Source organism: Streptomyces camelliae, assembly GCF_027625935.1.
GTDB lineage: Bacteria > Actinomycetota > Actinomycetes > Streptomycetales > Streptomycetaceae > Streptomyces > Streptomyces camelliae.
The window spans coordinates 8701795-8810659 of the sequence record NZ_CP115300.1 but is presented as its reverse complement, the minus strand read 5'-3'; the positions used below and the strand labels follow the sequence as shown (position 1 = coordinate 8810659).

General features: G+C 72.7%; 110 protein-coding genes and 12 pseudogenes (1 of these 122 cut by a window edge). 71 read left to right on the top strand and 51 right to left on the bottom strand.

The annotated features are described in order from the left end of the window. Nucleotides 1-344, bottom strand: partial view of a hypothetical protein gene (locus O1G22_RS40560; RefSeq protein ID WP_270085886.1) — the 5' portion only. Its footprint begins 832 nt before the window's first position; 344 of the gene's 1176 nt are visible here — the first part of the coding sequence; its start codon is at nucleotides 342-344; its stop codon lies beyond the left edge, outside the window. Between the two features lie 167 nt (nucleotides 345-511). On the opposite strand from O1G22_RS40560, the gene O1G22_RS40555 reads away from it, so the two are divergent. After that, complete coding sequence (locus O1G22_RS40555; RefSeq protein ID WP_270085885.1) at nucleotides 512-2152, top strand: rhamnogalacturonan lyase B N-terminal domain-containing protein; 1641 nt, start codon at nucleotides 512-514, stop codon at nucleotides 2150-2152. A 155-nt stretch (nucleotides 2153-2307) separates the two neighbouring features. Here the strand turns inward: O1G22_RS40555 and O1G22_RS40550 are convergent, their stop codons facing one another. Then, on the bottom strand, nucleotides 2308-3615 hold the full coding sequence (locus O1G22_RS40550; RefSeq protein ID WP_270085884.1) for a right-handed parallel beta-helix repeat-containing protein: 1308 nt from the start codon (nucleotides 3613-3615) through the stop codon (nucleotides 2308-2310). A gap of 121 nt (nucleotides 3616-3736) precedes the next feature. On the opposite strand from O1G22_RS40550, the gene O1G22_RS40545 reads away from it, so the two are divergent. The 17 genes and pseudogenes from O1G22_RS40545 to O1G22_RS40470 all read left to right on the top strand — a co-directional run bounded on the left by O1G22_RS40545 (nucleotide 3737) and on the right by O1G22_RS40470 (nucleotide 21011). Then, a complete protein-coding gene (locus tag O1G22_RS40545) occupies nucleotides 3737-4828 on the top strand; it encodes a Dyp-type peroxidase (protein ID WP_270085883.1) in 1092 nt (363 codons plus the stop codon). Nucleotides 4829-4999: 171 nt separating this feature from the next. Further along, nucleotides 5000-7000: an ATP-dependent zinc metalloprotease FtsH gene (ftsH, locus tag O1G22_RS40540; protein WP_270085882.1), complete on the top strand. Its 2001-nt coding sequence runs from the start codon at nucleotides 5000-5002 to the stop codon at nucleotides 6998-7000. Between the two features lie 146 nt (nucleotides 7001-7146). Further along, nucleotides 7147-8520: a molybdopterin dinucleotide binding domain-containing protein gene (locus tag O1G22_RS40535; protein ID WP_270085881.1), complete on the top strand. Its 1374-nt coding sequence runs from the start codon at nucleotides 7147-7149 to the stop codon at nucleotides 8518-8520. Between the two features lie 73 nt (nucleotides 8521-8593). Further along, nucleotides 8594-9340 carry a PP2C family protein-serine/threonine phosphatase gene (locus tag O1G22_RS40530; protein ID WP_270085880.1) on the top strand — a complete coding sequence of 249 codons (747 nt, stop codon included), beginning with the start codon at nucleotides 8594-8596 and terminating at the stop codon, nucleotides 9338-9340. Nucleotides 9341-9542: 202 nt separating this feature from the next. Next, on the top strand, nucleotides 9543-9827 hold the full coding sequence (locus tag O1G22_RS40525) for an SHOCT domain-containing protein (protein WP_270085879.1): 285 nt from the start codon (nucleotides 9543-9545) through the stop codon (nucleotides 9825-9827). Further along, nucleotides 9824-10459 carry a hypothetical protein gene (locus tag O1G22_RS40520; protein ID WP_270085878.1) on the top strand — a complete coding sequence of 212 codons (636 nt, stop codon included), beginning with the start codon at nucleotides 9824-9826 and terminating at the stop codon, nucleotides 10457-10459. The genes O1G22_RS40525 and O1G22_RS40520 overlap by 4 nt, the downstream gene beginning before the upstream one ends. A 136-nt stretch (nucleotides 10460-10595) precedes the next feature. Further along, nucleotides 10596-10685: pseudogene (locus O1G22_RS45030) on the top strand (transcriptional regulator); the annotation flags it as partial. A 23-nt stretch (nucleotides 10686-10708) separates the two neighbouring features. Then, nucleotides 10709-12445, top strand: a complete 1737-nt coding sequence (locus tag O1G22_RS40515; protein ID WP_270085877.1) for a SulP family inorganic anion transporter — start codon at nucleotides 10709-10711, stop codon at nucleotides 12443-12445. A gap of 28 nt (nucleotides 12446-12473) precedes the next feature. Further along, nucleotides 12474-12887, top strand: coding sequence for an ATP-binding protein (locus O1G22_RS40510; protein WP_270085876.1), 414 nt, complete (start codon nucleotides 12474-12476; stop codon nucleotides 12885-12887). 69 nt (nucleotides 12888-12956) lie between these two features. After that, a complete protein-coding gene (locus O1G22_RS40505; protein ID WP_225094534.1) occupies nucleotides 12957-13307 on the top strand; it encodes a zinc ribbon domain-containing protein YjdM in 351 nt (116 codons plus the stop codon). A 99-nt stretch (nucleotides 13308-13406) separates the two neighbouring features. After that, complete coding sequence (locus tag O1G22_RS40500) at nucleotides 13407-13757, top strand: ArsR/SmtB family transcription factor (protein ID WP_225094535.1); 351 nt, start codon at nucleotides 13407-13409, stop codon at nucleotides 13755-13757. Between the two features lie 137 nt (nucleotides 13758-13894). Continuing rightward, the gene (locus O1G22_RS40495) at nucleotides 13895-14377 is read left to right on the top strand and encodes an NADH-quinone oxidoreductase subunit B family protein (protein WP_270085875.1); all 483 of its coding nucleotides are present in this window, start codon (nucleotides 13895-13897) and stop codon (nucleotides 14375-14377) included. Continuing rightward, nucleotides 14374-16407, top strand: a complete 2034-nt coding sequence (locus tag O1G22_RS40490) for a proton-conducting transporter transmembrane domain-containing protein (protein ID WP_270085874.1) — start codon at nucleotides 14374-14376, stop codon at nucleotides 16405-16407. Before O1G22_RS40495 ends, O1G22_RS40490 begins: the two co-directional genes overlap by 4 nt. After that, nucleotides 16404-17363 carry a respiratory chain complex I subunit 1 family protein gene (locus O1G22_RS40485; protein WP_270085873.1) on the top strand — a complete coding sequence of 320 codons (960 nt, stop codon included), beginning with the start codon at nucleotides 16404-16406 and terminating at the stop codon, nucleotides 17361-17363. The genes O1G22_RS40490 and O1G22_RS40485 overlap by 4 nt, the downstream gene beginning before the upstream one ends. Beyond that, nucleotides 17360-18037: a hypothetical protein gene (locus O1G22_RS40480; RefSeq protein ID WP_270085872.1), complete on the top strand. Its 678-nt coding sequence runs from the start codon at nucleotides 17360-17362 to the stop codon at nucleotides 18035-18037. The genes O1G22_RS40485 and O1G22_RS40480 overlap by 4 nt, the downstream gene beginning before the upstream one ends. Next, nucleotides 18037-19524 (top strand): proton-conducting transporter transmembrane domain-containing protein, encoded by a 1488-nt coding sequence (locus O1G22_RS40475; protein ID WP_270085871.1) that lies wholly within the window; start codon nucleotides 18037-18039, stop codon nucleotides 19522-19524. The genes O1G22_RS40480 and O1G22_RS40475 overlap by 1 nt, the downstream gene beginning before the upstream one ends. Nucleotides 19525-19529: 5 nt before the next feature. Next, nucleotides 19530-21011 carry a hydrogenase large subunit gene (locus tag O1G22_RS40470; RefSeq protein ID WP_270085870.1) on the top strand — a complete coding sequence of 494 codons (1482 nt, stop codon included), beginning with the start codon at nucleotides 19530-19532 and terminating at the stop codon, nucleotides 21009-21011. Here the strand turns inward: O1G22_RS40470 and O1G22_RS40465 are convergent. From O1G22_RS40465 to O1G22_RS40455, 3 genes are all read right to left on the bottom strand, one after another. Further along, the gene (locus O1G22_RS40465) at nucleotides 20980-21450 is read right to left on the bottom strand and encodes a pyridoxamine 5'-phosphate oxidase family protein (RefSeq protein WP_270085869.1); all 471 of its coding nucleotides are present in this window, start codon (nucleotides 21448-21450) and stop codon (nucleotides 20980-20982) included. The two genes, O1G22_RS40470 and O1G22_RS40465, sit on opposite strands and share 32 nt — an antisense overlap. Next, nucleotides 21447-21944, bottom strand: coding sequence for a hypothetical protein (locus tag O1G22_RS40460; protein ID WP_270085868.1), 498 nt, complete (start codon nucleotides 21942-21944; stop codon nucleotides 21447-21449). Before O1G22_RS40460 ends, O1G22_RS40465 begins: the two co-directional genes overlap by 4 nt. 110 nt (nucleotides 21945-22054) lie before the next feature. Next, entirely contained in the window at nucleotides 22055-22552 is a 498-nt protein-coding gene (locus O1G22_RS40455; protein ID WP_225094544.1) for a CBS domain-containing protein, read from the bottom strand. A gap of 246 nt (nucleotides 22553-22798) precedes the next feature. On the opposite strand from O1G22_RS40455, the pseudogene O1G22_RS45025 reads away from it, so the two are divergent. From O1G22_RS45025 to O1G22_RS40440, 3 genes and pseudogenes are all read left to right on the top strand, one after another. Beyond that, nucleotides 22799-23219, top strand: a pseudogene (locus tag O1G22_RS45025) (bifunctional acetate--CoA ligase family protein/GNAT family N-acetyltransferase); the annotation flags it as partial. 517 nt (nucleotides 23220-23736) lie between these two features. After that, nucleotides 23737-24195, top strand: a complete 459-nt coding sequence (locus O1G22_RS40445) for a cyclic nucleotide-binding domain-containing protein (protein ID WP_270085867.1) — start codon at nucleotides 23737-23739, stop codon at nucleotides 24193-24195. 26 nt (nucleotides 24196-24221) lie between these two features. Next, entirely contained in the window at nucleotides 24222-24875 is a 654-nt protein-coding gene (locus O1G22_RS40440) for a CBS domain-containing protein (protein ID WP_270085866.1), read from the top strand. Between the two features lie 87 nt (nucleotides 24876-24962). Here O1G22_RS40440 and O1G22_RS40435 read toward each other — a convergent pair whose 3' ends face one another. The 3 genes from O1G22_RS40435 to O1G22_RS40425 form a co-directional block, all read right to left on the bottom strand. Next, entirely contained in the window at nucleotides 24963-25550 is a 588-nt protein-coding gene (locus O1G22_RS40435; protein ID WP_270085865.1) for an Rv1733c family protein, read from the bottom strand. A 36-nt stretch (nucleotides 25551-25586) separates the two neighbouring features. Further along, nucleotides 25587-26288: a CBS domain-containing protein gene (locus tag O1G22_RS40430; RefSeq protein WP_270085864.1), complete on the bottom strand. Its 702-nt coding sequence runs from the start codon at nucleotides 26286-26288 to the stop codon at nucleotides 25587-25589. 120 nt (nucleotides 26289-26408) lie between these two features. Next, nucleotides 26409-28127, bottom strand: coding sequence for a sensor histidine kinase (locus tag O1G22_RS40425; RefSeq protein WP_270085863.1), 1719 nt, complete (start codon nucleotides 28125-28127; stop codon nucleotides 26409-26411). Nucleotides 28128-28372: 245 nt separating this feature from the next. Between O1G22_RS40425 and ppdK the strand changes: the two genes are divergently transcribed. Together ppdK and O1G22_RS40415 are read left to right on the top strand one after the other, a co-directional pair. Further along, entirely contained in the window at nucleotides 28373-31060 is a 2688-nt protein-coding gene (ppdK, locus tag O1G22_RS40420; protein ID WP_270085862.1) for a pyruvate, phosphate dikinase, read from the top strand. A 12-nt stretch (nucleotides 31061-31072) separates the two neighbouring features. Beyond that, nucleotides 31073-31522: a pyridoxamine 5'-phosphate oxidase family protein gene (locus tag O1G22_RS40415; protein WP_270085861.1), complete on the top strand. Its 450-nt coding sequence runs from the start codon at nucleotides 31073-31075 to the stop codon at nucleotides 31520-31522. 81 nt (nucleotides 31523-31603) lie between these two features. Here the strand turns inward: O1G22_RS40415 and O1G22_RS40410 are convergent, their stop codons facing one another. Next, nucleotides 31604-32671 (bottom strand): zinc-dependent alcohol dehydrogenase family protein, encoded by a 1068-nt coding sequence (locus O1G22_RS40410; RefSeq protein ID WP_270085860.1) that lies wholly within the window; start codon nucleotides 32669-32671, stop codon nucleotides 31604-31606. 250 nt (nucleotides 32672-32921) lie between these two features. Between O1G22_RS40410 and O1G22_RS40405 the strand changes: the two genes are divergently transcribed. Together O1G22_RS40405 and O1G22_RS40400 are read left to right on the top strand one after the other, a co-directional pair. Continuing rightward, the gene (locus tag O1G22_RS40405; protein WP_270085859.1) at nucleotides 32922-33356 is read left to right on the top strand and encodes an STAS domain-containing protein; all 435 of its coding nucleotides are present in this window, start codon (nucleotides 32922-32924) and stop codon (nucleotides 33354-33356) included. A gap of 768 nt (nucleotides 33357-34124) precedes the next feature. After that, complete coding sequence (locus O1G22_RS40400; RefSeq protein WP_270085858.1) at nucleotides 34125-35288, top strand: site-2 protease family protein; 1164 nt, start codon at nucleotides 34125-34127, stop codon at nucleotides 35286-35288. 101 nt (nucleotides 35289-35389) lie between these two features. Here the strand turns inward: O1G22_RS40400 and O1G22_RS40395 are convergent, their stop codons facing one another. Continuing rightward, nucleotides 35390-36292, bottom strand: a complete 903-nt coding sequence (locus O1G22_RS40395) for a universal stress protein (RefSeq protein ID WP_270085857.1) — start codon at nucleotides 36290-36292, stop codon at nucleotides 35390-35392. A gap of 41 nt (nucleotides 36293-36333) precedes the next feature. Beyond that, nucleotides 36334-37239: a universal stress protein gene (locus tag O1G22_RS40390; protein ID WP_270085856.1), complete on the bottom strand. Its 906-nt coding sequence runs from the start codon at nucleotides 37237-37239 to the stop codon at nucleotides 36334-36336. Between the two features lie 609 nt (nucleotides 37240-37848). Here O1G22_RS40390 and O1G22_RS40385 point away from each other — a divergent pair. Together O1G22_RS40385 and O1G22_RS40380 are read left to right on the top strand one after the other, a co-directional pair. Continuing rightward, the gene (locus O1G22_RS40385; RefSeq protein WP_270085855.1) at nucleotides 37849-38523 is read left to right on the top strand and encodes a CBS domain-containing protein; all 675 of its coding nucleotides are present in this window, start codon (nucleotides 37849-37851) and stop codon (nucleotides 38521-38523) included. Between the two features lie 79 nt (nucleotides 38524-38602). After that, entirely contained in the window at nucleotides 38603-39280 is a 678-nt protein-coding gene (locus O1G22_RS40380; protein WP_270085854.1) for a response regulator, read from the top strand. A 22-nt stretch (nucleotides 39281-39302) separates the two neighbouring features. On the opposite strand, the gene O1G22_RS40375 is transcribed toward O1G22_RS40380, so the two are convergent. Both O1G22_RS40375 and O1G22_RS40370 read right to left on the bottom strand, forming a co-directional pair. Beyond that, nucleotides 39303-40088, bottom strand: a complete 786-nt coding sequence (locus O1G22_RS40375) for an alpha/beta fold hydrolase (RefSeq protein ID WP_270085853.1) — start codon at nucleotides 40086-40088, stop codon at nucleotides 39303-39305. Nucleotides 40089-40244: 156 nt separating this feature from the next. Further along, entirely contained in the window at nucleotides 40245-40649 is a 405-nt protein-coding gene (locus O1G22_RS40370; protein WP_225094561.1) for an Hsp20/alpha crystallin family protein, read from the bottom strand. 172 nt (nucleotides 40650-40821) lie between these two features. Here O1G22_RS40370 and O1G22_RS40365 point away from each other — a divergent pair, with 172 nt between their 5' ends. From O1G22_RS40365 to O1G22_RS40350, 4 genes are all read left to right on the top strand, one after another. After that, entirely contained in the window at nucleotides 40822-42195 is a 1374-nt protein-coding gene (locus tag O1G22_RS40365) for a nicotinate phosphoribosyltransferase (protein ID WP_270085852.1), read from the top strand. A 218-nt stretch (nucleotides 42196-42413) separates the two neighbouring features. Further along, entirely contained in the window at nucleotides 42414-43292 is an 879-nt protein-coding gene (locus O1G22_RS40360; protein WP_270085851.1) for a universal stress protein, read from the top strand. A 29-nt stretch (nucleotides 43293-43321) separates the two neighbouring features. After that, nucleotides 43322-44311: an Acg family FMN-binding oxidoreductase gene (locus O1G22_RS40355; RefSeq protein WP_270085850.1), complete on the top strand. Its 990-nt coding sequence runs from the start codon at nucleotides 43322-43324 to the stop codon at nucleotides 44309-44311. 60 nt (nucleotides 44312-44371) lie between these two features. Further along, nucleotides 44372-44830 carry a CBS domain-containing protein gene (locus tag O1G22_RS40350; RefSeq protein ID WP_270085849.1) on the top strand — a complete coding sequence of 153 codons (459 nt, stop codon included), beginning with the start codon at nucleotides 44372-44374 and terminating at the stop codon, nucleotides 44828-44830. Between the two features lie 4 nt (nucleotides 44831-44834). Here the strand turns inward: O1G22_RS40350 and O1G22_RS40345 are convergent, their stop codons facing one another. Beyond that, nucleotides 44835-45278, bottom strand: coding sequence for a universal stress protein (locus O1G22_RS40345; protein WP_270085848.1), 444 nt, complete (start codon nucleotides 45276-45278; stop codon nucleotides 44835-44837). A 441-nt stretch (nucleotides 45279-45719) separates the two neighbouring features. Here O1G22_RS40345 and O1G22_RS40340 point away from each other — a divergent pair, with 441 nt between their 5' ends. Further along, complete coding sequence (locus O1G22_RS40340) at nucleotides 45720-45929, top strand: hypothetical protein (RefSeq protein ID WP_270085847.1); 210 nt, start codon at nucleotides 45720-45722, stop codon at nucleotides 45927-45929. 43 nt (nucleotides 45930-45972) lie between these two features. On the opposite strand, the gene O1G22_RS40335 is transcribed toward O1G22_RS40340, so the two are convergent. Then, a complete protein-coding gene (locus tag O1G22_RS40335) occupies nucleotides 45973-46836 on the bottom strand; it encodes a universal stress protein (protein ID WP_270085846.1) in 864 nt (287 codons plus the stop codon). A 168-nt stretch (nucleotides 46837-47004) separates the two neighbouring features. Here O1G22_RS40335 and acsA point away from each other — a divergent pair, with 168 nt between their 5' ends. Together acsA and O1G22_RS40325 are read left to right on the top strand one after the other, a co-directional pair. Beyond that, nucleotides 47005-48834 (top strand): acetate--CoA ligase, encoded by a 1830-nt coding sequence (acsA, locus tag O1G22_RS40330; RefSeq protein ID WP_270085845.1) that lies wholly within the window; start codon nucleotides 47005-47007, stop codon nucleotides 48832-48834. Nucleotides 48835-49035: 201 nt separating this feature from the next. Next, nucleotides 49036-49311 carry an acyl carrier protein gene (locus O1G22_RS40325; RefSeq protein WP_270085844.1) on the top strand — a complete coding sequence of 92 codons (276 nt, stop codon included), beginning with the start codon at nucleotides 49036-49038 and terminating at the stop codon, nucleotides 49309-49311. 11 nt (nucleotides 49312-49322) lie between these two features. Here O1G22_RS40325 and O1G22_RS40320 read toward each other — a convergent pair whose 3' ends face one another. Next, nucleotides 49323-50207 (bottom strand): universal stress protein, encoded by an 885-nt coding sequence (locus O1G22_RS40320; protein ID WP_270085843.1) that lies wholly within the window; start codon nucleotides 50205-50207, stop codon nucleotides 49323-49325. Nucleotides 50208-50232: 25 nt separating this feature from the next. Continuing rightward, complete coding sequence (locus tag O1G22_RS40315; protein WP_270086668.1) at nucleotides 50233-51261, bottom strand: alcohol dehydrogenase catalytic domain-containing protein; 1029 nt, start codon at nucleotides 51259-51261, stop codon at nucleotides 50233-50235. A 234-nt stretch (nucleotides 51262-51495) separates the two neighbouring features. Here O1G22_RS40315 and O1G22_RS40310 point away from each other — a divergent pair, with 234 nt between their 5' ends. From O1G22_RS40310 to O1G22_RS40285, 7 genes and pseudogenes are all read left to right on the top strand, one after another. Further along, nucleotides 51496-52314, top strand: a complete 819-nt coding sequence (locus O1G22_RS40310) for a universal stress protein (RefSeq protein WP_270085842.1) — start codon at nucleotides 51496-51498, stop codon at nucleotides 52312-52314. 105 nt (nucleotides 52315-52419) lie between these two features. Next, nucleotides 52420-52647: pseudogene (locus O1G22_RS45020) on the top strand (hypothetical protein); the annotation flags it as partial. Nucleotides 52648-52663: 16 nt separating this feature from the next. After that, nucleotides 52664-53596, top strand: a complete 933-nt coding sequence (locus O1G22_RS40305; RefSeq protein WP_270085841.1) for a pyridoxamine 5'-phosphate oxidase family protein — start codon at nucleotides 52664-52666, stop codon at nucleotides 53594-53596. Nucleotides 53597-53826: 230 nt separating this feature from the next. Beyond that, on the top strand, nucleotides 53827-54702 hold the full coding sequence (locus O1G22_RS40300; protein WP_270085840.1) for a universal stress protein: 876 nt from the start codon (nucleotides 53827-53829) through the stop codon (nucleotides 54700-54702). Nucleotides 54703-54760: 58 nt separating this feature from the next. Then, complete coding sequence (locus tag O1G22_RS40295; protein WP_270085839.1) at nucleotides 54761-56443, top strand: glycosyl hydrolase family 65 domain-containing protein; 1683 nt, start codon at nucleotides 54761-54763, stop codon at nucleotides 56441-56443. 29 nt (nucleotides 56444-56472) lie between these two features. Next, nucleotides 56473-57477, top strand: coding sequence for a zinc-binding alcohol dehydrogenase family protein (locus tag O1G22_RS40290; protein ID WP_270085838.1), 1005 nt, complete (start codon nucleotides 56473-56475; stop codon nucleotides 57475-57477). Nucleotides 57478-57689: 212 nt separating this feature from the next. Beyond that, nucleotides 57690-60179 (top strand): transglycosylase domain-containing protein, encoded by a 2490-nt coding sequence (locus O1G22_RS40285; protein ID WP_270085837.1) that lies wholly within the window; start codon nucleotides 57690-57692, stop codon nucleotides 60177-60179. Nucleotides 60180-60260: 81 nt separating this feature from the next. Here the strand turns inward: O1G22_RS40285 and O1G22_RS40280 are convergent, their stop codons facing one another. Further along, nucleotides 60261-60608, bottom strand: coding sequence for an aromatic-ring hydroxylase C-terminal domain-containing protein (locus O1G22_RS40280; protein WP_270086714.1), 348 nt, complete (start codon nucleotides 60606-60608; stop codon nucleotides 60261-60263). Nucleotides 60609-60623: 15 nt separating this feature from the next. Between O1G22_RS40280 and O1G22_RS40275 the strand changes: the two genes are divergently transcribed. Beyond that, a complete protein-coding gene (locus tag O1G22_RS40275; RefSeq protein WP_270086713.1) occupies nucleotides 60624-60830 on the top strand; it encodes a hypothetical protein in 207 nt (68 codons plus the stop codon). A gap of 11 nt (nucleotides 60831-60841) precedes the next feature. Here the strand turns inward: O1G22_RS40275 and O1G22_RS40270 are convergent. The 5 genes and pseudogenes from O1G22_RS40270 to O1G22_RS40250 all read right to left on the bottom strand — a co-directional run. Continuing rightward, nucleotides 60842-61030, bottom strand: a pseudogene (locus tag O1G22_RS40270) (FAD-dependent monooxygenase); the annotation flags it as partial. 76 nt (nucleotides 61031-61106) lie between these two features. Beyond that, nucleotides 61107-61619 carry an FAD-dependent monooxygenase gene (locus tag O1G22_RS40265; protein ID WP_333492492.1) on the bottom strand — a complete coding sequence of 171 codons (513 nt, stop codon included), beginning with the start codon at nucleotides 61617-61619 and terminating at the stop codon, nucleotides 61107-61109. Then, on the bottom strand, nucleotides 61595-62305 hold the full coding sequence (locus O1G22_RS40260; protein ID WP_270085836.1) for a glycosyltransferase: 711 nt from the start codon (nucleotides 62303-62305) through the stop codon (nucleotides 61595-61597). The genes O1G22_RS40265 and O1G22_RS40260 overlap by 25 nt, the downstream gene beginning before the upstream one ends. A gap of 436 nt (nucleotides 62306-62741) precedes the next feature. Further along, nucleotides 62742-63542: pseudogene (locus tag O1G22_RS40255) on the bottom strand (FAD-dependent monooxygenase); the annotation flags it as partial. After that, nucleotides 63473-63712 carry an FAD-dependent monooxygenase gene (locus O1G22_RS40250; RefSeq protein ID WP_270085835.1) on the bottom strand — a complete coding sequence of 80 codons (240 nt, stop codon included), beginning with the start codon at nucleotides 63710-63712 and terminating at the stop codon, nucleotides 63473-63475. The pseudogene O1G22_RS40255 and the gene O1G22_RS40250, both read right to left, overlap by 70 nt. A 399-nt stretch (nucleotides 63713-64111) precedes the next feature. Here O1G22_RS40250 and O1G22_RS45015 point away from each other — a divergent pair, with 399 nt between their 5' ends. Both O1G22_RS45015 and O1G22_RS40245 read left to right on the top strand, forming a co-directional pair. Further along, nucleotides 64112-64174: a hypothetical protein gene (locus O1G22_RS45015; RefSeq protein WP_428986533.1), complete on the top strand. Its 63-nt coding sequence runs from the start codon at nucleotides 64112-64114 to the stop codon at nucleotides 64172-64174. A gap of 107 nt (nucleotides 64175-64281) precedes the next feature. Next, nucleotides 64282-64734, top strand: coding sequence for a DUF5954 family protein (locus O1G22_RS40245; protein ID WP_270086666.1), 453 nt, complete (start codon nucleotides 64282-64284; stop codon nucleotides 64732-64734). A 142-nt stretch (nucleotides 64735-64876) separates the two neighbouring features. Here the strand turns inward: O1G22_RS40245 and O1G22_RS40240 are convergent, their stop codons facing one another. Further along, on the bottom strand, nucleotides 64877-65614 hold the full coding sequence (locus tag O1G22_RS40240; RefSeq protein WP_270085834.1) for a hypothetical protein: 738 nt from the start codon (nucleotides 65612-65614) through the stop codon (nucleotides 64877-64879). Between the two features lie 345 nt (nucleotides 65615-65959). Then, a complete protein-coding gene (locus O1G22_RS40235; protein WP_270085833.1) occupies nucleotides 65960-66259 on the bottom strand; it encodes a hypothetical protein in 300 nt (99 codons plus the stop codon). 306 nt (nucleotides 66260-66565) lie between these two features. Here O1G22_RS40235 and O1G22_RS40230 point away from each other — a divergent pair, with 306 nt between their 5' ends. Together O1G22_RS40230 and O1G22_RS40225 are read left to right on the top strand one after the other, a co-directional pair. Further along, a complete protein-coding gene (locus O1G22_RS40230) occupies nucleotides 66566-67225 on the top strand; it encodes a CatB-related O-acetyltransferase (protein ID WP_270085832.1) in 660 nt (219 codons plus the stop codon). A 48-nt stretch (nucleotides 67226-67273) separates the two neighbouring features. Then, entirely contained in the window at nucleotides 67274-68248 is a 975-nt protein-coding gene (locus tag O1G22_RS40225) for an ArsR/SmtB family transcription factor (protein WP_270085831.1), read from the top strand. On the opposite strand, the gene O1G22_RS40220 is transcribed toward O1G22_RS40225, so the two are convergent. Next, nucleotides 68224-69030 carry an MBL fold metallo-hydrolase gene (locus O1G22_RS40220; protein WP_270085830.1) on the bottom strand — a complete coding sequence of 269 codons (807 nt, stop codon included), beginning with the start codon at nucleotides 69028-69030 and terminating at the stop codon, nucleotides 68224-68226. The two genes, O1G22_RS40225 and O1G22_RS40220, sit on opposite strands and share 25 nt — an antisense overlap. Further along, nucleotides 69027-69191, bottom strand: a complete 165-nt coding sequence (locus O1G22_RS40215; RefSeq protein WP_270085829.1) for a hypothetical protein — start codon at nucleotides 69189-69191, stop codon at nucleotides 69027-69029. The genes O1G22_RS40220 and O1G22_RS40215 overlap by 4 nt, the downstream gene beginning before the upstream one ends. A 127-nt stretch (nucleotides 69192-69318) precedes the next feature. On the opposite strand from O1G22_RS40215, the pseudogene O1G22_RS40210 reads away from it, so the two are divergent. After that, a pseudogene (locus O1G22_RS40210) lies at nucleotides 69319-69905 on the top strand (endo-1,4-beta-xylanase); the annotation flags it as partial. A 47-nt stretch (nucleotides 69906-69952) separates the two neighbouring features. Continuing rightward, a complete protein-coding gene (locus O1G22_RS40205; RefSeq protein WP_270085828.1) occupies nucleotides 69953-70102 on the top strand; it encodes a non-reducing end alpha-L-arabinofuranosidase family hydrolase in 150 nt (49 codons plus the stop codon). A gap of 21 nt (nucleotides 70103-70123) precedes the next feature. Here the strand turns inward: O1G22_RS40205 and O1G22_RS40200 are convergent, their stop codons facing one another. Then, the gene (locus O1G22_RS40200; RefSeq protein ID WP_270085827.1) at nucleotides 70124-70930 is read right to left on the bottom strand and encodes a DUF998 domain-containing protein; all 807 of its coding nucleotides are present in this window, start codon (nucleotides 70928-70930) and stop codon (nucleotides 70124-70126) included. Nucleotides 70931-71264: 334 nt separating this feature from the next. On the opposite strand from O1G22_RS40200, the pseudogene O1G22_RS40195 reads away from it, so the two are divergent. Next, nucleotides 71265-72080: pseudogene (locus O1G22_RS40195) on the top strand (alpha/beta fold hydrolase); the annotation flags it as partial. Beyond that, a pseudogene (locus O1G22_RS40190) lies at nucleotides 72062-72541 on the top strand (GNAT family N-acetyltransferase); the annotation flags it as partial. The pseudogenes O1G22_RS40195 and O1G22_RS40190, both read left to right, overlap by 19 nt. 37 nt (nucleotides 72542-72578) lie before the next feature. Here O1G22_RS40190 and O1G22_RS40185 read toward each other — a convergent pair. Together O1G22_RS40185 and O1G22_RS40180 are read right to left on the bottom strand one after the other, a co-directional pair. Further along, the gene (locus tag O1G22_RS40185) at nucleotides 72579-72989 is read right to left on the bottom strand and encodes a (2Fe-2S) ferredoxin domain-containing protein (RefSeq protein ID WP_270085826.1); all 411 of its coding nucleotides are present in this window, start codon (nucleotides 72987-72989) and stop codon (nucleotides 72579-72581) included. Beyond that, nucleotides 72986-74959, bottom strand: coding sequence for a heavy metal translocating P-type ATPase (locus O1G22_RS40180; protein WP_270085825.1), 1974 nt, complete (start codon nucleotides 74957-74959; stop codon nucleotides 72986-72988). The genes O1G22_RS40185 and O1G22_RS40180 overlap by 4 nt, the downstream gene beginning before the upstream one ends. A gap of 105 nt (nucleotides 74960-75064) precedes the next feature. On the opposite strand from O1G22_RS40180, the gene O1G22_RS40175 reads away from it, so the two are divergent. Beyond that, the gene (locus O1G22_RS40175; protein ID WP_270085824.1) at nucleotides 75065-75469 is read left to right on the top strand and encodes an ArsR/SmtB family transcription factor; all 405 of its coding nucleotides are present in this window, start codon (nucleotides 75065-75067) and stop codon (nucleotides 75467-75469) included. Nucleotides 75470-75491: 22 nt separating this feature from the next. On the opposite strand, the gene O1G22_RS40170 is transcribed toward O1G22_RS40175, so the two are convergent. The 5 genes from O1G22_RS40170 to O1G22_RS40150 form a co-directional block, all read right to left on the bottom strand. Then, complete coding sequence (locus O1G22_RS40170; RefSeq protein ID WP_428986454.1) at nucleotides 75492-76535, bottom strand: cation diffusion facilitator family transporter; 1044 nt, start codon at nucleotides 76533-76535, stop codon at nucleotides 75492-75494. 110 nt (nucleotides 76536-76645) lie between these two features. Beyond that, nucleotides 76646-76945, bottom strand: a complete 300-nt coding sequence (locus O1G22_RS40165; RefSeq protein WP_270085823.1) for a hypothetical protein — start codon at nucleotides 76943-76945, stop codon at nucleotides 76646-76648. Between the two features lie 21 nt (nucleotides 76946-76966). After that, nucleotides 76967-77161 (bottom strand): hypothetical protein, encoded by a 195-nt coding sequence (locus tag O1G22_RS40160; RefSeq protein ID WP_270085822.1) that lies wholly within the window; start codon nucleotides 77159-77161, stop codon nucleotides 76967-76969. A gap of 7 nt (nucleotides 77162-77168) precedes the next feature. Further along, nucleotides 77169-78077, bottom strand: a complete 909-nt coding sequence (locus O1G22_RS40155) for a Vgb family protein (protein WP_270085821.1) — start codon at nucleotides 78075-78077, stop codon at nucleotides 77169-77171. Nucleotides 78078-78150: 73 nt separating this feature from the next. Beyond that, complete coding sequence (locus O1G22_RS40150) at nucleotides 78151-79158, bottom strand: LacI family DNA-binding transcriptional regulator (protein WP_270085820.1); 1008 nt, start codon at nucleotides 79156-79158, stop codon at nucleotides 78151-78153. 110 nt (nucleotides 79159-79268) lie between these two features. On the opposite strand from O1G22_RS40150, the gene O1G22_RS40145 reads away from it, so the two are divergent. The 4 genes and pseudogenes from O1G22_RS40145 to O1G22_RS44600 form a co-directional block, all read left to right on the top strand. After that, entirely contained in the window at nucleotides 79269-80423 is a 1155-nt protein-coding gene (locus tag O1G22_RS40145) for a Gfo/Idh/MocA family protein (RefSeq protein WP_270085819.1), read from the top strand. Then, on the top strand, nucleotides 80420-80776 hold the full coding sequence (locus tag O1G22_RS40140) for a Gfo/Idh/MocA family protein (protein ID WP_270085818.1): 357 nt from the start codon (nucleotides 80420-80422) through the stop codon (nucleotides 80774-80776). The genes O1G22_RS40145 and O1G22_RS40140 overlap by 4 nt, the downstream gene beginning before the upstream one ends. Nucleotides 80777-80790: 14 nt before the next feature. Next, on the top strand, nucleotides 80791-81408 hold the full coding sequence (locus O1G22_RS40135; protein ID WP_270085817.1) for a Gfo/Idh/MocA family oxidoreductase: 618 nt from the start codon (nucleotides 80791-80793) through the stop codon (nucleotides 81406-81408). A 64-nt stretch (nucleotides 81409-81472) separates the two neighbouring features. After that, a pseudogene (locus tag O1G22_RS44600) lies at nucleotides 81473-82150 on the top strand (Gfo/Idh/MocA family protein); the annotation flags it as partial. A gap of 232 nt (nucleotides 82151-82382) precedes the next feature. Here the strand turns inward: O1G22_RS44600 and O1G22_RS40125 are convergent. Further along, nucleotides 82383-82982 (bottom strand): CGNR zinc finger domain-containing protein, encoded by a 600-nt coding sequence (locus O1G22_RS40125; protein WP_270085816.1) that lies wholly within the window; start codon nucleotides 82980-82982, stop codon nucleotides 82383-82385. Nucleotides 82983-83425: 443 nt separating this feature from the next. Here O1G22_RS40125 and O1G22_RS40120 point away from each other — a divergent pair, with 443 nt between their 5' ends. Continuing rightward, complete coding sequence (locus O1G22_RS40120; protein WP_270085815.1) at nucleotides 83426-83638, top strand: hypothetical protein; 213 nt, start codon at nucleotides 83426-83428, stop codon at nucleotides 83636-83638. Between the two features lie 81 nt (nucleotides 83639-83719). Next, nucleotides 83720-84222, top strand: a pseudogene (locus O1G22_RS40115) (VOC family protein); the annotation flags it as partial. Here O1G22_RS40115 and O1G22_RS40110 read toward each other — a convergent pair. Continuing rightward, a pseudogene (locus tag O1G22_RS40110) lies at nucleotides 84223-84448 on the bottom strand (helix-turn-helix domain-containing protein); the annotation flags it as partial. It lies immediately after the preceding pseudogene. Between the two features lie 275 nt (nucleotides 84449-84723). Between O1G22_RS40110 and O1G22_RS40105 the strand changes: the two are divergent. Beyond that, a complete protein-coding gene (locus O1G22_RS40105) occupies nucleotides 84724-85356 on the top strand; it encodes a class I SAM-dependent methyltransferase (RefSeq protein ID WP_333492491.1) in 633 nt (210 codons plus the stop codon). 342 nt (nucleotides 85357-85698) lie between these two features. Here O1G22_RS40105 and O1G22_RS40100 read toward each other — a convergent pair whose 3' ends face one another. After that, nucleotides 85699-86214, bottom strand: a complete 516-nt coding sequence (locus O1G22_RS40100; RefSeq protein WP_270085814.1) for a GNAT family N-acetyltransferase — start codon at nucleotides 86212-86214, stop codon at nucleotides 85699-85701. A 195-nt stretch (nucleotides 86215-86409) separates the two neighbouring features. On the opposite strand from O1G22_RS40100, the gene O1G22_RS40095 reads away from it, so the two are divergent. Further along, a complete protein-coding gene (locus O1G22_RS40095) occupies nucleotides 86410-86760 on the top strand; it encodes a DUF1330 domain-containing protein (protein WP_270085813.1) in 351 nt (116 codons plus the stop codon). Here the strand turns inward: O1G22_RS40095 and O1G22_RS40090 are convergent. Next, nucleotides 86757-87416, bottom strand: coding sequence for a hypothetical protein (locus O1G22_RS40090; RefSeq protein ID WP_270085812.1), 660 nt, complete (start codon nucleotides 87414-87416; stop codon nucleotides 86757-86759). The two genes, O1G22_RS40095 and O1G22_RS40090, sit on opposite strands and share 4 nt — an antisense overlap. 221 nt (nucleotides 87417-87637) lie before the next feature. Continuing rightward, a complete protein-coding gene (locus O1G22_RS40085) occupies nucleotides 87638-88387 on the bottom strand; it encodes a maleylpyruvate isomerase family mycothiol-dependent enzyme (RefSeq protein WP_270085811.1) in 750 nt (249 codons plus the stop codon). 166 nt (nucleotides 88388-88553) lie between these two features. On the opposite strand from O1G22_RS40085, the gene O1G22_RS40080 reads away from it, so the two are divergent. From O1G22_RS40080 to O1G22_RS40055, 6 genes are all read left to right on the top strand, one after another. Next, nucleotides 88554-88997, top strand: a complete 444-nt coding sequence (locus O1G22_RS40080; protein WP_225094604.1) for a GNAT family N-acetyltransferase — start codon at nucleotides 88554-88556, stop codon at nucleotides 88995-88997. Continuing rightward, on the top strand, nucleotides 88994-89698 hold the full coding sequence (locus tag O1G22_RS40075) for an SDR family oxidoreductase (RefSeq protein WP_270085810.1): 705 nt from the start codon (nucleotides 88994-88996) through the stop codon (nucleotides 89696-89698). Before O1G22_RS40080 ends, O1G22_RS40075 begins: the two co-directional genes overlap by 4 nt. 163 nt (nucleotides 89699-89861) lie before the next feature. Then, a complete protein-coding gene (locus tag O1G22_RS40070) occupies nucleotides 89862-90026 on the top strand; it encodes a hypothetical protein (protein WP_270085809.1) in 165 nt (54 codons plus the stop codon). A 26-nt stretch (nucleotides 90027-90052) separates the two neighbouring features. Continuing rightward, on the top strand, nucleotides 90053-91147 hold the full coding sequence (locus O1G22_RS40065) for a glutamate--cysteine ligase (protein ID WP_270085808.1): 1095 nt from the start codon (nucleotides 90053-90055) through the stop codon (nucleotides 91145-91147). A 66-nt stretch (nucleotides 91148-91213) separates the two neighbouring features. Beyond that, nucleotides 91214-92149 (top strand): non-homologous end joining protein Ku, encoded by a 936-nt coding sequence (gene ku, locus O1G22_RS40060; RefSeq protein ID WP_270085807.1) that lies wholly within the window; start codon nucleotides 91214-91216, stop codon nucleotides 92147-92149. A 109-nt stretch (nucleotides 92150-92258) separates the two neighbouring features. Further along, nucleotides 92259-92501, top strand: coding sequence for a hypothetical protein (locus O1G22_RS40055; RefSeq protein WP_225094619.1), 243 nt, complete (start codon nucleotides 92259-92261; stop codon nucleotides 92499-92501). Between the two features lie 13 nt (nucleotides 92502-92514). On the opposite strand, the gene O1G22_RS40050 is transcribed toward O1G22_RS40055, so the two are convergent. Both O1G22_RS40050 and O1G22_RS40045 read right to left on the bottom strand, forming a co-directional pair. Continuing rightward, on the bottom strand, nucleotides 92515-93297 hold the full coding sequence (locus tag O1G22_RS40050; protein ID WP_270085806.1) for an Fpg/Nei family DNA glycosylase: 783 nt from the start codon (nucleotides 93295-93297) through the stop codon (nucleotides 92515-92517). A gap of 38 nt (nucleotides 93298-93335) precedes the next feature. Beyond that, nucleotides 93336-94073: a UdgX family uracil-DNA binding protein gene (locus O1G22_RS40045; protein ID WP_270085805.1), complete on the bottom strand. Its 738-nt coding sequence runs from the start codon at nucleotides 94071-94073 to the stop codon at nucleotides 93336-93338. 264 nt (nucleotides 94074-94337) lie between these two features. Here O1G22_RS40045 and O1G22_RS40040 point away from each other — a divergent pair, with 264 nt between their 5' ends. Beyond that, complete coding sequence (locus O1G22_RS40040) at nucleotides 94338-95159, top strand: SigB/SigF/SigG family RNA polymerase sigma factor (RefSeq protein ID WP_270085804.1); 822 nt, start codon at nucleotides 94338-94340, stop codon at nucleotides 95157-95159. Here the strand turns inward: O1G22_RS40040 and O1G22_RS40035 are convergent. From O1G22_RS40035 to O1G22_RS40015, 5 genes are all read right to left on the bottom strand, one after another. Beyond that, a complete protein-coding gene (locus O1G22_RS40035; RefSeq protein WP_270085803.1) occupies nucleotides 95137-96531 on the bottom strand; it encodes a hypothetical protein in 1395 nt (464 codons plus the stop codon). The genes O1G22_RS40040 and O1G22_RS40035 overlap by 23 nt on opposite strands. Continuing rightward, complete coding sequence (locus O1G22_RS40030; RefSeq protein WP_270085802.1) at nucleotides 96528-97340, bottom strand: alpha/beta fold hydrolase; 813 nt, start codon at nucleotides 97338-97340, stop codon at nucleotides 96528-96530. Before O1G22_RS40030 ends, O1G22_RS40035 begins: the two co-directional genes overlap by 4 nt. A gap of 26 nt (nucleotides 97341-97366) precedes the next feature. After that, nucleotides 97367-97786, bottom strand: a complete 420-nt coding sequence (locus O1G22_RS40025) for a CBS domain-containing protein (protein ID WP_270085801.1) — start codon at nucleotides 97784-97786, stop codon at nucleotides 97367-97369. A 94-nt stretch (nucleotides 97787-97880) separates the two neighbouring features. Continuing rightward, nucleotides 97881-98429 carry a type 1 glutamine amidotransferase domain-containing protein gene (locus O1G22_RS40020; RefSeq protein WP_270085800.1) on the bottom strand — a complete coding sequence of 183 codons (549 nt, stop codon included), beginning with the start codon at nucleotides 98427-98429 and terminating at the stop codon, nucleotides 97881-97883. A 64-nt stretch (nucleotides 98430-98493) separates the two neighbouring features. Further along, on the bottom strand, nucleotides 98494-98901 hold the full coding sequence (locus O1G22_RS40015) for a CBS domain-containing protein (RefSeq protein WP_270085799.1): 408 nt from the start codon (nucleotides 98899-98901) through the stop codon (nucleotides 98494-98496). 385 nt (nucleotides 98902-99286) lie between these two features. Between O1G22_RS40015 and O1G22_RS40010 the strand changes: the two genes are divergently transcribed. Next, nucleotides 99287-100195 carry a cation diffusion facilitator family transporter gene (locus O1G22_RS40010; RefSeq protein WP_270086663.1) on the top strand — a complete coding sequence of 303 codons (909 nt, stop codon included), beginning with the start codon at nucleotides 99287-99289 and terminating at the stop codon, nucleotides 100193-100195. Nucleotides 100196-100337: 142 nt separating this feature from the next. Here the strand turns inward: O1G22_RS40010 and O1G22_RS40005 are convergent, their stop codons facing one another. Next, complete coding sequence (locus O1G22_RS40005; RefSeq protein ID WP_270085798.1) at nucleotides 100338-101411, bottom strand: alkene reductase; 1074 nt, start codon at nucleotides 101409-101411, stop codon at nucleotides 100338-100340. Nucleotides 101412-101731: 320 nt separating this feature from the next. On the opposite strand from O1G22_RS40005, the gene O1G22_RS40000 reads away from it, so the two are divergent. Beyond that, nucleotides 101732-102187, top strand: coding sequence for a MarR family winged helix-turn-helix transcriptional regulator (locus tag O1G22_RS40000; RefSeq protein ID WP_270085797.1), 456 nt, complete (start codon nucleotides 101732-101734; stop codon nucleotides 102185-102187). Between the two features lie 173 nt (nucleotides 102188-102360). On the opposite strand, the gene O1G22_RS39995 is transcribed toward O1G22_RS40000, so the two are convergent. Together O1G22_RS39995 and O1G22_RS39990 are read right to left on the bottom strand one after the other, a co-directional pair. Further along, complete coding sequence (locus O1G22_RS39995) at nucleotides 102361-103350, bottom strand: pirin family protein (RefSeq protein ID WP_270085796.1); 990 nt, start codon at nucleotides 103348-103350, stop codon at nucleotides 102361-102363. Nucleotides 103351-103429: 79 nt separating this feature from the next. After that, nucleotides 103430-103897, bottom strand: a complete 468-nt coding sequence (locus tag O1G22_RS39990) for a MarR family winged helix-turn-helix transcriptional regulator (protein ID WP_270085795.1) — start codon at nucleotides 103895-103897, stop codon at nucleotides 103430-103432. Nucleotides 103898-104091: 194 nt separating this feature from the next. On the opposite strand from O1G22_RS39990, the gene O1G22_RS39985 reads away from it, so the two are divergent. The 3 genes and pseudogenes from O1G22_RS39985 to O1G22_RS39975 form a co-directional block, all read left to right on the top strand. Next, nucleotides 104092-105147 carry a LacI family DNA-binding transcriptional regulator gene (locus tag O1G22_RS39985; protein WP_270085794.1) on the top strand — a complete coding sequence of 352 codons (1056 nt, stop codon included), beginning with the start codon at nucleotides 104092-104094 and terminating at the stop codon, nucleotides 105145-105147. Nucleotides 105148-105416: 269 nt separating this feature from the next. Next, complete coding sequence (locus O1G22_RS39980) at nucleotides 105417-107567, top strand: beta-galactosidase (RefSeq protein WP_270085793.1); 2151 nt, start codon at nucleotides 105417-105419, stop codon at nucleotides 107565-107567. 243 nt (nucleotides 107568-107810) lie between these two features. After that, a pseudogene (locus tag O1G22_RS39975) lies at nucleotides 107811-108368 on the top strand (sensor histidine kinase); the annotation flags it as partial. Here O1G22_RS39975 and O1G22_RS39970 read toward each other — a convergent pair. Continuing rightward, on the bottom strand, nucleotides 108334-108849 hold the full coding sequence (locus tag O1G22_RS39970; RefSeq protein WP_428986453.1) for an SgcJ/EcaC family oxidoreductase: 516 nt from the start codon (nucleotides 108847-108849) through the stop codon (nucleotides 108334-108336). The pseudogene O1G22_RS39975 and the gene O1G22_RS39970 sit on opposite strands and share 35 nt — an antisense overlap. Between the last annotated feature and the right edge of the window lie 16 nt (nucleotides 108850-108865).

Here is a 108865-nt window from a genome sequence, read left to right as displayed (position 1 = left end):
TCGATGGTGATGTCGTCGGCCACGGACACCGCGGAATTCAGTGTGATGTAGCCGCCCACGTCGAACACGACGGTACGGTGCGGCGCGCTCACCGCGTCCCGGAACGAACCGCTGCCGGAATCGCTGAGGTTGGTCACGTGGTACGTGGTCCCGCCCGCTCCCCCGGTGGCCGACGCGCCGTAGCCCACCGCGCCGTCGAACGCCACCGCCGCCCGGGCGGCCGGGGCGGGGCCGGCCGGATCCGCCCAGGAACCGGGCGCGAGCACGGCGACAGCGGCCGCGCCCAGGGCGGCGGCCGCGGCGATGACGGTACGGCGTGTGGTGCGGCGTCTGCGTGAAGTCATGTCTGCCTCCGACTCGTTGATGCCGTGCAGTTGCCGGCCGCCCCGCAATGGTTGCCGCCGATTGACGCGCGTGACGGGCGTTGCTACGTTGCCCCGCTGACGGTAAGCGCTTTCCACATCGTCCTCTGCGCTCCCCCGGATTCCAACCCCCATGAAAGGAACCGGAATTGGCCATCAGCAGACGATCCGTGCTCGCGGCCTCCGCCGCTCTCGTCCCCCTCGGCGGCGCGGGCGCGGCCGTCCTCACGGCCGCGGCGCCCGCCCAGGCCGCGGGCTTCGGCTACACCAGCGGCGGCGGCTATTACACCGTGAACACCGGCGCCGGTCTGAGCTTCAAGATCAGCCAGAGCAACGGCGACATGACCTCGCTGAACTACAACGGCACCGAACTCCAGCCCCCCGGCACCAAGGGCTCCCACGTCGAGTCGGGTCTCGGCAGCACGGCGACCGTCACCGCCACGCAGACCGGCAACCACATCATCGTCACCGAGTCGGTCACCAACTGGTACGGCAGCGGCACCCTGATCCACTACTTCGTCGTCGTCAGCGGCCAGAACACGATCTACATGGCCACCTATGTGGACTCCGCGGGCGGCGGCGAGCTGCGCTGGATCCAGTACCTGAACCGCTCCGTCCTCAGCGGCATCAACACCCCGTCCGACATCAGCGGCGGCACAGCCATCGAGTCCTCGGACATCTACCTGGTCGGCAGCCAGACCCGCTCGAAGTACTACTCCAACCGCCGGGCCCTGGAACTGACCCCGCGCGGCGTCACGGGCAACGGCATCGGCGTCCACATGGTGTACGGCAACCGGGAGAGCAGCGCCGGCGGCCCGTTCTTCCGTGACATCGAGCAGCAGGGCACGAACTCGTCGATCGAGCTCTACAACTACCTGTTCTCCGCCCACAATCAGACGGAGAGCCAGCGACTCGGCGTCCTGTACGGGCCGTACGCGCTGATGGTCGGCGGCACGAGCACGCCCAACGCACCCGACATGAGCTTCCTGTACGGGCTCGGCCTGCGCGGCGCGGTGACGGACTCCGGGCGCGGCTATGTGAGCGGCAAGGCGTCCGGGGTGGCGAGCGGCTCCACCGCCCTGGTCGGTTTCGCGAGCGCCACGGCGCAGTACTGGTGCACGCCCGACCCGTCGACGGGCAACTTCAGCAGCCCGATGATGAAGCCGGGGACGTACACCCAGACGCTGTACCAGGACGAACTCGCCGTCGCCACGCGCACCGTGACGGTGAGCGCGGGCACCGCCACCACCGGGCAGAACATCACCTCCGCCTGGACGACCCCGACCGCCCTCTTCCGGATCGGCGAGTGGAACGGCACACCGACGTCGTTCAAGAACGGCTCCCGGCTGACGTCCATGCACCCGTCCGACGCCCGGATGAGCAGCTGGGGCCCGACGACCTACACGGTGGGCAGCAGCACCGCCGCCGACTTCCCGGCGTACCAGTGGAAGGACGTCAACAACCCCACCAAGGTGGTCTTCACCCTCACCTCCGCCCAGATCGCCGCCCGCACGGTCCGCATCGGCATCACCGCCGCCTACGCCGGCGGCCGTCCCCAGATCACCGTGAACGACTGGACCTCCGCCGCGCCCGGCGCCTCCGGCCAGCCGAGCTCCCGCAGCCTGACCATCGGCACCTACCGCGGCAACAACACCGTGTTCACCTACTCCGTCCCGGCGAGCGCCTTCGTCGCCGGCACCAACACGCTGACCATCAACGTCATCAGCGGTTCGAGCGGCAGCTCCTATCTGAGCCCGGGCATGAGTTACGACTGCGTGGAGCTGTACTGATCCCGGCGCTCACCCTCGCCAGGCGCAACGGCGTTCGGGGCGGCCGGCGGCGCCGCAGCGCAGGAAGACGTCCGCGGTGCCGGTGGGAACACGACCAAGGGCGACGCGACCGGCAAAGCCGGCTGGCCGAGTTGGGCGGCGTACGACGGTGCCGGCTAGCCGGACCTCGGGATGCGGTACGACTGGGCCTCCACCGTGCCGGGCAGTCCGACGGCCGGCTGGGGCGGCTGGGTGGCCGCCTGGGGCATCGGCTGCTGCGCCGGGGGTGCGGGGACGTTCCGGAAGGACACGCCCGGCGGCTCCGGTACCGCCGTCAGCCGCCGGGCGACCACTGCCCTGCCGTTGCCCGAGAGCCGGTTGCCGGTCCTGTCGGCCGCGCTCAGGACGAGGTCCGTGCCGTTGAGGGTGGCCGAGTTGTCCCGTACGACATTGCCGGTGGCGGGGTAGCCCTGCACGTCGCTGATGACGATCCCGGCGGCCCGGTTGCCGGAGACCAGGTTCTGCTGGAACAGGTTGTCGCGTCCGCCGCCGGTGCCGATCCCGATGCCGAAGCCGACGTCTGCCTGGTCCGGGCTGTCGGCGTCGTTGTTGTCGGTGAAGGCGTCGCCGGCGACGACCGCGCCGTGCTGGGGGCCCAGGGTCCCCACGTCGCTGGAGTTGACGGTCAGTCCGATCCGGTTGCGGGATGCCCGGTTGCCCAGCAGCCACAGCTGTTCGGAGGCATTGGTGACCTCGATGCCGACCGCGTTGTGCTCGGTGACGTTGTCCCGCACCACCGTCCAGCAGGGCTGGCACTGACCGACGTAGATGCCGGAGTCGGCCTGTCCGGAGGCGTAGGAGTGGTCGATGACGCCGGCCTGGGCGTCGGAGACGTAGATGCCGTGCAACGCGTTGTTGTGCGCGGTCACGTAGGACGCGCGGAAGCCCTGCAAGGGTGGGAACTTCTCGGTGTCCAGGGAGTCGTTGGCGGAGCCGCCCGCGCGGCCGGCCTGGAGGCGGGCATCGGTGACGCCGGTGAACAGCACGCCGTCGGCGAGGTGGTTGCGCACGGTCAGGTTCTCCACGACCGAGCCGGCACCGGTGACGATGACGCCGTTCGGGCGGCGGAACTCGCCGTCCACGACGACGCCCGAGCGGTCCGTACCGCGCAGCACGACACGGGGCTTGGCGATGGTGACGCTCTCCCGGTACACGCCCGGCGAGACCAGGACGAGGCCGCCCGGACGCACCCGGTCCATCGCCTTCTGCAGGGAGCGGGTGTCCTGCGGCACCCGCACCACGGCCCCTTCCCCGGCCCCTGCCCGGGCCGCACCGCCGGTCGCGCCGCCGGCCGGGCCGGCTGCCGGCCCTGCTGCCGACTGCCGCCCACTGCACCCGGCCGCCCCGGCGAGGCCCAGCAGCAGCACCATGGCCGGCCACACCACGCGGCGCGCCATGCCTCGTTGGATGAGATTCGATCGCATGACACGCAGATGTATCGTCCCTTTCGTGCCAATGAGGAGGTTTACGAATTTCGACACGCCAGCTGATGCGGAGCCGCGCGGCGAGCCGGGTGGCGAACCGGGCGCGCTCTCCCGTCGGACGGTGGTCCGGTCGGCCGGAGCCGCCGCACTCGGCGCCGGTGTGTCCGGGTGCGGCGGGGCGCCGGAGGGCCGGGCTGCCTCCACGAGGGGCCTGCCGCGGTACGGCCCGGACGGGTCCGCGGTGGCCCGACGGGCGCAGGAAGCCGCCCGCGTCCGGCCCTTCGCGGGCGACCGCCAGGCCGGGGTGAGCACACCGCAGCAGCGCCACGTCCTCCTCCTCGCGTACGACCTCGACGAACCCCGGCCGGCCGCGCTGCGCACCACCCTCGGCCGTTTCACCAGCGCGCTGCCCGGCCTCGTGGAGGAGGCCCGGCGGGCGGCTCTCACCGTGACGGTCGCCGTCGGACCGGGTCTGCTCCGCACCGCCCCCGTCCCGCACCTCCCGATCTTTGCCGGGGACCGGTTGGACCCCGCCGGCTGCGGTGGCGACCTCCTCGTCCAGTTCTGCGCGGCCGACCCCGCCACCGTCGCGGGTGCGGCGGGCGAGCTCACCCGCCGCACCGCCGGAGGCGTCCGCTGGCGCCAGCCGGGCTTCCTGCCGCCCACCCCGCCCGGGCAGACCCCGCGCAACGTCCTCGGCTTCAAGGACGGCACCGCCAACCCGGCTCCCGAGGAGTGCGAACGCTGGGTGTGGGACTCCCGGGGCGGCACCTACCTCGTGGTGCGCCGCGTCCATGTCGACGTGGCAGACTTCGCCGCGCTCCCCCTGTCCCGCCAGGAAGAGGTCATCGGGCGGCACCGGGCCGACGGCGCGCCACTCGGCGGCAGCCGTGAGCACGACCAGCCGGACATGTTCGCCAAGACCCCGCAGGGCCGCTACGTCATCCCGCCCCACGCCCACATCAGGGCGGCCGCGCCGCACCTCGACGGCGGTGCCCGCATGCTGCGGCGCGGCTACTCCTACGACAACGGAGCCGACGACCGCGGCCTGCTTTTCCTCGCTTACATGCGCGACCCCGCTCTCTTCGTCCGGGTCCAGCAACGGCTCGCCGAGCGTGACGAGTTGAGCCGTTTCATCGAGCACCGGGGTTCGGCGGTGGGGTACGTACTGCCGGGGGCGGCCGGTCGTCCACTGGGGGCGGGGCTCGTGTGACCGGGGCGGGAGGACAGCGCACCGGCCGGGCCGAGCCGGCCCGTGCGGGTCCGTGCGGGTCCGTGCGGGTCCGGGGTGCGCCTCATCAGGGCCGTTCGACCCCTGCCGTCCGGGGACGGCAGGGTGGAGGCTGGTGGATGGGGATCGATGTCGTCGAAGGGCGTGGGATCGGTGATCACACGAGTGCGGATGCCGCACCGGCATCTGACGCCGCCCGCCCGGTCCGGGCCGCCGCGCGAACCGCCCACCCCTCCGTCCCGGCCGCCGCAGCCGCTCGGCGGGCGGTGGATGTTCTGGTGGGTCCTGATGACGCTGGTCATGGTCCTGCTGCTCTCGCGCGCGCGGTCCGGAACGCACGCCACCGCGCTCTCGTACAGCGACTTCGTCGGCAAGGTGGGCGCCAGCCAGGTGCAGATGGTCGACATCAGCGACAAGGGCGCGGTCAGCGGCACCCTGAAGAACGGCACGAAGTTCACCACCCAGATCCCCACCGCGCTGGGCACCGGCGCCCAGCTCCAGCAGCAGCTGACCTCGCACCATGTGCGGATCACCGCCCGGCAGAGCGGCAGCGGCGGCTCGCCATGGCTGTCCGTGCTCGTCGCGTTCCTGCCGTTCCTGCTGCTGGCCGGCTTCCTCGTGTGGATGGGACGCCGCGCCGCGGGGTCGGTGACCGGCGGGCTGAGCGCCATCGGGCGCTCACGCGCGAAGATCATCGAGGCGGAGCGGCCCACCACCGGCTTCGACGACATCGCCGGGTACGACGGGGTCAAGCAGGAGATCAGCGAGGTCGTCGACTTCCTGCGCAATCCCGCCCGGTACACCGCCGCCGGGGCCAAGGGCCCCCGTGGCGTGATCATGGTGGGGCCGCCCGGGACCGGCAAGACGCTCTTCGCGCGGGCGGTCGCCGGCGAGGCGGACGTGCCGTTCCTGTCGGTGACCGGCTCCGCGTTCGTGGAGATGTTCGTCGGGGTCGGCGCCTCCCGGGTGCGCGACCTGTTCGGCGAAGCGCGCAAACGCGCTCCGTCGATCGTGTTCATCGACGAGATCGACGCGCTCGGTTCGCGTCGCGGCGGCGGGACCCGGCTGGGCGGCAACGACGAGCGCGAGCAGACCCTGAACCAGCTGCTGTCCGAGATGGACGGCTTCGACCAGTCCAGCGGCATCGTCGTCCTCGCCGCCACCAACCGTCCCGAGAGCCTCGACCCGGCCCTGCTGCGTCCCGGGCGGTTCGACCGGCAGGTCACCGTGCCGCTGCCCAACCAGGCCGAGCGGGCATCGATCCTCGCCGTTCACACCCGGGACAAGACCCTGGCCCCGGAGGTCGATCTGGACGCGGTGGCGCGTGCCACCCCGGGGTTCTCCGGCGCGGATCTCGCCAACCTGGTCAACGAGGGCGCCATCAACGCCGTACGGAACGACCGCACCCGGATCGAACCGCACGACCTGGACGCCGCCCGCGATCGTGTGCTGCTGGGACGCCGGGAGTCCTCCAACGCGCTGCTGCCCGAGGAGCGCCGCTCGGTCGCGGTCCACGAGTCGGGTCACGCCCTGGTCGCGGCACTGTGCGAGCACGCCGACCCGGTGGCCAAGGTGACCATCCTGCCCGCCGGCGTCACCCTGGGAGTCACCGAGCAACTCCCGGAAGCAGAACGTCACTTGTACAGCGAGAGTTATCTGACCGACCTTCTGGCGGTGCGCCTGGGCGGGCGGGCGGCCGAACTCGTGGCCTTCGGCGAGGGATCGACGGGAGCCGCCAACGACCTGGCCGGAGCCACCCAGATCGCCACTCGCATGGTCCGCGAGTTCGGCCTCTCCTCGGCACTCGGCCCGATCGGCTACGCCTCGGCCCATCCGCACTTCCTCGGTGAGACGGCCGACGAGCCGGGCCGGCCGCCGTACTCGGAGCAGACCCAGCGCATCGTCGACGAGGAGGTCGCTCGTCTGCTCCGCCAGGCCGAGGAACGCGCGACCGCGCTGCTGCGCGACCACCGGACCGCCCTGGACGACCTGGCCGGACAACTGGTCGCCCACGAGACCGTCGACGGCTCCGTCGTCCTCGACGTCCTGTGCCGGGAACGTGACCGGGCTGACGGGGCAGGTGATGCCCTCGCCGTCGACGCCTCGCCGAGCCCTGATCGCCGCGAGCCGGGCACACACGACCCGCCGCGGTGATCGCCGGCATCATCGGTGAGCCACGGCGCCTCGGGCCAGGTGCCCGCCGTTCGCCGACAGCGCGGCAGGCTCGGGCAGCCACCGCAGGCATCCGCGAGCCGTGATGCGCGATTGCGACCTTGTGGCGCCGCCGCCACGATGAGGGCATGGTTCCCACGGGCCCTGTGGACCGTTTCGACGCGTTCCGGGCCCTGGCAGAACGGCGCGGCCGGCCGGGAGAGCGGCTGGTCGGGTCGCTGGCCGAGGCCAGGGCGCGAACGGCGGACGGCCCGGGGGTCCGGGCTCCTGCGGTCACCGCCGGTATGGGGCTGCTTGCGGCCGCCGCGCTCGGACCGGCCGGTCACTACGCGGACCTCACCGCCCCGCACGGTCGCCGCCAGGTCCGGGTGTGCGAGGCGACGGCGTGCTTCGCCGCGCAGCTCGGACGACACCTGTGTGGCGTAGAGCGGGAGCTCGGTGTCGCCGCGGGGGCTGCCACACCGGACGGGGAGACGTCGTTGCAGGCCGTCCGTTGCCTCGGGCACTGCTACGCGGGTCCCGCGGCGCTCGACGGTGACGCAACGCGTACGGGCCCGACGCCGGCCGCTCAGCTCGCGGGACGCGCCGTCGCCCGGGATGCGGCGATTCCGGCGGCCGACGACACCGGCGATCCCGTCCTGCTGGGCCGTCTGCCGGCCGGTGAGCCCGCCCGGCAGGTGTGGCCGCGGATCGTGACGTCCGGTACTCCCGGTCGGGTCGGGCCGGAGGTCGCCGCGTCGGGGCTGCGGGGACGCGGTGGCGCGGGGTGCCGGGTGGCCACGAAGTGGGCGGCCGTCGGGCGGGCGCCCGGCACCGTCGTCGCCGACGGGGACGAGGGTGATCCCGGTTCCTTCGCCGACCGGCTGCTGAGGGAAGCGGCCCCGGAACGGGTGCCGGAGGGTCTGGTGCTGGCCTGCTTCGCCTGCGGGGCGCGCCAGGCCGTGGCGCTGGTCCGCTCGGAGTATCCGCGAGCGCTGGCGCGCATGCGGGAGGCGGTGGCGCGGGCGTACGCCGACGGGCACTTCGGCCGGTCCGTGCACGGCACGGGCACCGCCGTGCAGGTGTTCGCCACACCGGACGGGCGGGCCCACCTCGCCGCTGCGCCGTACCTTCCGCCTGGCGAACCACCCGACGACGACTACCTGTTGCTCCTGGTTACCGGGCGGCGCTGGGCTCACCACAACTCCGGTAGCACGACCCGCCACAGCGGCACCAGCGCGCTCGACCCCGTCGATCTCCTCGACCTCCATCCCGACGACGCCGCCCGGTACGACCTGCGGGAGGGCGCGCGGGTGGGCGTCGACGGCCGCCACGGCCGGGCCCGGCTCACCGCCCGCGTCAGCGAACAGGCGCCCCCCGGCCAGGCCTTCTGCTCCTTCCGCTTCACCGCGAGCAGGGTGAACCGCGCCACCTCCGAGCACGCGAACACCGCCACGTCGTGCCCCGAGTACCAGGTCATGGCGGTACGTGTCCACGACGCGTCGACAGGCGGCGCACGATGAACCGCACGAACGCCGGCGCGCCACGGATCGTGGCCGGGGCCGAAGACTCCGAGCTGGGAAGGTACTGGCTTCCATGACGTACGTCGCCGTTACCGCGCTGAGTCATCCAGGGCTGATCCGCGACAGCAACGAGGACAGCCTGGTCGTCGGGCCGTGGACCGTGTGCTCCACCGTGACCGAGAATCCGCAGACGCTGGTGTTCCGGCTCGGCACACCGCTCGTGGTCGCGGTCGCCGACGGGCTCGGCGGCCAGCCCGGCGGCGAGGTGGCCAGCGCCCTGGTGGTCCGCCGGCTCGCCGCGAGCGGGCCTGGTCTGGCCGGTGAGGACGAGGTCCGCCAGGACCTCGACATCTGCAATCGCGAGGTGTACGCGGCCGCCCGTGCGAGCGGTGGTGCGCTGGCCACGATGGGCACGACCGTCGCGGGAGCCGTCGTACTGCCGGGGTCGCTGCTGGTGTTCAACGTCGGCGACAGCCGGGTCTTCGCCGTGCCCCGGGACGGGGTGCTCCAGGTCAGCACGGACGACAGCCCGACGCCGGAACCGGGGCGGCGCACCACCTCCCTCGTGACGCAGTCCCTCGGCGGCACCGCGGAGTACCGCCCTGTCGCCCCTCATGTGACAACCGTGTCCCTCGCCCCCGGCGACCGATACCTGATCTGCACCGACGGACTGACCGACCCCCTGCCGAACGACGTCCTCGACGACGTACTGCGCGAACACGACGACGGACGGGCCGCATTCGAACTCTGGAAGGCCGCCATGGCCGCCGGCGGACCGGACAACATCACGCTCGCCGTGATGAGTGTCGTGGAACGATGACGGCGGCCGCCGGGAGCTGAGCGGCCCCTGCGGTACGGCAGCTGCGGCTCGGCGGCGCGGAGCGGCCCGTCAGCAGGACCGGCCCACGAGAAGGAGACGTGCGAGAGGTGCCGACTGGCCCCGGACCGGGCCCGAAGAGCCCTTGGCCCGGGCCCCCGGCCGAGGCCCACCATGAGGGCAGAAGCTGTTCGAAACCTCGCTGGTGGAGGTGGATGCGGTGATGTACTGGGACGGCGGCTGGGCCTGGATGGCCTTCATGCCCCTGCTGTGGATCGCGCTGATCGGCCTCGCCGTGTGGGCCGTGATCCGCCTGACGCACAGCTCGTCCGCGGGCGCGTCCGGCCGCGGCCACGGCTGGGAAGGCCAGCAGCACCGGGAGACCCCGGAGGAGATCCTCGACCGGCGCTACGCCTCGGGAGAGATCGACACGGACACATACACCGAGGCGCGCGAACGCCTCGCCGCCCACCGGCCGAGGCCGCAGTGAACCGTCTCCGTGCGCGGGGGCTGCCACTGGCCGTGCTGATCGCCGCGGTGGCCGCGCTGATCGCCTCACTCCTCTGGGCCGCCGGCCACGACTCCCCGTCGTGGCGGCCACGGGCCGGGATGATGGCGGGCGAGGTGACGGCGCGGCGGGAACCGGTGCGGAACCTGGCCGACGCGGACCGCGCCGCCACGCGCTTCGCCGGCCACTGGGGTCTGCACGTCGGGGAGGTCATGCGGTTCAGCAACGGGTTCTACGCCCAGCTCCTCGACTCCTCCGGCAAGGGCGCCACCGAGGTGCTCGTCGACCCGGGCAGCGGCCGGGTCCGGCTGGAATTCGGGCCGGCGATGATCTGGAACACCGCCTACGGCATGATGCCCGCCGGCACCCGGCTCGGTGCCGCGAAGGTCGATTCCGGACAGGCGGTGCGGATCGCAGACCGGTGGCTGCGCGACCACCGCACCGGTCTGCACGCCGCCGGACCCGACCTGTTCCCCGGTTACTACACCCTGCACACCCTGCGCGACGACCACATCGTGGGGATGCTCTCGGTCAACGCGGCCACCGGAGCCGTTTGGTATCACTCCTGGCACGGCCGCTTCCTGGAGATGCAGGAGCACGGGTCTTCCACCTGACCGAACACCCACAGCCGGCAATCTCCGCAAACTTCTATAGATCGGATAGTAGAATTGCGAAAATCAGCAATTGCTTAGATGCTGTCTTCGTTGTGCTCGCAGATGGCCGCGGGCACAGCTCTGCGAGGAGAACTGGGTGCTGGAGTTGCTGCAGGATGGGCCGATGCCGGTGCGGGATCTGCCGGCCGCCATCGGGGTGGAGCGGAACGAACTGCCGGCCGAGCTGCGGGAAGCCGAGGTCGGCACCCGATGAGCACGACGGCCGTCCGGGCGGCTCTGGCCCGCCTCACCTCCTTGCTGCCCGCCCGCTCCGATCTGGCGCAGATACGGCGCGATCCACGCCGTGATCTGTTCGCCGGGCTCACGGTGGCGATCGTGGCGCTGCCGCTCGCCCTGGGATTCGGGGTGTCCTCCGGGCTCGGCGCCGAGGCGGGACTGGCGACCGCCGTGGTGGCGGGCGCGCTGGCCGCGGTGTTCGGCGGATCGAATCTGCAGGTGTCGGGGCCGACCGGCGCGATGACGGTGGTCCTCGTGCCGATCGTCGCCCAGTACGGTCCGACCGCCGTTCTCACGGTGGGGCTGATGGCCGGCGTCATGCTCGTCGCCCTCGCCCTGCTCAGGGCCGGACGCTACATGCGGTACGTACCGGCACCCGTGATCGAGGGCTTCACGCTCGGCATCGCCTGTGTGATCGGCCTTCAGCAGGTGCCGAACGCGCTCGGCGTGCCCAAGCCGAAGGGCGACAAGGTGCTCGTCGTCACCTGGCACGCGGTCCGGGAGTTCGTGACGGCGCCGAACTGGACCGCCGTCGGGCTCGCGGTCGCCGTGGTCGTGCTCATGCTGGCCGGTGCCCGGTGGCGGCCGACCGTTCCGTTCTCCATCGTCGCCGTGATCGCCGCGACGGTCGTCGCCCAGGTCGCCCACCTGGACGCGAAGCCGATCGGCGACCTGCCCGCGGGACTGCCCGCGCCGTCGCTCTCCTTCTTCGAGCCCGGCGCGCTCGGTTCGCTGCTCGCCCCGGCCGTGGCGGTGGCCGCCCTGGCGGCGCTGGAGTCGCTGATGTCCGCGGCCGCCGCCGACGCGATGACGGTGGGACAACGGCACGACCCGGACCGGGAATTGCTCGGCCAGGGTCTGGCCAACATCGCCGCCCCGCTGTTCGGCGGCGTCCCGGCCACCGGAGCCATCGCCCGGACCGCCGTCAACGTCCGTACGGGTGCGGGTTCCCGGCTGGCCGCCCTCACCCACGCCGCCGTCCTCGCGGTGATCGTCTTCGCCGCGGCTCCCCTGGTGTCGAGGATCCCGCTGGCAGCGCTGGCAGGCGTCCTGCTGGCCACGGCGGTCCGCATGGTCGAGGTCGGCTCGCTGAAGGCGATGGCGAAGGCCACGCGGTCCGACGCGGTGATACTCGTGCTGACGGCGGCGGCGACGCTGGCGCTGGACCTGGTGTACGCGGTGATCATCGGCCTGGTCGTCGCCGGCGCCCTGGCCCTGCGCGCGGTGGCCAAGCAGGCCCGTTTCGACCAGGTCCCGCTCGACCCGGGCGACCACACCGCCGAGGAGCACCGGCTGCTGGCCGAGCACATCGTCGCCTACCGCATCGACGGACCGCTGTTCTTCGCCGCCGCGCACCGCTTCCTTCTGGAGCTGACCGAGGTCGCGGACGTACGGGTCGTGATCCTGCGGATGTCGCGGGTGTCCACGATGGACGCCACCGGCGCCCTCGTCCTGAAGGACGCGGTGGAGAAGCTGAACCGGCGCGGCATCCTCGTCCTGGCCTCCGGCATACGTCCCGGCCAGCGCCAGGTCCTCGACTCCGTCGGCGCCCTCGGTCTGCTGCGGCACGCGGGCCGCGAGTACGCCGGGACGCCCGAGGCGATCCAGGCCGCCCGCGACCACCTGGAGTCGGCCGGCGTCCTGCCCGCCGTACCGGCGCGGAAGACGAGCCGGGAGAGCGCCGGCACCAGCGAGGAAGCAGTCCGATGAATGATCTCGTCCAGGGGGCGGTGCGGCGATGACCACGCAGTCGGAGGCACTGCCGCACCGGCACGTGCTCACCCTGCCGGCCGTGCCGTCGGCGGTCCGCGTGGCCCGCGAGACCGCTGAACAGACCCTGATGGAATGGGGCATCGGGCTGCGGCACCCGACCGTGGACCCGGCCCTGCTGATCCTGAGCGAACTGGTCACCAACAGCGTCCGGCACGCGGCCGCACTCTCCCCGCAGCTCACCGTGGTCTACGCCGCGGGCCGGGACTGCCTGGCCATGGGCGTCCACGACCGTCACCCCGGCCGGCCCCCGCTCTTCGCGTCCGGCGCCGGCGGCCTGGGCACCGTGATGGAGCTCGTCCTCGGCCTGGGCGGGACCGCGGTCGTCCGCGACGACGCCGACAGCGGAGGCAAGACCGTCTGGATCACCCTGCCCCTGTGACCCCGGCCCGTCCGCACTGCGACCTGACCCACATTCGTATCCGCTCACCGAAAGAAAGACACTGGTTCCATGAGCGACAGCCTTCCCGCCTGCCCCGAGTGCTCCGGTACGTACACGTACGAGATGGGTGCCCTCCTCGTCTGTCCCGAGTGCGGCCATGAATGGTCGCCGTCCGACGCGTCCGCCGGCGCGGGCGGGGACAAGGTCGTCAAGGACTCGGTCGGCAACGTGCTCGCCGACGGCGACACCGTCACCGTCGTGAAGACCCTCAAGGTCAAGGGCAGCCCGACCGGGATCAAGGCGGGCACCAAGGTGCGGGGCATCCGGCTCGTCGACGGCACGGACGGCCATGACATCGACTGCAGGATCGACGGATTCGGCGCCATGCAGTTGAAGTCCAGCGTGGTCAAGAAGGCCTGAACCGGCCCTGCCACCGGGCCGGCGGCCGGGTGCGGAGTTCGGCTCCGCCGTGTCGCACGCGAGGATGGGTCACATGTTCTTGACGAGTGGATGGATGCGATGAGCGCGCCGCTGTACCAGCTGAAGGCCGAGTTCTTCAAGACGCTCGGCCATCCGGCCCGCATCCGCGTCCTGGAGTTGCTGAGCGAGCGCGAGCACGCGGTCGCGGAGATGCTGCCCGAGGTGGGCATCGAGCCGGCGCACCTGTCCCAGCAGCTGGCCGTACTGCGTCGGGCGAACCTGGTGCGGACCCGCAAGGAGGGGTCGAACGTGTACTACTCCCTGGCCAGCCCCGAGGTCGCGGAACTGCTGCGGGTGGCACGCTCGATCCTCTCCGGCGTACTGGCGGGGCAGGCGGAGCTGCTCGCCGACCTGCGGGCGGCCCAGCCGGAGGGGAAACCGCCGGCGTAGCGTCGGCTATCGAACGCCTACGAGAGGGGCAAAGTATCCCCACCTAGGCAAAGCACTGGAAAACCCCCGTAACTCGGGCCCCTGGTCGCCTTGTTTGTCACTGGCGGAAGTCCTCACCACCAGTACGAAGAGGTTTCATGGGCCTGTTGCGCAAGATCCTGAGCACCGGCCGGGTCGCCGAACCGGCACCGCCGCCCCCGGCGGGCGACGTACCCGAGGCGGCACGGGAGTTGCGTGGTTCGGCGCAGGTGCGCTGTGTCGACGCGGGTTCCTGCAACGGCTGCGAGATCGAGATCGCCGCGGCCTTCAACCCGGTGTACGACGCCGAGCGGTACGGGGCGCGGCTGGTGGCCTCGCCCCGGCACGCGGACGTGGCGCTGGTGACCGGACCGGTGACCCGGAACATGGCCGGGCCGCTGCGCAGCACGGTCGCCGCGATGAGCACACCGCGGCTGGTGGTCGCGGTCGGTGACTGCGCGCTCGACTGCGGGGAGTTCGCCGGCGGGTACGGCGTCGAAGGCGCGGTCGCCGATGTCGTACCGGTGGATCTGACGGTGCCGGGGTGCCCGCCGGAGCCGGCGGCGATCGTGGCGGCGCTCAGGACAGTGACCGGACGGTGAGCGCGATTCCGGCCGCCCTCGCGACGGCCGTGGCACTGGGCGGCGCGGGGGCGGCGGCGGGTCTCGCGCTGCCGTACCGGCCGCGTGTCCCGGTCGTCGGAGTGCTGACGGCCGGTGTCGGGGTGGCGGGTGCCGTGGCGGGTGCGGCCGCACTGAGCGGCAACCGCTGGGCGGCCGTCTGCTCCGGGCTGGTGCCGCCGGCCGGAGCGCAGGTGGCGGTGGACGCGCTGGCGGGGCTGTTCATGGCGGTGGCGGGGGCCGTCGTGGCCGCGGTGGCGGTGTACGGCATCGGGTACGCGGCCGGCCGGGGCTCCGGGGGCCTCGGCTCCCGGACGGCGCAGGCGGTGCTGCCGCTGTTCGCGCTCAGCCTGGTTCTCGTACCGGTGGCGGCGTCGGTGTCCACGTTCCTGCTGCTGTGGGAGGTGTCGGCGCTCGGCTCGCTGCTGCTGGTGCTCGCCGAACACCAGCAGCATGCCTCGGTACGGCAGGCGGGCGTCTGGTACGCGGTGCTGACCCACCTGGGCCTGGTTCTGCTGCTGGCCGGATTCTCACTGTTCGCCGCGCGGGCCGGTGGAGAGACCTTCACCGCGCTGCGGGCGGGCGCATCCGGCGTCCCAGCGGGCGTACGGGGGCTCGTCTTCGCCCTCCTGGCGCTGGCCTTCACCTCGAAAGCGGGGGCGGTGCCGCTGCACGCCTGGCTGCCACGGGCGTATCCCGAGGCCCCCGGCCCCGTCGCGGCGCTGATGAGCGCGGCCATGGTCAACCTCGGCATCTACGGCCTGGTGCGCACCGCGCTCGATCTGCTCGGCGGCGGCCCGGCGTGGTGGTGGCTGGGGCTGCTGGCGGTGGGCGGGGCGAGTGCCGTGTACGGCGTCCTCCAGGCGGCGGTGGCGTCCGACCTGAAGCGGCTGGTGGCGTACTCCAGCAGCGAGAACATGGGCCTGGTCCTCATCGGTGTCGGCGCCTGCGGGCTGTTCGCCTCCCACGGTGACCGGCCACTGGCCGCGCTGGCGTTGGCGGCGGCGCTGCTGCACGTCGTCAACCACGCCGCGTTCAAGGCCCTGCTGTTCTGCGCGGCAGGGTCCGTGCAGCGCTCCACCGGCCTGCGCGATCTGGACCGGCTCGGCGGGCTGCGGTCCCGCTTGCCTGTCACCGCCGGCTGCTTCGCGCTGGCCGCGCTCGGCGCGGTGGCGCTGCCGCCCGGCAACGGCTTCGTCAGCGAATGGCTGCTCCTCCAGTCCCTCGTCCACGGCCGGCAGGTGCCCGGTGTGGCCGTCGCGGTCGCGCTGCCCCTGTCGGTGGCGTTGATCGCGTTGTCGGCCGGTATCGCCGCTGCCGTGTTCGTGAAGGCACTCGGCGTCGGCTTCTTCGCCCGGCCGCGCGATCGGCGCGCTGCCTCGGCGCGGGAGGCGCCGCCGCTGATGCTCGCCGGGATGGCCCTGCTCGCCGTGGCGATCGTGGCGCTGGCGGTGGTGCCCGGACTCCTGGGTGACGGCCTCGACCGGGCCGTGGGCGCGGTCGGGCTGCCAGGCACGGGGGCGGTGTCGGGGGGCGGAGCGCGGGTGCGGCTCGCCGGCATCTCCGCTTCGCTGTCCCCGCTGTGGGTGGTGGCCGCCCTCACGGCCGCGATCCTGCCGGCCACCGGCCTGCCCCGGCTCCGCGGTCGGCGCGGGCGCCGAGTGAACGCCCGGCTGTGGGACTGCGGGGGCGGGGCTCCGACGCCGCGCATGACGTACACGGCGACCTCGTTCGCCGAGCCGTTGCAACGCGTCTTCGACGATGTGCTGGCCCCGGAGCAGCATGTGGACGTCACCCCGGTGCGGGAGTCGGCGTACCTGGTGCGACGGGTCCGGTTCCGGCACCGGGTGCCCGACCGGATCGAGCACCGGCTGTACGACCCGGTGCTGCGCGCGCTGGCCGGTGCCGGGCAGGCGGCCCGCGGGCTGGCGGGCGGCAGCGTCCATCTGTATCTCGGCTACGGCTTCGCCGGGCTGGTCGTCCTGCTGCTGGCACTGGCGGTGGGCTGGTGACGCACGGACTCGGGTACGTGGCCGTCGCCGGTCAGGTCACGGTCGTGGCGGCCGGGGCGCCGCTGCTGACCGGGTGGATGCGGCAGGTCCGGGCCCGCCTGGAGGGGCGGGCCGGGGCCGGGGTGCTGCAGCCCTGGCGGGACGCGCGCAAACTGCTGCGCAAGGAACCCGTCACGCCGGTGGGGACCGGCCCCGCGTTCCGTGCCGCCCCCGCCCTGCTGGCCGCCACCGCCGCCGTGGCCGCCGCGCTGCTGCCGCTGCTGTCCACGGACACCCCGGTGAGCGGGCACGCGGACCTGATCGTCGTGGTGGCGCTGATCTCGCTCGGCACGATCGGCCTCGCCCTGGCCGGGCTGGACTCGGGCACCGCGTTCGGCGGGATGGGCGCCTCGCGTGAGATGACGGTCGCCTCCCTGGTGGAGCCGACCCTGCTGCTGTCGGTGTTCGCGCTGTCGATACCGGCCGGGACGACCAACGTCCCCGCGATCGTCGCCGGCGCCATCCACCAGCCGGCCCGGCTCGCCTCCCCGGCCGGGCTGCTGGCGGTGGCCGCACTCGCGGTGGCGGTGCTCGCGGAGACCGGCCGGATCCCGGTGGACAACCCCTCCACCCACCTCGAACTGACCATGATCCATGAGGCGATGGTGCTGGAGTACGCCGGACCCGACCTCGCGCTGGTCGAGTTCGGCGCCCAGATGCGGCTGACCCTGCTGCTCGGCCTGCTGTCCTCGCTGTTCGTGCCGTGGGGCATCGCCACCGGCCCTTCCTGGACGGCTCTGGTGGTGGCGCTGGTGCTGTTCGTGGTGAAGCTGACCGTCCTGGGGGCGCTCCTCGCGGCGGCCGAGGTGTTCTGGGCCAAGATCCGCCTGTTCCGGGTGCCGGAACTGCTCGCGGGGTCCTTCCTGCTGGCGCTGCTGGCGGTGACCGCGTCGTACTTCCTGAACGGAGCGCCATGAGCGACGGCCTCTACACCCAGCTCCTCGACCTGGCCTGCGGTGTCTTCCTGCTGGCTGCAGTGCTCGTGCTGTGGCGGCACGAACTCGCCGCGATCGTACGGGCCTTCGCCCTCCAGGGCGTCGCCCTGGCCGCGATCGCCCTGCTGCTCGGCGCGCACGAGGAACGCGGGGACCTGACCGCCGTGGGCGTCGCTCTGGGGTTGCTGAGGGCGGGCGTCCTGCCGTATCTGATGCGGCGCGCGACGGCCGTGCCGGCCGATGGCCACGGCGGCGAAGAGGTCCGCGAGACCCAGCCCCTGGTCACCGTCGCCGCCTCGCTGCTCACCGCGGCACTGCTGACCCTGCTCGCCTACGCGGTCGGCCGGCCCCTGACCCGGCTGGCCCCGACGCCGGCCACCCATGCCCTGCCGGTGGGGCTCGCCGTCGTCCTGATCGGCTTCTTCGTCCTGGTCACCCGCAGACGCGCGCCGGCTCAGGTGGTCGGCTTCCTGCTGCTGGACAACGGCATCACCGCCACCGCCTTCCTGGCCACCTCCGGTGTGCCGCTGATCGTCGAACTCGGGGTCTCCTTCGACGTGTTGCTCGCGGTACTGGTGCTGCAGATCCTCACCACGCGGATGCGGGAGGCGTTCGGCACGACCGACATCGACGACCTGCGGGAGCTGCACGACTGATGCTGCATCCATCAGAAGGGTCCGCGCTGGTGATCACCCCTGTCGCCGCGCCGCTGGTCGTCGCCGCGGCGTACGCGCTCATGCCCCGCCGGTGTGCGGCCGCCTGGCCGGCGCTCGTCCCGCCCGGCACGATCCTGCTGTGCGGCAGCCTGCTGGCGGCGGACGTCGTCGGCGCCGGACCCGTCTCCGCCTGCGCGGGGCTGCTGCGCGCCGACGCCCTCACCGCGTGGATGCTGCTCGTCATCGGCGCCGTCGCGCTCATCGCCTGCGGCTCGGCGCCCACGTATCTGGCGGGCGAACGCGCCGCCGGACGGGCGAGCGAGCGTACGCTGCGGCACTACCACGTCCTCGTACAAGCCTTCCTGGCCGCGATGTGCCTGGCCGTCGTCACCGCCAACCTCGGTGTGCTGTGGGTCGCCGTCGAGGCCACCACCATCGTCACCGCCTTCCTCGTCGGCCACCGCCGCACCCGCACCTCGGTGGAGGCCGCCTGGAAGTACGTCGTGATCTGCTCCGCGGGCATCGCGCTGGCCTTCCTCGGCACCGTGCTGATCTACTACGCGGCCCGGCAGGCCGGCATCGCCGAGGCCCAGGCCCTGAGCTGGCCCACCCTCGTCGCCCGCGCCGGCGGGCTCGACCCGGCGGTCACCCGGCTCGGCATCACCCTGGTCGTGCTCGGCTTCGGCGCCAAGGCCGGGCTGATCCCGCTGCACGCCTGGCTGCCCGACGCCCACAGCCAGGCGCCCGCGCCCGTCTCCGCGCTCATGTCGGGGGTGCTGCTGTCCGTCGCCTTCGCCGCGATCCTGCGCTACCGGGTCATCGCCGACGCCGCCCTCGGCGCCGGTTTCACCCGCGTACTGCTCGCCGGAATGGCCCTGCTCACCCTCGCGCTCGCTGCCGGGCTGCTGCTCGCCCAGCGCGACCACAAGCGGATGCTGGCCTACTCCAGCATGGAGCACATGAGCCTGATCGCCCTGGCGGCGGCGATCGGCAGCCCGCTCGCCCTGTCTGCCGCCCTGCTGCACATCGCCGGCCACGGGCTCGCCAAGTCGGCCGCGTTCTGCGGTGCCGGCCGCATCCTGCAACTGACCGGCACCGCCAGGATCGGCCGGGTGCGGGGGCTGCTCGCCCGGGCGCCGGCCCTGGGCGGAGCGTTCGGCTTCGCGGTGGTGGCACTGACGGCTTTCCCGCCGTTCAGCCTCTTCGCCTCCGAACTCGGCATCGCCCGCGCCGGTTTCGCCGCCGGGACCGGCCTGGCCTGGGCGACCTCCGGGGCCCTGCTGCTGGTGGTGGCCGCCTGCGCCGCCCTTGCCGCCCGGACCGCGCGGATGCTCCTCGGCCCCGCTCCGTCCCGGCCCTCGGGCCTGGCGGAGCCGGGGATCTGGCCGCTGGTCCTCGGTCTGGTCGCCTGCGCCGCCCTGGGCATCACCACCGGCCCCCTCACCGGCCTGCTGCACGCCGCCGCCAAGACGCTCGGAGGCCACTGACGTCGATGCGCACCACAGAAGAGCTCACCGCGACCGAACTTCCGTATCGTTTCGAGCAGTTGCTGACCGGTGGACACCGGCTCGCCCTGATCGCCGCCCACCACGACGACCACGGCATCCGCGTGGTGTACCTGTTCGCGGCGGGCCCGCCCGACACCCGCACCGAACTGCAGGTACGGCTCGACCCCGACCGGCCCGTGCTGCCGACGCTGGCCCATCTCTCCTTCCCCGCGGGCAGGTTCGAACGCGAGATGCGGGATCTGTTCGGCATCGTCCCGCTCGGCCACCCCCTGCCCCACCGCCTGGTGCGGCACTTCCACTGGCCCCGCGGCTGGTACCCGATGAACCCCGCCGCCGGCCCCCCGCCGCGCTTCGCCGAACAGGAAGGCCCCTACCCCTTCCTGGAGGTCGAAGGCGACGGCGTGTACGAGATCCCGGTCGGCCCGGTGCACGCGGGTCTCATCGAGCCCGGCCACTTCCGGTTCTCCGTCGTCGGCGAGACCATCCTCAAACTCAAGGCCCGCCTCTGGTTCGTCCACAAGGGCATCGAGAAGCTCTTCCAGGGCCGGACCGTCGCTGCCGGTCTGCCGCTGGCCGAACGCATCAGCGGCGACACGGCCGTCGGCCACGCCCTGGCCTACTGTCTGGCCGTCGAGGAGGCCACCGGCACCGACGTACCCGCCGAGGCCCGCCGGGCCCGCGCCCTGCTGCTGGAGCTGGAGCGGATCCACAACCACGTCGCCGACCTCGGCATGCTCTGCAACGACGCAGGCCACGGCGTCCTCAACGCCCACGCCCAGCGCGTCCGTGAACAGCTCCTGCGCCTCAACCTGGAGACCACCGGCCACCGGCTGCTGCGCGGCGGCGTCGTACCGGGCGGTGCCGTCCTGCGGTGCGTGCCCGACGTACGGCGGCTGAAGGCGATCGGCGCGGACATCCGTGAGATCGCCGGTCTCGCGCTCGGCCACTCCACGGTGCGCGACCGCTTCACCGGCACCGCCGTCCTGAGGACCGACGCCGCACGGGAGATCGGCTGCCTCGGCTACGTCGCCCGCGCCAGCGGTCTCACCGGCGATGCCCGCGTCGCGCATCCGTTCACCGGCCACGGCACCCGGCTCGGCATTCCCGTGCACACCGGCGGCGACGTCCTGGCCCGCTTCCTGGTCCGCGCCGAGGAGATCGACGCCTCCCTCGCCCTGATCGAGCACCTCGCCGACGGCCTCACCGCCCCGCGAACCGGCCAGGGGCCGACGGCCACGTCCGGGTCGGCGGGCAGGAGCGGTGTCGGTCTGGTGGAAGGCTGGCGCGGCACCATCGCCACCCGTGTGGAACTCGCCGCCGACGGCACCCTGGCCCGGGTCAAGCCGGTCGACCCGTCGTTCTTCAACTGGCCTGCTCTGCCGGTCGCGTTGGCGGACACGATCGTTCCGGACTTCCCCCTGACCAACAAGAGCTTCAACCTGTCGTACGCGGGCAACGATCTGTGATGCCTGGACGGGACCGCTCAAGACGGTATCCGGTGACCAGTTCGGCGTCGATGCGGACCACGTACTCCGTGTCCCTGCTGACCCAGGGCGTGAGTTCGGCGTGGTAGCGGGACAGCGTCGTCGGGTCGGTCACGCGGCTCGCGATACCCGTGACCATGACGCTCCAGCCGGTGTGCGTGTCCCCGTCGATGTGGTCCGCCTCGTACACCACCACCTCCGACGCCGTGGCGCTGGTCAGCAAGGCGGCTCCGGCGTGCGTGCGGATGACGACGTCGCCGGTGTCCGTGACGAGGTGGTTGACCGGCCGGATCACCGGCAGTGCCTGGTGGGTGAAGCCCACCCGTCCCATGGGCACGCCGGCCAGCAGCCCGAGGGCCTCCTCCCGGCTCAGCTCGACCAGGCGGGCGACAGGCGGGGAGGAAGGCGACGGGCCGGTCATGACGGTTCTCCGCCGACGGCCCTGTGTTCGGCTCCCCGGGGCCAGAGCACCTCGACGTCGGCACCGTGACCGCGGGCGCAGGCGACCAGGTGCGCCGTCGTGTCCCTGCCGGACGAGGGCGAGCCGTCCCCCACGGCCGGGACCCGGGCGCACGAGCGCGGCAGGCCCTCGTCGGCCGTGCCGCACGAGGTGCGATCGCCGGGGTGGTACTCCAGCAGCCGCACCTGCTGGGACAGCGACAGCAGTTCCCCGGCCGCCTTGCGGTCTCTCTCGCCGAGCCACGCGGGCAGGCCGTCGCGGGACGGCAGCACCGTCACCAGGGCCGGCCCCGCCCCGCGCGCGGCCCGCCCGAACGCCACGGACCGCCCGTGTCCCGCGCGGACGCGCCCGGCCCGGCCCGCGCGGGCGAAGCCGGCCGGGCGGGGGCGCGGCTCCTCCTCCGGCAGCGTGAGTGCCGGCGCGGAGAGATCCGTGCGCCCCACGACAGCGATCACTTCTGGTTCTCCTTATCCGTGCATCCCTTGATCATCGTCACGGGCGACCGGCACGCGCAGGGACCCGTCGGCCCCGGGACCGGGGCCGTTCGGCTCTCGCGAACTGTCCGCTACGGGATGACGATGCCGTGTTCCCGTACGGCGCGACGCGGTGGCAGTGCGGGCAAGGTCACCCGTGCGGGAGCCGCCTGGCCGACGGGCTCGGCGCCGCTGGGCAGGCCGGCCGCGGCGGCGACGTAGTCCCGGGCCGTCAGCAGTCCGATCAGTCGCCCGTGCGCATCCGTGACCGGCAGGGCGTCGAGATGCTCCTGCGCCATCACGGACGCCGCGCGCGGCACGGGGTCCTCGGGGTGGACCGTGACGGTCCGGCGGGCGTGCACGAGGTCGCGCACCCTGCGGCGGGACAGCGTCGTGGCGGCGGCAGCGCAGACCACGGCGAGTTCGGCTCGGTCCAGGAGTCCGGCGCAACAGCCGTCCCCGCGGACCACCGGGAGCTCGCGCTGCCCGGACCTCTCCATGATCTCCCAGGCCATCAGCACGCTCTCGTCCTCGCTGATCGCGTACGGGGCGGCGTCCATCAGACTCCGCACCACGGGTTGTTCGTTCACGGTTGCCCTCCTTGTGCCGGGCGCCCGGTGGGGTGGCCCACGCACAGGCGCCGCGTCACACGTCGCCGGCGGTCGGCCTCGTCGTCGCGCCTCGCGTGCTCTTCCACGCTCGTCCGCCCGACGTCGGCTGTCATGGGCCGCATGGCCTCGCCGCCCGCCATTGGCCCCATGTCCGGGACGCGTGACGGGGCCGCTCGGCCCCGTGCGCAGCCCGATGAGCCCCTGTCCGCGCCGGTCACCCGCCCGGACGCCGAGCAGGCCGGCGCACTGATGCGGGCCTGCCGGCGCCACGGCACGGGTCTGCTCGGCCCGGACTGCCCGGTCCCGGCCGACACCGAGCCCGGCGTCCGGCCGGACGCCACGCCGCCCGGCATCCCGGCCCGGGCACCGCCGGAGTCGCCGTACCGTCGGGCGCCGTCGGCACGAACCTGGCGCTGCTGCATCCGGAGTCGTTCGGCATCCGCGTGCCTTCGCGCGTACTGCCCGCCGGGCGGCCCGCACGACGCCGGTGCTCACCGTGGACGCCGGCCGCTCGGAGGCCGGCCGGCGGGCAGCCGCCGCGAACACGGCCGCCGCGGCCACCCCGGACATCACCCGGCAGGCCCTGTTCACGCAGGCCGACCTCATCGCCACCCGCACGCCTGGTGAACTTATCGACACCGCGGCCGATCTCGTCGACGACCTCCTCGCTCTGCTGCGCCACCCGCCCCCTGGCCCATGCCGCCACCCGGGCCCGTCGGCTCAACCGGCCCTCCGGCACCGCGGCGGAGCTGCCGGACATGGAGACCGGGCGGGCGCGGGACGCCGTCGCCACGTTCCTGGGCCGGAATCCCGACGGGCCTGCTCGATCCCCAGCAGAGCACCGAACTCCTGGGCTGCTACGGCATTCCGCGGCTTCCCTGGGCATGGGCCCGGGACGAGGCGGTGGCGGCGTTCGATCGGGTTGCCGGTCCCGACGGACGGATGGTCATGAAGGCGCACCGGCCCGGGACCGCCGCACAAGCTGGAGCAGCCCTCCCTGGTCCGGAGCAGCTGGTGCGGCGGTTGTCCCGGATGGCGGCCGACCTGCCCCAGCTGTCCGCATGCATGGGCCGAAGGGCCCCGGGCCGGGTCCTGGCGGCCCGTGGTGACGGGTGCCGGACGAGACCAGGCTGGGGGTACACACCATGAAGGGAGCCGGTGCGATGACTTCCGCCACCACCATGACCTCGGCCCTTGAACCGGCGCACCGCGAACGGCTGATGCGTCTCGCCCGCGAGGTCTCCTTCGAGGCCGGGATCCGCCTGTTCGAGGAGGGGCGGCGCGCCGACCGCTTCTGGATCGTGCGCACCGGAACCGTCGCCCTCGACCTGCACGTGCCGGGCCGCCGGCCCGCCGTGATCGAGACACTCGGTCACGGCGAACTCGTCGGCTGGTCCTGGCACTTCCCGCCGCACCTCTGGCACCTGGGTGCCCAGGCGACGAGCCCGGTACGGGCCTGGGAGTTCGATGCCGACGCGGTCCTGCGGCTGTGCGCCGAGGACGCCGAGTTCGGCCGGGCGGTCGCGGTCTGGGTCGGACAAGTGGTCGCCCAGCGGCTGCACGCCTCCCGGGTCCGGCTGCTCGATCTGTACGCCCCCTACGGCAGCGGCAGCCTGATGTGACCCCTCGGCCCTGTGAGGAGGAGAGCATGGAGAGCAGCCCGCACCACGTGTGTGACGTGATGACGCATGCCGTCGTCGCCGTCGGCCGCAAGGCTCAGTTCAAGGACATGGTCGAGCGCATGGAACAGTGGCAGGTCAGCGCCCTTCCCGTGCTGGAGGGCGACGGCCGGGTGATCGGGCTCGTGTCCGAGGCCGATCTGCTGCCCAAGGAGGAGTTCCGGGGCAGCGATCCGGACCGGTTCACCCAGCGGCGCCGGCTGGCCGACCTGGCCAAGGCGGGCGCGGTCACCGCAGAGGAGCTGATGAGCACGCCGGCCGTCACCGTGCACGCCGACGCCACGATCGCCGAGGCGTCGCGCATCATGGCGCTGCGGCACGTCAAACGGCTGCCCGTGGTGAACACCGAAGGCCTGCTGGAGGGCGTGGTCAGCAGGGCGGACCTGCTGAAGGTGTTCCTGCGCCCGGACAACGACCTCGCCGACGAGATCCGGCGTGACATCGTCGACGTGCTGTTCCCGGCGCCGGTCGAGCCCGTGCACATCACGGTCGCCGACGGCGTGGCCACCCTGACCGGGCGGGTCCAGGACGCCACCCGGATACCACTCGCCACCCGGCTGGTGCGTGGCGTCGAGGGTGTGGTGGGCGTGGACTGCCGGCTCACCGCGACCGAGAAGGACTGAGACCAGGCGAGAAGGAGCGAGAGCAGAGCCGAGAGCACGGACGAGCAGCACCCGACACGGCCCACAGGACCGTGTCGGGTGCTGCGTTCAGCCTCTGCCTCCGCTCAGGTTCCCCCACCGCGGTCCGACCCGCCGCCACTCCGCGTCCCACTCGGCCATGCGCCGCCGGATGAGCCGGCCGCGGACCACCCGTCCCACGCCCCAGACCGCGGCCCCGGCCGCGGGGGCGACCAGGGCGCCGGCCGTGGCCGCCTCCAGCGTCGCCGCGGCACCGGTGACCGGAGCGGACACCACCCGGTCGCCTCGGGTCGCCCACACCGTGACATGGGTGCCCGCCGGTGCGCCCGGGAAGACCTTCGCCTGACCCGTGTGCACCGAGCCGTCCGCGTCCGTCCAGCGGACGGCGGCCCACACCCGCCCGCCGTCGTATCCACCGGTGTCGGCCGGGGTGCGCGCCGCCGCGTCGGTGAGGACGGCGGACACCGCGTGCACCTCGATCGACCGGCCCACGGCCTGTGCGGCCATCGCACCGGCCGACAGTGCGGCGAGGATCGCGAACATCCAGACGGCGAGCACGATCCAGCCCTCGACGACATCGCTGTGCCGGCGCAGCGGATTGCGCCGCCAGTGCCACAGCCGCACCGGGGTGAGCTTCGCCGGAGCCGGCCCCGCCATCGCCGCCGCCTCCTGTCCCCGGCCGACGGCTCCGCCTCAGCCCGTACGGGTCCGGCCGGCACCGTGGAGGCCGGGGGCGAAGCCCGCGCGGCGGGGTGGGCCGGTCAGTGCGCACTCCACGTCGACCACGCCCGGCACGGCCCGGGCGAGCCGGGCGGCCAGGGGGATCAGGACGGTCTCGCGGACCTGCCCGGAGAGTGCGACGACGCCGTCGTGCACCGCTACTTGGACCGTGTCGGAGTGCGGGCCGAAGAGCCGAAGGACGATCTCGTGCCGCACCTCCGCGGCGATGTCGGCGTCGTCCCGCAGGAAGACCTTCAGCAGGTCGGAGCGGCTGACGATACCCTTCAGGGTGCCGTCGCGGCCGACGACCGGAAGCCGCTTGACCCCGGTACGGGCCATGATGCGGGCGGCATGCGCGAGAGTGGCTTCGGGACGCACGGTGACGGCCGGGGCGGTCATGAGCTCGCCCGCGGTCACCGCGTCCGCCTTGTGTACGTCGGCGAGGTGCCCCAGCTGCCCGTACCGCCCGATGTCCGCGTCGCTGTACTCCTCCTTGGGCAGCAGGTCGGCCTCGGAGACCACGCCCACGACCACCCCGGTGTCGTCCAGCACCGGCAGGGCGCTGACCCGCCACTGCCGCATGGCCTTCACGATGTCCTTGAAGAGCGCGCCGGTGCGCAGGGCGACGACCCGGTGGGCCATCACGTCGTTCACGACGGTCGGAGTGCCGTTCATGGCGTCCTCCAAGGGCTCGGCTGCGTCGTGGGACACCTTCAGCCTGCGACCCCGGGGCGTCGGCGTCATGGGCCGAGTGGGCCCGAGACACCACCCCGTCGGCCCCGCACCCCGCACCGGCTACTTCCCGGGCAGCGGAACGTGCCACTCCAGCGCGGCGCCCCCGCTCTCGGCACAGGCGATCTCCAGCCGCCCGCCGAGCTGTTCCGCCCGCTCGGCCATGTTGCGCAGCCCGCTGCGCCGGCCGTCGGGCGGGATGCCGACGCCGTTGTCCGAGACCTTCAGGCGGATCTCCCGGCCGTCGGTGGTGACCGCCACGTCCGCCCGGTGGGCATGCGCGTGCCGGGCGATGTTGGTCAGGGCCTCCGAGAGCACGGCCACGACATGGTCGGCGATCTCACGCGGCACATCGGTGTCGAGCAGGCCTTCCATGCGCACGCTGGGTGCGAAGCCGAGCACCCGCGCGGCCTCGCCGGCCACCTGCACGACCCTGGCCCGCAGCCCGCCGCCGGCGCCGCTCTCACGGGTCCGCAGGCCGAAGATCGCCGACCTGATGATCTTGATGGTCTCGTCCAGGTCGTCCACGGCCCGCAGCACCCGCTCGGACGCCTCCGGGTGGTCGATGAAGCGGCCCGCGCTCTGCAGGGTCATCCCGGTGGCGAACAGCCGCTGGATGGCCAGGTCGTGCAGATCGCGGGCGATCCGGTCACGGTCCTGCAGCACGGCGATCCGCTGGGCGTCGTGCCGGCGCTCGGCCAGCTCCATCGCGATCGCGGCCTGCGCGGCGAATCCCCGCAGCGTCTCCGTCTCCTTGGCGGAGTAGACCGGCCCGCCGGTCTCTCGGGCCAGCAGCACCACTCCGCGTACGTCACCCTCGCCGGTGCCGATGGGGATGGCCACGGCGGGACCGAGCCCCTCGAAGCGCGGGGGTTCCGCGGAGATCCGCTCGTCGTGGAAGACGTCGTCACTGATGACCGGGGCGGCGGTGGAGAACGCCAGCCCCATCAGCGTCCGGTCCAGGGGCAGTACGAGACCCCGGTGGGCCTCCCCGTCCATACCGACCGCGATCTCCACGCCGAGCGCCTCGCTGCCCTCCACGGGCATCGCGACCGCGGCGAGGGCGGAGCCGGAGTTCTCCCGCGCGTGTTCCGCGATGAGGTCCAGCGCCTCGGCGCGATCGCTGCCGGACATCAGGCTGTGCGTGATCTCGGCGTTCGCCCTCAGCCAGCGCTCGCGCAGCCGGGAGTCCTCGTACAGCCGGGCGTTGTCGATGGCGACGCCGGCGGCGACGGCCAGCGTGGACAGGACCGCCTCGTCCTCCTCGTCGAAGGCGAGTCCGCCACGCTTCTCGGTCAGGTACAGGTTGCCGAAGACCTGGTCGCGGACCCGGATCGGGACGCCCAGGAAACTGTTCATCGGCGGGTGATGGGCCGGGAAGCCGTACGAGGCGGAGTGCTGGGAGAGCTTTTCGAGGCGCAGGGGCTCGGGGTGGCGGATCAGCTCACCGAGGATGCCGTGGCCCTCGGGCAGCGCGCCGATCTCGGCGATCTGCCCCTCGGTGACGCCGACGGTGTGGAAGCCCGACAGCGTCGTGCCGTCGGGGCCGATGACACCGAGGGCCGCGTACTCGGCGTCCACCAGGGTCGCGGCGGCTTCGACGATGGAGCGCAGGGCGTGTTCCAGGTCCAGTTCCCGGCCGACGGCGAGGACCGCGCCGAGCAGGCTGTGCACACGGTCCCGGGTGCCGCGCACGGCGTCGATCCGCGCCTGCAGCTCCCCCAGCAGCTCGTCGAGCTTCAGCTGGGGCAGCAGTTCGCGGAGCTCGTCGGGAGTTCCCACCGTGTGCCTCCCGGTCCCTCGGCTCGCGGACCCGGCATCCGGGGTCGGCTCCACCGTAGCCCGCCCGGGCGGGCAACGGTATACGGACCGGTGCAACCGGCCACTCTGCCGGGTCCGCCCGGCACGGTCCGCTCCGGCCGGGGCCGATCGGCCCGGTCAGGGGGACCGTGGGCACCTCCCCGGCCGTACCGTCCCGGCCGACGCTGGAGGCGTACGCGAGACCGCGCTGCCGAGGAGTGCCCGCCATGGTCCGTTATGTGTACGACTTCCGGGACGGGGGCCGTGACCTGGCCGGTCTGCTCGGCGGCAAGGGCGCCAATCTGGCCGAGATGACCCGGCTGGGCCTGCCGGTGCCGCCGGGGTTCACCGTCACCACCGAGGCCTGCCGCGCCTTCCTGGCCACCGGTGCGGAGCCGGACGGCATGGCGGCGGAGGTGTCCCGGCACCTGTCGGCGCTGGAGGGGACGACCGGGCGGCTGCTGGGGCAGCCCGACGATCCGCTGCTGGTCTCCGTACGCTCCGGCGCTCGCTTCTCCATGCCCGGCATGATGGAGACGGTCCTCGACATCGGCCTGAACGACGACTCCGTGCTCGGCCTCGCGAAGGTGTCCGGAAGCGAGCGTTTCGCCTGGGACTCCTACCGCCGGCTGGTGCAGATGTTCGGCAGCACCGTGATGGGCGTCGACCCTGCTCTGTTCGGCGAGGCCATGGTTCTGCTGAAGGGGGCCCGGGAGGCGCCCGACGACGTCCATCTGGACGCGTCCGACCTCGCCTGGCTGGTGGAGACGTACAAGAGGCTGATCCGCGACGAGACCGGCCAGGACTTCCCGCAGGACCCCGCCGGGCAGTTGCGGCAGGCGGTCCTCGCCGTGTTCCGGTCCTGGAACGCCGGGCGGGCCCGCGTGTACCGGCGGCGCGAGCACATCCCGGACGACCTGGGCACCGCGGTCACCGTGCAGCGCATGGTGTTCGGCAACCTCGGCCCCGGCTCCGGCAGCGGCGTCGCCTTCACCCGCGACCCGGCCACCGGACAGCCCGGCCTGTACGGCGACTACTTGCCGAACGCCCAGGGCGAGGACGTCGTCGCCGGCATCCGTGACACCGTGCCCCTCTCCGCGCTGGAGCGGCTGGACCCGCGCTCCTACCGGCAGCTGCGCGACCACGCGCAGACGCTGGAGCGGCACTACCGCGACCTGTGCGACATCGAGTTCACCATCGAGCGCGGCACGCTGTGGATGCTGCAGACCCGGGTCGGCAAACGCACCGCCGAAGCCGCCTTCGCCATCGCCGCGGAACTGACCGGCGAGGGGCTCATCACCCCCGACGAGGCGCTGGGCCGGGTGCACGGGGAACAGCTCGGCCGGCTGATGTTCCCCCGCTTCGACACCGGCCGGGCCGGGCCGGAGCTCGCCCACGGCGTGCCCGCCTCGCCCGGCGCGGCGTCCGGTGCGGCCGTCTTCGACTCCGCCGAGGCGGTACGGCGGGCCGCCGCCGGCGAGCGGGTGGTGCTCGTACGCGAGGAGACGACCCCCGACGACCTGCCCGGCATGGTCGCGGCCCGGGCGGTGCTGACCAGCAGGGGCGGCAAGACCAGCCACGCGGCCGTCGTCGCCCGGGGCATGGGCCGGGTCTGTGTGTGCGGTGCGCAGGACATCGCCGTCAACACGGGCGCGCGGCGGTTCACCGCCCGCGACGGCACGGTCGTCGAGGAGGGCACCTTCATCTCGGTGGACGGCTCCACGGGTGCCGTGTACGCGGGAGCGGTGCCGCTCGTCGCCTCGACCACGATGCGGTATCTGGAGTCCGGCGAACAGACCGGCAGCGTGGTCGCGGCGGTCGCCCGCGCCCTGGAACACGCCGACGTGGTACGCCGTCTGGAGGTCCGGGCCAACGCCGACACGCCCGAGGACGCCGCGCGGGCCCGGCGGTTCGGGGCTCAGGGCATCGGGCTGTGCCGCACCGAGCACATGTTCCTCGGCGAGCGGCGCAAGCTGGTCGAGGAGATGATCCTCGCCCGTGGCGACGCGGGCCGTGACAAGGCGCTGGCGGTTCTTCTCCCGCTCCAGCGACAGGACTTCGCGGGCATCCTGCGGGCGATGGACGGGCTGCCCGTCACCATCCGCCTGCTCGATCCGCCGTTGCACGAGTTCCTGCCCGACCGCACCGAACTCGCCGTACGTGTCGCCGTCGCGGAGGCCGCGGGTGGACAACCCGAGCCGCACGACGTGGAGTTGCTCGACGCCGTGAACCGCATGCACGAGGAGAACCCGATGCTCGGCCTGCGCGGCGTCCGGCTCGGGCTCGTGGTGCCGGGGCTCGTGGCGATGCAGGTGCGGGCGGTGGCCGAGGCGGTGGCCGAGCGGGTGCGGGCCGGCGGCTCGCCCCGGGCGGAGATCATGGTCCCGCTGGTCGGTTCGGTCGAGGAACTGCGGCTCGCCCGCGAGGAGGTGACGCGGGTGCTGGCCGAGGTCGGCGAGGAGACGGGCGTGGCGGTGCACTGCCCCGTCGGCACGATGATCGAACTGCCCCGGGCCGCGCTCACGGCGGGCCGGATCGCCGAGGAGGCTGAGTTCTTCTCCTTCGGCACCAACGACCTGACCCAGACCACCTGGGGTTTCTCCCGCGACGACGTCGAGGCCGCGTTCTTCTCCGCCTACCTGGACAAGGGCGTGTTCGCCTCCTCGCCGTTCGAGACGCTCGACCGCGAGGGTGTGGGCCGGCTGGTCCGGATCGCCGTCGAGGAGGGTCGTGCGGCCCGGCCCGGTCTGCAGACCGGCGTCTGCGGCGAGCACGGCGGCGACCCGGAGTCGATCCGCTTCTTCCACACCGCCGGACTGGACTACGTCTCCTGCTCTCCGTTCCGGGTCCCGGTGGCCCGTCTGGAGGCCGGGCGGGCCGCTCTCGGCGGGACCGACACGGGTGACAGCAGGTGAGCGGAGCCAGCCATGATCCAGGACCACGAGCCGATCCGCCGCCGCGTGGAGCTCGACCGGGCCGAGGCGCTGCGGCTGCTCGCCAGCGTGCCCCTGGGCCGGATCGTCTTCACCCGGCAGGCCCTGCCCACCGTCCGCCCGGTCAACCACATCCTGGACGACGGCGACATCGTCATCCGCCTCCACGAGGGGGCGGCGCTCACCTCGCACGCCCGGCAGGACCCCGGCACCGGCGTGGTGGTCGCCTACGAGGCCGACGCCATCGACCCGGTCACGCACCTCGGCTGGAGCGTGGTGGTCACGGGGTACGCCAGCCTCGTCACCGACCCGCGCGAACTGGCCCGTATCCGCTCCCTGTTGCGCCCGTGGGCGCCGCAGCAGGGCATGGACCAGGCGGTACGCATCCATCCCGAACTGGTCGCGGGTGTGCTGCTCACCAGCCCGGTCGAAGAACGCCGCTGAGGCGGTGCGCGCACCGGGCTGCGCACCACCTCGGCGACTCCGGCTCGCTGTCCTGTCCGGGGACCCTGCTTCCCTTCCCGTTCAGTCCGTGGGAACGGCCACGTCGTACCGCTCGCCGCCGAGCGCCACCTTGAGCGCGCCGGTCTCGGCGGCCTTGGCGAAGACGTCGTAGGCCTCCTCCATCTGCTCCACCGGGAAGGTGTGGGTGACCAGGTGCCCGGTGGGCAGCCGGCCGGCGGCGGCCATCCGCAGCAGGGTCGGGGTGGAGTAGGTGTCCACCAGGCCCGTCGTGATGGTCACGTCCTTGCTCCACAGCTCTTCGAGGTGCAGCGTGGCCGGTTTGCCGTGCACGCCGATGTTGGCCACGTGCCCGCCCGGGCGGACCATGCGGGTGCACAGCTCGAAGCTCTCCGGGACGCCGACCGCCTCCATGACCACGTCCGCGCCGAGCCCGTCGGTCAGGTCGGCGACCAGCTGGCCGGGGGCCTCCCGGGCGTCCGCGACCGCGTCGGCGCCGAGCCGGTGGGCCGCCTCCAGCCGGGCCGGGGCCAGGTCCACGGCGATGATCCGCTCGGGGGACAACAACCGGGCCGTGGCGATCGCGGCGAGTCCGATCGGCCCGGCGCCGACCACGGCCACGGTGTCTCCGGGCCGCACCTGCCCGTTGCGGACACCCACCTCGTAGGAGGTCGGGAAGATGTCCGCGAACAGGACGGCGTCCTCACTGCGGACGGTGGCGGGCAGCGGGTGGACGGACAGGTCGGCGTGCGGGACGCGCACGTACTCGGCCTGGGTGCCGTCGATCAGACGGCCGAGGATCCAGCCCCCGCCGCCCCGGCACTGGCCGTAGCGCCGCTCCCGGCAGAAGCGGCACCGGCCGCAGGAGGTGATGCAGGACATCAGCACCCGGTCCCCGGGCCGCACGCCGCGTACGTCGCTGCCGACCTCGACGATCTCTCCGACCGCCTCGTGGCCGAGGACCGTGCCGGGGCTCACCTCGGGCACGTCGCCCTTGAGGATGTGCAGATCCGTCCCGCAGATCGTCACGACGCCGACCTGCACGATCGCGTCGGTCGGCTCCTTGATGCCGGGGTCCGGGACGTCCTGCCAGGACGCCTGTCCGGCACCTTGGAAGACGAAGCCCTTCATGGCGTTCCTCACCCTCTTCGGCCGGTCGTCGCGGGATCGGCGTGTCCGGCGCGGGGCCGGACACCACCCGCACGCTCAGCTTCGCCAGCACGCGAACCGTTCCGCTTGGGCCGTACGGCCCTCACCTCGGACCGGACCGTGCCGCAGGAGCCCCCGGCCCTCACCGGCGGCGCGGGTACCTCCGGACGGACCGACGGCCAGGGCCGGACAGCCCTGTCGACCGCCCCTGCCTGCCCGGTTCGATCTGCCCATGGTCTTGAACCACCCGCCGGTCGTGACCGACGAGCACCGCATCCCTCTGCCGGCCGGATCCCGCCCCGCTCCCGGCGGAGCGACAGTCGTACCCCTGCTCGGCGAGATCGACGTGCTCACGGCGCCGGCGCTGTCGGCACGGCTGGACAGGCTCACCGCGGACGCTCGGCCCGATCTGGCGCTGGATCTGCGTCCGGTCACGTTCATCGACTGCGCCGGGCTGGGCGTCCTGTGCCGGGCGCGCAACCGGGTACGTGCCCGGCGGGGCCGGCTGCGGCTGGTCACGGACGACGCGGGTTTCCAGCGGGTGCTGCGCGCCACCGGGCTGCGCGACGTCTTCGACGCGCATCCCCGTCTCCCCCGCCCCGAGGTCTCCGCCCCCGGCCCTGAGGCGGTGTCGACGGCGGCGCCACGCGACGAGGAGGTGTTCTGACGAACGTCAGGAATCCGCTGTGGCGTTGGCGCGACAATCCGCTGCGCGGCGCGAGGACGTGGCCGAGGCGTGGATCGTCCTGGCCCTCTGGGTGGTCGTGCGGGTCGGCGGCGGGTCGCCGGGCTGAGGGCGGCCCGTGCCGCCGGGGACGTGTTCGCGCAGCAGCCGGCGCGCGCACCGGCACGCCGTCCGTGCCGTACTCCTGGCCGACGCGGCGGGCGGCGCCGTGTCCGCTCCGTCGGCGGACGGCCCAGATCCGGGCGGTGGTGCGCTGGGCGGCATCGGACGGCACCTGGCACACCGGACAGACACTGGTCGACGCGGGCCTGCGGGCCGGGCTCCGGGTGCTGGTCCGGCAGGACGACCGGGGCCGGCTGACTCCCGCGAAGCCGACGGGCCCTGCCGAGGAGACCGTCGAGGCCGGTTTCTTCGGCGCCGCGGCCGGCCTCGCTGTTGCCGCTCCGGCATGCGGGGCGGCGGCGTTCACGCGGGCGCGGCTCGACCGGCGGTGCGTGGCCCGCTGGGACCGCGAGCGGGATGTGGCGGAGCCCCGCTGGGGCCACCGGCGCGGCCGGCCCGGTCGAGCGCCCGCCCGGTACGCCCCGTCCCGGCGGCCGCGCCGGGACCGACCGTCCCCGACGAGAGCCGACCGGCCCCTGCGGCGGGAACGCCGGGCGCCGCACGCTGAAGGTGCCCCGGACGTGCTTCGCGGCAGGAGCGCGGAAGTGGTGGCCCTTGCGGTGCGCGGCGGAAGGCGAGGCGAGGTTCATGGACGAGACACTGCCCCTCGGCCGGATCGCCGGGGTCCGCATCGGCCTCCACTGGAGCGTCCTGGTCATCTTCGCCCTCATCACCGTCGCGCTGGCACGCGGGCGTCTCCCCGCCGCCCACCCCGGTCACTCCCCCGTGGCGTACTGGGCGCTCGCCGTCCTGACCGCCGTCGTCTTCCTCGCCTCCCTGCTCGCGCACGAACTGGCGCACGCCGTGGTCGCCCGGCGCAACGGCGTGCAGGTGGAAGGCATCACGCTGTGGATGCTGGGCGGTGCCGCCCGGCTGCGCGGCGAGGCGCCGTCTCCGGCCGCCGAGCTGCGGATCGCTGCGGTGGGTCCCCTGACGAGCCTGCTGGCCGGTGCCGTACTCGCGGGCGTCGCGGTGGGGCTGCGCGCGGTGCACGCGTCGGGGCTGGTGGTCGAGGCGGCCGTCTGGCTGGCCGCGATCAATGTGCTGCTGGCCGTCTTCAACGCGCTGCCCGCCGCTCCGCTGGACGGCGGGCGGCTGCTGCGGGCCTATCTGTGGCACCGCACCGGCGACCGCCTGCGGGCCACCCGGGGCGCCACGGCGGCGGGCCGGGTGCTCGGCTGGTTCATGGTGCTGACCGGGTTCGCGGACGTCCTGTTCGCGGGCGACATCACCGGTCTGTGGCCCGCGCTGATCGGGTGGTTCCTCATCGCCGCGGCCACCGCCGAGGCCCGTCAGGCACAGCTGCGGGGCGTCCTGGACGGCGTTCCGGTCAGCCGGGTCATGACTCCGGACCCGGTCACCGTCCCCGCGACGGCGGCGCTCTCCGACTTCCTGGCCGAGGGTCCCTTCGGTCCCTACCGGCACTCGGCGTTCCCGGTCCTGGCGGCGGACGGGTCGGTCGCCGGCCTGGTCACGGTGCGGCGCGTGGACCGGACCCCACCGCAGGAGCGTGCGCACACGACCGTCGGCGACGTGATGCGCCCGCTCACCGAGGTCCTGACAGCGGCTCCGGACGAGCCCGTGCTCGACCTGCTTCCCCGTCTCCAGGAGAGCCCGGTCCGGCGTGCCCTGGTCCTGGACGGCGGCCGGCTCGTGGGCATCCTCACCGTCGCCGATGTCACCCGCGCCCTGGCCTGGCCGGCCGGCACGGCGCACCCCGGCCCCGAAGGACCGCACCAGCCCCTTCCGTAGCCCTCCGAGGAGCAGCGACTCGGCCGTGCGGACCCGGCGCGTGCCGGTGGTGGCTCAGGAGTGCCCGGCGGGATGCGCGCCGTCTCGGTTCGCCGGTCCGGTCAGGAAGGCTCGGGTACGACGGCCACGGGGCACGCCGCGTGGTGCAGTACGCCGTGGGCGACGCGGCCGAGCTGGAGTCCGTAGTGACCGTGCCGGCGCCGGGATCCGACGACGAGCAGGTCGGCCTCGTGGGACGCGGCGAGCAGGGCGTCGCGGGCGTGGCCCTCGACGGTGCGGGGGTGCACTTCGAGGTCGGCCGGTACATCCCGCAGGGCATCCTCCACCGCCTCGGCGGCCTGCAGCTCGTGGAGGTGCGCCGGCGTGCCGGCGAGCTGGGGGTACCCCTGGACGAAGTCCGGGGGCGGATGGCCCGTGGTCGCGTGCCCGGGACGGCGCCAGGCTCGTACGGCTTCCAGCGGCACTCCGCGCAGCAGCGCCTCCTCGGCCGCGAACCGTACGGCGGCCGCGCCCTCGCGTTTCCCGGCGACGCCGAGGACGATACGGCCCCGGGTCCCGGACCGGGCCTGGTTGTCATGGCTGCCGCGCAGCACGACGACCGGGCAGTGCGCGTGCCCGGCGACCGTGACACCGACGGAGCCGAGGAGGGCCTCGGTGATCCCGCTGCGGCCCCGGCAGCCCAGCACGACGGCGCGGGCGGTGCGGCTCTCCCGCACGAGCCCGTACTCCGGCTCGTCGGGCAGTACGTCCGTGCTGACCTGCACCTCGGGCCGGCGGCGCGCGGCCCGTTGCCGGGCGGTGCCGACGACGTCCGGTGCCGTCACCTCCTCCACCGGTCTGCCGAGTTCCTGCGCGATCAGGGCGCCTTCGTAGCGGTCCCAGAGCGAGGCGTACACCAGCCGCAGCGGCGCCCCGCGCAGGGCGGCCTCGTCCGCCGCCCAGTCCACGGCCCGCAGGCTCGGTTCCGAGCCGTCCACGCCCACGACGATCGGAAGATCCGCCATGCTTCCCTCTCCTCGGTTGCTTGCCTCGTCCTCGCCGCACCTCAGCCGTGGGCGACGACCGCGACGGGCGCGACGACGTGGTGCAGTACGGCGTGGGTGACGTGACCGATGTGGGCGCCGAACGGGTTGGTCCGGATGCGCCGGCCGACCACGGTCAGGGAGGCGTCGCGCGAGGCGGTGACGAGGACCTGCGCGGCGCTTCCGCAGCGGCTCGCCTCGATCACGTCGACGCCGGGGAACTTCTGCCGCCAAGGGCGCACCGCCTCGCTCAGGGCGGCCGCCTGCTGACGCGCGAGGGTGCCGTAGAGTTCCGCGTCGCCGTAGAAGCGGTAGAAGGCGGTGGGCGGCTCCGGCCAGCCGTGCACGATCCTCAGGGACGCCCCACGGCGTGCGGCGGCGTCGAAGGCGAACTCCATCAGCGTCTCGTCCACGTCGTCGGTGTCGAGGCCGACGACGACGGGCCGGAAGGGCGTCGCGGCCGACGGGATGCCCGCGGGGTCCGTCCGGTGTTCGTCGGCGGCCTGCTCCCCTGCGCGCACCAGCACCACCGGACGGGCGGCGTGGGCGATGACGGACAGGCTGACCGAGCCGACCATGAACCCGCCGATCCCGCCGAAGCCGCGCGAGCCCAGCACCAGCATCTCCGCCGCGTCCGCCGCCTCGGCCAGGGCCTGGGAGGGTTCGCCGGTGACCCGGTCGACGATCACCTCGACACCCGGGTGGCGCAGCCGAAGCCCTTCCGCGGCCTCGGCCGGAATGCTCGCCGCCCAGTCCTGACCGGTCTCGGTGCCGAGCAGCGGTGCCTGGGCCACGGGCACGGGCGCGGGCTCGAAGGCGTGCAGGAGCTTCACCGGCAGTCCGCGCAGACGGGCTTCCCGGGCCGCCCATTCGGCGGCTGCCCGGCTCTCGGCCGAGTCGTCGAGGCCTACGGTGATGGGTCGGGTCATGGCCGCACCTCCCAGGGACGAGGAATCCGATACCAGCGTGGTGACGCCAGGGCCGCACGGTCAGGGGCCGCAGGTCCCTGCGCGGGGCCGAACGGCCCCGGTGTCCGGGTTCCCCCGACGGCGTCCGGCACGAGGCGGAACGGCCCTGTCGGCGGAGCCGACGGAGCGCTGATGACGGCCGCGGTGGTAGGTCCCCTGGCTGCCGGCGAGTCCGGCCGCTGCGCCTCACAGGCGGCCGCACCGGCCGTCACGGTCGGGCTGCCACCCGGCTCACGGGCGTCCCTGTCACGGGGGAGGGTCGTGTCCCGTTTCGTCTCAGCGCTGCCCCGATTCTCCGTCGCAGGTGCCGGCCACACGGCGCTCGCGGCCTCGGCGGGCGCCCGCGGCCAGGCGTACTCCCTGGTCGCGGGGCGGCCGTCCTCGTCGTCCTGCTGTTCCTCAGGCCGCTGCTGCCCCGCATGCCCGCCGCGGTGCTCGGCCCGCTCGTCGTGCACGCCGGGCCCGCATGCCGGCCGAGCCGCTGCGAGGGGCCGGGTGGCCCCTGGCCAGGCGTCCCGCACCGGCACAGGCTGGTAGGGCAGGACCCATGCAGACCCGATGGAGCTCACCATGCACGGCACCTCGCACATCGTCAGCGATGTCATGACCCAGACGGTCGCCGCCATCGGCCGGCGGGCCCCGTTCAAGGAAATCGTGCAGCTGATGCAGGACTGGCAGGTCAGCGCCCTCCCCGTGATCGAGGGCGAGGGCCGGGTGGTCGGTGTCGTCTCCGAGGCCGACCTGCTGCCCAAGGAGGAGCTGCGGGACGCCCCGGACGCGGCCTACCTCCAGCTGCGTCAGCCGGTCGACGTGGCGAAGGCCGAGGGGATGACCGCGGGCGACCTGATGTCCTCCCCCGCCCTCACCGTCCGGGCGAGCGCCACCGTCGCCGAGGCCGCACGGCTCATGGCGCGGGGCGGCGTCAAACGGCTGCCCGTCGTCGACGAGACCGGGCTGCTCCAGGGCATCGTCAGCCGTGCCGACCTGCTCAAGGTCTTCCTGCGCGACGACGAGGACATCGCGGGGGAGGTCCGGCGCGAGATCGTGTCGTACCTCTTCCCGCTGTCCACCTCGGCCGTCCAGGTGGAGGTGGCGGACGGCATCGTCACCCTGACGGGCCACATCCGCGACAGCGCGCTGATCCCGGTGGCCGCACGCCTGGTACGGGCCGTCGAAGGGGTGGTGGACGTGCGGTTCGACCTCGCGCACGGCGCCCGGCAGGCGAGTGGGGCCGGACGGCCCTAGTGCGTTCGGCCCCGAAAGGTCATGATCGGCCTCACGAACGGCCCGCAGTCTGTCCGTCACCGGGGAACGAGAGGTCGTCATGACCGAGCCACGCACCTTCACCGAGCGGGACCCGATCCGGGTGTTCCTGCTGGACGACCACGAAGTCGTCCGGCGCGGACTGGCCGATCTCCTCGACGCCGAACCGGACATCCAGGTGGTCGGCGACGCGGACACCGCCGAGCACGCACTCACCCGTGGCCCCGCGCTGCGCCCGCACGTCGCCGTACTGGACGTCCGGCTCCCCGACGGCGACGGCATCACGGTCTGCCGGGAACTGCGCAACCGGATGCCGGAGCTCGCGTGCCTGATGCTGACGTCCTTCGACGACGAGGAGGCCCTGCTGGACGCGATCATGGCTGGAGCGTCCGGCTATGTGCTGAAGCAGATCAAGGGTTCCGACCTCGTCTCGGCGGTCCGCACCGTGGCCTCGGGACAGTCGATGCTGGACCCCGCGACCACGGCGCGCCTCATGCACTCCCTGCGCGATCCGGCCGTGGCTCCCGCGCTGCCGCCGGAACTGGCCGGCCTGTCGCCCCGGGAGCGGGACATCCTGACCCTCATCGGCGACGGTCTGACCAACCGGGAGATCGGCAAGAAGCTGTACCTGTCGGAGAAGACCGTCAAGAACCACATCTCGCGGATGCTGTCCAAGCTCGGTGTCCAGCGCCGGGTCCAGGCGGCGGTCCTCGCGTCCCACCTGGAGCCACGGGACTAGGGCGTTCTCGGGGGAGCGGCTTCTACAGGCCGCGCAAGAAGTCCAGCAGCGCGTCCGTGACGGCCTCGGGCCGCTCCTGCTGGGTCCAGTGGCCGCACCCCGGCACGTCGACGACTCCGCGCAGGTCCGGCACGATCGCCCGCGCGGCCTCGTCCATCGCGTAGAAGGTGCGCACGACGTCGTTCTCACCGCTGATGTACAGCGACGGCGGGGTGATCGGGGCGTCCCGCCACGCGGCGGTCAGCTCCCAGCTGCGGTCGAAGTTGCGGTACCAGTTCAGCGCGCCGGTGAAGCCGCTCACGGTGAACTGGTCGACGAAGGCCGCCAGGTCGTCCTCCGCGACTCCGGGTTCCTGGAAGTAGTTCTGGTAGAAGCCCTCGCCGAAGCGTTGTCTGGTGACGGTCAGCGGCGGCAGTGGTCCGCGCGGGAGCGACGGCACGCCGATGCCGACAACCCCGCAAACGGCCTCGGGGCGCAGCAGCGCGGCGTTCCACCCGACGATGGCGCCCCAGTCGTGGCCGACGACGACGGCCTGCTCCTCGCCGAGCTCGCGGATGAGCGCGACGACATCACCGACGAGGTGGAAGATCGTGTACTGGTCGACGCCATCAGGGCGGTCGGTGGTTCCGTAGCCGCGCTGGTCCGGCGCGACCACGCGGTAGCCGGCGGCCGCGAGTGCGTCGATCTGGTGCCGCCAGGAGTACCGCGTCTCCGGAAAACCGTGCAGGAGCAGGACAAGCGGTGCCTCGCCCTGCTCGGCGATGTGTACGTCGATGCCGTTGAGGCAGACGTGACGGTGGTGCGGCAAGACCTGTCTCCTCAGTCCTCACGCCCTGGGAGGCGAGCACGAGGAGGACGTTCGGCGTCGCTGGGCCGCTTCGCGCGGCGCGGGGTGACCGCGGCGCGACGCGCGCAGACGTCGGCGGGCCCGCTCGGGCCCGCCGCGGACGCAAAGGCGTCCTCGTCAGCTGCCGTGCTGGATCTCGACGTGCCGGGCCTCCGCCTTCTCGACGCCCAGCCCCACGCTGACGGTCAGCATGCCGTTGGTGTAGTCGGCCTTGACGTCGTCCTCGTCGGCGCCGGGCGGCAGCGTCACGCTGCGGCTCATCTCGCCGTACCGGATCTCGCTGTGGCTCTTGTCCACCTCCCGCTCGGTGCGCTCGGCCTGAACCGTCAGCACCCCGTCGCCGATCACGACGTCGATGTCCTCGGGGGCCATGCCGGGAAGCTCGGCGCGCAGCACGTAGCGCCCCTCCTCCAGGTAGTCCTCGATACGGACCGCGGGCATCGTGAGCCTGCTGGGAATCGTCTCGAACCAGTCCGGGATCTCCGGGAACGGGAACCTCTGCCTGCGTGTCAGTGTGGCCATCGCCGTACCTCCTCGGTTGTCGTCGTCCGCCGGCACCTCCAGTGCAGCGCGCCCCGGCGCTGTCGCACTGAGGCCGAACAGCCCCTGCCGGGGTCCCCTATGTCCCTTTTACCCACACCTGGCACGATCAGACTGGTGCCGGGAGAAGCGACCACATACGGCGGCGATCACCATGTCCGACGTCACCACCACCGATCTCTACGAAGTGACCATGGCCCTGTCCTACCTGCGCGAGGACATGCATGCACCGGCCACCTTCAGTCTCTTCGTCCGCGACCTCCCGCCCGGCCGCGGCTTCCTGGTCGCCGCCGGTCTGGAATCCGCCCTGGACCACCTGGCCGGCTACCGCGTCGAACGCGAGGACGTCGAGGAGTTCGCGGCCGCCCTGCGTCGCCCGGTGCACGACCTGCTGCCGCTTCGCGGCCTCTGCTTCGAGGGCGAGGTCCGGGCCGTACCGGAAGGCCGTGTGGTGTGCGCCGGAGAGCCGCTGCTGGAGGTGACCGCGCCGCTGCCCCAGGCCCAGCTCGTCGAGACGTACCTGCTGAACCAGCTCTGCCACCAGACGTCGGTGGCGTCCAAGGCGGCACGCTGCGTGCTGGCCGCGGCCGGACGGCAGGTCGTGGACTTCTCGCTGCGCCGCACCCATGGTCCGTGGGCCGGGTTCCAGGCCGCCCGGCTGGGTGCCCTGGTGGGCTTCGCCGGCACGAGCAACGTCGCCGCGGCCACCGCCCTCGGCATCCCGGCCTCGGGCACCATGGCGCACTCCTACATCGAGGCCTTCCCGAACGAGGAGGCCGCCTTCCGTGCCTTCGCGCTGAGCCACCCCGGCCCGGTCACCTTCCTCGTCGACACCTACGACACCGAGGAGGGGGTGCGCACCGCTGCCCGGGTGCTGACCGGCCTCCGGCGCGGTCCCGGCTGTGCCGTCCGTCTGGACAGCGGTGATCTCGACGCGCTGGCACGCCGGGCCCGCGCGCTGCTGGACACCGCCGGCCTGAACGACGTACGGATCGTGGCCAGCGGCGGACTCGACGAGTACGCCGTGGACCGGCTGGTGCGCGCCGGCGCGCCGATCGACGTGTACGCGGTGGGCACACGGGTGGGCGTGGCCGCGGACGCCCCGTACCTGGACGCCGCGTACAAGCTCGTCGAGTACGCCGGCCGTCCCGTCATGAAGCTGTCCTCGGCGAAGGTCACGGCCCCGGGCCGCAAACAGGTCTTCCGCCGGCCCGGGCGCCCCGACGTCATCGCCCTGGCGGACGAGGAACCGCCGGACGCGGCGCGGCCCCTGCTGCGCACGGTGATGCGCGGCGGGCGGCGGACAGGCCCGCCCGACCGGCTGCAAGACGCCCGAGAGCGATTCCGCGAGGACGTCGCCGCGCTGCCCGAGACGGCTCGCCGGATCGACAGTCCGGAGCCGGTCGCGCCGGTCCGGTCCCGGGCCCTTGAGCACCTGACGACCGTGGTGCGCTCCGGCATCGACGCCCGGCTCCGCCGGCCCGCGGCCGCGCCGCCCTCTTCCGCGCTCTCGGCTCGTACACCGTGACCGGTCCCGGTGCGCCGCCAGGGCCTACGGGGCCGCCCTGGGGACCAATGGCCCCTGGTAGACCGGCCCCGGCAGAACCTTCGATGGAACCGGCGGCGGTGCTCGTCCGCGCCACCGCAGGGAGGAGGCGAGGGCGATGGCCGCTCCCGCACCACTGAATGACAAGGACCGGGCCGCCGGACCCGCCGTGACCGGCGAGATGATGTCCGGAGGCGGCCATGTCCCGGCCCGGTGACCGCCGGCCGGTCGTGGTGGGCGTCGATCCGGATCCGGCCCGGCACACGGCGCTGGCCTGGGCTGCCGACGAGGCCGCCCGCCGCCGGCTCCCGTTGCGTGCGGTCCATGTCGAGGGCGTGCCGACCAGGGGGTATCGGGGGCGGGAGGTCCCGCCGTCCTGGGAGGAGTGGAACGAGGCGCTGCACAAAGCGGGCCGGCGCGTGCTGGAGGGGGCGGCGGACTACGTCGCCACCAGGCACCCGCAGCTGGAGGTGGACGCCCTGCTCGCGGAGGGCGACCCGGTGTGGGTGCTGCGCGAGCAGAGCCGCGACGCCACCGCCGTCGTGCTCGGATCGCGGCATCTGGACCGGACGCAGGAGCTGTTCGGCTCCGCGTCCGTCGCCCTGCCGCTCATGGCACACACGCACTGCCCCCTGGTGGTCGTGCCCGAGCCGGAACACATCGTCCAGGATCCCGCGTACTTCGTGGTCGGCGTCGACGGCAGCCCGCACTCGGCCGCCGCGGTCGACGTGGCGTTCGAGGAGGCGGCCCTGCGCGGCGCCGAGCTGCGGGCCCTGCTCGTCCGGGAGTCCGGGCCGCTGAGGATCTTCGACGAGCACGGGCCGCAGCAGGAGGCCCGGCGGCTGCTGTCCGAGATCGTGGCGGGCCGCCGCGACCGCTTCCCCGAAGTGGACCTGCGTCACGAACTGGTCGTCGGACATCCCGTGCAGGTGCTCACCGACGCCTCGGCCCATGCGCTCGGCCTGGTCGTGGGGACCCGGGGGCGCGGAGGCTTCACCGGCATGCTGCTGGGCTCGGTCAGCCAGGGTGTGCTGCACCACGCCCGCTGCCCGGTCATCGCCGTCCCGTCCCCCGGGTGAGCCGCCGGACCGTCACGAAGGAAGCCACCATGACCACACAACCGCTGGACGTGGACACCGTCACGGCGCTCGTGGCGGACGCCGGCACCGCACCCTCGCTGCACAACGCACAGCCCTGGGCGTTCCGCTACCTGCGGGATCTCGGCGTGCTGCGCGTGTACGCCGACCTGAAGCGCACCCTGCCGCGGGCCGACCCGGACAACCGGGGCCTTCATCTGGGCTGCGGGGCCGCGCTGTTCAACCTGCGCGTGGCCGCCGCCGCGGCGGGGCTGGCGCCGGTCGTGCGGCTGCTGCCCGACGCGGCCTACCCGGAGTTCCTCGCCGAGCTGCATCTGTGCGGCACCGGAGCGCCCGACGCGGCGCTGGCCCCGCTGCGGCCCGCGGTCCCCCGCCGGCACTCCAGCCGCCGGCCCTACCGCGACGAGGCGGTCCCCGCCCTCGTGCGCGAGGGGCTGTGCGAGGCGGCCCGCGCCGAGGGCGCACAGCTGCTGTTCCCCGGTGCCTGGCATGTGCGGTCGGTCCTGGAACTGGTGCGGGACGCCGAGGGCAGGGAAGCGGCCGACCCGGGCCTGCGCGAGGAGACGGCGCGATGGACGCGTACGGAACCGTCGGGCGCCGCCGCGGCGTCCGACGGCATCCCCGCCGAGGCGTTCGGTCCGCGCCGGCGCGGTACCTCGGTCCCCGTGCGTGACTTCGCCGTCGGCCGCAAGGTCCCCGGGCGCGGCTGGGCGCCCTTCGAGAAGAACCCCGACATCGCTCTGCTGGGTACGACCCGCGACGGACCGGCGGACTGGCTGCGGGCGGGTCAGGCACTGGAGCGTGTCTGGCTGCGGGCCACGACGGACGGACTGGTCATCTCGGTCACCTCCCAGCCCCTGGAGTGGCCGGAGATCCGGTGGGCCGTCCGCGACCCCGTCTCGGCCATGGCGCACGTCCAGATGGTGATCCGGCTCGGCTACGGCCCCGAAGGCCCCGCGAGCCCGCGACGGCCGGTGGCCGATCTGCTCGATGTCCTCTGACGCGGGCTCGCGGCCCGGACCCACGGGCGCCGGCCCGACCTCACAGGCAGGAGGAGCCGTATGAACGTCTCCGAGTTGATGACCGCTCCGCCGGTGTGCGTGACACCGGACGTCTCCCTGGCCGAGGCGACCCGGTGCATGACCGAGTACGCCGTCGGCTCGGTCCTCGTGACCGAGGACGGAGTACTGCGCGGCATCGTCACCGACCGCGACCTCGCCGTGCGCGCCCTCGGCGGCGGTCTGGAGCCGACCGCGCGGGTGGACACGGTGATGTCGGCGAAGGCGGTCACGGTCGAGGCCGACGACGATCTCCAGGCGGCCTACCGGGCGTTCCGCCGCTCGGGCGTCCGCCGGCTGCCCGTCCTGGACGCGGGCCGGGTGGTGGGCGTGCTGACCATCGACGACCTGCTCCTGGACGTCTTCCGACGGCTGGCCGACCTGCTGGGCCCGGTCTCCTGGAGCGTCCTGCAGGAGCCGCCGGGGCCGCCCGCGCAGCCCCGGTCCCGGCACGGGCCCTGAAACGTCACGCCGGCGCGGACCGCACGATCACGACCGGGCAGCTCGCGTGCTGCGACACGTTCTGGCTGACCGAGCCGAGCAGGGCCCGCGCGAACCCGCCCCTCCCGCGGCTGCCGACGACGATCACCTCGGCTCCCTCGGCGGCCCGCAGCAGGACATCGGTGGGGTTGCCGTGCACCACATGGGTGCGGACCGAGCCGGCCACGTCCGTGCCGAGCACCTCGGTCAGTTCCTTCCGCATCGCCTGCCGGGCCTCGTTCTCGTCGACGTCCATGTCCACGGCGGGCGCCGACCAGCCGTACAGGCCCGGCAGCTCCCACACCGCGACGGCGTCCACGGTGCCGTCGACGAGGGCGGCGTAGCGCACGGCCCAGCGCAGGGCCTCGTACGAGGACGGCGACCCGTCGACGCCGACCACCACCCGGCGCTCGGAGACATCCCTGTCCATGCGTGCCACCTCTCGTTCCGTCTGCGCGCACCCGGCCGGTCCGCTCCCCTTCTCCACGCTGCGGGACGCACCGCCCCACCGCCAGAGATGAGCATCCGGCGGCATGACGACGCCGGACGCTCATCGACGGCCGTACCGCGCCACCCAGCCGGACCCCACGCGTTCCCCCTCGCGGGTCCAGGGCGGCATGGCGACGGCACCGCGAGTGTCCTGCCACACGGTCGCCGTGCTCCCTCGGCCGTCAAGGCGACGTGCAGTCGGCGCTCCGGTCCACCGGCCGTTCCAGGGGGCGTTGGACCTCTCCGCCCCTGCAGCCGCCGGTTCCGTGTGCCCTCGCACCATGCCGTGCCGGGGAGCGATGCTGGGGTGTGTCGGCGGCCTGCCCGACCACGGCCGTCGGACAGCGACCGTCGGATGTCCGGACGTACGGAGGGAGGGACGATGAACGAACGCGTGCAGGCCGGGCCTGGAGCCGAGAGCGCCGGCTGCGGTGCCCTGTTGCCGTCGACGGGGCGGGCACGGCGACGGACCGCGTCGGTGGCCGGCTCGGTCCGCTCACCCGCCGTCGGCGCCGACGGCGATCGCATGCTGCTGCCCGACGGCCGCTGGCGGCGCGTCGAGACCATCCGCGTGCCCCGTCTGTTCGGCTGAGAAGCGGAGAACGGGTGAGCCGGCGGTCGGCTCCTCGAAGCGGTCAGTGCCGCTGCGGCACGACGGCGACCGGGCACAGGGCGTGGTGCAGCAGCGTGTGACTCACCCGGCCGAGCTGAAGCCCGAGGAGCCCCGTCCTGCGCCGGGCCCCGATGATCACGAGATCCGCGGCCGCCGACCCGTCGACGAGCACCTTCCCGGCCGGTCCCTCAAGGGTCGTCCGGCGCGTCCGGACGTGCGGATGCTCGGCGGTCGCGTCTTCGAGCAGGGTGTCGAGCAGTTCGGCGGCACGCTCCTCGTGGGCGTCGCCGGCCGCGGCCCGGGCGCCGCCGTCGTAGGCCGGCCGGCGCCAGGCACGCACCACGTCCAGGACGCAGCCGCGCACCTCGGCCTCCCGGAAGGCGAACCGCACCGCCTCCGCGCCGGTGTCGGCCTCCCCCAGACCGAGCAGGATCCGCTCGTGCGTCCCCGCCAGGCCCGCCCGGTCGCCCCGCACCACGACCACCGGGCAGGGTGCGCGGGCCGCGACGGCCAGACCGACCGATCCGAGCAGCAGCCCCTTGAGCCGGCCACGGCCCCGGGATCCCGTGACCACGGCGAAGGCATGGTCCCCTTCGCGTACGAGGGCGTCCGCCGCGTCCTGCGGGAGGATGCCGGTGGTGACCTTCACGTCGGCATTGCGCCGCGCGGCGCGGTCGGCGGCGGTGGCGACGATGTGCTCCGCGATCATCTGCTCGGAGGGGCGCTCGTGGCCCGCGGAGGGCAGGCCGCCCTCGTAACGCTCCCAGAGGGAGCCGTACACCAGCCGGAGCGGAAGACCGTGGCGGACGGCCTCGTCCACGGCCCAGTCGATCGCCTCCAGACAGGAGTCCGAGCCGTCGACGCCCACCACCAGAGGGAGAGTCATGTGGTGCACCGCCTTTCATGGGCCGCCACACGGGGTGACCTTCACCGTCGCACCCCGGGGCGGGAGCCGCGAGGGCGCTTCGGCCCGCGTCGCAGGTCCTTCGGCCCCGTGCGGGCACGACGGGGCGGGAAGATGGTCGTAGCAGGCCCGCGGGAAGGAGAGGCCGGCATGCGGTGGGACACCATCCGGAAGGACGCCCCGCTTCGGGTCGCCCCGAATCTGCGTGACTACGACGAGGCGTGCGCGGACTTCTCGTGGTCGCGGGCGCGGGCCAGGCTGGACGGGCTGCCCGGCGGGCGGGGGCTGAACATCGCGCACGAGGCCGTGGACCGGCACGCGGCAGCGGACCGCGCGACGGCGGTCGCGCTGCGCTGCGTCGGCCGGGACGGCTCCGTCACCCGGGTGACCTACGGGGAACTGGCCCGTTCGACGGCGCGGTTCGCGCAGGTGCTCGGGGGCCTCGGGATCGGTCACGGCGACCGGGTGGCGACGCTCCTGGGGCGGTGCCCGGAGCTGTACACCGTGGTCCTCGGCACCCTGAAGAACACCAGCGTGCTGTGCCCGCTGTCCTCCGCCTTCGGCCCGGATCCGGTCTTCCAGCGGATCACGCTGAGCGACGCGCAGGTGCTGGTCACCACGGCGGACCTGTACCGCGCAAAGGTCGCCGGGCTGCGCGGCAGACTCGCCGGCCTGCGCCATGTGCTGATCGTCGGTGAGGGCGCGGAGCGGCTGCCCGGCACCGTGTCCTTCTCCGCACTGATGGCCGACGCGCCCGACACGTTCACCATCGCGCCGACCTCGCCGCACGACATGGCCCTGCTGCACTTCACGAGCGGGACGACGGGCATCCCCAAGGGCGCGGTGCACGTGCACGAGGCGGCCGTGGCCCACTACATGACCGCGCTCTACGCGCTCGACCTCCACCAGGACGACGTGTTCTGGTGCACCGCGGACCCGGGCTGGGACACGGGTATGTCGTACGGGATCATCGCCCCGCTCCTGCACGGCGTGACGGTCGTGGTGGACGAGGGCGACTACGACGCCCGCCGCTGGTACCGGATCCTCGCCGAGCAGCGGGTGAGTGTCTGGTACACCGCGCCGACGGCCCTGCGCATGCTCATGCGGACGACGCCGCGGAGCGGGCCGTACGGCCTTCCCCGCTCGTTCGACCTGAGCGCCCTGCGGTTCATCGCGACGGTCGGCGAGCCACTCGACCCCGAGGCCGTGGTGTGGGGACGGGACGTGCTCGGGCTGCCGGTGCACGACAACTGGTGGCAGACCGAGACCGGCGCCATCATGATCGCCAACTTCGCCGCCTGCGAGATCCGTCCCGGCTCGATGGGGCGTCCGGTGCCCGGTGTGCGGGCGGCGGTGCTGCGGCGCGGCGACGACGGCCGGGCCGAGGTGACCGACGGACACGTCACCGTACTGGAGGAGCCCGGCGTGGAGGGTGAGCTGGCGCTGCGCACCGTCTGGCCGTCCATGTTCCGCGGCTATCTGCACGACGAGCCACGCACCGCGGCGGCCTTCGCGGACGGCTGGTACCTCACCGGCGACCTGGTGCGGCGCGACGCGGACGGCTGGTACTGGTTCGTCGGACGCGCCGACGACGTGTTCAAGTCGGCGGGACACCTCGTCGGACCGTTCGAGGTCGAGAGCGCGCTGACGGAGCATCCGGCGGTGGCCGAGGCAGCGGTCATCGGCCGGCCCGATCCCATGGCCGGGAACGTCGTCAAGGCGTTCGTCACGCTGCGGCCGGGCTTCGACGCGGACGGTACGACCCGGCGGGACCTGCTGGTCTTCGCCCGGCGCCGGCTGGGCCCGGCCGTCGCGCCCCGCGAGATCGCCTTCGACCAGCATCTGCCGCACACCCGCAGCGGCAAGGTCATGCGCCGTCTGCTGCGGGCACGTGAACTCGGCCTGCCCGAGGGCGACACCTCCACCCTGGAGGACTCCCCGGCATCCGCCCCCACGAAGCGGACGGAGCAGCCCGCATGAGCCCCGCCCACGCCCCGCCGACCGGCCGAACCACCGGGCCGCGCTTGCACCTGCGCGACGCCGCCCGCCGCTGCTACGACGGCAACGCGCTCGTCGGCGGCGGGGTCCCGCTCGTGACCGGGCCACGGGCCGTGCCGTGGGAGCGCGCTGCCTCACCGCCGTCGGCCGACTGCCGCGGAAACCGGAGGAGCCCTGAGCCGCATGACGTACTTGGACGACGCACAGGCCCTGGCCGTGGTCAAGGAGTCGATCACGCGGATCGCCCCCGACGCCGACTTCGCCTCGGTGCGACCGGACGACCGGCTCCGTGACGTGTTCGACCTGGATTCCCTCGACTTCCTCAGCTTGGTGGAGGTGCTGTCCGAGCGCACCGGAATCCGTATCGACGAAGCGGACTTCCCCGACCTGGCCACGCTGGCCGGTGCCACGCGCTTCCTGGTCGACAGGTCGAGGACGGGGGCCGGCCGCAGGCCGTGAGCGCCCGTCGGTCAGGCTCGCCCCGTCCCCCGGACGACGGCGACGGGACAGTCCGCGTGGTGCAGCAGGGCCTGGCTGACCGAGCCGAGCAGCAGCCCGGTGAAGCCGCCCCGGCCACGGGCACCGGCCACCACCAGCTGGGCCTCGCCACCGGCCTCGATCAGGGCCGGGCGAACCCGGGCGCGCACCAGACGCCGCTCCACCCGGACCCCGGGCCGGCGCAGTTGCCACGGGGCCAGGGTCGCGTCGAGCAACCGCTGGCCCTCCGCGCGGATCCGGTCGATGTCGACCACCAGGTCCAGCGGATTGTCGGGGCCGGCGGCGGCCGGCTCGCTCCAGGTGTTCCACACGTGCAGCGCCACCAGGTCCGCGCCGCGCAGCGACGCCTCGGTGAAGGCGAACTCGACGGCCGCCGCGCCGGCAGGTGAACCGTCGACCGCGAGCAGCACGGGCCCGCTGGGGTCCGCCCGGCCGCGTACCACCAGCACCGGGCAGCGGCCGTGGGCGGCCAGGTGTACGGCGGTCGAGCCCAGCAGCAGCCCGCCGAACCCGCCGAGTCCGCGCCTGCCGACCACGAGGAGCGAGGCGGTGCGCGACTCGATCTCCAGCACCGTGAGCGGCTCGCCGAGGGCGACCTCCCGGGTGATCTCCACGTGCGGTCCGGCTTCGCGCGCCCGCCGCTCGGCCGTGGCCAGCGTGCCGTCCACGAGCTCGCGCACTCCCGCCATGGCCGGATTCCACGGCGCTCCCCCGGACGGCAGCGGCAGGGAGGGCCGCCCGAAGGCGTGCACCAGCCGCAGCCCCACGCCCCGCAGCCCGGCCTCCCGCGCGGCGACGGCCACCGCGGCCAGGCTGGACGGGGAGCCGTCCACGCCCACGACGACCGGGTTGCCCATGGCACACCTCGCGCTTCCGGCGGGTTCACTCGCGGTGCAGCACGATCTTGAGGGAACCGGTGGCGGTGCCGTGCGCGAAGACCTCGTAGGCGTCCTCCATGCGCTCCAGCCCGAAGGTGTGGGTGACCAGCCCGCAGACGGGCAGGCGGCCGGACCTCATCAGCTCCAGCAGCCGCGGTGTGGAGGACGTGTCCACCTGGCCCATGCTGATCGTCACGTTCTTGCGCCACAGGGACTCAAGGTGCAGCGTCGCCGGTCTGCCGTGCGTGCCGATGTTGGCGATGTGTCCCCCCGTGCGGACGGCGCGCGTGCACAGCACGAAGCCGTCCGGATCGCCCGACGCCTCGACGACCACGTCGGCGCCCGGTCCCTCGGCCAGGTCGGCGATCATCCGGCCCGGCGACTCGGCGGCGTCGGCACCGACCCGCAGGGCGGTCTCCAGCCGGGCGTCGGCCAGGTCCACGACGATGACGCGGCGGGGCGAGTAGAGTCGCGCGACGACCGCGGTGGCGAGGCCGACGGGACCCGCGCCCACCACGACAACGGTGTCTCCCGGGCACACATGCCCGTTGCGGACCCCGACCTCGTAGGCGGTCGGGAGGAGTTCGGCGAGCAGGACCGCGTCGTCGAGCGGAAGGCAGCACGGGCGCCGGGTGGTGGAGTGATCGGCGAACGGGACCCGCACCAGCTCGGCGTGGGTTCCGTTGATGAGGTTCCCCAGGATCCATCCGCCGCCCCCGCGGCACTGCCCGTACCGGGCATCCCGGCACTCGCCGCAGTCGCCGCAGGACGAGACGGCGGAGACGATCACCTGGTCGCCGGGGCGCAGGTGATGGACTTCGCCGCCGACCTCCACGACCTCGCCGACGGCCTCGTGGCCGAGGACCGTCCCCGGCTTCACCTCGGGGAGGTCGCCCCGCCGGATGTGCAGGTCGGTGCCGCAGACGGTGGTGGCGTCGATGCGTACGATCGCGTCGCCGGGCTCCTCGATCACAGGGTCCGGGGCGGTGTCCCAGGAGGCCTGTGACGGGCCGTGATAGACGAGCGCTCGCACGGTACTCACTCCCTCGCTCCCCCACACCTCCACGGTCACCCCCGCCGCACGTCCGGGCAACACGGCCGCCCGACCGCTGTCCGGCCGTGGCGTGGCGGCGGCCCCCCTCCCGTACCAAGCTGGACATGCCGGCGAACAGTCCGGCCGAGTGGCCGGGCCGCACGTCTCCCGCGGACGGGGTGCCATAGGTGTCCTCCTGCGCGGGGAAGCCGGCACGAGAGGAGACAAGGGGCGGTGGCGATTCCCCTGGTGGTGGGCGTCGACGGGTCCGAGGGAAGCCTTGAGGCGGTCGACTGGGCCGCCGCCGAGGCGGCCCGGCACGGCGTCCCGCTCCGGCTGCTGCACGCGGCGGCCGGTGAGCGTATGGCGTCCGCGGTGCTCAGCGACGCCTCGGCACGCGCCAGGAAAGCGGCTCCCTCGGTTCCCTTGTCCGGCGAGGTCGCGCACGCGGACGCGGCTTCCGCCCTGGTCGGCATCGGACGCAACGCCTTCGCGCTGGTCCTGGGGTCCAGGGGGTTCGGCGGCCTCGACGGCATGCTCCTGGGCTCGGTGAGCCTCGCCGTGGCGGCACGCGCAGACTGCCCGGTCGTCGTGGTGCGGGGCACCGAGGAGCACCGGGAGGCCCGGTTCGGGAGCGTCGTCGTGGGCGTCAAGGACGGGGAGGGCAGCGGCACGGCCGTGGAGTTCGCGTTCCGCGAGGCCCGGGTGCGGCGCTGCGGGCTCGTGGCGGTGCACGCCTGGAGCGCGCCGTCCGGTGCGTGTGCGACACCGCGAGCACCGTCGTGGTTCCTGGACGCCCACCGCCGCCCGCCGGCCCAGGTGCTCGACGACGCTTTGTGCGACCCCGTGACACGGTACGACGACGCCGCGGTGAGCCGCCGCCTGATCGAGGAACCGGCGCGTCCCGCGCTGCTGGAAGCCGCCGCCATGGCGGATCTGCTGGTCGTGGGCGCCCGGCGGCGACTCGGGCATCCGGGTCTGCAGCTGGGTCTGGTCAACCACGCGCTGCTTCATCACGCGCCGTGTCCTGTCGCAGTCGTGCCCCAGAGGTGACGCCCGCCGGTGTGGGGCCGGACGTCACTCCCGCCGGGCCTTTCGGCCCTGTGGCGCAGGACCACTGCCGGTCGATGGTGAGAGGACCAGGACGGGACACCGGCCCGGAGGCAAGGCAAGGGCGATGTGCCGGAGACCGTCGACGAACGGGTGGCGGATCGTGCCGTGCCGGACCTCGCCCGTCAGCTGCTGCACACCGCCGAACGCGACCTCGACGGCATGACGGCACACGAGCAGGGCGCCCGGCAGGGCACCGGACGGCCCGTCCGAACCCGGAGAAGCGCCGTGCGGCGGCGGGTTCCGCGTGGCAGGTTGGATACAGCATCACTCTGAGGAGAGGGCGGCGATCATGCGAGCTCACCTCGGCGACCAGCTCGTCATCGAAGGTCCGACGACCGGCGCGGCCCGGCGCGACGGCGAGATCGTCGGACTCCACCACGAGGACGGAACGCCTCCCTACGACGTGCGCTGGTCGGACACGGACGAAGTCACGCTCGTGTTCCCCGGACCCGATGCCCACGTCCGCCACCTTGAACACCTTGAACCGCTGGAACAGGGACAGCCGGTGTCCCGGCCTGAGGCACGGCCGGCGGGCGCGGGCCGCGCGGAGAGCACATCCACGGCGGCCCGGGCGGCCGACCCGGGCGACATCGGCCGGCGCGTGGGCGTGGAACGCCGTAGAAGGGGGCTCAGCCGGGAGGAGGCGGCCGCTCGCGCCCGGATGTCGCCCGACTACCTGGCATACCTGGAGGAACGGCCCGCCGACCCGACCCTGGGAACCCTCATCAGGCTGGCCGACGCCCTGGGCACCACGGTCGCCGCGCTGCGTGGCGGAGGCCTGGATCTCCCGCCGGGGCAGGGCCACGCGCTGCTGCACCCCCGATTGCGGGATCTCAGCGTGGAGGAGTGCCGCACCTTGCTGTCCACGCACGGCGTGGGGCGCGTCGCGGTGACGGACTCCGCCGGCCGTCCGGCGGTCGTGCCGGTCAACTACGAGGTCGTCGACGACACCATCGCCTTCCGGACCACGCCCGATTCGGTGACGGCCGCGGCCGCGGAACGGGAGGTCGCTTTCGAGGTCGATCACGTGGACGAGGCGCTGAGCCAGGGCTGGAGCGTGCTCGCCGTGGGCCCCGCGAGCGTGGTGACGGACCCCGAGGCCGTGCGCAGGCTCACCCGGCAGGCCCACACCACGCCGTGGGCGGGCGGCCGGCGCGAGATGTGGGTGTCGATCCGGCCCACGAGCCTCACGGGCCGCCGGATCACTCCGGCCGACCAGTAGCCGGCCTCCTCCTCGATGTCCTCGTCCGGCCGCAGGCGCGCGGACCGTGACAGCGGGCGTGCTCATCAGCTCCCCGGCCCGGCCATCGTCTCCGGCATCACCGCAATCCGGGCGGCCGCGCACCGGCGCGGCCCCGCCCTCCGGGGCCGGGCGTGTCGCGGCGCCGCGCGGCCGGTGCGACGGTATTCAGAGGGGCTCCGGGCAGCCTGGCGGAGAGGACGGTGACGGCGATGGAACTCCCCCTGGTCGTGGGGGTCGACGGCTCGGACTCCAGTCTGACGGCGGTCGACTGGGCGGTGGACGAGGCGGCACGGCACGGACTCCCCCTGCACCTGGTCCATGCGTCCCTGTGGGAGGCCTACGAGGGAGCACAGCCCTCCTTCGGCACCGGCCACCCCGGCGCGGAGGTCATGGCAGAGCACATCGTCGCGTCCGGCGTGGAGCGGGCCCGGTCGCGCAATCCGGAGGTGAAGGTGTCGGGCAGGGTCATGGCCGAGGACGCCGTGTCCGTGCTGCTGCGTACGGCACCCGATGCGTTCGCACTGGTCACGGGCTCACGCGGGCGCGGCGAGATCGCCGGGATGCTGCTCGGGTCGGTCAGCCTCGCGGTGGCCGCTCGCGCCGTCTGTCCGGTCGTCGTGGTCCGGGGCACGGAACCCGGCATCACGGGGGCCCGGCACCGCGTCGTGGTGGGTGTCGGGGACCCGACGGGGGCCGAGGGCGCCGTTCGGTTCGCCGTCCGCGAGGCCGAGGTACGCGGCTGCGCCCTGACGGCCGTACGGGCCTGGCGCAACCCCGCGCAGGAGCCCGTGGACCACATGCTCATCGCGGACGACGCCGCACGGCTGCGCGAGGAGCGTGCCGCGACCGCCCTCGCGGATGCCCTGCGCGCTTCCGTGCGGGCGCATCCCGGGGTGGATGTCCGCAGCCTGGCCGTCGAAGGGCCGGCGCATCGCGTCCTGCTGGAGGCATCGGCCGAGGCCGACCTGATCGTCGTCGGCGCGAAACGCCGGCACGGTCGCTTCGGGCTGCAGCTCGGCAGGGTCGCCCACGCCCTGCTGCATCACTCCGCGTGCCCGGTCGCCGTGGTTCCGCAGCCGGTCTGAGGCCCGCCGGATCCATCCGGGCCGTGCACGGTCCCGTGCGAGCGAGAGGGGTGCGCGGATGTCGGAGTGGACATGGGAGTGGACGGGCTACGCCCCCGGCACGGAGCGCCTGCGGGAATCGCTCTGCACGCTCGGCAACGGCTACTTCGCCACGCGGGGCGCGCTGCCCGAACACCGGGCCGGTCTGGTGCACTGCCCCGGCACCTACGCGGCCGGGTGCTACAACCGCCGGGAGTCGACCGTGGCGGGGCGGCAGGTGGTGAACGAGGACCTGGTCAACCTCCCGGACTGGCTGCCTCTCCGGTTCCGTCTGCGCCACGCCGAGGCGGCGTGGGGTCCGTGGTTCTCCTCCGGCACGCACACGCTCCTGGACCACACGCACGTCCTGGATCTGTGCCGGGGCACGCTCACCCGGTCCTTCCGCCACCGCGGCGACGAGTCGGGCCTGCTCGGCGTCGAGCAGACCCGCCTGGTGCACATGGGGGATCCGCACCTGGCCGCCCTGCGGACGGTCTTCGGTGTGATGTACCCGTGGCAGAGCGGCAGCGACGGCCGTGAGGAGACCCAGGAGTGGCATCTCAATCCCGCCTCGGGCCGCTGGCTGCCCGACCACTCCCGGTTGCAGCACCACGTGGGCTCGGCCGTCGCCCACAACGTCCGGCGGTACTGCGAGGCGACCGGCGACACGGAGTACCTGCACACCAAGGGGGCGGAGATGCTGCTGCAGATCGCCCGCTTCTGGGCGGATCTCGCGGCCCTCGACCCCGGCACGGGCCGTTACCGGATCCGCGGTGTCGTGGGCCCCGACGAATACCACGACAGCTACCCGGGCGCCGACCGCCCCGGCCTGGACGACAACGCGTACACCAACGTCACCGCCGCCTGGGTCCTCACCCGCACCCTGGAGCTCGGCCGGCGTCTGCCCGCGTGGCGCCGCGAGGAACTGTTCCACCGGGTCCGGCTGGACACCGACGAGCTGCCGCGGTGGGACGACGTCTCCCGCCGGTTGCGGGTGCCGTTCCACGAGGGCGTCATCAGCCAGTTCGAGGGCTACGACGGCCTCGCCGAGCTCGACTGGGACGCCTACCGCAAGCGCTACGGCACCATCCGGCGGCTGGACCGGATCCTGGAAGCCGAGGACGACACGGTCAACCGCTACAAGGCGTCCAAGCAGGCCGACGTCCTCATGCTCGGCTACCTGTTCTCGCCCGCCGAACCGCAGGCGCGGTTCCGGCGGCTCGGCTACGACCTGGACGACGACGTCTGGCGGACGACCGTCGACTACTACCTGCGGCGCACCAGCCACGGCTCCACCCTCAGCGGGCTCGTCCACGGCCTGGTCCTCGCCCGCGCCAGACGGGCCGAGGCATGGAGTTACGTCCGTGAGGCCCTGGAGGCCGACATCGCCGACATCCAGGGCGGCACGACCGGCGAGGGCATCCATCTCGGGGCCATGGCCGGGACTCTCGACCTGTTCCAGCGCGGCCTGACGGGGCTGGAGACCCGCGAGGACGCCCTGTGGCTGGACCCGGTGCCGCTGCCGGCGCTCTCCGAGTACGGGTTCACCCTGCGCTATCGCGGTCACTGGGGCGTCGGCGTAGGGCGGCGCAGCGGGCTGCTGGAGATCAGCGTGCCCGACTCGGAGGAGTCGCCGATCCGCGTGATGCCGGCCGACCGCACGGTGACGATCGCGCCCGGAGAGACCTGCTCGCTCGTGCTGCCGAGCGCCTCGTCCGGGTGAAGGGTGATGACAGACAGGAGGCGGAGGCGATGCGTGCTTGGGTGGTGGCTCGGCCGGGGCCGGTGGAGAACGGGCCGCTGCGGCTCGTGGAACGGCCCGTCCCGGTGCCGGGGTCCGGCGACCTGCTGGTGCGGGTGCGGGCGTGCGGGGTGTGCCGTACCGATCTGCATGTCACCGAGGGCGACCTGCCGGTGCGCCGGGCGGGAGTGACGCCCGGGCACGAGGTGGCCGGCACGGTCGCGGCCCTCGGCGCGGGCGTGAGCGGGTGGGCGGTCGGCGACCGGGTGGGGGTGGCGTGGCTGCGCCGCACGGACGGCACGTGCCGGTACTGCCTGCGCGGGGACGAGAACCTGTGCCCCGGGTCCGAGTACACCGGCTGGGACGCCGACGGAGGTTACGCCGAGTACACGACCGTTCCGGCCGCTTTCGCCTACCGGCTGCCGGCGGACGTGGACGACGTCGCGCTGGCGCCGTTGCTGTGCGCGGGCATCATCGGCTACCGGGCGCTGCTGCGGACGTCACTGCCGCCGGGCGGGCGCCTCGGGCTGTACGGCTTCGGCGGCAGCGCACACCTGTGCGCTCAGGTCGCCCTGGCGCAGGGGGCCACCGTGCACGTCCTGACCCGCGACGAGCCGTCGAGACGGCTCGCGCTCGGCCTCGGCTGTGCCTCGGCCCGTGGCGCGTACGACCAGCCGCCGGAGCCGCTGGACGGGGCGATCCTGTTCGCGCCGGCCGGTGAGCTCGTACCGGTGGCCCTGCGGGCGCTGGACCGGGGCGGGGTGCTGGCGGTCGCGGGCATCCATCTCAGCGACGTCCCCGTCCTGCACTACAGCAGCGAGCTGTTCTACGAGAAGGAGCTGCGCAGCGTCACCTCCAACACCCGGGACAACGGCCGGGACTTCCTAGCCCTCGCGGCCCGGTACGGCGTCCGGGCCACCACCCATCCCTACCCGCTGTCCGAGGCCCCGCGGGCGCTGACCGATCTGAAGGCGGGGCGCTTCGACGGGGCGGCCGTACTGCTGAACGACCTGTGACCGCCGCGCACCACGCCGCGGCCGTGACCGCGCCGTGTGACTTTGCCCGGGGCCGGTTGTCGGCGCCCGCCGGGCACCGCCTACTCTGACAACTTGTAGGAGTTGCCGGGAGTGATCGTTCCGCCCCAGGTCAGGTCCCCATGCCGCACCGCGGGGGTCGGGCCGGATGCACCGCGGCGGACAGGCCCGTGCCTGGCTGAGGAGTGGCGAGTATGAGTGAACACCGGCGCCGACCGTCGGGGAGGACCGGGCCGGCCGGCTCGGACGGCATGCCGCAGGGCGGCCGGGCAGCGGCGCGCAGGGCCGCCAAGGCCGGCGCCGGACGGGGCCGCCGCGCGGCGGACACGCGAGGCGCGGAGGCCAGGCGCACCGGCCGACGCCGCCTCATCGACTACCCGCGGGCGGGCAAGCGGGGCCTTCGGCGGTGGCTGCCCTCGTGGAAGCTGGTGTCCGGCACGTTCCTGCTGTTCTTCGGCGGCCTGGTGGGCCTGTTCGGGTACGCCTACGCCACCACGACCATCCCGAGCGCGAACCCCAGCACCCAGCTGCAGAGCAACACCTACTACTGGTCCGACGGTTCGGTGATGGCCACGCAGGGATCGACCAACCGGCAGAACGTCGACCTCGCCGAGGTCCCGAAGCTGGTGCAGTGGGACTTCCTCGCCGCGGAGAACGCCACCTTCTACTCCGACCCCGGCGTCGACACGCAGGGCATGCTCCGCGCCGTGTACCACATGGCCACGGGCGGTGAGGTGCAGTCCGGATCCACCATCACCCAGCAGTTCGTGAAGAACACCTACCTCACCCAGAGCCAGTCGGTCACCCGCAAGCTCAGGGAGATCATGATCTCCCTGAAGATCGGCGACCAGATGTCCAAGCAGCAGATCCTGCAGGGCTATCTCAACAGCTGCTACTACGGCCGGGACGCCTACGGCATCGAGGCCGCGGCCCGCACCTACTACCACGAGCACGCCTCCCAGCTGACCGTCAGCCAGGGCGCGTTCATCGCCGCCACAGTCAACGAGCCGAGCCTGCTGATGCACGCCGACACCGACCCGCAGGCCAAGGCCCAGGCCGAGGCGCGCTGGAAGTACGTGCTGGACCGCATGGCCAAGATCAACAAGATCACCGGCGCCCAGGAACAGCAGTACCTGGCCGCCGGGTTCCCCACGCCCAAGCCGTACGCGCCGTCGGCCGGGATGTCCGGGCAGACCGGCTATCTGGTGCAGACCGCGGAGAAGTACGTCGAGGCCCACTCGTCCCTCACCGACCAGCAGCTCGGCCACGGCGGCTACCAGATCTACACCACCTTCGACAAGAAGAAGGTGAACGCGCTGTCGGCGTCCGTCGCGGCGATGGAGAAGAAGCACCTCGACGCGGGGCACCGCTCGGCCGACAAGGACGTCCAGGTCGGCGCGGCCTCGATCGATCCGTCGACCGGAGCGGTCGTGGCGCTGTACGGCGGGGCGGGCTGGGACAAGGGCCACTGGACCGACAACGCCGACGCCACGGGTGTGCCGGTCGGCTCCACCTTCAAGCCCATCGACCTGGCCGCCGCCCTGGACCACGGCGCCGTCCTGTCCCCGGGCCAACCGGCCTCACCGGTGACCCCGGACTCCAAGTTCAACGGCGACGACGGCATCACCATCAAGAACCAGCAGGGCCAGGAAATGCCGGACTCGAACGACCCCACGGGCCTTCTCCACCAGCGCAACGACGTGCCCACGAAATGGGGTTACATCACCCTGCGCAAGGCCATGGAGCAGTCCGTCAACACCCCCTACGTCCAGCTCGGCGAGTACGTCGGCTACAACAACGTGGAGGGCGAAGCCCTCAAGGCGGGCCTGCTGCGCAAGAGCCTGCAGTACGACACCCCCGGCTTCTACATCGGCACCTCCACCCCGTCGGCGATCCGCATGGCCGACGTGTACGCCACCTTCGACGACGGCGGCGTCCAGCACGAGCCGTACTCGGTATCCAAGGTCGTCGCCGGCGGCCAGCAGCTGCCCGGCTTCGAGGCACCCAAGGGCACCACGGCCATGCCCTCCTCGACCGCCGACACCGTCACCGACGTCCTGCAGGGTGTCGTGAAGAGCGGTACGGGCACCAACGCCCAGGCCCTGGGCCGCCCGGTGGCCGGCAAGACCGGCACGACCGACGACTACAAGTCGGCCTGGTTCATCGGCTACACCCCGCAACTGGTCACGTCCGTGAGCATGTTCAAGGAGGACCCGAAGAACTCCGGCCTGCAGTCGATGAAGGGCGTCGGCGGCTTCTCCAAGGTCTTCGGCGCCGACATGCCCACCGAGGTGTGGACCGGCTACATGACCGCCGCCCTCCAGGGGCAGCCGGTCCAGCAGTTCCCGCCGGCACCGCAGCTGGGCCAGGGCACCGACGAGTACGGCGCCCCGTCGCCCACCCCCTCCGCGCCCCCGAGCACGGCCCCGGCGAGCCCGACCACCTCGCCCAGCCCGAGCCCCTCCGCCGGAGCGTGCCACCAGAAGCGTCACTGTCCTTCCCCGACCCCGACCGACACCTCAGGCACCACGACCGGCGGCACCACCACCGGGACCACCACCGGCGGCGCGACCGACGGCGGCCTGATCGGCGGAGGCACCGGAGGTACCGGAGGCACCACCGGGACCACCACCGGCGGGACCTCGCCAACCCCCACCTCCTCCCGCCCGGGCCGGCACGGGTGACGGGTTGGAGAGCTCGCCCCGTGCCCACGGTCCGCCGGAGTCGCCCGGCCTGCGCGCCACGATGATGTCGCACTGACCGGTCTACCGCCCCGGTCGTGCCCTGCCGTGTCCTTCGTCGCGTATGGCCCCGGTCCGGGTGGACCAGCGCCCCAGACAGTCCCGCACCTCCTCAGGGCCACGGGCCCGCAGGGCGATGTGGAGGTCGGGACGGACCAGTACCAGGGTGCCTGCCGGCAGGTGGGGTGAGACGCCGTGCGAAGGGTCCAGGACGCGGACGGTGACCGGCGCGGCGTGTGCGGCCGCCACCGCCTCCGGCGCAGGGTCCGGTTCGGGGCGTGGGCTGACCGCGAGCAGGGTCCAGTGCTGGTAGGAGAGGAGGTCGTGCAGGCAGTGCCGGCGGCCCTGCGTCCAGACCTCCTGGTCCGGCATCCGCTCTCCGCCTCCGTGCGCCGAGAGCGGGCTCTCCCGGTGGTCGAGGTCCAGCCGCCGAGCCGGTCGCGGAAGCGGTCGGTCGCCCAGCGGCTGCACATCACCCGGCGGCCGAACAGCCGCATCATCAGCAAGGTCCGCCAGGTGCCGGGCGATTCCAGCACGTCGCGTCTGGTCCGGCGCATCACCTGCAACGCGGTGCGCCGCTGCTCGGTGGAGTAGGTGTCCGGCAGCGCGGGCGAAGCCCAGCCGTGCACCACACCGGCCAGTTTCCAGGCCAGATTGTGCGCGCCGCGCAGCCCGGTGTTCAGTCCGCGTCCGCCGATCGGCGCCCACAGGTGCGCGCTGTCCCCGGCCGGCAGGGCCCGACCGGAGCGCAGCGAGCGGGCGAACGGTCCTGGAAGCGGGCCCGGTAGGTCCACAGCGGCAGCGTCGGTGTGAGCCACACATCAGGCTCGTGTGCGGCGCGCAGCAGCAGCTGCCGCATCTCCTCCGCGGTCACCGGAGTGAGCGGTGTCGTGTCCGGCTCCCGCGTGAAGGCGAAGCAGCGGTAACCGCCGCGGGGGCGGGGCGCGCAGCCGATCGACGGTCCTTGTCCAGCAGGAGGCAGGTGCGGTCGCCGTGGTGGGGCAGGCTCCAGTCCACCTTGGCGTTGATCTGCGCGACCTGCAGACGGCGGCGCGGGCCGCCGTCGAACGGCAGGCCGGCGGCCTTGCTCACCAGGCTGCGCGAGCCATCGCAGCCGACCACCCAGGCGCAGCGCAGGGTCCGCGGCCGGCCGTCCGCGCCGCGGGCGTCGACCTCGGCTCCGTCCTCGGCCACGCGGACCGCCGTGGCCTCGGTCGACCACTCGATCGCTCCGCCCACCTCGGTCAGCCGCTCTCCCAGCAGCCGCTCCACCGTGTCCTGCTCGATCGAGAGCGGGTTGGGGTAGCGGGTGCCGGTCGCGGTCAGGTCGAGCACTCCGACCGGCCGGCCCTGGGCGATCAGCTCGGTCGAGTCGAGCGCCACTCCCGCGGCGAGGAACCGCTCGGCGCAGCCGAGGTCGGCCGGCACTTCCAGGGCCCGGTGCCAGACGCCACCTTCTCCAGGTCGTCCACCGCCGCCTGGACCGGCGGCAGGCAGAGCATCCACCGCTGGGCGTAACGGGTCCGTGCGGTCACCTCGGGGTCGTTCAGCACGTGGTGGCACACGGCTGCGACCTGATCCGGGGACGGGATGCGCCGGCCCAGGCCGAGCTGCTGTACGCGGTCGGCGTTGGCCTGCTGGTCTCCGAGGGCGGGCAGCACGCCCATCGGGACCCCGGCCCCGACGGCTTCCCTGATGCTGTTGTATCCGCCGTGGGTGACCAGGAGTTGGGCGCAGCGCAGGACCATCGGCTGGGGTACGGAGTCCACCAGGTGCACCCGTCCCGGTGGCAGCAGGCGCTCCACCGGGACGCCGCCGGTCGCCACGACGGCCTGGCGGTCGAGTTCGGCCAGGCCGGCGACGAGCGCGTCGAGGAGGCCCGGCACGTTCGTCACCCCGGGTGGGACGGTGGGGAGCACGGTCCCGATCGAGGCGAGCACCAGCGGCTGGTCTGCGGGAAGTTCGGCCAACCAGTCCGGCAGCACTGCGCCGGGATCGATCTCGGAGGGCTGCCGGTAGCGATAGAACGTGCCGGCTTGCCGGCGGGCGAAGGAGAACTCCGCGGGCATGCAGTCCAGCCGGCCGTGCCGGTGCGTCGAGTCCGGGCAGGTCGGGGTGGGGCTCGGAGGCGACCAGGTGGAAGCCGGGACCGAACAGGTCCAGGCTGGAGGTCTCGGGGCCCAGCCAGACATGCGGAGCCTGGCCGCCGGCCACGAGGTCGGCGCTCCAGTCGTAGGCGGTGACGCTGTCGGGGACGACCACCGTGGAGGTGTAGCGGTAGCCGAAGTGCATGTCCGGTGCCTCGAACTCCCGTCGCACACCACTGCGTTGGATGCCGCGCGCGAGTTGTGTCCGCGCTCTGGCGCCCTGTTCGGTGTCGAGGAGGATCTCCGTGGGCAGCCGGCGGTCGAGGGTGCGGCGTAAGGTGCCGTCGGCCTCGACCAGACTGCGTTCGGCCACCGGGCGGCGCTCCCGCTCGTAGGAATCGAGCAGTGGGGGACCCGCCCAGCCGGCGAGTTCGGCGGCCAGTTTCCAGCCTAGGTCGGCCGCGTCCGCGATGCCCGTGTTCATCCCGAAGCCGCCGGAGGGCGACAGCGTGTGGGCGGCGTCCCCGGCGAGGAACACCCGGCCTCGGCCATAGCTTTCGGCGATGCGGTGGGTCAGGTGCCAGACGCTGTCCGAAAGCACCTCGACAGGCGTGTCCAGGGTGATCGCCGACCGGATGGCCGCCATGGGTTCGGCTGAGGTGTGGTGTCCGACGGTCAGCCGGTACAGGTCCCGGCCGTCGATCGCCCGCAGCGGGTAGCGCAGGTCCGGGGGCTGCGTCAGGAAGTACACCAGGGCGCCGCCCGGCCCGAGTTGCTCGCGGAGCCGGGGAGCGCGGAAGAGTATGTTACGGAAGACCCGGGTCCGGCGCCGGGGCGGCGCCGCGATCCGCAGGGCGGTGCGGACGGTGGACGCGGCACCGTCACATCCGACCAGGTACCGGGCTCTGATGCCGAGACGGCTGCCGTCCGACAGGTCGGTGGCAGTGGCCAGGACCTGGTCGTCGTCCTGGAGGAAGGACTCCAGACGGCACTCGCGCCGCAGTACGTCGGGGCCCACGGCCTCGGCGAGGAGCGGGAGCAGCCAGTGCTGGGGGCAGACCTGATCGGATTCGGGTGTGCAGGGCAGGGCCGTACGGGTGTCGGTGGTGCCGAAGTGCAGACGATGGATCTCGTGCCCGCCGACCGCTGTCACCCAGGCGACGTCGAGCGGATGGTCACCGTGCCAGCTGCCTTGCGGATCCGCTCGGCCAGGCCCCATCGGCGCATCAGCTCCATGGACCGGGGGCCGACGGTGCCGACTCCGGGATGGCGGATCCGGCCGTCCATGGTCTCAAGGACCATGCAGGCCACACCCCGAGAGCGCAGGTCGAGGGCGAGCGCCGGCCCGACCGGCCCGCCACCGATGATCAGTACGTCGGTCTCGTTCACAGTGTCTCCGCGTCCCCGGGGAACCATTCGGCGTAGAAGGCCATCAGCTCCGGCACATGCCGTGGCGGCTGCTCGCATCTCTGGCCGCTGCCCGGCGGTGCGACGCGGGGGCAGTGGGGGGCTTATGTCCGGACTCTCGCAAAAGTACTGCACGATCAGTCGGCCATGAGGGGACGGGGCCGGCTGAACAGTTGCGGGATGGTGCGCGACCGGCACAGTCGCCCCCTCGTTCGCGCCGTCTCCGACGGACGCGGGCGGGCCCGGGACCAAGGGTACGGAAACTGGGAATTCGGAAGAATCCGCCTCGGGGGCGTGCCGTGATCGACAGGATGGGGGAATGGACCTCGGTGATGTGCGGCCGGGCGGGGCGTGGCCGGTGGCGTCGAGGCGTACGCCGGTATGGGCACCGACGGCATCGAGCGGCCACGACCGACCGATCCGGAGCCCCTCGCCCCTGACTGAAGCCCCGGCACCAAGAAGGCAAAGGCCGACGCCGGCCTGGTCCTGGACCCTGACGCGCCGCTCACCCCGCCCCAGGCCGTGGAGCGGCTGGCACTGCGCAACCTCGCCTGCGCCGGTTCCCGGCTCCCGGCTCCCGGCTCCCGGCTCCCGGCTCCCGGCTCCCGGCTCCCGGCTCCCGGCTCCCGGCTCCCGGCTCCCGGCTCCCGGCTCCCGGCTCCCGGCTCCCGGCTCCCGGCTCCCGGCTCCCGGAAAAGGTACGCGCCGCATCGCACCGGGCACTCACCACCCACCCCGACGTCCTGCTGTTGCCGGCGACGTTCAAGGACTCCTGCCTGACATGGTTCAAGCCGCGCCGGCGCGGTCTCCTCCCCGAGGACGCCGGCCGTCAGGTCGACGCCCGTACCCATGTCGCTGAGAACGCGGGCTCCGTGGCCGAAGAGCTGACGGCGTACACCGAGGCCGCCGACCGGCTGCGCGTCGGCCGGGTCAGTCAAGTCGGCGTCCTGGGCACCGTCTACCGGATCGGCCGCACCCGCCGGCTCCTGCAACTCGGGGCCTGACGGGCCCGAAGGACCGCGCCCGTCCGACATCGAGGATCACGGCCCCGACCGCCTGCACCCCGTGCTCGACGAGGACGGCACCATTCGCCACGAGGACGACGAGGAGTGAGCCCCTGGGCTGGGATCGGACGCACCGGGCGGCTCACACGGGCATCTCGTGCGCGACCACACGGTCCGCCACGGAGAATCCCGTACCGCAGTCGGTGCAGGTACCCTGCCCGAACAGGTAGGCCAGCCTGCGGGCCACCACCGGCTGCCCGTCCGCGAGGGCCCGGTCGTACAGCCGCCTCGCCAGACCCACCAGTCCGGGCGGATCGGCTGGCCGCAGTGGGGACTTCTCGACATCTCGCAGCGCGTGATCGTCACTGCACACGAAGAAGCTGTCGTCGCCGAGCACGATGAAGAGGCCGACTCCGCAGTAAGGGCACTCGACCTCGTATTCGCCGTGTGCCAGGTCCCCCAGCCGCTCGTCCCAGACCTGGACGTCATCGAAGGCGAGGGCCGTCTGGAGCAATCCGACGTAGTCCTCGATATCCAGCGGCAGCCGCAGGCATTCGCCGGTGAGCCGCGCGAGCTCCGCGATCTCGATGGCGTAGGCCTCGCGCGCGGCGACGCCCTCGACGGACCGGCGCGCGCACGACACGATGGGCCCCGCGGCGGACAGGACCCAGTGCCGGTCCGCCGGTTCCCGGTCTGCCGCGATCTCGGCAAGCCGGGGAAGCGCCGCGAAACTGGCCGAAAAAGCGATGTCGAGCTGGGGACACAGTCGGTCCATCAGCTCGGACCAGACGCCGGGCGGGTCGGCTTCGAACCGTTCGAGCAGGACTGGGACACCCTCCGCTGAGCCGTGCGCGTCGCTGAGCTTCGACCAATCCGTCATGCCCGGATCCAACCAGACCGCCGGCGCACACCGAGGGTGGGGCCGCTCCGGACGACCGCACGGTCACGGTGACGGCGTCCGGCCCTGCCCCGGATCGGCAGCCTGCGGCACCCTGTGCCGATAACTCGATGCGCGGCACGCCAAATCCAGCCGATAGCAAGCCTTTTCACAGCGACACGCGCAGTGGCCGCGGCACTCAGCGCCGTCACAGCGGGGCGGCCTCTACGACATGCCCGACACCACCAACGGCAAGATCGGGTGGCCCGGTGTTCCGCCCGGCGGCCATGTCTACGGCCCGTGCTGGACCGTCGGCGGACCAGCAGTGCACCATCCCCGTTCGATCCGTCACGCACCTGCGACAGACCGGAGCAGAAAGTCGCACAGGACTCCTGGCGAGCTGGACATGACGCACAGCCGTATGCGGCCGTCGGTGCGGACGACCGCCAGGCTCGCGTCCTGGATCATGCCCGACGGCGGATGATCCGGAGCGAGGGCCACCGACCCTCCACGGTCGACAAGCGACCACCTTCCCGTGCCGGTGAATTCGCCGCCCTCTGACAGCGTCAAAGCCTCGATCGGCAATCGGACCGCTGAGAACCGTCCGTTCGCGGAGAACTCGACCTGCCCGGTGTCGCCGTCCGTCATCTTCCACGTTCCGAGGACCGAGGACCTGGAGGAGACGACAGCGAACCGGGGCTCGGCGTCATGTACGCGGACGAGATGCCAGGCGACCCCGGTGAGGAGCGCAGCAGTCGGCACCGCGATCGCCGTGGGCCGACGCCATCGCGTCCGCCACGCTTGTCCTTCACCCACTGCCCAGCCCCCTCCGGAACGTACGATCACCCAGTTCGGTGCGCCATCACGCAGGCGGGAAATCGGTGTCCTGGGACGGCACTGTTCCGCGATCATGGACGGTACAACAGACCCGCGACCGATGAGGACTCACCTTCCATGCCCGTGCCTGCCGACCCGACGGTTCTGCATCCGATGCCTGAGCAGCCACGGGTGGTGCTGCTCAAGCCGCTGGTGACGTCCCCGCTGATCGAGGTCGGAGAGTACTCGTACTACGACGACCCGGACGACCCGACGGCGTTCGAGACGCGCAACGTGCTCTATCACTACGGGCCGGAGAAGTTGATCATCGGCAAGTTCTGCGCTCTGGGCACCGGAGTGCGGTTCATCATGAACGGCGCCAACCATCGCATGGACGGCCCCTCGACCTTCCCTTTTCCCACCATGGGCGGTGCGTGGGCCGACCACTTCGACCTGCTCACCGGCCTGCCGAACCGAGGGGACACCGTCGTCGGCAACGACGTCTGGTTCGGTCACGGCACCATGGTGATGCCGGGCGTACGGATCGGACACGGCGCGATCATCGGCTCGGGCGCGGTGGTCACCAGCGACGTACCCGACTACGGCATCGTCGGCGGCAATCCGGCCCGCCTCATCCGCACCCGCTACGACGCACAGGACGTCGCCCGGCTGCTGGCGGTGGCCTGGTGGGACTGGCCTGCGGAGCACATCACCCAGCATGTGCGGACCATCATGTCGGGCAGCATCGCCGAACTGGAGGCCGCGGCCCCGGACGCCCACTCCCGCACCGGTCGGTGATCCCACCGGGCCGAGCACCAGCCGTGCGAGCGATCTACGCTAGGCCGAATGCTGCTGCTACGGCTCGACCTGGACGACCTCGCCTCCGTCAGGTTCGCCTGTTCACCCCTGCAGGAGACCGTGCTGAGCCTGTGGGCGTGGCAGAACCCGGTCCGGCACGCCGAACATCAGCCCTTTCTGCGCCACTGCGCCCCACTGCTGCGGCAACTCGACTGGCCCCTGCTGCAATCGCTGGTCGGCCCGCGCCGGCGCATCCCCGACTTCCTGACCCCGCACCCGACCGGCCCGTCCCCCGACATCGACGACGAGTTCACCGCGCTGCGGGCGACCCCGCCCGAGCGTGTGCGAAGCGAGCTGATCCAGGCCGCCAGCGGTACGGCACTGCACCCCGGCCTCCAGCAGGCGCACGAAGACCCCGCGGGCCTGCTCGACCGCATCGTCGACGCCGTGCACGCCTACTGGGCCCTCGTGATCGCACCGCACTGGCCGCGCATGCAGGCCGTGCTGCGCGCCGACGTCCTGCACCGGGCCCAGCGGCTGACGGACGGCGGGGCCGCGGCACTGTTCGCCGACATCGACCCGGGCCTGCGCTGGCAGGCCGGCACCCTCACCGTGGACGCCCTCCGTCACGAACACCGCGACCTCGCGGTGGACGGCCGCGGAGTGGCGTTCACCCCGTCCCTGTTCTGCGACCATGCCAGCACACTCGTCAACCCGGCGCTGCCACCCAGGATCGGCTACCCCGCGCGAGGCCGTGCGACGGTCTGGCACCCGGGCACGGCCGCCCCGCCGAAGGCTCTGGCCGACCTCCTCGGCAGCACCCGGGCCCGTCTCCTGGCCCTTCTGGCGGAGCCCGCCAGCACCACCGACCTGGCCCACAGACTGGGCCTCAGCCCCGGCACGGTGAGTCAGCACCTCGGCGTCCTGCACCGTGCGCGGCTGGTGACGCGGGCCCGGCACGGACACGTCGTCCTGTACCTGCGCAGTCCCCTCGGCGATCAACTGGCGGTTCCGCTCAAGTAACCCCGCGTCAGTTCGCGGAGCCGCTGGGGGCCGAAGCTGCGGCCGTGGCCGGGGTGGACCACGGACACGTCAAGGCCGGCGAGGCGTCGCAGGCTGCGCCGGTAGGTGGGCGGGTCCGATTCGGGGAGGTCGTCGATGAGGTCGCCGTTGTAGATCACATCGCCGGAGTACAGCGCGCCGGTGCGTTCCTCAAGAAGGCCGATGCATCCGGGTGTGTGGCCGGGCAGGTGGAGAACGGTCAGCGTCCGGCCCCCCGCATCGACGGTGTCTCCTTCCTGCAGCGGGTGGGTGACCGTGATCGGGCCCGGGTGGTAGGTCCTCGGGTCGTATGCGGGGTGCGGCAGGGCGTTGATCAAGAGGTCCGGTACGGGTTCTCCTGCGGCGTCGATGCCGAGTTTCGCGTAGAGCTCGGCTCCGTACAGGCTCGCCGGGACACCTGCGGCCAGGACCTCGACGGCAGCCGAGTGCGCGGCCCGTTCCCGGAATTCGTGGGCTCCGCCGACGTGGTCCAGGTGGGAGTGGGTGAGGATCACCAGCGGATCCCGCTCGAACAGGCGCGGAATCTCCCGACGCAGTGAGGCCACTCCCAGACCGGCGTCCACGACGATGTCACGGTCGGTTCCGCGCAGCCACCACAGGTTGGCCCGCAGCAGCTTGTCGACCTGCGGCTCGGTGATCCGTACGACGCCGTCGTCCACCTCGTGCAGTTCGTACCAGTGTCCCGATTCCGGCAGATCCGCGACCGCCGCGTGTTCACGGGCTGTGCCCCTCGCAGCTGTCATGCCGCACCGGACCCCGCGCCTGCGTTCACCACTGAGCGCACCCCTCCCAGGACCCGGTGGATCAACTCCGCCGGCCGGGGGTCGGGGCGGCGGACGTGCTGGTAGCCCACGCCGATACGGTCATACATGACCGGCATGCCGCCGGCAGCGAAGATCTTCATGCCGGGCATCCCAGCAGAAGCCCTGTCGGGCTGACCAGAGATTCGGCGTGGGCCGAATACCGCACGCCACGAGGGGCCTCCGGCCACTCACCCATCCGCCCACAGGAGTGTCATACACACGTCACTACTGCATCCCCGACGGACCGGCCGGCGCACAGCCACGCCGGTCAGAGCGAGCACCCTCGGTGCTCAAGCCGCCCAGTCCAGGCGCTGCTTCGGCACCGCGGTGGGCACCGGAAAGCTGGGGGACCGGACGTACGCGCCGATCCTGGACCGCGAGTTCTCGGCGGTCACACCCTGGTCTGGCACTCCCAGCTGCCCAGCTGGGTCTCCGCGATCACGGACGCCGGCACTCTGCGCGGTGTGATGCGTAGTCACATCACCGCAGAAGTGGCCGCTTCAAGGTCAAGATCTACGCCTGGGACGTGGTCGACGAGGCCTTCGCGGACGGCGGCAGCGGTGCGCGCCGGGCCTCCGTGTTCCAGAAGGTCCTCGGCGACGGCTACATCGAGGACGCCTTCCGCACCGCCCGCTTCGCCGACCCCTCCGCCAAGCTCTGCTCCCTTCCGTGTGCCGGTGAACAACGACTACAACATCGAGAACTGCTCGGACGCCAAGGCCCAGGCCGTCTACCGCATGGTGCGCGACTGGGTCGGCTTCCAGAGTCACTTCGGCACCTCCGGGCCGCCCGCGAGCTTGCGGTCCTGGACCTCGGGCAGTCTCCCTCGGGCGCCTGGACCAAGGACTTCAGCCACGGCGAGATGATCCGTTCCGGGTACGACCAGACCCTGGCCATCCCGGCCTGCCACCTGCAGTACCTGTACCAGGGCATGGATCCGAGTGCGACCGGTGACTCCAACAGCCTGCCCTGGCGGCTCGGTCTGCTCGCCCGGACCGACTCCCCGCGCTGACCCGACCCCCACCGAGGACGGCTACTTTCCGCCCGGGACCCCGTCGTACCAGCGGTCATCACCGATCTCCAGCTCCGGCTGCCGGGGCAGTGGGCCGGTGCGGCGGGCCTCGGCGGCGAGAAGGAGGAACCATACGGCGACGCTGACGAGATGAATGCGCTGCGCGATGCCCTGACCGCCGGGGTGGCCCAGATAGGGGCCGACGGTGGCGATCGCCGATGCCATCGACACCGGCATCAGATACGGTGCCCAGCGGCCGGCGACCGGCCCCGGGCGATCGTGGCCAGGGCGGCGCGCCGCAAGGCCGAACAGGGCCATGGACGCGAACAGCGTGAACTCCACCAGGCCACTGGTGGCGGTGTGCTGGATGTTGTCGGGTGGGCAGCCGCGCTCCACCGATGGCGCGCATCCCATCGGCAGCAGCACGTCCAGGACGGAGCATGCGCCGAATGCCGCCACGGCGCCCCAGCCCGCCAGGGCCAGGCCCCACGGTGCGGAGCTCGCGGCCAGCGCCGCACCGGCGAGCAGCAGCGCGGCACAGGCCAGCTCGACGGTGCCGAACAGCAGCCGGTGCGGCTGATCGGCGGCGAAGGTCTCGCTGACGTAGGAGCTGGCCTGCGGCAGGCCGGTGGTCACGACGAACTGCAGCAGCCAGTCGTTGTAGAGGACGGCGGCGACGCAGAACAGCACCGACGCGGCCGTCGAAGCCGCGCCCCGCGCCAGAGATCTTCTCAGCAGAGTCAATTCCGTCGAGCTCGCACCGGTGCCGTCGCTGTCCAATGTCGTGCCGTCTTCACCGTACGCGACGGCACGGCGTGGACCAGGCACCACGCGCGCCGTACCCCCATGCGGCAGGGGGTGTACCGGGGGTTTCTGCCCCCGGCGCACTCGTGCTGTCCCCAGCATCGAGCCGCCTGCCGGCCGGAGTGATCGGGGCCCGGACGGTGCCTAGCGTGCTTTTCCGTGGCCGGCCCCCTTCTGAACTCCATGTTCCACGGACGTACCCCCCTCGCGGCCGTGGCGACGGCCGTCGTGCTGGTCGCCACGCCCGTCCGCCGCGCGGGCATCGCCCCATGTGCCCCGCCCGTGCGGCACACACGACGCGTCACGCCGCTCCGCCTCCCCCACGTGCGACACTCCGCGCACCGGCCGCTCGCGCCGGCTGGCGGCTCGGATCGGAGCGGCGGCCGCCCTGTGTCTCGCGGGCACACTCACCCCGGCCACCGCCCCCGCCGCCTCCGCGGCCCCGACGGCCACCGTCCCCCTCGCCCGCTACCACCACCAGCTCCTCGCCTGGAAGAGCTGCCGGCTCGGCCCCGACGACACCACCCGCAAGGAACTGGAGCAGGCCGGCGCTCGATGTGCCGACGTCACCGTGCCGTTGGACTACGCACACCCCGACGGCCGTACGATCACCGTCGCGATCTCCCGGATCCGGGCCACCGACACCGCCCACAGGGTCGGCGCACTGCTGCTGAACAGCGGCGGGCCCGGCGGGCAGACCATCGGTGATCCACCGTGGGTGCGCGCGGCGATGAAGAAGGCCGGCGCACGCTACGACGTGGTCGGCGTGGATCCGCGCTTCGTCGGCCGGAGCACCACGCTGGACTGCCGGTGACCCACCGGCAGCATGATCCGCGGGGCGGGCAGCGATCGCGCCGGCTCGACCGCATGGTGGCCTTCTCCGCCGGCCTCGCCCGCCGCTGCCGTACCCACGCGGGCGACCTGCTGCCGTACGCCACCACCCGGAACCGCCCGCGACATGGACATGATCCGAGCCGCCCTCGGCGAGCGCCGGATCTCGTACCTCGGCTACCCGTACGGCAGCTACCTCGGCCAGGTGTACGCCACGATGTTCCCGTCCCGCACCGACCGGGTGGTCCTGGACGGCGTGATCGACCCCGGCAGCTACGGTCCGAGGCTGTTGCGCGGCGCGGAGCAGGCCAACCGGGCGGCGGCGGTCCGCAGATGGTCCGCCCCGTGAGCGGCGATCCTGGCCGGACGCCTGCCGAGCACACTGCGGCCGCCGTGGTCGAGCTGGGGGCGGACAACGTTCCGGGATGCTGGACGTCGTCGCGCGGACCGGCCCGGGTCCGTTCTGGCCCCGCACCCACGAACTCGGCACGCATCTGGGTGTCCGGGAGAACGGCACACCGGTCGCCATGGCAGGCGAGCGAAGCGAGATGAGGGTCCCCCGGCCGAAGGCTGGGGGAGGCTCCGGCCGCCCGGCTGGACCGAGATCAGCGCTGTCTGCCCCCACGCACGCGGCCAGGGCCACGCCGCCGGCTCGTGCGCGCGCTGATCGCGCGCATCGAGTCCCGGGGCGAGCATGCCTTCCTGCACGTGGCCGAGGCCAACACGACCGCCGTCGCCCGCTACGAACGGCTCGGCCGCACGGTGCGCAAGCCGGTGACCTTCCCCGGCTTCCGGATCCCGTGACAGCCTTGTGTCCCTGAGACCTTCTCGCCGCGGGTCGTCAGTCGCCGATCGTCCGGCGGATACGGCGGGACGGGGTGAAGCTGTACAGGTCGAGGATGTCGGGCGGATCGGCGAGGCCGGGGCCGCCGGACCGGACCCAGGCGGTGATGTCACGTGTGGCGTCGGGGTCGTTGACCAGGCCGAGCCAGACCGGGCGCCCGCCTGCCCTGCGGCCCTCGGCGGACGGCTGGACGACGATGACGTTGGCGTGCTCGCAGGTGTCCAGGCAGGCGACGGGCCGCACGGTGGCCACCTGCGCCAACGAGGCCCGCAGATCGGTGAGTTGCCCGGCATGGTCCACGCCGGGCACCTTCGGAGTGCCGCAGCAACAGCCACGGCAGACGGTGACCGTGCAGCGGGCCGCCTCCGCGCCCGCGGCGAGAGCGGTCCCGCGGGTACGGCGGCTCACCGGCCGTACCCCGAGCGAGCACGGCGCCAGGCGCCGTCCGCCAGCAGGCGCAGGCCGTTGAGGCCGACGATGACGGTGGACCCCTCGTGGCCGGCGACGCCGAGCGGCAGCGGCAGCGTGCCGGCCAGGTCCCAGACGACCAGGCCGGTGATGAACACCGCCGCGATGACGAGGTTCTGCACCACCAGGCGCCGGGCGCGGCGGGACAGCGCGACGACGGCGGGGATGGTGGCGAGTTCGTCGCGGACGATGACGGCGTCGGCGGTCTCCAGGGCGAGATCGGAGCCCGCCCGGCCCATGGCGATGCCGGTGTGCGCGGCGGCGAGTGCGGGGGCGTCGTTGACGCCGTCGCCGACCACGAGGACCTTCCGCCCGGCCTGCTCCAGCTCCCGTACGGCGGTGACCTTGTCCTGGGGCAGAAGACCGGCACGGACCTCGGTGATGCCGACCTCCTCCGCCAGGCGGGCCGCGGCGCGCGGGTTGTCCCCGGTGACCAGCACCGGCGCGGTGCCAGTGAGAGCGGTCAGCGCGGTGACGGTGCCGGCGGCGTCCTCGCGCAGCCGGTCGGCGATGCCGAGCACACCGACCGGGGTGCCGTCGAGGGTGACCAGGACGGCCGTACGGCCCTCGGTCTCCAGGTGTGCGGCCGTCTCGGCGGCCGGGTGGGCCCGGCCGTCGAGGAGCCGGGCGGGGCTGCCGACCGCGACCGTCTTGCCGCGGACCGTGGCGCGCACGCCCGTACCGGGGGCGGAGTCGAAGTCCTCGGCCGAGGGGATGGTGAGGCCGCGGGCGCGGGCGGCGTCCACGACGGCGCGGGCCAGCGGGTGCTCGCTGGGGTGCTCGGCCGTCGCCGCGAGCCCCAGCAGTTCCTCCTCGCCCAGGCCGGAGCCGGCCGACGGGCGGATGTCCGTCACCCGCGGGGTGCCCTCGGTGAGTGTGCCGGTCTTGTCCAGCGCCACCGCGTCGACCTGTCCCAGGCGTTCCATCACCACGGCCGACTTCACGAGCACGCCGTGCCGGCCCGCGTTGGCGATCGCGGACAGCAGCGGCGGCATGGTGGCCAGCACCACCGCGCACGGCGAGGCCACGATCATGAAGGTCATGGCCCGCAGCAGCGTCGGCTGCAACGCCGCACCGAAGAGCAGGGGAAGCGTGAACAGCGCGACGGTGGCGGCCACCATCCCGATCGAGTACCGCTGCTCGACCTTCTCGATGAACAGCTGGGTCGGCGCCTTGGTCTCGGAGGCCTCCTCGACCATGGCCACGATCCGGGCGATCACCGAGTCCGACGGGTCGCGCTCGACCTTCACCCGCAGCGCGCCGGTGCCGTTCAGGGTGCCGGCGAACACCTCGTCCCCGGCCTCCTTCGGCACCGGCAGCGGCTCGCCGGTGATGGTGGCCTGGTCGACCTCGCTCCAACCGTCCAGCACCTGACCGTCGGCGCCGACGCGCTCCCCGGGCCGTACGAGAATCACGTCGCCCACGCTCAGGTGCCCGGTGGGGACGGTCTGCTCGGTGCCGTCGTCGGCCAGCCGGGTGGCGGTGGCCGGGGCCAGGTCGAGCAGGCCGCGCACGGAGTCGGCGGTGCGGGCCGTGGCGATGGCCTCCAGGGCGCCGGAGGTGGCGAAGATGACGATCAGCAGCGCGCCGTCCAGCACCTGCCCGATCGCGGCCGCACCGAGGGCGGCGACGACCATGAGCAGGTCCACGTCCAGGGTCTTCTCCCGCAGTGCCCGCAGTCCGGCCCAGCCGGGCTCCCAGCCGCCGGTGACGTAGGTGAGCGCGTACAGCGGGCCCCACGTCCAGGCCGGCGCCCCGGTCAGCTGGAGCGGCAGTGCGAGCAGGAACAGCGCCAGGGCCGCGGCGGCCCACCGGGCCTCCGGCAGGGCGAAGATCCGCGTGCGGCGCTTGGGCGCCACCGCGTCTCGGACAGCACCGGCGGGGACCGGCCGGGCGAGGGTGGATGACATACGGCGGATTCCTCAGGCACGCGGGATTCGATTCGGTCCGACGCCCTCACCATACAGGAACACATGAAGAAGCCTTCATGTGTTCCTGTCGGTAGCATGACCGGCATGGGTCATGGAGCAGCCACCCCCGCCAGTACCGTCCCGCGCACTCGCCTGGACGCCGACAGCGCCGCGAAGGTGGCCACCACGCTCCAGGCGCTGGCCACCCCCTCGCGGCTGCTGATCCTCGCCCGGCTGCGCGAAGGGCCGCTGCCCGCCACCGAGCTCGCCGCCGAGGTCGGCATGGAGCAGTCCGCCTGTTCCCACCAGCTCCGCCTGCTGCGCAACCTCGGCCTGGTCACCGGCACCCGCAAGGGCCGGTCCGTCGTCTACGCCCTCTACGACCACCACGTCGCCGAACTGCTCGACCAAGCCCTGTACCACGTCGAGCATCTGCGCCTCGGTATCCCCGACGCCCCCGCCAAGGCTCTTGAGGATGCGCCGGAGGCGCCCAGCGGGGTCAGCCCCTGAGCAGACGCCGAAGCCGCCGGCTTCAGTGTTCGTGCGGGCCCGGCCGGTGGACGGGGCCGTGGGCGTCGTCGCAGTGCTCCGGCGGCTCGGCCGACGGTGTGGTGATCTGCAGGAGGTCCGCCGCGTCCACGTCCTCTCCGAGATGGTCGACCTGGAGAGTGGCGTGGCCGATGCCGTGCCGGGCGCGCAGCAGGTGCTGGAGGTGGCGCCGTACGGCGTGGCAGTCCCCGCCGGGTTCGACCAGGACGTGGGCGGACAGGGCGGGTTCGCCGGAGGTGATGGTCCACACATGCAGGTCGTGGATCTCCACGACGGAGGGCTGCCCGGCGAGTTCGTCGCCGATCGCGTCCGGGTCGAAGCCCGCCGGGGCGGCTTCCAGGAAGATCCGCCCGGAATCGCGCACCAGACCGTAACCGGCCTTGACCATCAGGGCGACCACGACGAGCGTGGCGATGGCGTCGGCCCGGGCGAAACCCGTCAGCACGACGATCAGCGCGGCGACGGCGGTGCCGATGAACGCGAACAGGTCGTTGAGGATGTGCTGGTAGGCGCCCTCGACGTTCAGGGAACTGCGGTTGGCCTTGGAGAGGCACCAGGTGGCGGCCAGGTTCACGGCGATGCCGACGAGTGCCGTCGCCAGCATCAGACCGCCCTCGACCTCGGGCGGGCTGATGAGCCGGCGCACCGCCTCGTACGCAAGCCAGGCCCCGAGCAGCAGCAGGGTCAGGCCGTTGGCCTGGGCCGAGAGGATCTCCGCTCGCTTGAGTCCGTAGGTGAAGCCGCCCCGGGCGGGGCGCGCGGACAGCCGCATGGCGACGAGGGCGAGCACGATCGAGGCCGCGTCGGTGAGCATGTGCGCCGCGTCGGAGATCAGGGCGAGGGAGCTCGCGATGATGCCGACGGCGACCTCGGCCGCCATGAACACCGTGATCAGGGTGAGCGCGATGGCCAGCCAGCGGCGGTCGGCGTCCGCCGACACACCGTGCGAGTGGCCCGCGTGACCGCCGGCGCCGTGCGCGTGACCGTGGCCGTGGCCGTGATCGCCCATGTCGTACGTCTCCCCCATCGCGTCGGGTCTCTGGGGGCAGTGAAACGCACGGTCGGCACAATCGCCAAAGGCTGCACCGGTGACCGTTGTCATCTCCTTTAAGCGCTGCTATGTGGGGCCGCAAATGGTCACGTCTGCCATGTCCGCCGCGCGCTGGGACGACCAGGCCGGCGCCCCGCCTCCGCGGACGACGGTGAAGACGGCAGGAGATCCAGGCTGTACGTTCCCGAGCCGCCCAGCGCCAGACGCAGCCGGTAGCCGGCCCAGGCGGTGAGGTGCGCGCCGGTGATCGTGCAGCCGAGCGTGGCGGGCAGGGTGATCGTTCCGCCGGGACGCAGGGTGGTGATGCTCAGTTCAGGGGCGGTGGCGGGGCGCGAAGGTCCGGCCGTGCTCGGCGTCCCTGTCGCGCCGGGCGTCGCGTGCGTCACCGACGGTTCCGCCGCTGTCGTTCAGGGGGTGGTGTGCGTCCGGGTCCGTCCGCCGTCGTACGACGTCGAGGCGGCCACGCCGTTGCGTGCGTCGGCGGCGTCGAACAACAGCCCGCCGGCGTAGCCCGTGCCATCGGGTCCGGTGCTCACCCAGCTCGCCGGACGCGCGCCGTTGGCCGCAGCCGCGACGACGGACGCTCTTGTGCGTGTGCGCATGGCGAACCTAACCCCGCGCCGTGCGAGCCGAGCAGCGCACCCGTGCCACACCTCCCGTCTCCAAGGCCGCCCAGAGGGCGCTGTCGGGACCCAGGGTGATGCCGTGCGGTTCGGAGGACGGTGACGGCAGGTCGTACTCCGTGATCTCACCGTTCGTGGTGATGTGGCCGATGCGGTTGGCTCCCCATTCGGTGAACCAGCAGTCCCCGGTGCCGGCCGCGACGATGGCATGGGGCCTGGCCGTACGGTCGGGAAGCGGAAACTCCGTGATCCCGCCGTCCGTCGTGATCCTGCCGATCTGCCCCGCCGCGATCTCGACGAACCACAGCGCCTCGCCGTCACTCGCGATGCCCACGGGTGCGGCGCCCGGTGTGGGCAGGGCATGCAGGCAGACCTCGCCGTCGGTGGTGATGCGGCCGATCGCGTTCGCCTGGTTGAGGGCGAACCACAGGGCTCCGTCGGGGCCGGCGGTGATCGCCGCGGGGAAGGCACCCTGGACGGGGAGGGCGAACTCGGTGATCTCTCCGTCGCCGGTGATGCGTCCGACACGGCTGGTGTTCATCTGCGTGAACCACATCGCGCCGTCCGGACCGGCGGTGATGCCGAAGGGTCCGCTGTCGGGCGTCGGCACGCGGAAGGACTCCGCCGCGCCGTCGGTGGTGATGCGGCCGATCCGGTGGTCCTGGGACCGGGTGAACCACAGTGCACCGTCCGGACCCGGAGCGATGACCGAAGGGCGACACGCGGGCGAGTCCAGGGCGTATTCCTTGAGTTCGCCTTCGAGGGTGAGACGCGCGATACGGCCGCTGTGGACGAAGGTGAGCCACAGGGCACCGTCCGGGCCGGCGGTGATGCCGTAGGGCCCCGCCTCCTGGTCCGCCACGGAGATCTCCTGGATGCGCTCATCAGCTGTCATGCGGTGATCGTACGATCGCGGACCCGCGGCCCGCTGATCATTTCCCGGCCGCCGCAGCCCCTGTCCGGCGCGGTCAGGCTCCGGTGCGGGGCGGGGCGGTCGTGCCGCGCACGTCCAGGCGGGGAGTGGCGAGGTCGACCTCGGCCGGACGGTCCGGTTCGTCGATCCGGTCGAGCAGCCGCTGCGCGGCGCGCCGGCCCACGTCATGGCCGGCGTTGTCCACGGTGGTCAGCCACAGATGGCGCAGGCGCGAGAGGTAGGTGTTGTCGTAGCCGACCAGGGAGAGGTCCAGCGGGACCCGCAGGCCGCTCTCCTCGGCGGCGGAGAGCGCGCCGACGCAGGTCATGTCGTTGACCGCGAAGACGGCGGTCGGGCGCCGCGGGCGGTTCAGGAGCCGGACGGCGGCCCGGTATCCGCCTTCCTCGGTGAGGTCGCCCTGCTCCACCACCGCCGTGTCCGCCAGGCCGTGTGCGCGCATGGTGGCCTCGAAGCTGCGCCGGCGCAGCTCGCCGACCGCGCCCTGGCCGGCGATGTGGGCGATGTGCCGGTGGCCGAGGCCGATGAGGTGCTCGGTCGCCAGGCGGGCGCCGTGCTCGTCGTCGTTGGCGACAATGTCCACGCCGGGCAGCACCGGTTCGCGGGCGCCCGCGACGACCGTGGGGACATGACCGGCCACGGTGCGCAACGCCTGGGGGTCCTGCAGCGTGCCGACGGCGATCAGGCCGTCGACGCGCAGCTCGGTGAAGGTGCGGGTGAGGTCCTCGCCGAGGCGCCGGTTGAGGTGGCCGTCGGCGAGCAGTACGTGCAGGCCGCTGTCGTACAGCCGGGCGTTCAGGCCGTCGAGCAGTTCCACGAACCAGGGATTGCGCAGGTCGTTGAGCAGCACCCCCACCGTGCGGGTGCGCCGCTCGCTCAGGCTGCGCGCGGCCGCGTTGGGCCGGTAGCCGAGCTCTTCGACCGCCGCCAGGACGGCCTCGCGCTTCTCGGGCCGTACGCCCTCCGAGCCGCGCAGCACCAGCGAGACCAGGGACTTGGACACGCCGGCCCGTTCGGCCACGTCACGGATGGTGGGAGAGCTCATTACTGGACCGTTCCACAAGGCGCCTCCCCCTGTAAAGACTCTTGACTTCCCGGTGAACCGGGGCCCATCGTGAGCGGGCCAGCTCTGGAACGGTCCAAAGAAGGGCTCTCATGGTGAACACTCTCGGCGTCGCCGTCGTGGGATTCGGCTGGATGGGGCGGGTGCACACCCAGGCGTACGCCCGCCTGCCCCACCACTTCCCCCAGCTGTCCCTACGGCCGGACCTGGTCGCCGTCGCCGACGAGGTACCCGGCCGGGCGGAGGAGGCGGCCGGGCTCTACGGCTTCGCCACCGCGACCCGGGACTGGCGCGAGGTGGCCGCCGATCCCCGGGTCCAGGCGGTCAGCATCACCGCTCCCAACTTCCTGCACCGCGAGATCGGCGTCGCGATGGCCGAGGCGGGCAAGCACATCTGGATCGAGAAGCCGGTCGGCCTCACGGCCGAGGATGCCCGGGCGGTGGCCGACGCCGTGGCGAAGGCCGGCGTCCAGGGCACGGTCGGCTTCAACTACCGCAACGCACCCGCCGTCGAGCTGGCCCGCGACCTGATCGCCGCCGGGGAGATCGGCACGGTCACCCACATCCGCATCCGCCTCTTCAGCGACTACGCCGCCCATCCCCAGGGCGCCCTGACCTGGCGCTACGAGCGCGAGCGCGGCGGCAGCGGCGTACTGGGCGATCTCGCCTCGCACGGCGTCGACCTCGCCCGCCATCTGCTCGGCGAGATCACCTCGCTCACTGCCGACACCGCCGTCTTCGTCCCCGAGCGCGCCCGACCGACCGGCGCCACCGCCGGGCACAGCCTGGCCACCGGCGGCGAGCTCGGCCCGGTGGAGAACGAGGACTACGTCAACTGTCTGCTGCGCTTCGCCTCCGGCGCCCGGGGCGTCCTGGAGGCATGCCGGGTCTCGGTCGGCGAGCAGAACAACTACGGCTTCGAGGTGCACGGCACCAAGGGCGCCGTCTTCTGGGACTTCCGGCGGATGAACGAGCTGGCGGTCAGCCGGGGCACGACGTACCAGGACCAGCCGGTGAGCACGGTGTACGTCGGCCCGGGCGCGGGCGAATACGCCGCGTTCCAGCCGGGGGCGGCCACCAGCATGGGCTACGACGATCTGAAGGTGATCGAGGCGTACCGCTTCCTGCGCTCCATCACGGAGGGCACCCCGGTGGGTGCCACCCTGAGCGACGCCGTGGCCAGTGCGGCGGCGCTGGACGCGATGGGGCGCTCGGCCGAGCAGGGGACTTGGGTGAGTCCGGCGTGAGCACCGTACGCATCGGGGTCGCCGGCGCGGGCGTCATGGGCGCCGACCATGTGAACACACTGCACCGCTGTGTGTCCGGCGCCGAGGTCGTGAGTGTCGCCGACGTGGACGAGGAACGGGCCGCCGCCGTCGCCGGCCCGGCCGGCGCCCGTCCGGCCGGCGACGGCTACGCGCTCATCGCCGACCCGGACGTCGACGCCGTCGTCATCGCCTCCCACGACACGACCCACGCGGACCTGGCGATCGCCGCCGTACGGGCCGGAAAGCCGGTGCTGTGCGAGAAGCCGCTCGCCCCGACGACACAGGGGTGTGTCCGGGTCGTGCGCGAGGAGCGGCGGGCGGGGAGCGACTGATCTCGCTGGGCTTCATGCGCCGTTTCGACCCCGCCTGCCTGGACCTGAAGGCGGCCGTCGCCTCGGGAACGTACGGCGCGCCGCTGCTCTGTGTCAGCCGGGGCGTCACCTCCGCGCCCGGCTGCACCGACGAGTTCAGCGTCACCGGATCGGCCATCCACGAGTTCGACACCGTGCCCTGCCTGCTGGACTCCCCCGTCACCGAGGTCAGCCGGCACGCACCCCGCGCCACCTCGGCCGTGACCGGTCTGCGTGATCCGCAGGTGATGCTGCTGCGCACCGCCGACGGCGCACTGACGACCGTCGAGACGTTCCTCAACGCCGGTTACGGCTACGACGTCTGCTGCGAGATCGTCGCCGAGCACGGCGCCGTGGCCCTGGCTCACCCGGCACGCCTGGTCCGCGACGCGGACCGTACCCGTGCCACGGCCCACCCCACCGACTGGCGGCCGCGTTTCGCCGACGCCTACCGTCTGGAGTTCCAGGCCTGGACGGACGCCGTCGCGCAGGGCGGCCCCTCCCCGCCGGCCACCGCGCACGACGGTCTGGCCGCCACCGCGGTGGCCGAGGCCGTCATCCGGTCCATGAAGGACGGCGGCAGAACCGTCCCCGTCGCGGTCCCGGAGGTCTGAACGCCGATGCCGACCCGACGCCCGCCTTCCCCGACTCCCTCCCCACCCCTCGCACCCCGACCCGATGGACGCCTCCGCCCTGCGCTGGGGCGTCCTCGGAACCGGCTGGATCGCCGAGCGCTTCGTCCGCTCAGTCCAGCGGCACACCCGGCAGCGCTTCACCGCAGTCGCCTCCCGCGACGCCGTCCGCGCCGAGGACTTCGCCGGCCGGCACGGCATCGAGGGCGCGTACGGCTCGTACGAAGAGCCGGCCGCCGCACCGGACGTCGACGTGGTGTACGTCACCACCGAGCACACCGCCCATCTCGCCTGCGCCCGGCTCGCCCTGGAGTCCGGCAAGCACACCCTCGTCGAGAAACCGCTCGCGCTCGACGCGGCCCAGGCCACCGAGATCGCCGAACTCGCCGCCGAACGGGGGCTGTTCTGCGCGGAGGCCCTGTGGACCTTCTTCCTCCCCCGATTCGACGTCGTCCGCCAGATCCTCGACTCCGGCGTGCTCGGCGACATCCACACCGTCCTGGCCGACCACGGCGAGCGTTTCGGCGCCGGGCACCGCATCGCGCGCCCCGAGCTCGCCGGCGGTCCCCTCCTCGACCTCGGCACGTACCCCGTGTCCCTCGCCACGTGGATCCTGGGCGCCCCCACCACCGTCCAGGCCACGGGCCAGCCCCATCCCGCCGGTGTCAACGGCCAGCTCGCCGCCATCCTCAGCAACGCCGACGGCCACCAGGCCATCGTCCACACCACGCTCTTCAGTGACACCCCCACCACCGCCACCATCGCCGGCACCCACGCCACCCTGAGCCTGCCGGGCCCCTTCTACCAGCCCGGAGACCTCCTCCTCACCCCGGCCGGCGGCGGCACATCGCTGGTCCGCACCGAACCCCACACCTCACACGACGCCCTGCACTTCGAAGCCGCCGAGGTCGCCCGGGACACCCCCGCTCAGAGATCCCGTGTCCGGCGGGCAGTCGTCATTCCGTCGTGGTCCGGGTACGGCGGGCATAGGCGCGGGCGGCGCGGGCGCGGTCGCCGCAGCGGGTGGAGCACCAGTGGCGGCGGCCGTGGCGGAGCAGATAGCGGTTGCAGGGGGCGGAGCCACAGGCAGTGAGGCGGTCGGCGTCGGGTCCGGTGAGCAGGTCGGCGGCATCGGCGGCGAGGGTCGCGAGGGCGTGGTCGACGATCTCGGTGGTGGGGTGAGGGGTGGCGCGGTAGGGGCCGGTCTTGTCGTCCCACCGCAGCAGCGGGGCCGTGGGGACGCGGGTCATCGCGTCGTTGACGGCCGTGACGGCGGCGGGGAGTGCGGGGAGCCCCGCGTCATGAGCCGCGAACAGCGACCTGATCTGTTCGCGCAGCGCACGCAGCTGTGTCGCGCACATGTCCCGCATGCCCGCGTCGACCGGGGCGAGCCCGCGTTCGGTCAGCCAGTGGTTCGCCAGTGCGGGAGTCCTGAGGAGATCGACCATGTGTCCGCCGGGCAGCGCGATGGCGCTGTTGGCGAGCGCGAGGGAGAGGTGCTCCCCCTCGCCCTGTGCGGGCGGCAGGGCGGCTTCTTCCGTCACGGATTCCTTCATGACGTTCATGGTACGGCGCCTGCCTCACGGTATGAGGTGCGGCTATCCATGAGGCACCTGACGCGGACACTCCCCCGCGGCGCGTCGGCCAGTGGGCTCCGGAAGCAGTCCCCCGAGACATCGGCTGGGGGCGCCCGGTCCACGGGCGCCGACGCGCCTCTGCTCGGAGCTGCTGGGCCGGGAGACCGCCAACGACTCGACCACGGCGCTCGTCGGGCCGTGTGGCATGGACCAGGTGTCCGGCACCGACGGCGACCAGCCGCATCAGCTCAACGCAATGGACGCCGGGCCGGCTGTTGCCGCCGTGGCCACGAAGGTCGGGCACGATCACGTGCCGGCTGCACCGGAGCCATGCTGCCGCTCGGCCGACGGACGTCGTGGAGGGCATTCGTTCGGCAAAGACCCCTCCCCTGCCTGACCAGCACCCGTAACCCTCGCGATCGATGTCCGTTGCGCCCGGTATGGACGAAATCCTCGATCCCGCATTCGGTCTGCACGAACCACGCGAGCCGCGCCTGCCCCTGCTCACCCTCTCGGAGGCACACGAGCTGCTCGACGTCCTCCAGCACTTCGGTGCGATCGACCACGACTGGGGAGCACAGGCCCGGCACTTCGCCGCGGAACTCGCCGCCCGCGTCCCCTCGTTCGAGGCGTAGGCCGATCCGGCCGCCGGGTGGCGGATTCCAGCCCGCGGCACGAGGGTGACTGATGGGGGACCTGACCAGAAAGAGCGAGAGATGCCCGAAGTCACCACCGCGTACGCGACCGGTACCCCGTGCTGGGTCGATCTGATGGCGAAGGACCAGCCCGCCGCGCCGGACTTCTACCGCGCTCTGCTGGGCTGGCAGCGCCGGCCGGGCCCGCCCGAGTTCGGCGGGTACGCGGTCTGTGAGCTCCGTGGCAAGCCCGTGGCCGGCATCGGCCCGACGATGGCACCCGAGGGAGCGCCGGAGCCGCCGACCGTCTGGACCAGCTACCTGTCCACCACCGACGCCCAGGCCACCCAGGACGCGATCACCGCCACGGCGGCACCCTGCTCGCTCCGCTGATGGACGTCGGCACGCTCGGCCGGATGCTGATCGCCGCCGACCCGCAGGGCGCGGTGTTCGGTGTCCGGCAGCCCGGCGAGTTCTTCGGCGCACAGGTCGTCAGCGAGCCTGGCGCGCTGCCCTGGAACGAACTGCACACCAGCGACGTGTCCGCCGCCACTGCCTTCTACGGCCAGGTGTTCGGCGTCGAGCTCGGCCTCCAACAGGTCGCCTGCCGTGCACTGCGGCGCCGCGCAGATCTTGTCCAGGTCGTCCAACCGCACCGTCACCGGGGTGCCGCCCCACAGCGCGGCGACCTTGCTCAGTGACGGAGTGAAGCCCACGGTCGCGAAGGCCGCCTGCAGATCAACCGGCCGCAGGATGTCGCGCTTGGCGGCTGTGCCAACGCAAATTCGACTGGCGGCCGTGCCAACGCAGATTCCACTTCACCGTAGACTCCGCCTATCCGTGACCAGCCGTTGCCCGGCCCGGGCCGCCGACTGCCGCCATCGGTCCGCCTGCTCTGGATCGGCCTGAGCCGTCGCCAGGTTGTCGACCGTGGTGGTCGTCCATACGTGCCCGAGCAACCGCTGCACCTCCACAACGGCGCGTGCGTGTTGTAGTCCAACCCCGCCGGCGTGACGCAGTTCACTGCCTGCGTCTTGGTGGTGGAACCGCCGGGCCCTGCGCGTGCGCTGTGGCAGGGTCAGACCATGCCCTTTGATCACAACGACCACTATCACCGTCTGCTGTTGCGCCACATGCCGCGGAATTGCGGTGCGGCCCTGGACGTCGGCTGCGGAACCGGCCGGTTCGCTCGTCGACTCGCTCACCTGGGCATAGAGGTCGATGCGATCGACCCGTCGGAGGAGGCCATCGCCGAGGCCCGCGCTTTGTCGGGGCGGCTAGCGGGCGACCGGAGCCCACGCTTCCGGCACGCGAACGTCACCGAAGTCGAACTGCCCGAGGATCACTACGACTTCATCTCGTGCCTCGCCAGCATCCATCACATGCCGTTCGACACCGTCGCTGCACTGCGTGACGCACTCGCGCCCGGCGGCGTCCTCGTGATCTTGGGCTGCTATCCGGAGAAGACCCGGCTCGACTGGGCTTGGAGTCTGGCGGCCGTTCCCGTCAACGCTGTCGCCAGGCTGACCGTCGCTGTGAAGGACAGGCTTCGCCCCACCGCCGCTGCGACCGGTCGAGAGCAGGTGAAAGCGCCGGTGAGACAGCCGGCCATGCCCCTGCTCCAGATCCGCCGGGAGGCCGCGGTCCTGCTGCCTGGATGCAGCATCCGCAGGCTCCTCTTCTGGCGCTATCTGCTCGTCTTCCGTAACAACGGCTGACGGGACCACTGCACGCGCCCGCCTCAACTGCAGGTCCCGATCGCTGTGGTTCGTGGTGCCGGGAGGCGGCTGACTCGGCTTGTTCCGGCGGCGGCCTCGCGGAGCCGGACGATCTCCTCGTGCTGTGCGGCGAGCCGGGCCGGGGCCTGGGTGCGGAAGTCCGTGAGCTCGATGACCGCCTGCTCCGATCGGGTCAACCGTCCCCTGGGCTTGGTGTTCTCCGCCTTGAGCCGGGTGATCTGGGCCTCACGAGGGTCGGGTCCCTCCGCGGGAACCGGTCCGGCGCAGGCACCAGTTGCCTCGGTGGCGCGACCTGCTCCGGCGGATCCAAAGGCGCGAGTCTCAGTGGACGTTCAGCAGCCACCTTCTCTCTCCGTCGTGCCATTGACCGGTGGGGGCGAGGCCGACGGCGGTGGCGACAGCGGCGGACGCCTGGTGATCGGGGTGGATGTGGGCGACGACCGTTCGCACGCCTCGCTCTGCCAGCCATGTGACCAGGGCCCCGGCCGCTTCGGTGGCAAATCCCCGCCGCTGCCAGGGAGTTCCCACGACCCAGGCGATCTCCGCCACCCGTCCATGGGCACCCACGGTGACCGTCGCCTGGACCGTGCCGGTCAGGCACGCCGCGTCGCGGAGCCGTATGACCCAGTTGCACCAGGTGACGGCGGGATCGGGTGAGCCCGCGACCAGGCGTTCGTAGCGGGTACGGAGCGTTTGCGCGGTGTCCGGGGCCCCTCCGATGAACGTATGCAGGGCGGGGTCGGACAGTGCCGCGGCCATCTCTTCGGCGTGCCGGACGGACAAGGGCAGCAGCTCCAGCCGTCCCCTGCGGATGGTCTCGGGAACGATACCGGTCAACGCTGCCTCCTGCGCTGGGCGTTCGATGGGTAGGGGGCGAACTCGGCCCGCCGGCACACCGTAGCCGCACCGGCCGCGCATCGTGACGCCGCGAGGCCATTACCTCGGAGGGAATGGCAGTGGATGGACGTCCATGGCTACGTTCGGATCGGCCTCCCCACCGGGAAGGCGGACGATCCAGTGAAGGAAGTCACCGTGCCTGCTTATGGTTTCGCGCATCTGCGCAGCCGTCGTCAGCACCCCGAGATCCTGGAGTACCTGGAGCGGATCCAGGCCACCCTCGATCCCTTCCAGGGACGCTTCGTCATCCACGGCCCGCCGACCGAGGTGGTGGAGGGAAACTGGCCGGGCAGCATGGTGCTGATCGAGTTCCCGGACCTGGCCAGGGCCCGCGCGTGGTACGCCTCCCCCGAGTACCAGCGGATCCTCAGGCTGCGGACGGACCACATCGAGGGGGACGTACTCCTGATCGAGGGCGTCGGACCGGCGTACGACCCGCGGGAGCGGGCGGAGAAGCTCCGGGCGCAGGCGGAGACGGACGTCTAGCGGACGTGGACGCTGTGGTCGTCCAGCCGGTGCGCCCGTACCCATTCCGGTACGGCCGACAGCAGCCGCAGGGTGGCCGCCCGGGCCTCGGTGAAGCCGCCGCACTTGGCCACGTCGGACTGCACGACGTCGAAACGGTGCTCGGTGATCGGATGTCGGCGGGCTGCCCGAGCAGCGCCTGGCCTCAGCCGACGGCGCCCTCTCTCCACATCGGCAGCGGCGCCGGCCGAACCGATCGCGGACCAGCCGCGCGGCGCGAACGGATGCGGGTTCCGCAGGCGGGTACGGGGCAGCGCGGCGAGCACGGTGGCCGGCAAGAGGGCGACCAGCAGTACGGCGAGGGCGAGTTGCAGCCGGCGCGAGACGCTCACCCGAAGCTCTTGGCCACCACGACGACGATCAGCAGCAGTGCCGCCGGGGCACCGGCGGGAACGGCGAAGCAGAAACACCAGCCGGCCACCCCCACCTTCCGGGTACCAGGCGCCCAGCGCGGTGAACGTGGCCGCGAGCGGCGCCGACAGCGGGACCGGTCCGGGCCAGGCCGGCAGCTCGGGCGGCGCGGGCAGGGCGGTCACACCGGTGCCGAGGACCGCGCCGAGGTACAGTGCGGCCCGTGCCGGACGGTCAGTGTCGCCGCCGGCCGGCGTCCTGGTCATGCGGAGGCCTACGCTGCCCGACGGAAGTCCATGGTCCAGTTGGTCTCCCAGCTCTGCCCGCCGTCGGTCGAGAACGCCTGCTCCCAGCGGGCCGCGGCCGGCGTGATCCGGGACCAGATGAAGCGGCACAGGACCGGGGTGCCGTCGTGGCTGTCGGCGCCGTGCAGTTCGGAAGCCCCGAGCCGTCAGCTTCCCTTCGCGCGGGGCCGTTTTACAGGTGATCAGTAGAGGAACGGGGGCTCGGGCAGTGAGGTGCGGTCCTGCGCGGTCAGGTCGGTGCCCGGGGAACGTCCCATCAGCCAGCTCAGCAGCGAGCTTTCCGTGCCGTGGATCACCGGTGCGGGCTGCGCGCCGCCGATGCCGTACCAGGTGTCGGTGTCGGTGGCGTGCAGCCGCATGGCGGGGGTGTTGTCACGGACGCCGAATGCCGTGACCACCCGGCCGAGCATGTCGTGGACGAAGACGGCCGGCCACTGCGCGGCGGTGTATCCGGCGTCCAGGTCCGCATGGTGCACCAGCACCTCGCTGAGCCTGGAGTCGGCGGCGCGGGCCGCGGGACGCTCCTGGCCCCGGGTCCAGCGGACCGTGCGGCTCCAGGCCACGGACGTCATCCGCCGGTACTCCGCCGCGAACCGGGCAGCGCTGTCCCGCAGGTCCGCCACCAGCGCGGCGGCGCTGCGCCCCGCCCCCCTCTCGATCTCCTCCTCCCTGGCCGCCAGGCTCGGATACTCCGCCGTCTCCACGCCGGTCCGGGCCCAGCTGAGCAGCCGACGCCCGCCGTCGGCATTGCGGGCCAGATGGGTCAGGACGTGCCCACGCGACCAGTTCGGCAGCAGCGACGGCGCGCGTACGTCGGCGTCGGTGAACCGGGCTGCCGTCTGCAGGAGGTGCTCCGTCGCGGCGTCGATCTGTTCCAGGACGGCAGGGGGATCGAAGTCCGCGAGAGCGGTGGAGGCGTCGTCGTTCACCATGGTGAGCACCCGTGTCACTTTCCCGGCCCGTACGGCGATCCCGGGCCTGCTCGGCGGATCTGTACATGCGTAAGAGACGCAGAATCTCTTTCCGTTCCGTGCACGGTAGTCTCGGCCGGGTGAACCTCGTCTTCATGGTCGCCGGTCTCCCAGCGGGCGGACCGTCGTGATCGTCCGCGACGCCGCCGCCTCGGACGGCGATGACATCTACCGTCTGCTGAGCGGATTCGTGACGAGCTATCAGCCCGAGCGAGCCGTCTTCGACGCCGTCACCTTTCCGCAGATCATCGAGGCCGCCGCAGCCGGGAGGGCCGAGTTCCTCGTCGCCGAGCAGGACGCTCGCGTGGTCGGCTACCTGCTCGCGGTGCGCATGCCCACCCTCTTCGCCGGCGGAACGGTCCTCGAACTGCTGGAACTCACCGTGGACACGCCCGTGCGCGGCCGTGGTACGGGTTCCGCGCTGATCCGGGCCGCGCAGACCAGGGCCGGGGAGGCGAACGACGTCGAGGTGACCGTGCCGACCCGCAGGGCGGCCGGCTTCTATCGCGATCTGGGGTTCCAGGAGACAGCCGCCTATCTCAAGTGGACCGCGACCGGGGAGCAGTCATGAAGATCCAGGGTGTGACGGCGCTCGTCACCGGTGCCAACCGCGGGCTCGGCCAGGTCATGGCGCGGATGCTCCTGGAGCGCGGCGCCCGGCGGGTCTACGGCGGCGCCCGGGACCCGCGGACGGTCGTGGAGCCCGGTGTGACCCCGGTCCGCCTCGACGTCACCGATCCCGTCCAGGTGGCCGCCGCGGCCCGGACGTGTTCCGATGTGACCCTGCTGATCAACAACGCCGGAGTGCTGACCGACAGCGCCCTGCTGGCCGCACCCGACACGGCCGCCGCTCGCACGGAGATGGAGGTCAACTACTTCGGCACGCTCGCCCTGTGCCGCGCCTTCGCACCGCTGCTCATCGGCAACGCGCCCGGCGCCATCGTCAACGTGCTGTCCATCGCGAGCTGGTTCACCAACCCGGCGATGGGCTCCTACAGCGCCTCCAAGGCCGCCGCGTGGGCCCTGACCAACGGGATCCGCGGCGAACTCCACGACACCGGCGTCCTCGTCGTCGGCGTGCACTGCGGTTACATCGACACGGACATGGCCGCCCATGTCACCGGCCCCAAGAACACCCCGGAGGCGATCGCCCGGCAGACGTTCGACGCTGTCGAAGCGGACCGTACGGAGGTACTCGCCGACGAACGCACCCGGCAGACCAGGGCGGCCCTCGGACTCCTTCCCGGCGAATTCCCCACCGGAAGCCGGTGAACCGGTCGGCCGCCCCCTGGTGTCCGCCGTATCTGCCCTGGTCCGCGGCGCGTCCTACCGCGAAGGGTGCGCGGAGGCGCATTCTGTGGGTACTCGAAGCGTTGCTCCTGGCCGTACGGAGCGCGGGCCGCAGCCGCCCGGGGCGGAGACACAGTTCTGGGACGTGATTACGATGAGTTACCGGCACAAAGGTCACCCGGTCCGCATCACCCTGCCCGAGCGGCTGCCCGGCGCCGTGCGGACGGCACGGGACTCCGCGCCGGCAGACGTGGGCGCCTGCGGGGCGGGACACGCCCCGCCGGTCACCGGTGCGGTGGCCGTGCCTTGACGCGCGATCTCGTGGTGGCGTGAGCCGTGCGCACCGTAGGAGTGGAGGAGGAACTCCTTCTGGTCGACCCGGGCACCGGGGAGCCGAGGGCCATGTCGGCCGCCGTCCTGGCCCATGCGGCACAGGACGATCCGGGGCAGAGCGTGTTCGAGAAGGAACTGTTCGGGCAGATGCTGGAATACGCCACCCACCCGCAGTCGCGGATGGGCGCCCTCGGCGCCGAGATCATGCGCTGCCGCCGGGAGGCGGCCCGGCACGCCGGCGAGGTCGGGTGCGCGGTCGCCGCGCTGGCCATGTCCCCGCTGCCGATCAACCCGTCGCTCTGCGTGAACGAGCGCTATCAGTGGATGGCCGAGCGGTACGGGATCACCGCCCAGGAACAGCTGGTGTGCGGCTGCCATGTGCATGTGTCGGTGGAGTCCGCCACGGAGGGCGTGGCCGTGATCGACCAGGTGCGGCCATGGCTCGCCGTCCTGGCCGCGCTCAGCGCCAACTCGCCGTACTGCCAGGGCCGGGACACCGGCTACGCCGCCTACCGCACCCTGGTGTGGTGGCGCTGGCCGTCGGCGGGACCGACGGAGCTGTTCGGGTCCGCCGAGCGGTATCACCGGCGGGTGGCGGAGATGCTGGCCACCGGGGTGATCCTCGACGAGGCGATGGCGTACTTCGACGCACGCCTGTCCGCGCGTTACCCGACGGTGGAGATCCGGGTGGCGGATGTGTGCCTGCGCGCGGACACCGCCGTGCTCGTCGCCGCGCTGGCCCGTGCCCTGGTGGAGACGGCGGCACGTGACTGGCGGGCGGGCCGGCCACCGCTCGACCACGACGTCTGCCTGCTGAGGCTGGCCGCCTGGCAGGCCGCCCGGGCGGGCCTGGAGGAGGATCTGCTCGACCCGGTGACCATGCGGCCCCGGCCCGCCGCGGACGTGGTGCGGTCGTTGCTGGAGCACGTCGGGGACGCGCTGACGGACAGCGGAGACACGGACTGCGTCGAAGCGGCCGTGGCCGGGCTGCTCGGCAGAGGGAACGGCGCGCGTGAACAGCGGCTGCTCAAGGAGCGCACGGGCAGCCTGCGCGAGGTCGTCACGGAGTGTGTACGGCGCACCCAGCTCTGCCGCTGAGAAGCCCGTCATGGGTCGGCCCGCGCTGGGTACCCGGGTCCCGCGGCGAGCTTGGAGGTGTCCGGCATGGCACGTGCGGTGTGGAACGGTGCCCTGACCTTCGGTCTGGTGTCGTTGCCGGTCCAGTTGTTCACGGCTACGGACAGCCACACCATCCGGTTCCGTCAGCTGCAGCGCGGCACCTCGGACCGGGTGCGCAACAAGCGCGTGAACGAGCGCACCGGCGAGGAAGTGCCGCCGGACGAGATCGTCAAGGGGCTCGACGCGGGAGACGCCTACGTGATCCTCGAACCCCGGGAACTGGAGGACATCGCCCCCGGCCGCTCCCGGGAGCTGGAGATCACCGGGTTCGTGGACCTCGCGGACGTCGAGCCCGTCTTCTTCGACCGGACGTACTACCTGGGGCCCAAAGGGGAGCAGTACGAGAAGGTGTACGCCGTGCTGGAGAAGGCCCTGGAGCGTGCGGGAAAAGCGGGGATCGCCACCTTCGTGATGCGCAACCGGGAGTATCTGGTCGCGGTGAAGGCCGAGTCCGGGATCCTGACCCTGCACACGTTGCACTGGGCGGACGAGATCAGGGATCCGCGCGCCGAGATCGACGATCTGCCCGGCCGGGTCCGGGTGGCCGACCGCGAGCTGAAGACGGCGGAGCAGCTGATCGACGCCTTGAGCATGGAGTGGGACCCGGAGGACTTCCACGACATCTATCACGAGAAGGTGCAGGATCTGGTGGAGGCCAAGAAGAAGGGCGAGAGCGTCGAGAAGGCCGAGCAGCCGGCCGAGGCCACGAACGTCATCGACCTCATGGACGCGTTGCGGGCCAGCGTGGACCGCGCGAAGTCGAAGAAGGCGGCACGTCCCGGGGGAAGGGCGGCACGGCCGAGCGGTCGGCCGCCGGCCAGCGGTCCCGTGCGCGGACGGAGGCCTCGCTCGACTCGCTCACCAAGTCGCAGCTCTACGACCTGGCGGCCGAGGCCGGCGTCCAGGGCCGATCCGCGATGAAGCGCGAGGAACTGCTCGAAGCGCTCTCGCACGCCGGTGCACGGGGCCGCGCCACGGCTTCGTGACACCTCTGCGGGGTTTCCGCCAGGAGCCCTGTGATCATTCGCTGATGCGGCAGGAGACCGTCATGAAGAAGCCGGACCCGCAGCCGAACGCCCCGCGGCCCGTGCCGAGGGATCCCCCCGACCAGCAGGCGGGAAACGGGGACGACCGCTGGGAGCCGCGCTCGGACGAGGGGCACGGTACAGGCGACGTACCCGATGTGGACGAAGCCGGTGCGGGGCCGCGCGGCGCCCCGCGGCAGGCCGGCGTGCATCCGGACCAGCCCGTACCCGACGAGCCGTCCGGCTAGTGCCGTACGGCGGTCAGTGCTGGCAGTGCGCGCACCAGACGGTGCGGCGGCCGGAGACGCGGCGGGACCGCAGTCGTTCGCCGCAGCGGGGGCAGGCCGGTTCGGCGTCGTCGCGACGGCCGGTGAGCCAGGTACGGCGCGGCGGTACGCGTCCGGCCCGGTTGGCGGTGGCGAGCACGCGGCGCATCGCCGTGAACACGTGACGCGCCTCGGATTCGTCCAGGTCCCGCGCCGGGCGCCGGGGAGCCACGCGGGCCCGCCAGAGGATCTCGTCGCTGAGCAGATTACCCAGACCGGCGATGAGGGACTGGTCCATCAGCACGCTCTTGACGGCGCCCCGCCGCCCGGCGAGCAGCTCCAGGAAGTCGGGGCGGTCCATCTCCAGGGCGTCGGGGCCCAGCCGTGCCAGCAGCCGCTCCAGCGCCCGCTGGTCCGGGCAGAGCCGGACGCCCTGGAGTTTGCGCTGGTCGCGGTAGCGCAGCTGCCGTTCGTCGTCGAGGGCCAGGACGACCCGGTCGTGGGTCTGAAGCGGGTCGTCCGCGCCGGTGCACACCAGCTCACCGGTCATGCCGAAGTGCCAGACGAGGGCCGGGCCGTCGCCGAACGGGACCACCAGCAGCTTGCCGTGCCGCCATGGGCGGCCCAGCCGCTGTCCCTCCACCTCCCGTCGCAGGTGTCGCGCGCCGACCCCGCGCAGCACGCCCGTGTCCCGTACGTCGACACGGCGGACGCGCCGCCCGCGGCCACAGGTGTTCAGCACCTCGCGGTAGCCCTCCACGTCGGGCAACTCCGGCATGACTGCCTCCGAAGCGCGTCAGGGGCGGTGCGCGAAGGTCAGCGGCTCTCGGCTTTCCGCGTGTGCCCGTCGCCGTCGGCCAGGACGTCGGCCACGAGGCGCAGGTCGGCGACGAGGCCGTCGTAGACCTTCGCCCGGTCGGCGTCGTCGGCGCGCAGCACGGCGGACGGGTGGATCGTCGCCACCAGGGCGCTGATCCCCTCCTCCGCCGCGCCCGTACCGCCGCCGTCGCCGTCCACGCCGAGCCCGGGCCAGGGCAGCAGGGCGCCCCGCTGCTCGGTCACCCGGAAGCCCGAGCCGAGCAGGGCCTTGCCCGCCGTCCCGCCGAGGGCGACGACCACCTCCGGTGCCACGACCCGCAGCTCCGCTCCGAGCCAGGGCCGGCAGGCCGTCATCTCGCGCAGGGTCGGAGCCTTGTGGATACGGCGTTTACGGCCCTCGGGGACGGTGAACTTGAAGTGCTTGACCGCGTTGGTCACGTACACGTGCTGCGGGTCGATGCCCGCGTCCGCGAGCGCGCGTCTGAGCACCCTGCCCGCGGGGCCGACGAACGGTCTGCCCTGCCGGTCCTCCTGGTCCCCGGGCTGCTCGCCGAGGAGCAGGACGCGTGCGTCCGTGTCGCCTTCGCCGAACACGGTCTGGGTGGCCTCCCGGTACAGCGGGCAGCCCCGGCATCCCGCGGCCGCCTTGCGCAGCCCGGGCAGTCCCGCGCGCCGTCCCGGGAGGAAGGGTGTCGCGTCATGCCTCTCGGCCGGGTCGGCGGGCTCGGTGCCCATGGCCGTTCCTCCTCGTGTCCGCCTCGTGCGTGAGCCCTCACGCGCAGCCGGGTACCCCCACGCGGCGGGTGCACGCGCCCCGACGACGGCCCGCTGTGCGGACCGCCGGGCATCGCGCGGGGGCGGTTTGCGGCGGCCGGTCCCGGGCAGCGGAACGGAAAGCACGTCCGTGGGAGCGTGGCACGCGTCGCCGGGACGGGGCTGCCCGGACCACGTCCGCACTCCTGCGATACCCGCTCACGTCACACAGGACTGCGAGACATCATGTGCGCTCACGTGACAGCACGACGCCATCCGCACGACGACGCCCCGGATACGGAGGAAGCCTTCCGCAGGCTGGCCGCGCTCCCCGCGGGGCGGCAGCACGACCAGTTGCGCACGGACATCGTCGAGGCGTGGCTGCCGATGGCGGAACGGCTGGCGGGACGGTTCCGGCGGCGCGGAGAGAGCGACGAGGACCTGCGTCAGGTCGCCGCGCTCGGCCTGGTCCGGGCGGTCGACCGCTACGACCCCGATCGCGGCCACGCCTTCGAGAGTTACGCCGTGCCCACGGTCACCGGCGAGATCAAGCGGCATTTCCGTGACCACCTGTGGACCGTGCATGTGCCGCGCCGGGTCCAGGAACTGCGCAATCGCGTGCGGTTCGCCTGCCAGGACCTGGCGGGGGGCGTGTCGGACCGCTTGCCCGGCGTCGCCGAGATCGCCGATCACGCCCGGCTGAGCGAGGAGGAGGTCCGGACCGGGCTCCAGGCGCTGGGCAGCTTCAGCCCGTTGTCCCTGGACGCCGGGGTTCGCGGCGCCGCGGACGGCCGCCTCCTCGCGGACTCCCTGGGCGCGGCCGACCCCGCCCTGGAGACCGTCGTGGACCGCGAGGCCGTCAAACCCCATCTCGCGGCGCTCCCCGAACGCGAACGCGCCATTCTTTACCTGAGGTTCTTCCAGGACATGACGCAGAGCCGCATCGCCGAGCAGTTCGGTATCTCGCAGATGCAGGTGTCACGCCTGATCAGCCGGTCCTGCCGGAAAGTACGCACCGAGGTGCTGCGGGAGGCTTCGGCGCGGATCACTCCACCCGGCTCCAGGTGATCTCCTCACGTCCGGTGAAGGCCTCCACGGCCGCGTCGACGTTCAGCGGGAGCGGCAGCGGCCACCGGGTGCGGATTCTGCCGAGGGCCTGGTGCGAACGGACCAGGCCGGCGAAGTCCCTGGGGTACTCGGCGGCGTCGACGCCGGTCAGGACGCCGATCTTGCGGGCCCGGGCGGCCGTGCGCCGCCATTCCTCCGCCGGAGCCAGGCCGATGGACTCGGTGCCGTGGTTGAAGAGCAGGACGCGGATCTCGTCGTACGGTTCGGTGCCGTCGAGGTACTTCTCCAGGCCGGCACGGCACGTCTCGGTGCCGAACACGGTCCAGAACGGCACCGAGCCCGTGCGCAGCGCCTGCCGCGGGTCGAGGAGCAGGAACGACTCGACCAGGAGGCGGTCGGTGGGCACACCGCGCTCGGCGTACGCCGCACGGCACAGATCGGCGACGGCGGGGCTGAGCCGCTGGGGGCTGTCGAAACGCAGTGCGTCCAGGCGGAGTCGGTGTCGCCGGGCGAAGGCCGCCATGTCGTCGAGGAGATCGGTGCGCAGCCCCCACTCGGCTTCGGGGCCGGTGCCGTCGGGCGCCGGCGGGTCCCAGTGGCGCGTGGGGGCACCGTAGCGGGCGAGCAGGGCGGCGACCCGCGGGCCGCCCTGGTGGTACTCCTCGGCGGTGGCGTCGCCGAGGGCGCCGAACTGGAAGACGTACCGGTCGTCGACGGTCGTGGTGGGCCAGCGCAGGGTGCAGTCGACGGCGACGAGCAGTCCGCCCGGCGCCAGCAGGTCCCGGATGAAGCGGCGGTATGCCTCCGGCAGACGCAGCCACTTGACGCGGAAGTAGGTCATGCCGGCGATCATGAGACGGTCCTGGTTGGGATCGTGCATGTGATGCAGCGCGAGGTCGGGGTTGGCCGCGAGCAGGGCCCGGCCCGCGTCGCGGGAGGCGTCCAGGTCGCCGCGCGCGTCGTCGGGGGCCACACCGTGCCGGCGTACGGGCACGAGCAGGGTCTGCGGCAGCCACGGGGCGTCGAGTGCCGCGGCCAGATGGACCAGGGCGCCGTTGGCGGAGCCGACGAAGATCACCGGGTAGCGGCGCTGCGGATAGTGACCCGTGATCCACTCGGCGAGGGCCGCGGAGCGCACCTCGCCGGCCCGGCGCTGCGGTATGGCCTCGGCCCAGCCGCTGAACGCGTAGACACGTTCCTGGACCGGGACCGGCAGCCGGTTCAGGGTGCCGAGCAGCCCGGACATCGGCGTCTCGAAGGCCGCGGGCAGCTGACCGATGGCCGGGATGTCCCGCCCCTGCAGGAACCGGGACAGCGCCCGCACCATGCCGGTCGCCGAGTCGAACGCCGCGACGGATCTGGCCGCCTTCACCGCGCCGGCCCCTGTGCCTGCGGCCGGCCGGCGGCCGTTGCCTGATCCCCGGTGAGGCAGGTGAGGAAGTCCGTCACCAGTGCGGCCAGCGCGTGCGGCTGCCGGTACGGCACCATGTGGCCGCTCTCCGCCACGACGGCCAGCCGTCCCGCCGGCAGCAGCCGGGTGACCTCCTCGGCCCACTCCTGAGGAACCAGCCGGTCCCGGGCGCCGCGGACCACCAGGGTGGGCACGGGCACGTACGGCAGCTTGTCCTCGATCCGGTCGCGCAGTGCCTCGGCGAACGCCTCGACCAGGCGGCGCGGTCCCGCATCCCGGTAGTCGGCGAGGTTGAGCGGCGCCATCGAGGCCCGTTCCTGGGGCGCGTTGTGCGCCCAGCGCAGCAGCTGGCGGAGGAAGCCACGGGCCGCGGGGTCGACGGTCGGTCCGACCAGGACCAGGGCGGTGACTCGCTCCGGGCGGCGGACGGCGAGATCGACGGCGATCTGGCAGCCGAAGGAGCTGCCGAGCAGGACCGCCTGGTCCAGGCCCACGGCCGTCAGCTGGTCCAGGCCCACGGCCGTCAGCCAGTCGGCCAGCGAGTCGGCGAGCGCCCGCAGTCCGAGCGGACGCGCGGGCCCCGCGTTGGCGCCGAATCCGGGGAGGTCCACGGACCAGGCGTCATGACGGGGACCGAGCGCCTCCAGGAGGGGACGCAGCTCGCGGCTGGACACCCCCGCGCCGTGCACGCACACCACCGACGGCCCCTGTCCGGCCTTCCGCCACGCGACCATCGGCCGGCCTGCCGCCTCCCCGGTCATTCGCTGCATGGGCTCACCCCGGTGGGCTTTCCGCTTCACCCGTCGGGCCGGGCCGCGCTGATGTCCCCGAGCGCGGAGCCGGGATCCCGCTCGATGGCCAGGTCTCCCAGGGAGACGATTCCGACGGGGCGGTCGCCCTCGACCACGGGCACCCGGCGCACCGCGTGCTCCCGCATGAGCCCGATGACGTCGCCGACGGTGTCGCCGGGGCCGACCGTGAGCAGGTCTTCGCTGCACGCGCTCGCCACGGTCCGGTCGCCGGGGTTGCCGCCTTCTGCCATGACGCGGACGACGAGATCCCGGTCGGTCACCATGCCGCGCAGATGACCGTCCTCGACCACGAGCACATCGCCGATGTCCTCACGGCGCATCAGCTGGGCGACGTCGACCACCGATGTCAGCGGAGCCACCGTGACGAGGTCCTTCGTCATGATGTCGCGAACATGCTGGGTCATGCTTCCTCCCTCGCATTCCGGAGAAACGGGGAGAGCGGCCTTTACCGCCCTCCCTCCGTCGTACAGAACGTGAGATGAACTCGGCGGGTCGCGGTCAGCGTCCCGCCGCCTCGTCCTCGAACACGTCCAGATAGCTCTCGCAGAACGCCTTCAGGTCGTCCGGCTTGCGGCTGGTGACCAGCTTGTTGCTCCCGTGGTCGCAGATCTTGACCTGCTCGTCGACCCAGGTGCCGCCCGCGTTGCGGATGTCGGTCCGCAGACTCGGCCACGACGTCAGTTCACGCCCCCGCACCACGTCCGCCTCGACCAGGGTCCAGGGCGCATGACAGATCGCGGCGACCGGGCGGCCCTGCTCGAAGAAGTCCTTCACGAACGCGACGGCCTTGTCGTTCATCCGCAGGAAGTCCGGATTGGCGACCCCGCCCGGCAGCACCAGGCCGTCGAAGGACTCGGCCGACGCGTCACCGACGACCTCGTCCACCGTGAACGTGTCCGCCCTGTCGAGGTGGTGGAAGGCCTGTATCTGACCGGCACGCGTCGACACCAGCACCGGCTCGTGACCGGCCGCGAGGGCCGCCTGCCAGGGTTCGGTGAGCTCCACCTGCTCGACGCCTTCGGGCGCTGTCAGAAACGCGATACGCATGATCGGTCGACTCTCCTCTCCGGTGTTCGCTGTCCGTGTCATGCGGTTCTGCGCCGTGTCGCGGTCACGCGCCGGGTACGACTCTGCCGTGCAGTTCCGGCGTCGGTGCCACGGTGGGGGCCCAGGTCGCCCCGAGGGCCGGGTCGTCGGCGCAGACGAGACCCACGGGTTCACCGTCGACGGTCACCGCGGCGTACCGGGCCGACCGCTCGCGCATCCTCATGGCGGCGTGAGCGATGTCCTCGTCCACCGTCACCGTGACCAGTTCCCCGGGCACCGACCGGGCCACGGGCACCCGCCGCGGGTCGGCCCCGTCCGCGACGGCACCGACCAGCAGATCGCGGCCGCTGACCAGCCCGATCAGATGTCCGTCGGCCACCACCATGACGAGGTCGATCCCCCGGTTGCGCATCACCTGGGCCACGGCTGTCACCGATGCCCGGGCGTCCACGGCTGTCGGAGCGTCGGTCATGACCTCGCGCACCTTCCTGACCATTGCGGCCCCCTTCCAGGCCCGGGCCCGGCCCTGTCACCGCGCTCCCGCGCCGGGTACCCCGCACCGCCCGCTTCACCACGCGCACGCACCCGGCTCGCTCCCCTCGGTGCGCGCCGTCGGCACACCTGTGGACGGGGTGGGCTCCATGCCCCCGCATGAACGGCGCTCACCGGGGCATTCGCCGGGCAGAGGCGGACGTCGGGCCCTGGCGGCCGCGCCGGTGTCGCGCCGCATGCGGCCGGCCCGAGATCCGCGCCCGGTCACCTCGCGTCCGCGGCACGAGTCGTACGGCCGGGTCCGTACGGCAGGCTGGAGGGCTGTGTTGGGGAAGGACACCGACGGGAAGCGCGGCCGGAACTCCATGGCCCGGGACCTGCGAACCCGGGTCACCGTCCTCGTCGCCCTCGCGGCCAACCTCGTGATCGCCGCGGCCAAGGCGGTCGCCGGGCTCTTCGCCGGGTCGCCCGCGCTGCTGTCGGAGGCGGCGCACTCGGTCGCGGACAGCCTGAACGAGGTGTTCCTTCTCATCGCCCTACGCCGCAGCAAGCGGCCCGCCGACGACCGTCATCCGTTCGGCTACGGAAAGGAGCGTTACTTCTGGGCGCTGCTGGCCGCGGTGGGGATCTTCGTCATGGGCGGCTGCTTCTCGGTGTACCAGGGCGCGCAGGCGCTGCGTACCAACCGGCAGGAATCGCTGACGGGTTACCTCGCGGGACTGGCGGTGCTCGGGGTCGCCCTGCTGGCCGACGGCGCCTCCCTGCTCCGCGCCGTGCACCAGGCGCGCCGGCACCGGGAGGGCGCGACCGACCCGGCGCTGCGCACGGTGATCGCTGAGGACGCGACCGCGGTGACGGGTGTGCTTCTCGCGGCGGCCGGTCTCGGGCTGCACCTGGTGACCGGGCAGGTCGCCTGGGAGGCCGGCGCGTCCATAGGGATCGGCGCCCTCCTGCTGTGCGTGGCCTACCGGCTGGCCCGGGAGGCGCGGGACCGGCTGATCGGCGAGGCCGTCGACACGGAACTGCGCGACCGCATCGGGGACTTCCTCGCGTCCCAGGACGAGATCGACAGGGTCGCCGCGCTGCTGACGATGCGGCTGGGGATGGACGTGGTCCTGGTGGCCGCCCGCGTCGATCTGGTGCCGGGGCTCGACAGCGAGGAGGTCGAGCTGGTCTGTGTGCGGCTCAAGCGCCGGATCACCACCAAGTGGCCCCAGGCCGAACATGTCTTCCTGGACATCACCGAGGCCCCCGGCCCCGAGGAGAGCCCCTGATTCCGGCTTCTCAGCCTGCGGGCGGTCGCCGCCGCGCCGACGCCGTCCTCGGGTTTGCCAAGCCGCCTGTTCGAACAACTAACGCACGCGCCCGGCCGGACGACCGCCCGGGCGCACTCGCGCAGGGACTGGCGGCCGAGGATCAGCCGTGGGTCGGGTAATCGGTGAAGCCGCGGTGGTCCCCGCCGAAGAAGGTGGCGGGGTCCGGCGCGTTGAACGGGCCACCTGCGGCGAGCCGCCGGGGCAGGTCCGGGTTGGCCAGGAACAGGGCGCCGTAGGAGATCAGGTCGGCGACACCGTCCTCGATCAGCTGCAGCTCCTCCGGGCCCGTGGGGCGGGGGGCGGTGAAGGGGTTGAGGATGAAGGTACCCGGCCACTGCTTGCGCAGCCGGACGGTGAGGTCGCGGATCTCGGGGGCTTCCATCTGGTGGAGGTAGGCCAGGCCGAGCGGGGCGAGCGCGTCGACCAGGGCCGTGTAGGTGGCCTCCACGTCGGTCCGGTCGGACTCGTCGATGTCGTTGTAGGGGTTCCCGGGGGAGATGCGGAAGCCAACCTTGTCCGCGCCGATCGCCTCGGCGACGGCCTTGGCGGTCTCGACGGCGAAGCGGATGCGGGCCTGCGGGGAACCGCCCCAGCCGTCGGTGCGCTGGTTGGAGTTGGGGGCGAGGAACTGGTGGATCAGGTAGCCGTTGGCGCCGTGCAGCTCGACGCCGTCGAAGCCGGCTTCGATCGCGTTGCGCGCAGCGGCGGCGTAGTCGGCGACCGTCTCCAGGATCTCGGCCTCGGTGAGCTCCTTCGGCGTCACGAAGTCCTGCGGACCCTCATGCGTGTAGACCTGCCCCTTGGCCGTGACCGCGGACGGGCCGACCGGCTGAAGACCCATCAGGCTCGGGTGACCGACCCGGCCGGTGTGCATGAGCTGCAGGTAGATCACACCGCCCTCGGCGTGTACGGCGTCGGTGACCTTGCGCCAGGCCTCGACCTGCTCCGCGGAGTGGACACCCGGGGTGTCGGGGTAGCCCTGGCCGGCCACCGAGGGCTGGACGCCTTCCGTGACGATCAGACCGGCGCCCGCCCGCTGCGCGTAGTAGGTGGCCACCAGGTCGGTCGGGGAGTGCCCGGGACCGTACGCACGGCTGCGGGTCATCGGGGCCATCACGATGCGGTTGGCCAGACGCTTGCCGTTGAGCTCGTAGGGCTGGAAAGCCGTCGACATGCTCACATTCCTTGTCTCACAGCAGGCCGCCGCTTTCCGGCGGCCCGTGACGGACTGGCGCCGATCGCGCCATTTACTGTCCGAACAAGTAAACACCACGCAGACGTCCCGTCACGCCAGTGATCCACGTCACCTCATCCGGGTTTTGCCCTGTACACACGGAATGCGTCCCGACGTCTCTCCAGTCCCGAGGGAGCGGTAGCCTTTCCTTGCTCAACCAGCTTCAGACCCCGTTCAGCGAGGAAGACATGTGCCAGCCGGAGGACGAGGGGACCTGTCGGTCGACCCCAGAGGACGCCACGGCATCGGCTGGCGCCCCCATGCCGCTGCCGCCTTCCGTCGCGGCCGGCCCCGTGAGCCATGCGATCTTCCGCGTGGCCCGCCTGCACCGCATGCTCGCGGGGCAGCTGCTGCGCCGCGTCGGCCTGCACACCAGCCAGGAACTGGTCATGATGCAGCTGTGGGACCGCGGCCCCCAACGTCAGACCGACCTCGTCCGTCTGCTCGGCTCCGACGCCGCCACCATGACCCGTACCATTCGGCGCCTGGAGAACGCGGGGTTCGTCCGCCGCCGCTCCTCCCCCAGCGACAAGCGGGTCACGATCATCGAACCCACGGTCGCCAGCATGGCCCTGCGGCGCGAGGTGGAACGCGTGTGGCTCGACCTGGAGTCCAGCGTCGCCGATGAGCTGACCCCCGAGGAACGGGCCGAGGCCCTCAAGGTCCTGGGACGGATCGAGGACAGCCTCGCACGGGCGACCGCCCAGCAGGACTGAAACCGCGGCGGCGGGACTCGGCCTGGGCCAGGTCGAGTTGGCGGGGTGTGGAGAGACGGGGCCGTGGTGCCGCGGTCCCGTCCATCAGGTCCACCCGCCCGGCGGCCCGGTGCTGAAGCATCGCGTGTGCGTCGGCGGAGGAGAACATGGCCCTCCCCCGCCGGCGCGGCAGGTCAGCGGCGCGCGGGGTTCCCGCGCGGGGTGATGATCGCGTTCGGCAGCTGCGGAGCGGGAAGGCGGCCGCCCGGAAAGCCCTCGACGGCTCCGAAACGGTCGGAGGAGGCCTCCCACTCCTCCCGGGCCCGCACGATGTCCTCGTGGCTGCGCCCGATGAAGTTCCACCACATGACGATCTGCTCCTCGAAGGGAGGCCCTCCCAGCAGGACCGCCCGCGCCGGAGCGTCCGACTCGTTCACCACTGTCAGGACGCCGGTGCCGCAGGGAACGTAGCCGAGTTCCGCCGGCCGCAGCACCGTGTCGATCAGACGGACGTCGCCGCTGTCCACGAGGAGACCGTGCTCGAAGGAGGGGTCCACGGCGAGGTCGAGTGACGCACCCGGTCCGAGGGTGATCTCGGCGCCGAGCAGGGGTGTGAAGGTCCGCACCGGTGAGGTGGTTCCGGCGAGCGAGCCCAGGAACACCCTGATCTCGGCCCCGTCGGTCCGCACCGGCTCGGGCACGTGATGCTGGAAGTCGCGGTCGGTGTTCCGGTGCTCCTCGGGAAGCGCCACCCAGAGTTGGACGCCGTGGAGGACGGTGGTGCGCGGGGTGGAGACCTCGGAGCGGCAGATGCCGTATCCGCCGGTCATGAGGTTCATCTCGCCGGGCCGGATCAAGGCGCGGGTGCCAAGACTGTCGCGGTGCTCGATCTCCCCGCTGAACAGCCAGCTCACCGTCTGCAGCCCGGTGTGCGGATGCGGGGGCACGTCCATGCCGCCCGTCGCGGCGACATCGGCGGGGCCGTAGTGATCCGCGAAGCACCAGGCTCCGATCAGCGTCCGGGAGCGCTGCGGCAGCGTCCGCCGCACGCGCAGCGCACGCGGACCGCCCAAGGGCACCTCGCGCGCGGACAGCACATCGACCGAGGGCTCCCGATCCGGCCGGTCGCCGTCGGTCGGCGATCCGCACCTCAAGGCCGCAGGGTCGATTTCCACGTTGCTCACCGAGACCGCCTCTCGCACATGCTGGTTGTCACATCAACTACCTTGCCATGAGGGCGGGCGGATGGCCACCTGCCCCTGGTCATGACGGTTCCGCGTCCAGCTGTGTGATCACTCGCTCGGAAACCTGGGCCAGTGTCCGCAGCTCCGCCGGAGTCACATGGTCGAGGAACAGAGAGCGCACCGCTGCCACATGAAGCGGAGCAGCGGCCTCGATCGCCGCCCGGCCCCCCTCTGTGATCACGACGAACGCCCCGCGTCCGTCCTCAGGACACTCTTCCCGCACCACCAGACCGCGGCCTGCCATGCGCGCGATGTGATGCGACATCCGGCTCTTCTCCCACTCCAGCGCACGGGCCAGATCCTGGTGGCGCTGCCGCCCCTCCGGCACGTCGGTCAGATGGACCAGCACCGCGAAGTCGGCAGCCGACAACTGGGACTCCGACTGGAGCAAGCGCGCCAAGCGGCCTCCGAGCCGCTCGTGCAACCGTACGAAACCCCGCCACGCATGCTGCTCTTCCGGCGTCAACCACCGCACGCTCTCCTCCATGGACACAGTGTAAATGTCGTTGACGCATCATCTACCGCGCCGATGTCGGCGAAGTGCCGCCCGCGAATACGGGATGTTGCCCAGAGTCTTGACGCCCCTTGTTCGACTGCGTACACATGACTGCGCAGTCATGACAGCGCAGTCAGCCACAGGTACCGGCCGGCAGCGGGTCACCGACGCCCCAGGGAGAGGCCATGGCACAAGGGGAAGTGCGGAGCGGCAGCGCCGCCGCACCACGCGGTGTGGACGTGGCCCGACACGCGGGTGTGTCGCAGAAAACCGTGTCGCGCGTCTTCAACGGAGAGCGGTACGTCTCCGAGGACGTGCGCCGCCGTGTGCTGGAGGCGGCCGAGGAACTCGGCTACCGGTTGAACAGCGCGGCCCGGGCACTGGCCTCCGGGCGGACCCACTCCATCGGCGTGGTCACCCTGGGGACCGCCCTGTACGGGCCCGCCTCACTGCTGATCGGCATCGAGCGGGCCGCGCGGGACGTGGGGTACGCGCTCCGGGTGGTCAACACCCTGGAAGGCGACCCGGGCGGCATCGCCGGTGCCGTGGAACACCTCCTGGAACAGGGCGTGGACGGCATCGTCGTGTCCGAGCCGATCGACGAGGGCGCGGTCTCGCTCAGTGTCGACGTACCCGTGCTCGTCCTCGGCTCTCCCGCCCCGTTCGCCGGTCCTCGCACGGTGTCCGCGGGAGTCGGGGCCGAACTGCCGGCCCGGGAAGCCACCCGGCATCTCCTCGGCCTCGGGCACCGGGTGGTCCATCATCTTGCCGGTCCCCAGCGGTGGTTCGCCGCCCGGGACCGGCTCGCCGGCTGGCGCGCGGCGCTGGCCGAGCGGGGCAGGGACCAGCCGCCCGTCATCGAGGGTGACTGGTCGGCCGCGTCCGGCTACGCGGCGGGCCACGAGCTCGCCTCCGACCGTGACCTGACCGCGGTGTTCGCGGCCAACGACGACATGGCCATCGGTCTGATCCGCGCGCTGACGGAGGCCGGACTGCGCGTGCCCGAGGACGTCAGCGTCATCGGCTTCGACGACACCCCCGTCTCCGCCTATGTGACGCCCCCGCTGACCACCGTGCGCCAACCGTTCGACGCCGTGGCACGGGAAGGGCTCCGGCTACTGGTCCACGCGATCGAGAAACCGGACACGGAGCTGCCCCCGGCGAACGACCCACCGGTCGAACTCGTCCTCCGCGCCTCCACCGCACCCCCACCACAGCACCGGCCACAGACCACCGACTGACCCATTGCCCCACGGGCCGGCCGGCGCTCGTCGCCTCCTCTGTACGGCACACGGCACCCACCCGACACGCCCTCGCCAGGCGTGCCGTTCCTACGCCCAGCGGCGGGAGTTCCCCATGCCCAGAACCCTCACCCACCCGTCCTCGATCGTCCCGCTCGTCGTGGCCTTCCTGCTGCTCCAGCGCTACTGGCAGAGCGGCCTGGCCGCCGGAAGCGTCAAGCAGTAGCGCCACCGGCGCTCCCCCTTCTCTCTCCTCAGGAGGTCCCTTCATGGCGGATCTGCCCGCCCGTGTCCTCTTCGGTGCCGCGTACTACCACGAGTACACGCCCGCCTACGACCCCGGGCTGCGGCCCGAGGAACGGCTGAAGACCGACCTCGATCTGATGGCGGAGGCGCACTTCAGCGTCATCCGGGTCGGGGAGTCGGTCTGGTCGACGTGGGAGCCGGAGAACGGCCGTTTCGAACTCGACTGGCTGCAACCGGTGCTGGACGGCGCCCAGGAGCGCGGCATCTCCGTCGTCGTGGGCACGCCGACGTACGCCGTACCGCCGTGGCTGGCCCGCCAGTACCCGGAGATCGCCGGGGAGCAGGCGACCGGCCGGCGCATCGGCTGGGGTGGGCGCCAGGAGGCCGACTTCACCCATCCCGCCTTCCGCTTCCACGCCGAGCGGGTGATCCGCAAGGTCGTCGCCCGGTACGCCGGCCACCCCGCGGTCATCGGCTGGCAGGTGGACAACGAACCGGGCCTGCACCTCTTCCACAACCGCGGCGTCTTCGAGCGCTTCGTGGACCACCTGCGCCACCGTTACGGGGACGTGGAGACCCTCAACCGGGAATGGGGGCTGGTGTACTGGTCCCACCGGCTGACCGACTGGGCCGATCTGTGGACCCCGGACGGCAACGCCCAGCCCCAGTACGACGTCGCCTGGCGGGAGTTCCAGGCCCGCCAGGTCACCGAGTTCATCAGCTGGCAGGCCGGCATCGTCCGCGAGTACGCCCGCCCCGGACAGTTCGTCACCACCTGCGTCTCCTACACCCGCCAGGGCGTGCGGGACGACGACCTCTCCGCCGTGCTCGACATCGCCTCCGGCAACCCGTACTACGACATGCAGGACGGCCTCCTGCTCCCCGACCCCACGCCCGACGACCACCGACAGATCTGGAAGACGACCGGCGTCTGGGCGATGTACCGGACCGCCGACTGGATGTTCTCCTCCCGCCAGGAACCCTTCCTGGTGACCGAGACCAACGCGGGCTCCATCGGCTTCGCCTGGGACAACCGTCCCGCCTACGACGGCCAGTGGCGGCAGGCCGCCTGGGCGCACGTGGCGCGCGGGGCACGGATGATCGAGTACTGGCAGTGGCAGACACTGCGCTTCGGTGCCGAGACGTACTGGGGCGGTGTCCTGCCGCACAGCGGACAGCCCGGCCGTGTCCACGCCGAACTCGCCCGGCTGGGCGCCGAGTTCGACAAGGCGGGCGCACTCGTCGCGGGTCTCGAACCGGACGCCGACCTCGCGATGGTCTACTCGACGCCGAGCAAGTGGCTGATGGAGAAGCACCCCCCGCTCGCGACCGCCGACGGCGCCCCGGACCCGACGGCCTACGACGGCATCTTCGACCCCTTCTACCGTGGCGCCTTCGACGCCGGCCGCCAGGTGCGCGTCATCCACGCCCGGCAGCTGCACGACCCGCTCGGAGACCGGGAGGGCATGGCCCCCGAGGAAGCGGCGCGCCGGCATGCGGTGCTGCTCGTCCCGGGCCTGTACCTCGCCCACGACGGCACGGTCGACTGGCTCGCCGCCTACGCCGGGGCCGGCGGCCATCTCGTCCTGGGCCCGCGGACCGCCTACGCCGACCACGAGGCCCGCGCCCGGCTCGCACCCGCGCCCGGCCGGCTCGCCGACGCCGCGGGCGTGCGGTACGACGAGTTCAGCAACCTCGTCCACGACCTCTCGGTCCGCGGCACGGCGGGCGGCCCGCTCCGGCTGCCGGAGCACGCGCGTGCCACGCGGTGGGCGGACGGCCTCGTCGTCACGGACGCCGACGTGCTCGTCTCGTACGAGCATCCGCACTTCGGCCGCTGGCCGGCGGTCACCACCCGCCGGCACGGCGCGGGCCGGATCACCTGCGTCGGCACCGTTCCGGACCGAGGCTTCGCCCGCGCCCTGGCCGCATGGCTGGCACCCACCGCGCGCCACGGCTGGCGGGACCTCCCCGCGTCCGTCACCGCGACCACCGGCACCTCCCCCGACGGCCGACGGGTCCATGTCCTGCACAACTGGGGCTGGGCACCCACCCGTGTCACCGCCCCCGCCGACCTGACCGACGTACTGGACGGCGGCGAGATCCCGTCGGGGAGCGAGCTGGAGCTCGGCGCGTGGGACGTCCGCGTCCTCGTCACTTCACCGGAGAACTGAGCGTCATCCCTGGTCATCCCCGAAGGAGGGGCCATGCGGAGACGAAGACCGGCAACGGTGTTGGGTACGTTCCTCACGGCAGTGGCGCTGGTGACCGTACCCACGGCCGGCGCCCGGGCGTACAACCCGACGGGCGGGATCCTCTACCAGCTCGGGAACGAGCCCTGTCTGAAGGGACGGGGCAACTGCGCGATCTACCCCAAGTCGGCCCAGCTGCCGAACGGCCGCCTGGTCGCCTCGTTCGAGCAGGCGACGGCCGAGGTGGTCCGGATGAGCCGCCTGGTCAATGGCCTGCTGGTGCTGGCCCGCGCCGAGGCGAAGGTGACGGCGGCGGAACCGCTGCCGCTCGGCGACATCGTCCGCGAACGTCTCTCGGTGTGGCGGCCGGCTGCCGCCGAGCGCGGAGTGCGCATCGCGTCCGAGGGCCGGACCGACGGCGGGCCTGTCGTCCTGGCCGGCTCCGGTCATCTGGACCAGGTGCTGGACAACGTGCTCTCCAACGCCCTGGAGGTCTCCCCGGACGGCGGCACGATCACCGTCCGGGTCGAGTCCGGCACCGACGAGGTGGTGCTGTCGGTGCTGGACGAGGGTCCCGGCATGACGGACCAGGAGAAGTCCCGGGCCTTCGACCGCTTCTGGCGCGGCCAGGGCCTGACCGGACGCTCTGGCTCCGGCCTGGGACTGGCCGTCGTACGCCAGTTGGTGACGGACGACGGCGGATCGGTGGCCCTGCGGGACGCCCCGAGCGGCGGGCTGTGCGTGGCGATCAGCCTTCGGGCAGCATCGAGGAGTGGTGGTTGACGATGAGCCACACGCCGTCACGCTTCTCGTACTCGTAGGTGTACCGCGCCTTCACGAACTTCTTGGCACCGGTCTTCGGGTCGGTGAGCGTGAACTCGTACAGTCCGGTGTCGATCGCGGAGTTGCGGTCGAGCACGTTCACGATCGACTCGATCTTCTTGCCGACCGGCTTGTTCTGCAGGAAGTGCTCGAAGTAGTCGACGATCCCGGCGTGGTCGGTGCGGATCCTGTTGGAGACCGTCGGCAGCAGAACGGCGTCCTTCGCGTACAGGCCGGCGACCTTCTCGGCGTCGCCGGTCCGCAGGGCGTCGTTCCAGCGGTCGAAGAGGGAGGCGATCTGTGCCTTGGTCGCCTTGGGCTTCGGCGCGTCCTTCGCTCCGGCCACGCCCACTCCGGCGGTCAGGGTGGCGGCGGCGACGAGGGCGGTGGCGGTGATGACGGAGGCGCGGGTACGGGTCGTACGGTTCACGGTGAACTCCATTGCGCAAGCGGCCTGT

Excerpts from the sequence above, each read along its gene's own strand:
- O1G22_RS40550 (WP_270085884.1), bottom strand. The coding sequence starts at position 3,615 with ATGCGATCGAATCTCATCCAACGAGGCATGGCGCGCCGCGTGGTGTGG.
- O1G22_RS40535 (WP_270085881.1), top strand. The coding sequence starts at position 7,147 with ATGGTTCCCACGGGCCCTGTGGACCGTTTCGACGCGTTCCGGGCCCTG.
- O1G22_RS40530 (WP_270085880.1), top strand. The coding sequence starts at position 8,594 with ATGACGTACGTCGCCGTTACCGCGCTGAGTCATCCAGGGCTGATCCGC.
- O1G22_RS40515 (WP_270085877.1), top strand. The coding sequence starts at position 10,709 with ATGAGCACGACGGCCGTCCGGGCGGCTCTGGCCCGCCTCACCTCCTTG.
- O1G22_RS40510 (WP_270085876.1), top strand. The coding sequence starts at position 12,474 with ATGACCACGCAGTCGGAGGCACTGCCGCACCGGCACGTGCTCACCCTG.
- O1G22_RS40505 (WP_225094534.1), top strand. The coding sequence starts at position 12,957 with ATGAGCGACAGCCTTCCCGCCTGCCCCGAGTGCTCCGGTACGTACACG.
- O1G22_RS40500 (WP_225094535.1), top strand. The coding sequence starts at position 13,407 with ATGAGCGCGCCGCTGTACCAGCTGAAGGCCGAGTTCTTCAAGACGCTC.
- O1G22_RS40495 (WP_270085875.1), top strand. The coding sequence starts at position 13,895 with ATGGGCCTGTTGCGCAAGATCCTGAGCACCGGCCGGGTCGCCGAACCG.
- O1G22_RS40480 (WP_270085872.1), top strand. The coding sequence starts at position 17,360 with ATGAGCGACGGCCTCTACACCCAGCTCCTCGACCTGGCCTGCGGTGTC.
- O1G22_RS40475 (WP_270085871.1), top strand. The coding sequence starts at position 18,037 with ATGCTGCATCCATCAGAAGGGTCCGCGCTGGTGATCACCCCTGTCGCC.
- O1G22_RS40470 (WP_270085870.1), top strand. The coding sequence starts at position 19,530 with ATGCGCACCACAGAAGAGCTCACCGCGACCGAACTTCCGTATCGTTTC.
- O1G22_RS40465 (WP_270085869.1), bottom strand. The coding sequence starts at position 21,450 with ATGACCGGCCCGTCGCCTTCCTCCCCGCCTGTCGCCCGCCTGGTCGAG.
- O1G22_RS40445 (WP_270085867.1), top strand. The coding sequence starts at position 23,737 with ATGACTTCCGCCACCACCATGACCTCGGCCCTTGAACCGGCGCACCGC.
- O1G22_RS40440 (WP_270085866.1), top strand. The coding sequence starts at position 24,222 with ATGGAGAGCAGCCCGCACCACGTGTGTGACGTGATGACGCATGCCGTC.
- O1G22_RS40435 (WP_270085865.1), bottom strand. The coding sequence starts at position 25,550 with ATGGCGGGGCCGGCTCCGGCGAAGCTCACCCCGGTGCGGCTGTGGCAC.
- O1G22_RS40430 (WP_270085864.1), bottom strand. The coding sequence starts at position 26,288 with ATGAACGGCACTCCGACCGTCGTGAACGACGTGATGGCCCACCGGGTC.
- ppdK (WP_270085862.1), top strand. The coding sequence starts at position 28,373 with ATGGTCCGTTATGTGTACGACTTCCGGGACGGGGGCCGTGACCTGGCC.
- O1G22_RS40415 (WP_270085861.1), top strand. The coding sequence starts at position 31,073 with ATGATCCAGGACCACGAGCCGATCCGCCGCCGCGTGGAGCTCGACCGG.
- O1G22_RS40410 (WP_270085860.1), bottom strand. The coding sequence starts at position 32,671 with ATGAAGGGCTTCGTCTTCCAAGGTGCCGGACAGGCGTCCTGGCAGGAC.
- O1G22_RS40405 (WP_270085859.1), top strand. The coding sequence starts at position 32,922 with ATGGTCTTGAACCACCCGCCGGTCGTGACCGACGAGCACCGCATCCCT.
- O1G22_RS40400 (WP_270085858.1), top strand. The coding sequence starts at position 34,125 with ATGGACGAGACACTGCCCCTCGGCCGGATCGCCGGGGTCCGCATCGGC.
- O1G22_RS40395 (WP_270085857.1), bottom strand. The coding sequence starts at position 36,292 with ATGGCGGATCTTCCGATCGTCGTGGGCGTGGACGGCTCGGAACCGAGC.
- O1G22_RS40390 (WP_270085856.1), bottom strand. The coding sequence starts at position 37,239 with ATGACCCGACCCATCACCGTAGGCCTCGACGACTCGGCCGAGAGCCGG.
- O1G22_RS40385 (WP_270085855.1), top strand. The coding sequence starts at position 37,849 with ATGCACGGCACCTCGCACATCGTCAGCGATGTCATGACCCAGACGGTC.
- O1G22_RS40380 (WP_270085854.1), top strand. The coding sequence starts at position 38,603 with ATGACCGAGCCACGCACCTTCACCGAGCGGGACCCGATCCGGGTGTTC.
- O1G22_RS40370 (WP_225094561.1), bottom strand. The coding sequence starts at position 40,649 with ATGGCCACACTGACACGCAGGCAGAGGTTCCCGTTCCCGGAGATCCCG.
- O1G22_RS40365 (WP_270085852.1), top strand. The coding sequence starts at position 40,822 with ATGTCCGACGTCACCACCACCGATCTCTACGAAGTGACCATGGCCCTG.
- O1G22_RS40360 (WP_270085851.1), top strand. The coding sequence starts at position 42,414 with ATGTCCCGGCCCGGTGACCGCCGGCCGGTCGTGGTGGGCGTCGATCCG.
- O1G22_RS40355 (WP_270085850.1), top strand. The coding sequence starts at position 43,322 with ATGACCACACAACCGCTGGACGTGGACACCGTCACGGCGCTCGTGGCG.
- O1G22_RS40350 (WP_270085849.1), top strand. The coding sequence starts at position 44,372 with ATGAACGTCTCCGAGTTGATGACCGCTCCGCCGGTGTGCGTGACACCG.
- O1G22_RS40345 (WP_270085848.1), bottom strand. The coding sequence starts at position 45,278 with ATGGACAGGGATGTCTCCGAGCGCCGGGTGGTGGTCGGCGTCGACGGG.
- O1G22_RS40340 (WP_270085847.1), top strand. The coding sequence starts at position 45,720 with ATGAACGAACGCGTGCAGGCCGGGCCTGGAGCCGAGAGCGCCGGCTGC.
- O1G22_RS40335 (WP_270085846.1), bottom strand. The coding sequence starts at position 46,836 with ATGACTCTCCCTCTGGTGGTGGGCGTCGACGGCTCGGACTCCTGTCTG.
- acsA (WP_270085845.1), top strand. The coding sequence starts at position 47,005 with ATGCGGTGGGACACCATCCGGAAGGACGCCCCGCTTCGGGTCGCCCCG.
- O1G22_RS40325 (WP_270085844.1), top strand. The coding sequence starts at position 49,036 with ATGACGTACTTGGACGACGCACAGGCCCTGGCCGTGGTCAAGGAGTCG.
- O1G22_RS40320 (WP_270085843.1), bottom strand. The coding sequence starts at position 50,207 with ATGGGCAACCCGGTCGTCGTGGGCGTGGACGGCTCCCCGTCCAGCCTG.
- O1G22_RS40305 (WP_270085841.1), top strand. The coding sequence starts at position 52,664 with ATGCGAGCTCACCTCGGCGACCAGCTCGTCATCGAAGGTCCGACGACC.
- O1G22_RS40300 (WP_270085840.1), top strand. The coding sequence starts at position 53,827 with ATGGAACTCCCCCTGGTCGTGGGGGTCGACGGCTCGGACTCCAGTCTG.
- O1G22_RS40295 (WP_270085839.1), top strand. The coding sequence starts at position 54,761 with ATGTCGGAGTGGACATGGGAGTGGACGGGCTACGCCCCCGGCACGGAG.
- O1G22_RS40290 (WP_270085838.1), top strand. The coding sequence starts at position 56,473 with ATGCGTGCTTGGGTGGTGGCTCGGCCGGGGCCGGTGGAGAACGGGCCG.
- O1G22_RS40285 (WP_270085837.1), top strand. The coding sequence starts at position 57,690 with ATGAGTGAACACCGGCGCCGACCGTCGGGGAGGACCGGGCCGGCCGGC.
- O1G22_RS40280 (WP_270086714.1), bottom strand. The coding sequence starts at position 60,608 with ATGCCGGACCAGGAGGTCTGGACGCAGGGCCGCCGGCACTGCCTGCAC.
- O1G22_RS40260 (WP_270085836.1), bottom strand. The coding sequence starts at position 62,305 with ATGCCCGCGGAGTTCTCCTTCGCCCGCCGGCAAGCCGGCACGTTCTAT.
- O1G22_RS40240 (WP_270085834.1), bottom strand. The coding sequence starts at position 65,614 with ATGACGGATTGGTCGAAGCTCAGCGACGCGCACGGCTCAGCGGAGGGT.
- O1G22_RS40235 (WP_270085833.1), bottom strand. The coding sequence starts at position 66,259 with ATGACGGACGGCGACACCGGGCAGGTCGAGTTCTCCGCGAACGGACGG.
- O1G22_RS40230 (WP_270085832.1), top strand. The coding sequence starts at position 66,566 with ATGCCCGTGCCTGCCGACCCGACGGTTCTGCATCCGATGCCTGAGCAG.
- O1G22_RS40225 (WP_270085831.1), top strand. The coding sequence starts at position 67,274 with ATGCTGCTGCTACGGCTCGACCTGGACGACCTCGCCTCCGTCAGGTTC.
- O1G22_RS40220 (WP_270085830.1), bottom strand. The coding sequence starts at position 69,030 with ATGACAGCTGCGAGGGGCACAGCCCGTGAACACGCGGCGGTCGCGGAT.
- O1G22_RS40215 (WP_270085829.1), bottom strand. The coding sequence starts at position 69,191 with ATGAAGATCTTCGCTGCCGGCGGCATGCCGGTCATGTATGACCGTATC.
- O1G22_RS40205 (WP_270085828.1), top strand. The coding sequence starts at position 69,953 with ATGATCCGTTCCGGGTACGACCAGACCCTGGCCATCCCGGCCTGCCAC.
- O1G22_RS40180 (WP_270085825.1), bottom strand. The coding sequence starts at position 74,959 with ATGTCATCCACCCTCGCCCGGCCGGTCCCCGCCGGTGCTGTCCGAGAC.
- O1G22_RS40175 (WP_270085824.1), top strand. The coding sequence starts at position 75,065 with ATGGGTCATGGAGCAGCCACCCCCGCCAGTACCGTCCCGCGCACTCGC.
- O1G22_RS40170 (WP_428986454.1), bottom strand. The coding sequence starts at position 76,535 with ATGGGGGAGACGTACGACATGGGCGATCACGGCCACGGCCACGGTCAC.
- O1G22_RS40160 (WP_270085822.1), bottom strand. The coding sequence starts at position 77,161 with ATGCGCACACGCACAAGAGCGTCCGTCGTCGCGGCTGCGGCCAACGGC.
- O1G22_RS40155 (WP_270085821.1), bottom strand. The coding sequence starts at position 78,077 with ATGACAGCTGATGAGCGCATCCAGGAGATCTCCGTGGCGGACCAGGAG.
- O1G22_RS40150 (WP_270085820.1), bottom strand. The coding sequence starts at position 79,158 with ATGAGCTCTCCCACCATCCGTGACGTGGCCGAACGGGCCGGCGTGTCC.
- O1G22_RS40145 (WP_270085819.1), top strand. The coding sequence starts at position 79,269 with ATGGTGAACACTCTCGGCGTCGCCGTCGTGGGATTCGGCTGGATGGGG.
- O1G22_RS40135 (WP_270085817.1), top strand. The coding sequence starts at position 80,791 with ATGCGCCGTTTCGACCCCGCCTGCCTGGACCTGAAGGCGGCCGTCGCC.
- O1G22_RS40125 (WP_270085816.1), bottom strand. The coding sequence starts at position 82,982 with ATGAAGGAATCCGTGACGGAAGAAGCCGCCCTGCCGCCCGCACAGGGC.
- O1G22_RS40120 (WP_270085815.1), top strand. The coding sequence starts at position 83,426 with ATGTCCGTTGCGCCCGGTATGGACGAAATCCTCGATCCCGCATTCGGT.
- O1G22_RS40105 (WP_333492491.1), top strand. The coding sequence starts at position 84,724 with ATGCCCTTTGATCACAACGACCACTATCACCGTCTGCTGTTGCGCCAC.
- O1G22_RS40090 (WP_270085812.1), bottom strand. The coding sequence starts at position 87,416 with ATGACCAGGACGCCGGCCGGCGGCGACACTGACCGTCCGGCACGGGCC.
- O1G22_RS40085 (WP_270085811.1), bottom strand. The coding sequence starts at position 88,387 with ATGGTGAACGACGACGCCTCCACCGCTCTCGCGGACTTCGATCCCCCT.
- O1G22_RS40075 (WP_270085810.1), top strand. The coding sequence starts at position 88,994 with ATGAAGATCCAGGGTGTGACGGCGCTCGTCACCGGTGCCAACCGCGGG.
- ku (WP_270085807.1), top strand. The coding sequence starts at position 91,214 with ATGGCACGTGCGGTGTGGAACGGTGCCCTGACCTTCGGTCTGGTGTCG.
- O1G22_RS40055 (WP_225094619.1), top strand. The coding sequence starts at position 92,259 with ATGCGGCAGGAGACCGTCATGAAGAAGCCGGACCCGCAGCCGAACGCC.
- O1G22_RS40050 (WP_270085806.1), bottom strand. The coding sequence starts at position 93,297 with ATGCCGGAGTTGCCCGACGTGGAGGGCTACCGCGAGGTGCTGAACACC.
- O1G22_RS40045 (WP_270085805.1), bottom strand. The coding sequence starts at position 94,073 with ATGGGCACCGAGCCCGCCGACCCGGCCGAGAGGCATGACGCGACACCC.
- O1G22_RS40040 (WP_270085804.1), top strand. The coding sequence starts at position 94,338 with ATGTGCGCTCACGTGACAGCACGACGCCATCCGCACGACGACGCCCCG.
- O1G22_RS40030 (WP_270085802.1), bottom strand. The coding sequence starts at position 97,340 with ATGCAGCGAATGACCGGGGAGGCGGCAGGCCGGCCGATGGTCGCGTGG.
- O1G22_RS40025 (WP_270085801.1), bottom strand. The coding sequence starts at position 97,786 with ATGACCCAGCATGTTCGCGACATCATGACGAAGGACCTCGTCACGGTG.
- O1G22_RS40020 (WP_270085800.1), bottom strand. The coding sequence starts at position 98,429 with ATGCGTATCGCGTTTCTGACAGCGCCCGAAGGCGTCGAGCAGGTGGAG.
- O1G22_RS40015 (WP_270085799.1), bottom strand. The coding sequence starts at position 98,901 with ATGACCGACGCTCCGACAGCCGTGGACGCCCGGGCATCGGTGACAGCC.
- O1G22_RS40010 (WP_270086663.1), top strand. The coding sequence starts at position 99,287 with ATGGCCCGGGACCTGCGAACCCGGGTCACCGTCCTCGTCGCCCTCGCG.
- O1G22_RS40005 (WP_270085798.1), bottom strand. The coding sequence starts at position 101,411 with ATGTCGACGGCTTTCCAGCCCTACGAGCTCAACGGCAAGCGTCTGGCC.
- O1G22_RS40000 (WP_270085797.1), top strand. The coding sequence starts at position 101,732 with ATGCCGCTGCCGCCTTCCGTCGCGGCCGGCCCCGTGAGCCATGCGATC.
- O1G22_RS39990 (WP_270085795.1), bottom strand. The coding sequence starts at position 103,897 with ATGGAGGAGAGCGTGCGGTGGTTGACGCCGGAAGAGCAGCATGCGTGG.
- O1G22_RS39985 (WP_270085794.1), top strand. The coding sequence starts at position 104,092 with ATGGCACAAGGGGAAGTGCGGAGCGGCAGCGCCGCCGCACCACGCGGT.
- O1G22_RS39980 (WP_270085793.1), top strand. The coding sequence starts at position 105,417 with ATGGCGGATCTGCCCGCCCGTGTCCTCTTCGGTGCCGCGTACTACCAC.
- O1G22_RS39970 (WP_428986453.1), bottom strand. The coding sequence starts at position 108,849 with ATGGAGTTCACCGTGAACCGTACGACCCGTACCCGCGCCTCCGTCATC.